Raw genomic sequence first — 115,343 nt, 5'->3', positions numbered from 1 at the left:
GCTGACGAATCACATCGCGCGCGGCTGCGCGTTGAAATCGGCCGTTTGCGTCGCGCGCTCGGAACGCTGGCCGGCGTCAGCGCGACGAAGCGCGGCTTCGCGCTTGAGCCGCGTCATGCGCACGAGGTTATCGTGCTCGCGCCGCCTGTCGAAAGCGACCATGCGGCGGTGCTCGCGTTTCTGTCCGACGGCGAATCGTGGTCGAGTTCGGCGCTTGCGCTCGTGCTCGGCGCGAGCCAGCGCACGGTCCAGCGCGCGCTCGATGCGCTCGCCGCCGCGGGCAAGGTGCAGCCGGTCGGCGAGGGACGGGCGCGTCGCTGGATGACGCCCCCCGTCGCCGGATTCGCGACGGCTTTGTTACTCCCTTCTCCGTTCCCGTCGTGATTAGGATGGCAACCATGAACCGATCAGCCGCCAGAATCATCCGCGAATATGGGCCCTTTACGGGCGTCGACAAAGTGCATGGCGTCACGTACGACGGCCGGCAGGTCTGGATCGCGACCGGCGAGCGGCTGGACGCAATCGATCCGGCGAGTGGCGCAACGCTGTGCTCGATCGACGTGGCGGCCGATGCAGGCACGGCCTTCGACGGCGAACACCTGTTCCAGATTGCGCACGGCCGCATCCAGAAGATCGACCCGAAGACCGGCCGCGTTCTCTCGACCATTCCCGCGCCCGGCGGTGGCGGTGACTCCGGGCTCACGTGGGCCGAGGGCTCGTTGTGGGTCGGGCAGTATCCCGAGCGGAAGATCTATCAGATCGATCCCGGCACGGGAGAGGTATTGCGCACGATCGAATCCAATCGCTTCGTGACCGGCGTCACGTGGGTGGACGGTGAGCTGTGGCATGGTACCTGGGAAGGCGATGCGAGCGAGCTGAGGCATATCGACTCCCGCACTGGCGAAGTGCTCGAAAGCGTCGAGATGCCGGCCGGGACGGGCATCTCCGGGCTCGAATCCAATGGCGCGGATCTGTTCTTCTGCGGAGGCGGCGGCAGCGGTCTGGTTAGAGCGGTGCAGCGGCCCGCGCGCGCTCAAACAAAAGACGCAATATCAACAACCGAGTGAAGTCGTCGCACCCCGATCCCTTCGATGCGTTTCCATAAGCAGCAAAAGCGCCGCAGTCGAAAGGGCCGCCGACCCCACCATAAACCACGCAACCGACGCCCCCTTCCCGGTGATCGACAGGAGTGCCGTCGTAATGACCGGCGTCGCCGCGCTGCCCAACAGTCCGGATAGCATGTAGCTCACCGACAGGCCGGAGTACCGGACCTGCGTGCCGAACAGTTCCGCGAGAAAGGTGGCAATCGGTCCATAGTTGGCGGCGAATGCGGTCATCATGAGCAGATAGCCCAGCAACGCGAAGTGGAACTCGCGGGTGTCGAGCAGCCAGAAGAGCGGAAATGCCAACAGTGCCTCGGCGACAATGCCGCCGACGATCACAGGCTTGCGGCCGATCAGATCGGAAAGCCGGCCAAAGGCGGGCAGCATCACAACGCAAAGCGCGCACGAGATCAGTGCGATAGCCAGCATCGCGTTGCGCGAAAAGCCGAGTGTTTGCGTTCCGTAGGTCAGTCCGAACGCAACGATCAGGTTGAACGACGTACCGGTCGACATCGTGGCGAGGCCCCCGAGCAGCACCTGTTTCCAGTGCTTGCCCAGCAGTTCGGCCAACGGCACCTTGAGCTGGGCGTCGGCGTCCCTGACCTTGCGGAACGACGGCGTTTCCGAAGTGTTCAGTCGAACATAAAGGCCGACGGCGATCAGCAACACACTGGCGAGGAAAGGAATGCGCCAGCCCCATGCGAGCAGCGCGCCATTGGGCAGCACCGCATTGCACAGCAGGAAAACGAGGTTGGCGATCAGGGTGCCCGCGGGCACACCGATTTGCACCCAGGAACCGTAAAGGCCACGCTTGCTGGCCGGTGCGTGTTCGACTGCCATCAATACCGCGCCGCCCCATTCGCCGCCCAGCGCGAGACCTTGTACGATGCGCAGCGTGAGCAGCAGGAGCGGCGCGCAGATGCCGATCGACGCGTAGTCGGGCAGAAGACCAATGCAAAACGTGGCGATGCCCATGATCACCAGCGATACGAGCAGCATCGACTTGCGTCCTAGCCGGTCGCCGAAATGACCGAACAGCGCCGCGCCGACGATACGGGCCAGATACGCGGACGCAAACGTGCCGAACGCGAGCAAGGTGCCGATCAATGGCACGAAGTCCGGAAAGAACACCTTGTTGAATACGAGTGCCGAAGCGGTCGCGAACACAAACAGGTCGTACCATTCGACCGTCGTGCCGATGACGCTCGCGGCGGCAATTCTCGTCATGCTGTGCTCGATTTCATCTGGTTCGAGGGTACCGTCAACGGTGGGGGCGCGATTCATGGGGTTCTCCACGGGAAATCGAGCGCGAGCGACGTCTGCCCGATCGCGATCGACAGAGCTGGACACTGTTCGGGTCAAGGAAGGAGCGGGAAGTACGAGTTGTTTCCGGTCAGCGGACGCGACCGTCTATTTCATAGCGTCAAAGCGTGTGCGACGCCTATCGGGCTCACCGGGAGCCGGACGCCGCGGACCACCGCGGCATCCTCTGGGACGCAATTCGGTACGCAGGTCGATACCGGCCATTGTTTGCCGGGGATTATCTCGTCGACTGTTTGATATATGCAATCACATCGTCGGCGTTCGACACGTCTGCGTATCGTCGGCCGACGTCGCGCAGATTGTCGCGGTGCGGACCTTCCTCGATATCTCCCACGCAGTCTTCCGGGACGATCGTGCGGAAGCCCCACTGGAAACTGTCGATTGTCGATGCGCGAATGCAGCCGCTCGTATTGCACCCTGTGATGATGACCGTCTCAACGCCTTCCTTGATGAAATACGGCACCACCGGCGTCTGGAAAAAGATGGACGGTCCGAACTTGCAGACCACGACGTCGTAATCCTTGTCGTATATCCGCGGGTCCAGAGCCGAGCTCGGATGATCCAGTCTGAACTGATCCCGGACCGCGGCAATTTTCCAGTGCGGCATGTCGCGCTCGGTCTTGTAAGCGGTGAAGCAGGTTGCGATGGGTACCTTGTGCGCGCGAGCAACCTTCAGAAGACGCGCCGTGTTTTCCAGTCCGCGCATGACGAGCGGCGCGCCGCCGAGCGGGTATTTCGACTCGGTGAAGGCCAGTTGATAGTCCACGACGACGATCCCGACCTTACCCTTCATACCAACCTCTACGGCGCCGTACGAACGATTCTTGTAGTCATCCATTTCTTCCTCCAGATCAACAGGTTGAATGTCATTGCAAGGAAGAGTCTATGAGCGCAATATACGTACAACAATACGTATCGGATACGTACGGAATCACCCTTACTGCGAGGAGATGGTATGAAAGGAATGCCAGCCGGTGCGCCCGTTGCGGAGCCGATCGATTACGAGCAGGTTTTCGCGCATGTGCCGGTCGCTCTGATGGTCACCCGTCAGCGGGTGATATCGGCCTGCAACCGGCAATTCCTGGACATGTTTCGCAGCACCAGCGACGCGTTGGTCGGCCAGACGGTTCGACTTCTCTACCCGAATCAGTTGGCCTTCGAGCGGTTCGGAGCACGGGTGATTCCGGCGCTAAAAAAGTTCGGCCGCATCACGGAGCCGCGAGCGATGCAACGGGCTGACGGCGAGCTCTTCTGGGTGAATGTGACGGGCGTCAGTGAATACCGTGACGATCCGTACCGCGAGGCGCTGTGGTTCTTCTCGGAGATGGGTGTCGCAACGAGCCTGTCCGGTGGCGCAAGTTCGGCCAATAAATGGATCGCGGAGGCTAAAAATTCAATGACGAAGCGCGAGCGCGATGTGGCCGCCTTACTCATCCAGAACCAGACCGCGAAGGAAATCGGAATAGCGTTGGGTATCAGCTCTCGAACTGTCGAGGTCTTTTGTGGAAAGCTGTTGAAGAAGTTCGACGTGCCCTCGACAGCCGAGCTGGTCAAAACACTCCTTGCCTAGCGTCATGCGATGGGAACGATGCCGGATGCGGCCGAAGCGTGCGCGGTCGGCTGGGACGGCCCCACTACTGATTTACTCCGCAATGCGTTTGAAACTGACGTAGTAGTCCTCGGTGTAGTAGCAGTCGCTGGTCTGCTTGCGCGGTCCGCCACATACGATGCGGCGTTGCCCACGATCCGTCGAGCCCGGCGTGCGAACCGTGTACGTGTGGTAGTAGCCGCGCGGATGCTGCGGCAGCAATGCGGCGCTGTTGCGAAACAGGACACCGTCCTCGCCAAAAGGAAAAGGATCGCCCGTTTTGATCAGACGCAATGTTTCGGCTGCTTCCGCCGGCAACTGCGCCTTGCTGACGGTGGCCAGCGTCCCTTGCTCCTGTGCGCCCGACGCGGCGAGTGTGCCGCTCGCGGCCTGCCCCGGCTGAACCGCCGATGCCTGACTCGCGGCTGCGTCCGGTTCCTGAGCAGCGTTTTGCGATCCGTTCTTGCCACATCCGCCGAGGATCGCGCTCACGGCGAGGATGCAGGAGAAAGCCCATGTATTTTTCATGAAACGGTTGTCTCCGGAGTGACCAGCATTCAACGACCACGAACGATTTAAGGTATCGCTAAAGGGAGAGTGAATCAATGCCTGGCTGGAAACAGGAGAATCGTCGGGTCGTTTCGAAAAATTTACCGACGAAGCCTAAATAGCAATCGACCCTTATCCGGCACCCGGGGCGAGCGCTACAACGACCGATTTCTGGTTGCGAAGCAGCCGCTCAAAACGTCAGCGTTTTTGACGTCCTGCCTTGATCGGCGCTCTATTGCCAAAACTGAGGATAGCGCGTGAAAAATTCGGCCAGATGCGGTTCGACGAGATTTTGCGGATGAGCACGATACAGTGCCGGCAGTTCAATGGTGGAGATAGCGGTGCGCCAGCGCTTCGTAGAGCGGCGGCGCAAACAGTTTCGATACCTGGCTCGACACCAGTGCCGTCGCCATCAATGAAATCACCAGCGCGTGCCCGTCGATCATTTCGATGACGATGACGAACGCCGTGATCGGACTCTGGGTAACGGCGGCCAGATAACCAACCATGCCGAGCGCGATCAGCATCGGCAATTGCATCTGCCCGAACACCATGTGCAGCGCGTTGCCGATCCCCGCGCCGATGGCCAGCGACGGCGCAAACAGGCCGCCCGGTGTGCCCGGCAGGTACGAGCCCACCATCGACGCCATTTTCAGGACCGGATAGGCTGCGCCGAGTTGCGATTGGCCTTCGAGCATGCCGCGTGCTTCCGCGTAGCCGCTGCCGAAGAGATGACCGCCGCTGGCCACGCCGATTACTGCAATGAAGAGGCCGCAAATTGCGCCGAACGCCACGGGATGCAGCTTTCGAAGCGTATTTAACCAGCCGGGCATCCAGCGCTCGGTGTTGAGCAGCAGCCAGCAGAACACGCCGCCCCCGATGCCGGTGATCGCGCCGACCAGAATGACCGCGACCGCCAGCAGATCTGGCAGTTTGCTCCCGATGGCGATCGTGCCGAAATACACATAGTTGCCTTGAAGCGCCAGCGAGACGACGCCCGCGAAAATGATCGCCGTGATGATGACGCCGCTGGTTCGTGCCTCAAAGCTGCGCGTCAGTTCCTCGATCGCGAAGACGACCCCTGCGAGCGGCGCATTGAACGCAGCGGACAGACCCGCGGCCGCGCCGGCGAGCGCGAGCTTGCGTTCGAGCCCGACACCGTAAATGCTGCGCAGCCGCGCCGGGTAGAAGCGCCGCAGACTGAACATCAGCGCCGCGCCCACGTGAATCGTCGGCCCTTCGCGGCCGATGGTGAAGCCACCGAGGATCGCAAGGAACGACAGGGCAATTTTGCCGATCAGGATGCGCAGCGTAAGCAGACGCGGGCCGCGTGCGCGTACATCGTGCAGCGTCGCGATGACCTGCGGGATGCCGCTGCCCTCCGAACCGGGGAACCAGCGGCGCGTGATCCAGACGCTCAGAGCAGCGATCGCCGGCGTGACGACGAGCGGCAACCACCAGTCGTGGGCGATCATCCGCAAAAAGACCTCGTAGCCGAAGTCGATGAGCCGCGCGTACAGGACGGCCACGAGCCCGGTTGCGACGGCGCCGAGCCAGAACACGCCGAAATACAGCCAACGCCGTTGGCTGCGCAGAATCGTGCGCCGGTCGATAAAATTGAAAAGTTGCATGGGGCCGCCGGGAAAATGACACTTAAGGCAGATTGTGACATAAGTCGCATCGTTGCCCGGCACGATTTTCGACTCGCTGCTGTCGAACCTAGCTGCCTGTTTTGCCGAAAACCCAGTCAAATGCGCCATAGAGCGCCTTGTGCTCGGCCGCCAGTTCCAGCAGAAACTTTTCGCCCCTGGGCGTGAGGTGGACCTGTACCTGGCGACGGTCGGCGGGATCCGGTCTGCGCGTGACGAGCCCCGCCGATTCACAGCGCGAGACGAGCGCCGCCGTGCCGTTCGGCGCCGCCTGCAACCGCTCCGCGAGTTCGCCGACGGTCGCCCATTGCCGGTCAGGAAAGCCGTACACGTGCAGCAGCAACTGATACTGGAGCGTCGTGATACCGGCGGCATTGGCAATTTCTTCGGAAGCGCGCAGGAACTTGCGCAGGTCGTAGCGGAATGCCGACATCGCCTCGAGGTCGCGTTTGCCCTGAAGCGGCTGTCTGGATGATTTGCCTGATTTCATGTGGTGTCTCCGGTGCCGCGGCGACGGGTTGCCGGGGCATGCGGGTTGCTGCCGCGGAAGTGATTGCGGCGGCAGACCCGCCGTCGGCGGAGGGTACCATGCACGGCTTCCGGCTATTGGCCACGCTCTCCGGATGGCGTTTCAGTTCGCGGCGACGAACCTCTTCCTCGAACCCGGCGTGCTGCTGTTACGGCGACGCGGCCGGCGGGATGGCAGGACACGCCGAAATGTCGATGGCGCCGCCCGCGGGTTGGTGGGCACCGCGCATCGTATCGAAGAAGGGTTGGGCCGCCGTCAGTCACCACGACATGATGAGCCGGGCGATGCTCTGGCGTGGCATCGGCGGGTCATTTCCTCAGGATTGCCGCGGCGGTCCAGCGAGGTATTGCTCGTCGGTCACCGGTTCCAGCCACTCGACGTTCTTGCCGTCCAGCGCTTCCTGGATCGCGATGTGTGTCATGGAAGTCGTCGGTGACGCACCGTGCCAATGCTTGTGGCCTGGCGGGCACCAGATCACGTCGCCCGCGCGGATTGCGACGATGGCTTCGCCTTCGCACTGCGTCCAGCCGCAGCCTGCCGTCACGAGCAAGGTTTGCCCGAGCGGATGCGTATGCCAGTTCGATCGCGCGCCAGGCTCGAAAGTCACGCTCGCGCATGACACCCTGGCAGGCGGCGGCGGAGCGTTCAGCGGATCGATGCGCACGGTGCCGGTAAACCATTCGGCGGGACCCTTGATCGACGGCTGCGAGCCCGGTCTCTTCAGTTCCATGGTGCTCCTCAGTTATCAGTCTTCGTGATCGCGAAAAGCTCCCTGAGCTTCGACACGGTCGACATTGCATTGGGCCAGCCCGCATAGAACGCGAGATGGGTGGTGAGCTCGACGAGTTCATCCCGCGTCACACCGTTCTCGATGGCGCGCGGAATATGGAAGTTCATCTGCTCGGTCTTGCCGAGCGCAATGAGCGCGGCGCAGGTCACGAGGCTGCGATCGCGCTTCGACAACTGGGGACGCTCCCAGAGGTCGCCGAACAGCACCTCGTCGCTGAGTTCGGCCAGCTTCGGCGCCAGATCGCCGAACGACTGGCGCGCGGCGGTAGGTTTCGCGGACATCCTGTTTCTCCTTCATTCAGCATCGGTCGATGTATCAGCGCCATTGTGGAATTGACCGGCACGGCCGACTAGGGGCTAGAATGAACTAGGACTTATGAATGAGGCTCATCAATGCTGCGTGAGAACGTCACCGATCTATTGGCCTTCATCGCCGTCGCGCAGGAAGGCAGCTTTACCCGTGCGGCAGCGAGACTCGGGGTCACGCAAAGCGCGCTGAGCCATACGTTGCGCGGACTGGAAGCGCGCCTGGGCGTGCGGCTTCTCACGCGCACCACCCGCAGCCTGGCGCCGACGGCCGCCGGCGAGCGGCTGTTGAGAACCGTGACGCCGCGCCTCGAAGAGATCGAGAACGAACTTGCCGCGGTGGTCGAAACGCGTGAGAAGCCCGCCGGCACCATCCGCATCACGGCCACCGACTACGCTGTCGATACGGTCCTCTGGCCACGGCTGTCCGGCGTTCTGCCGGACTACCCTGACATCGAGGTCGAATTCGTGGTGGACTACGGCCTGTCCGACATCGTCGCGGATCGTTTCGATATCGGGGTCCGCTGGGGCGACCAGGTCGCGAAGGACATGATCGCGGTTCGTATTGGCCCCGATGTGCGTCTGGCTATCGTCGGCTCGCCGGAGTATGTCAGCCGACATCCGGCTCCGAGGCAACCGAAGGACCTGCTTCACCACAACTGCATCACGCTGCGACTGCCGACGCGCGGTGGCCTGTACGCGTGGGAACTGAAAAAAGGCAAAAAAGAAATCCAGGTGCGCGTCGACGGACAGCTCACGTTCAACGGCACATATCAGATGCTGAACGCCGCGATCGACGGCGCCGGGCTCGCGTTCGTTCCGGAGGACCTCGCCCAGCCGCACGTCGCGGCCGGACGGCTCAGGTACGTACTCGAAGACTGGTTCCCGACTTTCCCGGGGCTCCACATCTTCTATCCGGCTCGCCGCGAATTCTCGAGAGCGCTCGCTGTAGTGGTGGATGCGCTGCGTATGGATGCCCGCCCGCGAGGAGAATGACCGACAGGCCGACAAGCCGGCCCATACACCGAAGCGCGCATCCTGCTCCGTCAGGTGTCGAGGGCGAGGCTCATCCCTACCTTCACGCGCGACATCACGACCATCGTCTCGAAGTGCCGGATGTTCTGGTTCTGCCGGAACACGCGCGTGGCGAAGTCGTCGTAGTGGTCGATGTCCCGCATCGCCACCAGCAGCACGAAATCGGCGCGGCCCGTGACGACGTAGCATTGCATCACCTCGGGCAGTCCGGTCAGGAACCGCTTGAACTCGTCGAGCAGATCGACGCGTTCGCGCTCCACCTGGACCAGCACCATCATCATCAGCGGCAGCCCTACCTTCGACGGGTTGATCACCGCGATATCGCGCTCGATGAACTTGTCTTCCCGCAGCCGCTTCACGCGGCGCATGCAGGCGGGCGGACTCAAACCGATCTCCGCGGCGAGCGCCTGGTTGCTGATCTGGTTGTCGTGCTGGAGCAGGGATAGGATGCGCAGGTCGTAAGTATCGAGCTGCGGGTCGGTTGGCGTCATCAGATTTCTCCGGATGCGGTATTCCAGAAAGAATTCGACAAAAACGAGGCCGGATTGCTTTTTGGATTTCTCGGCGGATGCGCAGAATTGTAGCGTCGATCAACGATTGATCAACGCCCTGCTGCCGGCACCGGGCGGCCCGACCTTAATCAGAGACTGTCATGCAAAAACCTCTCTTCACGCTCGCGCTGCTGTGCGTCGCGAGCCTCGGCCCGATGACCCGCGCCCGCGCCGATACCGTCGTCGTGATCGGCTATGCCGGCGCGCTCACCGGCGCACAGGCTCACTTCGGCAAGGACAGCGAACGCGGCATCCAGCTCGCGATCGACGAGATCAACGCGACTCATCCGGTCATCGGCGGCCAGCCGGTCAGCTTCCGCCTCGACGCGGAAGACGACGCGGCCGATCCGAAGACCGCCACCACGGTCGCGCAACGCTTCGCCGATCAGCACGTGAGCGCGGTGATCGGCCATCAGAACTCCGGCACGTCGATCGCGGTCGCGCAGATCTACGCGAAGGCCGGCATCGCCGAACTGACGCCTTCGGCGACCAGTCCGCAGTTCACGCATCTCGGCCTGCGCACCACCTTTCGCATGCTGGCGAACGACGACTTCCTCGGCGCGGCCGTGGCGCGCTATGCCAGTGCGAACCTGCACGCCGGCCGCATCGCGGTGATGGACGACCGCACTGCTTACGGGCAGGGCATCGCGGACGTGTTCGTGCACGATGCGGGGAAGGACGGCGCGCGGATCGTCGCACGCGAATACACGACCGACCAGGCTTTCGACTTCGCGGCGCCGCTAACCCTGATCAAGGGCAGGAGCCCGGACGCGATCTTCTACGGCGGCATGGATACGCAGGGTGGTCCGATGCTCAAGCAGATGCGCAAGTACGGGATCACCGCGCCGCTGCTCGGCGGAGACGGGCTGTGCACGCAGGAGATCATGCGGCTCGCGGGAGATGCGCTGAACGGCAACCTGTACTGCGCGGACGGCGGCCGCAGCCTCGCGAAGATGCCGGGTGGCCCGGCGTTCCAGACGAAGTTCCAGGCGCGTTACGGCGAGCCGATCCAGCTTTACGCACCCTATGCGTACGATGCGATGCAGGCGGTCTATCACGCGATGCGCGACCAGCAGTCGACCGCGCCGGAGCGCGTGGTCGAGGGTCTGCACCGGATCGCGTTCGACGGCGTAACCGGGCGCGTGCAGTTCGACGAGCATGGCGATCTGCTGCATCCCGCCGCCACCATCTCGACGTTCAGGGACGGTCGGAAACAGGCACTCACCGAGGTATCGCAATGAATTCGATCCTGCCGATTGGCACGCCGTCGTTGCGCGAGCGCTCCGCGCCCCTCGCCGACCAGAGCGCGGCCGGCATCGTGGCCGATGCACGCGCGTTGACCGGCGCATTGGCCGCGTTTCGCGCGGAGCACGGCTTCGGCCGTGCCATCGCCGCGCCGCAGATCGGCGTGAATCGCCGCATGATCGCGCTGGCGCTGCCCGGCTGGCCGCGAGTGATCACCAACCCCGAGATCGTCTGGCACAGCACGAGCACCATGACCGTATGGGACGACTGCATGTGCTTTCCGGATCTGCTGGTGCGAGTGCGGCGTCACGAGTCCGTGTCGGTCGCGTTCACCACGCTGGACGGCGTACGCCAGACCCGCGAGAGACTCGGCCGCGCGGAGTCCGAGTTGATCCAGCACGAGATCGATCATCTCGATGGCGTGCTGTCGTTCGACCGGGCCGCCGGACACAACGCGATCGTCAGCCGCGCGCTGTTCGACGCCGATCCCGCGGCCTTCATCGCCACTGTCGATTTCCATCCGGGCCGGCCGGCGACGGAGGTGCGGTCATGAGCGCACCGGACATCGGCCGTCTCGACGGTCTCGCGTATCCGCGTGGCGCGGCCTTTATGAACGGACAGTTCATCCCGCTGTCGGAGGCGCGCATCTCGGTGCTCGACTGGGGGCTGCTGCACTCCGACGTGACCTACGACACCGTGCACGTGTGGAATGGCCGGTTCTTCCGGCTCGACAGCCACATCGCGCGGTTCCGTCGTTCGCTCGCAAAGTTGCGGCTTCGCGTCGACCTCACCGACGACGCGCTGCGCGACATTCTCGTCGAATGCGTTCGACGCTCGGGTCTGCGCAACGCCTACGTAGAAATGCTCTGCACGCGCGGCGTGTCGCCGACCTTCAGCCGCGACCCGCGCGATGCGGTCAACCAGTTCGTCGCGTTCGCCGTGCCGTACGGCTCGGTCGCGAACGAACGGCAACTGCGCGAGGGGCTGCACCTGCACGTGATCGACGACGTGCGGCGCATTCCGCCGGCTTCGGTCGATCCGCAGATCAAGAACTATCACTGGCTCGATCTCGTCACGGCGCTGCTGAAGGGCTACGACGCCGGCGCGGAGACCGTCGTCATCAAGACGATCGACGACACCATTGCCGAGGGACCGGGATTCAACGTCTTCGTCGTCAAAGGCGGGCAATTTTTTACGCCCGAGGCGGGCGTGCTGCACGGGATCACGCGGCAGACCGTGTTCGATCTCGCCGCGCGTGGCGACATGGCGGTCCATGCCGGCCCGATGTCCGAGCAGCAACTGCGCGAGGCCGACGAAATCTTCATCACCTCGACCGCCGGCGGCATCATGCCGGTGACACGGTTGAACGACGTACCGGTCGGCGACGGGCAACCGGGGCCGGTGACGCGATGGCTGTTCGACGCTTACTGGCAGGCTCACGACGACCCGGCATGGTCGCTGGAAATTGCATACGGCGATCGACTTTCAGGCTGACGCTGCCGCGGCACCGGACAGCAAATTCACCGCATCCCGGTCATGCCCGACCCGGTGCTCGCGAAATAGATCGCGAGGAAATACAGCAGCACGTAGAGCGCGTAAGTCTGCCCGTTGCCGGTATAGACGCGCCGTATCCCCGCCGCGGCCACGAGCGCGAAGTGCGACGTGCCGCGCCAGAACATTTGCGCGAACGGCGGCACCGTGCGGCTCAGGATCGGCCGGTAGAAGTGGTAGAAGTCGGGCCGATCGTCCGCATTGCCGCGCCGGCTGCGATAGAACAGCACGCCGAGCCCGAACAGGATCGCGGCGGCGATCAGCACGACGATCACGACCGGTGTCGGATTCCAGAACCCGTAGATGCTCTCGAGCGACATGCCGCCCCACACGAGCGTCGCCGCGAATTGCGGATCGATCGCGGCCGAGACCGGCTCGATCAGCAGCTTCGGGAAGAACGACAGGATCACGATGCCGATCACCAGCAGGAACTGCGGCACGAGCAGCGCGATCGGCGCCTCGCGCACGACAGCCCGCTGCGGCGGCCGCGCTCCGAGGAAGATGCCGTTCAGCAGGCGCGTTATGTAGAGAAAGCCGACGCACGTCGCCATCAGCCCGCACACCGCGAGCGCATACCAGCCCTTGTCGGTCATCGCGCTCAGCAGCAGCCATTTGCCGCCGAAGCCCATCAGCGGCGGCAGCCCCGACATCGACACGAGCGCGATCACGACCATCGCGAACGTGAACGGCATCTCGCGGGCGAGGCCGCCCACGTCGGCGAAGTTGCGCGTGCCGGTGCGCAGGATCACGCCGGCGAGCGCGAGGAACAGGATGCCCTTCACGAACATGTGATTGGCGACCAGATACAGCGCGGTGACCCAGCCGAGATGGCTCATCAGGCCGATCGCGGTCACGATGTAGCCGATCTGGCTCATGCTCGACAACGCGAGCATGCGTTTGAAATCGTTCTGCCGGAAAGCCATCAGCGCGCCGAAGAGGGTCGTCAGCATGCCGATCCACGTCATCACGTGCGCGAGTTCGAGGCCGACCTCGGAGCGTATCGCCAGATAGGTGCCGATCAGCAGCCCGAACATCGCGACCTTGCTGACCACGGCCGACAGCATCGCGGTCACGTCGTCTTCCGCCTCGGTATAGGCGCCCGGCAGCCATACGTGCACGCCGATCGCGCCGGCCTTGATCAGGAAGCCGGCCGCGAGCAGCACGAACGCGCGATTCGCTTCCGGTCCCGAGTGGATCAGCGCGGACAGTTCGATGGTGCCGTCGATCGCCGCGACGCTCGCGAAACCCGCGAGCAGGAAAAACGCCGACAGCAGCGAAAACAGCAGGAAGGTCAGCACGTGCGGCCCCGCGCGCCGGCATTTGGCGATCAGGAAGCACGACGACAGCGTGATGATTTCCCAGCTATAGAAGAATTCGAGCGTCGTCGACGAACGCAGCAGCGCCGGGATCGACAGCGACAACACCACCAGCATCGGATAGAAACCCGTGCGCTCGTCGTCGCGGTAGAGCGTCGCCGCGGTGATTACGAGGCTGCCGGCGAGCAGCAGCCACGCGAACAGTCCGGCGATGCCGTGCGTGCCTTCGGCGAGCAGACTGCCGATCAGCGCAATTGCAATCAGCGCGAGCACACCCTTCGCGCGGCCGGGCAGCCGGTCCGCCGCATAGAACAGCGCGCCCGCCGCGAGCGGCGAGAACAGCCACACCGACGCGACGCCCGACAGCGCGGCCGCGAGATAGCCCACGGCGATCAGCAGGATCGCGACGCCGAATAGCGGCAACAGCGCGAAAACATCGGGCCTGGATTCGGGCTCGTTGTCCGACGGACTCAGCGCGCGCACGAACCAGTGGAACATGTACGCCGCCTCGAGCAGCGAGCCGGTCAGGATCAGCACGATCCAGTACGGCTTGCCGGCGGCGGTCAGGCGCATCACCAGTTCCCACTTCGCCCAGAAGCCGGGGAACGGCGGCAGCCCCGCGATCGCGACCATGAAGAGCCCGAGCAGCGCGATCAGCAGCGGACTGCGCGACAGGACCGCGCGCGCATCGCTGCCGTGCCGCCGCACCACGCCAACCAGCCAGAACAGACCGGCCTTCGCGAGCAGATGGTTGATGAAGAGGCCGCCCACCACGAGCGGGACCGATGCATCCGCGCCGACATGGCGCAGCAGCGCGAGCGACAACATCAGCAGCGCCATTTGCCCGATCGACGAATAGCCGAGCACGCGTTGCGGTTTCGATTGCTTCAACGCCAGCAGGTTCGAGAACAGGAAGGTCGCGCCGCCCGAGACGGCCAGCAGCGTGAGCTGGCCGTCGAACAGCGGCAGCAGTTTCAGCAGCGCGAAGAACACGCCCGCCGAGACGCCGACCGATATCATCGCGGCGACGCCGCTCGGCGCGGTCTCGTAGACGTCGAGCCCCCAGCCGTTGGCCGGAAACGGCTTCAACTCGATCACGAGGCTCGCGAACACGAGCAGAACCGCCGTCGTGCCGATCGGGCCGCCGAGCTGGTCGCGCATGAGCAGCAGTTCGTCGATGTTCAGCGTGCCGCTCACGTAATAGAGCAGCACCGCGCCGAGCAGGAAGAAGGTCGACGCGATCACGGTCGCGATGATGTACTTGAACGCGGCGGCGAGCGCGGCCGGCGTGCGGTCGAGCCCGAAGAGCCCATACGTCGCGATCGAGACGATCTCGAGAAACACGAACAGGTTGAACAGATCGCGGGTCATCACCATGCCGTCGATACCCATCACCAGAATCAGATACAGCAGCAGCGCCGCGTAGTTATCGCGCAGACGGTCCCACAGATGCAGCGCGCCGAGCAGCGCGACCACGTTGACGCTGAAGGTGAAGAAGCCTTCCCACAGGCCGAAGCGCAGATTGATCGAGACCGGCGGCAGCGCGCCCCCGGTCAGTACCTCGATCGTGTTGCCGCCTTCGATGAGGCCATGGAACGACACGCCGCTCACCAGCACGATGCCGCACAGCGCGATAAAGAAGCCGAGCGTGAGCCACGGCTTGCCGAGCCGGTACAGCAGCGGAATCACGAAGCCGCCGCCGAGCCCGAGAATGAAGATGTGCAGCGGATGAAAGAGCGCGGCTACCATTTCGACTCTGTGAACGCGTCGATGGAAAGTGTCTTTTTAGCGGCGTAAAGACGGATCGCGAAGGCAAGCATGATGGCCGTGACCGACAGCCCGATCACGATCGCGGTGACGACGAGCGCGGACGGAATCGGATCGATCGCGCGGCGCGCGGCCTCGGCCTTGCTGAGCGCGGCATCGATGATCGGCGCGGTGCCGCCCGTGATGTAGCCGGTTGCGACCATCACGATGTGCAGCCCCGTGTCGATCACCGCGAAGCCGATGATGATGCGCAGAATGTTGCGATGAGTCAGCATGCCCCACAGGCCGATCAGCGACAGGCAGAAGCCCGTGATCAGCAGAATGGTCGAAACCGGCAAGCCCGTGTTCATGCGCGCTTCTCCTCGTTCAGCTTCTGAACCGGTCGATGATGACGCTCAGTTCCGCGCCGACCTTGACGCCGAGCAGCGCGGAAATCAACGGAATGGCGCCGGCGCTGAAGAACGCGCCGAATTCACCGCGCGGCAGGAAGCGCGCGTCGAGAAAACCGCCTGCGAGCACGAGGCCCAGAATGCCGATACACACGTAGATCACGCCGGCAAACGATTCGACGACGCTCAGCAGCGCGACGTTCAGCGTCGAGCCGGGTCGCGCGAGCAGCATCAGCATCACGCCGGAGGCGACGATCGCGCCGCCCTGGAAGCCGCCGCCGGCCGACAGGTGGCCGTTGACGATCACGTAGCCGCCGAAGGTGAAGATCATCGGCAGCAGCAGTTGCTTGCCGGTGTGCACGATTTCGCCGGCGGGGCGGCGCGCCGGCGTGGTTTCGTCCGTGGACGCGGGAGGCGTCGCGTTGCTTTCCTCTTTCAGCAGCACGCCGACGCTCGCCGCGACCATGAACAGCACGGCGACCTCGCCGAGCGTGTCGAAGCCGCGATAGGTAATCAGAATGCCGGTCACGATGTTCGGCGCGCCGAGTTCGAGCGGCCCTTTCACGACGTAGTATTCGGCGAGCGGGCGCAGCGCCTGCAATTCCGCATAGCCGCCGACGAGACGCCAGAACACGATGGCGAACAGCACCACCGTCAGCGCGGCGAACACGCGACGCATCATGATTCCGCCTCCCTGCCGGTGGGCTCGTCTTCGTCGGCGAGCGCGTCGGTGACCGTGGACGAGGTCATCGGCGTGCGGATCAGCCACGCCGCGCGCGACAACGCATGCGACGACACCGGGTTGGTCACCAGCACGAAATAGATCACGAGGATCAGCCGGAAAGTCCAGTTAGGGTGATAGAACGCGAGGCCGATCAACACGAGCATATTGCCGAGCGTCGACGCCTTGGTGCCCGCCTGGATGCGCGTGTACGCGTCCGGCATGCGCAGCAGGCCGAGGCCGGCGGAGAACAGAAAGACGGCGCCCGCGAGGATGAACACGCTGCCGATCAGTTCGAACATGCGCTAGCCCTTCTGATAGCCGGTTTTACGGATTGCATAGAGAAAGATGAAGGTCGCGAGTCCGGAGCCGATCGCGGCTTCGGCCATCGCGACGTCGGGCGCGGCCAGCAGAAGGAAAGCCACCGCGGCGAACAGGCTCGCGAGTCCCGAGCTGACCATTGCGGCCATCAGGTTCTTCAGGCAGACGGCGAGCACTCCGCTCACGAGAATACTCGCGCACATCAGCAGCAGGAGCAGTTCGAGCATGGCTCACAGCCCCCTTTCGAGAAAGCGCGCAATCGCGAGCACGGCGAGAAAGCTCAGCAGCCCGTAGACGAGCGCGACGTCGATATAGACGAAGCGGCCCGACACCTGCGCATAAAGCGCGATCAGCGAGATCGAGATGACCGTCAGCATGTCGATCGCGACCACTCTGTCGATCAGTGTCTTGCCGAGCACGAGACGGATCACGCCGAACAGGATCGCGAGGAAGATCAGCACGGCGGCGATCCGAAGCATGATCTCAGCCAAAGACCTTCTCCAGATGTTTTTCGAAAGGCGCGACGAGTGCTTCGGTGGCTGCGTCGATATCGGTCGTCTGCACGTCGAGCCAGTGAATGAACAGTATGTCGTCCCGAATATCCATGACGAGCGAACCGGGCGTGAGTGCAATCGAATTGGTCAGCGCGAGCCGGCCGAGCGGCGTTTTCAGACGGGTGCGCACCTTGACGATGCCGGGCTCGATGTCGATACGCGGCGAGTACACATACGCCATCATGTTGAGATTGGCGCGCGCGAGCTCGACGAGGAAGGTTCCGCTATAGGCAACGAAGTGATAGAGCGCGCGCGGTGTCAGGCGAAGACGGCACCATGCTTCGCTCGAAGAGGCGAACGCGTGAGCAATGACGAAGGTGATGGCAAGACCGACCAGCGCGGGTTCGACGGCGAGCGACGCATTGGCGATCATCCAGATGACGAACAGAATGATCCAGAGGCCGAGCATCCCCCGAGGAACAAACGACGACACCGGTTTTCCGTTGTTTGGAGCCATGTCATGAGTTCCTGAAAGGGAGCCCTGTCGAAAATTCTATGTGACAATTTATGGCAAAGCAACCGGAGCGAGGTGTTATGCGGGCTGTTCACCAGTGGACGCTGTATGAGTGTAAATACCCTACTCGAACGGAAAGAAATCTGTGTGAATAAAGATATTTCGCGTGGTTTGAGGTGAGAGCGGTTCGCATGTGAACGAACATCAGGATCTCCACGCGCTGGACGTGGCCGTCGTTCGCCGCGCTCATGTTCGTATCGATATCGGGAATCGTGGTTTGATTCCGTGTTTCAGTTGCTGACGAACGAAATTAAATCTATTTGGATATTCTCAATGAATGGCCGGCGAAGTTTTGGCACTTGCATGCGCTAATTCACTGCAAAGATATTCTGCATAATTTCTTGATGTAGCGCATTGCGGTTTTCAATATCTAATAGATTCGGCGATGGCTGTTGAACGGGTCTATGCGCGTCGTGCATGAATTGATTTTTTTAATGAATTTGTGCGGACGCCCGGATCACGGTCGAATGTCGGGTTCCGCGCGGCGTGACCATTGGAATCGCGTCGCGCATTCGTATTTCTTCAGAAGAGTGATAAGGAGCAAAAATGAAAGCCATGCTTGCAACCCTGACGATTGCGCTGCTCGCCGTATCGTCCGGCAGCGCAATCGCCAAGGACTGGCCGACCGTGCGGTTCGGCGTCGACGCGAGCTATCCGCCGTTCGAATCGAAAGCGGCCGACGGCAAGCTCGTCGGTTTCGACATCGACCTCGGCAATGAGATTTGCCGCCGTCTGAACGCGAAATGCGTGTGGGTCGAAAACTCGTTCGACGGGATGATTCCGGCGCTCAAGGGACGCAAGTTCGACGGTGTGCTGTCGACGATGTCGATGACGCCCGCGCGTCAGGCGCAGATCGCGTTCTCGTCGAAGGTATTCCGCATTCCGACGCGTCTCGTCGCGAAGAAGGGCTCGGCGATCGAGCCGACGCCGGAAGCGCTGAAGGGCAAGCGCATCGGCGTCGAGCAGGGTTCGATCCAGGAAACCTATGCGAAGACCTATTGGGAGCCGGCCGGCGCGGTGATCGTGCCTTATCAGGACCAGGATCTCGTCTATTCGGATCTGCTTGCCGGCCGTATCGACGCGTCATTGCAAAATGCGGTGCAAGCCGAAATAGGCTTTTTGCGCACGCCGCGCGGCAAGGACTTCGCATTCGCCGGCAATCCGCTTTACGACGCGAAAACGCTGGGCAGCGGCACTGCAATCGGTTTGCGTAAAGAAGATACCGATCTGCAGGCCAAAATCGATAAGGCCATTGCCGATATGCGCGCGGATGGTACTTACGACCGCATCGCGAAGAAGTATTTCGATTTCGACGTGTACGGTCAGTAATCGCGGCAACAAGAACCCGCGCACGTACGCCGGCGTTTTCCGTCGACGGGACCCGGCGATGACGATGTTTCGAAGCCTCGCGCGTGATCCTCGAGCCGGGGCTTCGTCCGTCTACGCGACGAAGTCGGCCGCCATATCCGCATCGGTGCGCGCTTCCAGCCGGCCGCTACGGCACGCGTCGCGGAATTTCTCGTAGTCCTTCTCCACCTGGTCGGCATACGCGCGCGAATAGAGGACCAGCGCTTCGGCCATCTGATCGCCATTGCCGAGATAGCCGTCGACCTCGATCGCGAGCCCGCCCGCTTTCGCGTGAGCCCGCGCGAGCACCCAGCCGCACATGCCCGCGTACTGACGGAACGTGTCTTTTGCAAACAGCTCGAGCGTCGCCGAGATCTTCATGTCGCGCAACTGGCGGCCGTAGATCGCGCGCCGGAACGGCCCCGAGGTCCAGCCGAGGAACGGGTCGCTCGCGCCCTGCATCAACTGCTGTCCGTCGACGACGCGCTGCCCTTGATGCTTCGGCCCTGGCGCCTTGAAGTAGCGCGCCACGACCGAGGTGGACGCTTCCTTGAACTGGATAAAAAGCGGTTTCTCATGCTGATCGACCATCAGCAGGATCAGGCAGCGCGTGCCGACGCTGCCGACGCCGACGACCTTGAACGCCATGTCCTGCATCGTGAAGTGATCGAGCAGCGTGCGGCGCACCGTGCCGAGCGATTTCAGGTAGTGCCCGTAGATCGGCTGCATCAGCGTGCGCCAGTCGCCGAGGCCGAGCCAGTCGTCCTTGTGCGTGAACAGCGTGTTCCTGCCGTGCACGTGAAAAACGGTCGGCGGCACGTCGCGTATCTGCCAGATGCCTTCGCGCCGGCTCGCGAGCTTCGGCAGGATCGTCTCGTGCGTGCGGCGCGAGGCTTTCTCGATGCCGTTGCGGATGCGTTGCCGCGCATCCTCGGTGGGCGAGATTTCCTCGAGACGCGCGAACGTGATCAGCTCGCACCATAGTTCGAGCGGGCTCATTGCCGCGTACACCGAGGTCCAGTGCTGGTAGCTCCGCACGCAGGTCGCGACTACTTCATCCGCGAGCCTGTCGCCGTGGCCCAGGTGCCTGACCGCAATGTAGAGGCTCGCGACGAGACGCTTCAGGTCCCATTCCCACGGACCGATCGCCGTTTCGTCGAAGTCGTTGATGTCGAACACGAGCGCGCGCTCGGGCGTCGCGAAGCCGCCGAAATTCATCAGGTGGCAATCGCCGCATATCTGGAAATGAAAGCCGCTGTTCGCGGTGGTCGACAGGTCATGCGCCTGGATGATCGCGCTGCCGCGATAGAACGTGAACGGCGACGCGAGCATGCGTCCGTAGCGCAGCGGCACGAGGGTTTCGACGCGTCCGCGGCTGCTTTCGCGCAGCAGACGGACGGGATCGCGATCGATATTGCCGATGCCGGAGTGGGCACTGCGCGGCGTGTTCTTGCGTGCACGGCGGCCGAGTGCGCGGCGGTCCGCGAGCGATTCAGGTGGCGTCATCGTTTGCCCCTTGGAGATGCGGCGTTGTTCGATTCGTTTTGCACACGACGAAAACCTTACCTGCACTCTCCGCCTCTTCTCTGCCACGCCTGATGCGGCTGGACGCGCCGCGGCGCTATGGGGCCCGAGGGTGACGGTGAATTGTCTGGCTTGCCGGTTGAAACTCTAGCGTGTCTGCGCGGGTATTGCCATAGAGGCCATGCGCAAGCACGACGAGCTCATGCGCTCTGCTTATTGCGAGACCTTTTCCGATTCGACCACGAGGTCCAGCACGTAAGCGACCGATGGTCCATCGGCGGGCGGATTGCTGATGTTGAAGCGCTTCACGCGCAACACGTTGCGGATGCCCGGTGTATGCGTATAGCCCTCGATATCCTGGTTCAGCGGCTGCCATTCGCCAGGCGTGCCGCTCGGCAAACCCTGCTCGTCGAAGTGGCGTTCGCGCACCAGCAGACACTGCTTGCCCGGAATCAGCGGATGGTTGCACGGCACCGTCTGCGCGGCCACTTCGAGGAAGGCCCTTTCACCGGGGCCGCCGTAACGTGTTTCAGCCGTGGGCACGCCGGTGAAACTCAACGTGTCGCCGCTGTCGGTAACCAGTTGCAGACGGGGGGCGTTGTCGCGCGAGAGCAGGTTCACGCCGACGCTGCCGCGCAGGCGCTGTGAAATGGCGTCGTCGAGCGCGGAGAGGGCGGGATCGTGGCAGGCCATCATGGTGCTCATCATCGGGCCGATCTGCAGCCGTCCTTTCCTCACGCTATAACCGGCTCCCATGTTGTTGCAGCTATTGACCACGTTGAGACGGTCAGCGCCGAAATCGAGTTGCACCGGCTGGTCCGGACGGACGAACAACGCATCGATGCGGCTGCCCTTGCTGTCGATCGCGTTGTTGAGTTGCCAGTGGTACTGGCTGAGCAGCGTGGTTCCGCCAGCCGACGGTGCGCTCGCGGCAGCCGTGGCAGATGTGCCCGGCGCGCTCGTCGACGGCGCGGGACTGGTCGCCACGGGTGTTTGCGAGCAGGCGGCAAGGGCCAGTGGCAGCAATAGCATGCGGAATTTCACGTCGGTACCTCCGTTCGTTCTGTGGATGTGCCAGGCGGCTGGTCGCGCTATGGGCGGATGGACGGGACAGTCAAGTCAAGTCGCTTGCGGGAAGACCGGAACGCCGGTGAATGATGTCCGGTGCCTGCCTCGTCCGGTGCCGGGTATCAACTTGACGCCCGACAGCATAACGCAGGTGGTTCGCAAATCTTTGAACTTGCCGGATAGTGTCGACGAGTCCGCAGCCGGAAAATGTAACTTGTAAAATGCGTTTACGGAGGTTACGATGAAACATCGTCACCTCACATCCCGTTACCGCAGATGGACTACCGTCAGATTCCCGCGATCTTCGTGGCCGATGCGCCAGGCCTCGATTTTCTCAACTCGGTCGCCACGCCGGTGGACGAACCGGTTGACTGGATCGGCGATGGGGAAGGTTTGCTGGCCTGGCTCGAACAGGCCGGGTTCGTGCCGCCCGCCGCGCTGGCGGCGCTGCGGTCGCGGTTCACACCGGCCGAACTCGACGCTGTCGCGTTGCAGGCTCGCGAACTGCGCGAGTGGTTCAGAGGATTCGTGCAAAAGCGCAAGGGCCGGCCGCTGATCGCGAGGGATTTGCGCGAACTCGCGCGCCTGAATCGACTGCTGGAGCGGGATGAGCGGTACGCGGAAATCGTCGCCGGTGGCGTCGGTGGCGAGGCGGCTCTCGAATTCCACACGAATCGACGCTGGACATCGCCGGAATCATTGCTGCTGCCGATTGCCGAGGCGTTGGCGAAACTCGTGTGCGACGAAGACTTCACTTATGTGAAAGCGTGCGAAGGGCCACGCTGCACGCTGATGTTTGCCGATCATACGCGCGGCCATGCGCGTCGCTGGTGCAGCATGGCGATCTGCGGTAATCGCGCGAAGGTTGCGGCTCACCGCAAGCGGCTCAAGGAGCAGGCGAACGGCTGACGCGATAGCGGCGGCAACGCGGCGGTTGTGTCGATGCGGGCGAGATCCAGCAGCGTCCATGATCCGTAGCCGAACGTCGATTGCGATCCTGAAACCCATTGCGCGAAGCGTCCGGATTTCCGCGACGAGTTCATCGCACGGCGGACGCGGCCCGGTTTCGAGCAACTCGATCATCAATGCGTCGGGCGCGCAGCTGCGCGCGAGATAGCTGCTTTCGAGGCACTGACGGAGTTTGCCGTTCAACAGTTGTGACGGATTTGCCGATGCGCGGGGAATTGAAAGATCGCGGGCTGTCCTGCAAGGTGTCGATGCGCACACTCGTCGTTTGGTGAAGTTGAATCAGGCGTCGTTGCCTTGCGCACATCGCGCGATTGTGCAGCGTGCCTGACGGACGGCGAGTCGCCTGGAGCCGGTTGCGCGGCAGGCGCGAGACGGGGAGTCCTGCACGCCCAACCCGGACGCAACGTGCGCGGCGTGAGGCTCGGACAGCGGAAGCTTGCGCATACGGACCCGCATCGTCTTGTACATTTCCCCGGAAGCCGCGCCGTACAGTTCGTGGAGAACATGTTTCAGCACGCCCGACTCGTTCCACGCGAGAAAGCGCCGGTGGCATGTCTGATAGGACGGGTATTTGCCCGGCATCGCGGACCAGGCATCGCCGCTGTTCATGACCCATAGCACGCCATTGAGCACTTCACGTGTATTGGCCAGCGGGCGACCACGCGATTCACGACGCGGACGCAGTTCAGGTAGTAGCTGTGCGACGCGCAGCCATTCTTCATCATTGATATCGCGATAGACCGTCACGATTTTTCCCTTGAGCAAAGCATTCAGGAAAAAATATAACGACGGTCCTTCGCTGGATATTTGACATGTCCGATTTTCAGGAAGCGCGAAGAAAGGGACACGAGTTCGACATTGAGCCGTTGAATGGCGGCCGCGATGCCGATTTGCGGCGCGTCGTCGCGCTAGTGCTGCCGCCCGGAGTCAGTTGGATAAGCCTCCTGCAGGGCAATCGAGCCGGTCTCCAGCAACGATTTGAGGTTGGACATGATCTTCGGCCAGCCGCCCGACACCGCTTCGATGAATTTCGACGGCTCGCGCTCGATCGTGTGCGTGATCGAAAGTTTGACCGCCGTGCCGAGTGGTTCGAGTTCCATCGTGCAGCGCGAATCGCCTTCGGCCGTGAGTTCGGGCCGGATCTGATGCTGCCAGCGGATCACGAGCCGCCGCGGCGGTTCCGCCTCGATGATCTCGCCCGCGTCAAAGATCTGCCCGGTGTCCGACACGAGCTTCCACGGCGAGCCCGCCGTCCATCCGCTTTCGCAGTGCATGCCGAACCAGTACTGCTTCATGAACTCCGCATCGGTCAACGCCGACCATAGCTTTTCCGGCGTGGTGCGGATGTAAGTCACGTAGACAAAGGTCGATCGGGTCATTTGTCTTTCTCCAGACGTCGTTTCAGATTCGACAGCGCTTTGAGGCGCGGCTTCTCGAACTTGGCAATCCAGCGCTCGTAGATCGCCTGCAGCGGTACGGGATTGAGGAAGTGCAGCTTTTCGCGGCCACGCCGCATGGTGACGACGAGGTTCGCCGCCTCCAGCAGACCCAGGTGCTGTGTCACGCCTTGCCGCGTCATGTCGAGGTGCTCGCACAAATCGTTGAGGGTCTGGCCGTCGTGCGCGTGCAGCAGATCCAGCAGCTTGCGCCGGCTCGGATCGGCGAGGGCTTTGAACAGCAGGTCGGGGTCGTCGGGGCGCTCGGCCATGAACGGCTATAGGCAAGTAATCTGTTGCATTTACTATAGGCAAGAGATTACTTGCATGTCAAGCGGTGCGTGTTCTATTTCGCGGCGATGTATCGGCGCACAACAAAGTCTGCGGCAACTCGAAAAATCGTTGCGCGTTGCACAATGGAATGTCATTTTGAGCAATCGAGACTAGGCGGCTGATAGGTGATAGCAGCTGGGCTATTTCCCGCTGCTTACCAAGAGGTGCTTCGAGAAACGAATAATGAATTGCCTGGCACCGTGTCGGCGATCGAGTTCCGCGATGAACTCCTCAAGAAGAGGTGACCCGACAAACACCCAATACTCGGTGATCGCCTTCATATCCGCAGGGCGATTCGAGCGGCGCGTCACGATGGCCTATTCGTCGGGGCCAGCGGCATTTCGGATAACCAGATCCCATCTCGCAGCAGGGGGCTAGATCTGATCCGTAATCCGTTTTGCGACATCCTGCAGTCTTGCCAGATAACGATCCACCACTTCATCGGCCGACAGGACCGACGAAAACCAGGTCAATCCGACCACGGCAGCGACGAACTGTCCTGACATCACAGGTACGGCGATCGTACCGGACACCGGATGCAGCCTGGGATCGCGTAACGCATAGCGCCGTTCACGGGTCTCGTTCAGGACAGCCATCAACGCATCCCGATCGTTCGCGAGGCGATCCTCGGGATGGCTGCTCTGGCGCACGACGCCGAGCAGCATCTCTTGCTCCTCCGCCGAACAGAACGCCAGATATGCACGACCGAGCGCATGCGCAACGAGGCTCAGACGCATGTTGATCGAAGTGTGCAAGAGCGACAGCGGTGAATACGGGATCGTGCTGTACCGCACGACTACCGCATCGATATCGAGCATTCCGACCGCGATCGGCCACTTGATCTCTTCGGTCAATGCGCGCGTCAAGGGAGCGGCGATCTGCACGATCCGCGGCACATGGTGATAACCGGAATTCAGCGCATTCACACCGTCGAGCAGACGATATTCGCCGGGACGGCCGCCGCGCGCGACGAGCCCCAGATCCTCGAACGTCCGGAGTAGCCGCACCAGCGTGGGCTTCGGCAAGCTCGTCAGCTGATGCAGGGCGTCGAGCGTTGAAACCGGCACCTGGTTCAATGCGCGCAAAAGAATGATCGCGCGTTCGACTGAGCGGATCGAGGCGTCGCGTTCCGCCATCGCTTATCCTGTGAGCATATGCGCGCCTCGGTGGCGCGTTTTTACGGTACCTCGCATTATGACGGCATCCAAACCCGTGGCGGCGCCCATCACGCTACCAATGCTTCCGCACCTTTGCGCAGCAGCGATTGATCCGATCCGACCACGAACCAGTTCGCGCCCATCGCTTCGAATTCGGCGCATTCGGCGAGCGATCCTGCGGCGACGCCGCCGGTCTTGCCGGAGCGCCGAGCAATGTCGAGTACGTCGACGGTCGCATCGATTACCTCGGGCGCTCGCGAGTCGGTGAGGCCGAATGAGATCGCGAGATCCGCGCGGCCGATAAAGAGGCCCATCACGCCGTCGATCGCCGCGATGTCGGCCGCCGCTGCGCACGCTGCGCGGCTTTCGATCTGGCACATGATCCTCGTGCCCTCACCAGCTTCAATTGCTTTGCTCATGCCCATTGCGCCGTAGCCGGCGAAACGCGGCGAACTCGAAAAGCCGCGCTCTCCATCGATGAAACGCGTGCGCGCGACCACGCTGCGCGCTTCGTCGACCGTATCGACGTGCGGAACGAGCAGCCCTTCGACGCCGAGATCGAGGACCCACTGGATCGTGCTCGCGTTCTTGTCTGGAATGCGGACGAACACGGGCAGTTGTACCGAGCGCGCGGCGATGACCATCATGTCGATCGTCGTCCGGTCGAACGGTGCATGCTCGGCGTCGATCACGGCGAAATGCAGGCCGGCTCCGCCGAGGACCTCGACGACTTGCGGAGCCGCCGTCTTGATGAACGTGCCGATCGCGCGCACGGGGGTATGACTGGAAGACATGAGCGAAAACCTGTGTAGTAAAGGGGAAGAGGGACGGCGCTGGCGAGAACGGCGCGTTTCCGATGCGAGCGTCTCAGTCGGCGCGCCGCATCGTCAGTTGCATGATGAGCGCCGTGATACTTAGCAACAGCAGGCACACGGCGGGCAGCAGCATCGCCTGTCCCGAATGGCCGAGCGTCCTGGCGATCCGCGGCATCAGGTTCTGCGCGATGAAGCCGCCAAAGTTGCCGATGCTGCTAATGGTCGCGAGACTTGCCGCCATCCGCCGGCCGCTGAAGTACTTCGATGGCAGCGACCAGAAGCACGGCAACAGCATCGACGTGCATGGCGTGCCGATCACGAGGGCGATATAGCGGGCACTCGGATCGTCGAGCAGCGGACTGACGATGAAGGCGAGCGCGCCGATTGCGCCAATGATCGCGGCCGCGCCACGGATTCGCGAGTCGGTATTGAGCAGGCGCGGCACGGTGAGCAGCAGCACCGACGTGAGTGCCCATGGCACCATCGTCATGATGCCGATCGTCGTACTCGACACGCCGAAGCCCTTGATTACCGTCGGCAGCCAATAGATCACGCCGTTCAGCGAAATGCTCAACACCGCGTAGCCGAGCGCGAGCACCAGCACGCGACGGTCGGCCAGCACGGTCCAGATATTGCCGCTATGACTCGTGCCGGGCGCCTCGTCGGCAATCATCCGCGTGAGGCGATTGCGCTCGTCGGGGGCGAGGAACCGCGCGGTTTCCGCGCGTTCAGGCAGTGCGAACAGTACGACGGGCGCGGCCATCAGCGCGACCATCCCGGTAATGATGAAAACCCACTGCCATCCGGCGTAGTGCCACATGCCATCGAGGGACAGCAACGCACCGCCGAACGCGGAACCGAGCGTGTTGCCAAGCGCGCTGCCGAGCGTGAGTAACGCGAGCCCGCGCACCTGCTGGCGGCGCGGTAGCCAGATCGACAGGTAATAGATGATGCCCGGATAAAGCCCCGCTTCTGCCGCGCCCACCAGAAAGCGCAGCGCGGCGAACATGGTGCCCGATGAGATATACGCGATGGCGAGCGTGGCGATGCCCCAGCTCATCATGATGCGAAAGAACCATTTCGGCGCGCCGAAGCGGTGTACGCCGAGCGCGCTCGGCACCTCGAATGCCAGATAGCCGATGAAAAACAGCGACGACGCGAGGCCGTAGGCGGTCTCCGTCAGGCCGATGTCATGCACCATCTGCAGCTTCGCAAAACTGACGTTCATCTTGTCGATGACCGACACGAGATAAGTCGCCATGATGAGCGGCGTGATGCGCCACCACACGCGCCGTATCAGTTGTTCATCCTGCGCGGTCAGGGCGCCATCCGCGACGCCCGCGATCGAACTGTCCATGTCTCCTCCAAGGTATATCGGGCCGGCTTTCGTCTATAGGTCCGCCTGCGGACGCCGGTTCGTCATCGACCCGGGTGCCCGCGGCTCCCGAGTCGTGCCGCGCCATCCTACGACGCATGTTCCCGCCTCGCCAGCCGCAATCTCAGGGATTCCGTACTGCGGAATCTGTCGTTGGCGATGGCCTGATCACCACGTGTTCATTGCCTGATTGCGAGGTTTGAGCCTCGCAGCACATTCCGCAGAGCGAAAAGTCCAGGAAAGCTGCTTGGTCGATCCGGCGGTCGCGTGGAACCATACGACCCGCTGCACACAACGTGCAGCGGCGACGCAAGTTCGCCGTCAAAAAAGGAGAGGAGACACCCATGCACAAACACCTGTTCGCGGCGGCCTTCTGCTGTCTTGCCGCAAGCGCGCACGCGCAAAGTAGCGTGACGCTCTACGGCATCATCGATATGGGCTTTCGCTACAACACCAATGCGGGCGGCAAGCAGCAATACGCGGTCGGAGGCGGCAACGAAAGCGCGTCGCGCTTCGGCTTGCAGGGCAGCGAGGATCTCGGTGGTGGCTATCGCGCGATCTTCACGCTCGAAAACGGCTTCTACCCGGCGAACGGCACGCTGCAGGCCGGGCTGATATTCGGACGACAGGCTTATGTCGGCCTCGATTCACCGTACGGCACGCTGACGGTCGGCCGGCAATATCTGACGCTGTCGACTTATCTAGGACCGTTCGAGTCCGGATCCGACTGGGCTGCGCGCGGTGCCGGCTACGGTTATCACCCGGGCGGCCTCGACGACGTCGACGGTACCGAGCGCGCGAACAACGCAATCAAATACGTGAGCCTGCGTTATCACGGACTGCAGGTCGGCGTGACCTACAGCCTCGGCGGCGTGGCCGGTAACTTCACGCAAAACCAGATCTATTCGTTCGGTATCGACTACGGTATCGGCCCATTCAAGGCCGCGGCGGCGTATCTGTCGGCGAAGAATCCGAACTACTCGCTGTGGGGCAACAATGCAACCAGCAGCGCGGCCGGCAGCAACATCACGAGCCCGGTTTTCAGCGGCTACGCGAGCGCCGCTTCGCAAAAGACCGCCGGCGTGGGTCTTTCCTATGCGCTCGGCACTGTCACGCTCGGCGGTATCTATACAAACACCCGATTCGACGATCTGGGCGCCACACCGGTCGGGGGCTCGACGCTGCCCGCCAGCGAGCGCGGCAAGTCGGTGAGCTTCAACACCGGTGAAGTCAACCTCAAGTATCACGTGACGCCCGCTTTGCAACTCGGCCTCGCCTATGTCTACACCCGCGTCAGTTCGTTCGCCGGACAAAGCGGCGCGAGCTATCAGCAATGGAACGCGGGCGCGAGCTACACGCTGTCCAAGCGTACCGATGTTTACCTCACTGTGCTGCACGAAAGCGCGGGCGGCTTCGATTCGACACGCCGTCGCGCGGTTGCCGCGCTCACGTCCGCTACACCTTCGACGAGCGATGTGCAGACTGCCGTCACGTTCGGCCTTCGCCATCAGTTCTGAAATGCCGTCTCAATCCGTTCCGCACCTGGAGTTCCGATGACCTCAACCGATTCATTCGATTCAACCGGTTCAACGCCGCGCGCCGATATCGTGCTGTTCGATTCGCACGCGCATCTCGTCGCCGACGATCAGACCGCATATCCGCGCAATCCGATGAAGCGTCCGCCCGATGCACCGCCGCGCCTGCCCGGCGTGATTGGTTCGCCGGGTGGCGCGCACGGTCCGCATCCCCATAACGAAGTGCCCGATGTTTCGCGCATGCTGCCGTGGATGGCCACACAAAACGTAACCGGCGCTGTCGCCGTGCAAAAGCGCATGATTTATCGCTACGACAACCGCTACATCCTCGATTCGTCCGATCGTCATCCGGACGTGTTTTCGGCGGTCGTTATTCTCGATGGCGAAGACGAACGCACACCCGCGCTGATCCGCGAATACGTGGCGAAGCACCAGCTCGCGGGCGTACGGCTCTTCGGCGGGCGCACGCCGGACGGCGACATGCCGTGGCTCGAATCGCCGCGCGCGCTCGATACGTGGGCCGTGTGCAACGAATTCGGCCTCGTGATGGATCTCGAAGTGCTTGCCATCGGCGGCGGTGGCCCGTCCATTCCGGCCATCATCGCGCTTGCACGGCGCTTTCCGCGCGTGCGCGTCGTGCTCGATCACATGCTCGAACCGGAGGTCGAGGACGACAACTACGGCTTCGACGCGCGCTACGTGCCGCTCGGCGCGGAGCCGAACATCTTCTTCAAGTTCACGTCGATCAATCTCGATGTCTACCGGGAAACGAACACGCCTGCCGACCAGGTGTTGCGCTGCGCGGTCGATATGTACGGGGCGGATCGCATCATGTGGGGCTCGGATATCGGCACGTCGTCGGGGACCTATGCGGACATGGTGCAGCGCATGGTCGACGCCACCGCGCTCCTGACCGATGACGAGCGTCACGCGGTGCTTTACGCCACGGGCAAACGGGTTTTTATCAAAGGCGGCGTGGCCGCGAGCGAGGAACAGTCATGAGTACGGCAATCGATAACAGCGTGCGGCAGACCGCCGTTTACGACCTCGCGCCCGGCATGGCGGCGCGCGCGCAGAACTTCATCGTGCAATGGCTCGAAAGCGGCAAGGTCCTCGAGGCGTCGAGTACGCACGAAATGATGCTGCTGCTGCCCGACGGCGGCGCCGATCTGCGCACCGCGCACGGCACGATACAGGTGAGCGGCCACAGCGTCGTGATCCTTCCGGCGGGCGCGGTGTCGGTGCGCGTGAACGGCAACGATCGCGGGATTCTGGTGGCGTCGTCACGCACGGATCTGGCCGGCGACGCGGCCTGCAACGCGAACGACTATGCGCGGCCTGACCCGCGCCTGGTCGGCAGCGACGCTGGCTATCGCCGCACGCGCGGCGCGGGCGAAGTGCATGTGATCGATATCGACCGGATCGCGCCGCCAGCTGGCAAGCCGCGGCTGAAGATCGTGCAGTCGGAAACGCTCAGCATCAGCTGGAGCGATCACCCCGGCGCGCGCGATCGCACGAAGCTGAGCCCGCATAGTCATCCGGATTTCGAGCAGGGATCGCTGATCGTCGATGGCCACTACGTGCATCACCTGCGCGTCACGTGGGGGCCAAACGCGAATGCGTGGCGCGACGATGAGCATCTGCCGGCCGGACCCGCGTCGTTCATCGCGATTCCGGCGCAACTGATTCATACGACCGAGGGTATCGGCGATGGGCGGCATCTGCTGATCGATGTGTTCTCGCCCCCGCGACAGGACTTCATCGACAGCGGGTACGTCGCTAATTCGGGCGATTACACTCGGGACGGCGCCTGACCATGCACGCACGCAAAACCATCATTACCTGCGCGGTCACAGGCAACATCACGCGGCCCGACCAACATCCTGGCCTGCCGGTCACGCCAGCGCAGATTGCGCAGGCATCGCTCGATGCCGCGTCTGCGGGTGCGGCGGCCGTGCATATCCATGTGCGTGATCCCGTGACCGGTCGGCCGTCGATGGAGCTTGCTCTCTACGCCGAGGTGATCGAGCGCATCCGCGAGCAGAACCGCGATCTCATCATCAATCTGACCACCGGTCCCGGTGGCCGCTTCGTTCCTCGCGACGACGATCCGAAGCTGGCGGCGCCAGGCACAACGCTGATGGCGCCGGAACGCCGTGTCGAACATATCGTCGCGTTGCGCCCCGATATCTGCAGCCTCGATCTGAACACGATGAATTCCGGCGACGAGATCGTGGTGAACACGCCGAAGAACGTCACACGGATGGCCGCCGCGATTCGCGCGGCGGGCGTCAAGCCGGAGCTCGAGATCTTCGATTCCGGCGACCTGCATCTGGCGCGTGATCTGATCGCCTCGGGCGTGCTCGAAGGTCCTGGACTGTGGAGTCTCGTGACGGGCGTCAAATACGGATTTTCGGCATCGCCCGAAACGCTGCTTTACGCGCGCAGCCTGTTGCCCGACGGCGCGGTGTGGGGTGCGTTCGGGATCGGACGATATGAGTTTCCGATGGTCGCGCAATCGTGGCTCGCGGGTGGCCACGTGCGCGTTGGGCTCGAAGACAACCTCTATCTGACCAAAGGGGTGCTCGCCGCGAGTAACGCCGCGTTGGTCGAACGGGCGCGGGACATCGTTATCTCGCTCGGCGGCAGCGTTGCCTCTCCAAGAGATGCGAGGGAGATCCTTCAGCTGAAAATGGGTTGAACGTACCGCCGCCAGGACTTCGGCTTCAACTTGCGGGTCGCTTAAATTTCGAAGTTGTGTCGATGCTGTAGGTCCTGCAACGCTAGCGACTGGATGGCAACGCGGTGCACCATCTCCTTCCCCGTCATACATCTCTGGTGGTTCCGGATTCGTGCGTCCCTCTCCTTGCGCTGGCGGGCGTCGAGCGATGCCTGCTCGGCAGCAAGAGCATGAAGATGGAGGCCAACGAGTTCATGCGCCGCTTCCTGCTGCATGTGCTTCCCGTCGGTTTCCATCGCCTCCGTCACGGTGGACTGCTGGCGAATCCGGTACGCCGCGCCACTCTCGTGAAGGTGCGTGAACTGCTGCACATCACGGCACCGGTCAATACATCACCCGAAGAGACGCTCGTTGAAACCTGGCCGGCCTTCATCTGCCGGCACTGCGGCGCGCCGCTGATCGTCATCGATATCCTTGCGCGCACCGCACCGATTCGCGCACCAGCCACGCTCGGGCGACTTGGCCGCCGCGATATCCTGTCGATGATGACGGCACGTTACGGCCTACAGAAAGCTTTCATGCACGAAACGCTCAAGCAATTAAGCATCGGCTGGCGACAGGGTGTCGCACCGAGCACGGGGAAAAACCATTTATAGTGCACTGCACAAGCCTGTGCGGTTGGTAGGTGCGACTTGGCGGTCGTGTTATAATGCACTGCACAAACCCTGTCCGATCGGTAAGTGCGATCTGACGACCGCGTCCGGCGTTGCCGGGTTGCGGACAGACATGCCGCTGAAGGTGATTTGACACGCCTGTCAGCTTCGCCCAGTTTCTGTCTACACCATCAAAATGAGGTCCCTGTGAAATACCTTCCCCGCATCGCCGCGTCTGGAGCACTCCTCGTCGTCGCTCTCGGTATCGTCACCTTCGCCCAGATCAAGTTCGCGCCGCAATCCGCAGACAGCAACCCGGTTGCACGGATTGTCCTGAACGTCGAGTCGCAACTGAACGGCTGAGCGACTCCACCGCTGTATGTAGCCCGCGCCCCGCGGGCAACGAAAAACCCGTCTTGCTCGACGAGAAGTAAGCGGTGACCACACCGTCTTGACGGTCGTCGAAACGGCGTGGGATGCGTTACCTGGATCCGTTCACGTAAATCTTGCAGGCTTTACCACGGTCGTCCGTGGCGGCCATATATTTGCGGCCACTGACGGGCCAGTGCTTGCCGCGCTACACGCCGCTGCGCTCTGCATGCAGCGGCTCGCATCTTATGCGGCGCTTCTTAGCGAAGTGCAGCTGTCACCGCCTCGTCAATCTGCAGCGCAAAGCGCGCTTCAACATCGGGCACCGTGTAGCCAATCGACAGTTCCAGATACGCGTCGCCTAGCACCAGCTGAACGAATGTCGCAGCCCGCAATGCAGCAGTCGATTCGTCAAATTGCTTTCGCAGAATTTTTGCAGCGAAGGCACGCACGACCTTTGCCCCATTTTCGTAAAACACCTGGCCGAGTTCCGGAAGACGCTCGGCCTCCGCAACGATGGCCCGGTAAAGCCGCAGATAATCCGGCGTGATCAGGATTTGCGCCAACGCCCATCCCAACTCGCGCAACTCGACTTCGGGAGCGCCATCGGATTGCTCGTTCTGAGCGCCAGCAAGAACTCCGCCCACCTGAGTGCACATCGAACTCACCAGACCAACGAAGAGCGCCTCCTTCGACTTGAAGTGACGGTAGACCGTCTGTTTGCCGACGCCAGCGGCGGCGGCGACATCGTCCATGGTTGCCAGGCCGAAACCCTGGCTCAAAAAAACGCTTTTTGCGCCGTCGAGGATGGCAGTCCGCTTGCGGCGTTGCAGCGGGCTCAGGCCAGGAAGAGAGGAAGCGTTCATACGAAATAAATACCAGATCGCCGACCAGTTGACAAGACTGATCAGTCTCGTTTACCTTTGCCAAAACGAGACTGACTGGTCTCGTTTTGGTGACTACTTAACTTCGCAGGCAATCGTTGGGGAGAGCGCTTTGGAACTGTTCATTACAGGTGGTACGGGCTACATCGGGCAAGCGATCGCGCGCAGGGCAATCAGCCGCGGCCATCAGGTGACCGCGCTGGTGCGCCAGGACCGGTCGGCCGCCGCCAGTGGGCTGGCACGTCTCGGTGCGAAACTGCATGTCGGCGACCTGCTTGAGCCACAGTCTTTCGCTGTGACGGCCAGTGCCGCTGATGGCGTGGTGCACGCCGCGTCGACCAACGATGCTTCCGCCGCTACTGCAGATGAGGCCGCGGTTGTAGCGATGCTTTCGCATTTGCGTCCGGGCGCGGTTTTTGTCTATACGTCGGGCACCTGGGTCTACGGCAATACAGCGGGAGAACCCGCGACTGAAGCATCAGTGCTGAACCCGACACCACTCGTCGCCTGGCGGCCCTCAGTGGAGCAACATGTGCGAGCGCTGGCAGCGAGCCGCTCGATTGCCGCGGTGATTCTCAGGCCGGCGATGGTGCACGGTTACGGTGGTGGGATCTTCGGCATGCTTGCCGGGATGGTCCGTCAGACTGGCAGTGTGAGGGTCGTCGGCGATGGTCGCAATCACTGGCCGGCCGTTCACGTCGATGATCTCGCCACGGCTTATCTAAGCGCGATGGAGCAGGCGGCAACCGGAGACAGTCGAGTCACGGGACAGATCTTCAACGTGGTCGCGGAAGAGGCCATCGCGGTTGCCGAAATGGGTGAAGCGATTCGGGCCTCGGTCGGCGCCGCTCGCGTCGAATTCTGGCCGCTCGACGATGCGCGCAAATCGCTTGGGCCGTTCGCTGATGCATTGGCGATCGATCAGACAGTCAGCGGCCAGCAGGCCCGGGGAGTTCTTGCGTGGGAACCCCATGGCCCCGGCCTGATTGAGGACATCTCTGCGCAAAAACACTTCCAGCAACCTCACGGAGCATGACGATGGCGTGGAACAGTGCGTCTCTCGAATCAACCCTCGCGATCATCGTCGCGGTTCTGTTCGCGGTGGCTGGCGTGGTCAATCTTGCAAGACCCGGCCCGGTGAAGCGCGACTTCGCACGCTGGGGCTATCCGACATGGTTTCAGTTGCTCTGTGGCGCGCTCGAATTGCTCAGTGCGGCACTTCTTCTTGGACAACAAACCAGGGTCTTGGGCCTAACGTTGGCCGGTGCGATCATGAGCGGAGCGCTCTTCACGTTGGTGCGAAATCGGGAGCCGTTCCGACATCTCGCTCCGGCGCTGGTCTTTTCGGCTCTGATTGTGGTCACCTTGGTTGCTCGCAGTTGAGGCTTCCTCACCATCGGACGAGCGAGCCTGGAACGCTAACACGCCGCGCAGGCAATCCGCGCTGCAGATACCTGAAACACGCCCGCAGATCGCCTGTCTCCCTCGCACGCACTTGAATCCCAATGTCGGTTCAACCTTTAGAAGCCGCCAGTCAGTCGCCGCGCAGGTCAATGGCCGAATTGGGCCGCGCACTGCCGTTCGACGGTGGTCAAAGCGGTCGTTCGTCGGGATCGGCCTACCATCATCGTCGGCTGAGGAACCCATACCAGCCGCTGACATCTTGCGCGGGCAGCGACCGCAAAGGGCGAACTGTACTGGAAGACGATCGAGCGGGTCTTTGATTCGGAGCAGCCATTCGGTCGACGGCTGCGATTGCTGTCCGCTCGAACGTCCAAGCTAGATGTTCGATTCCTATTTGGTTGCGGTGCTACGTATATTTAATGTGTCCCATTTTTAGTTTGGTCCGCAAACCATTTGATCTGTGGGTCTCATGCAGACATTGTGTTTTCGAAAAATCGATAGGATTTGCGGCGACACCCGGTTGCATCAAACTTTGCTGATATCTGGTAGCGCGTCCCGCGACGGTGGAATGGGCTTCAGTGGGAATTATCGTCGCAGACTTTGATGTGCGCAGATATAACGCGTCTGATAGAGTACGCGGAACCAAGTGCGGTGGAGACGTTGTGGATCTGAAACAGATGCGCTATTTCCTGGCTCTCGCCCAGGAACTCAATTTCGGCCGCGCCGCAGCCCGGCTGAACATGGCGCAGCCGCCACTCACGCGCCACATCCGCGCGCTCGAGGAAGAACTGGGCGTGCAACTGTTTATCCGCACGCCGAAGGGCGCGGTGTTGACGGAAGCGGGTCAGACCTTGCTCGACCAGGTCCCGAATGTGCTGCTATTGGCAAGCCGCGCGGAGGAGGAGACCAGACTGACCGGCGAGGGTTATCTCGGCCGCCTCGACGTCGGCATTTTCAGCTCCGGCATTCTCAACGTGATACCGCGTCTGCTGGCCGATTTTCACAAGGCGCGGCCGGCGGTGAAAATCAGTGTCCATAACATGTCCAAAGCCGCTCAGATTGCGGCCTTGCACGATCGCCGGATCTCCATCGGTTTCAATCGTCTCGTCCCCGCCGACGATGGCCTGAGTGTCGAGCCCGTGATGAAGGAGCGCTTTCTGGTGGCCTTGTATGAAGGGCATCGGCTGTGTTCGAGAAAATCGGTTTCGTTGCGCGATCTCGACGAGGAACCGATGATCCTCTATCCGAATGCTCCCGTTCACGGACTTGCACAGGAAGTTGCACTGGCCTTCCACATGGAAGGACTGCGCCATCGCGACGGCACTCGACGATGCTGGCGTGGACAGCATCGAAGTCGCGCACGGCGACGGCATCGAAGGTTCGAGTTTCAACTACGGCTTCGGCGCGCACAGTGACGTCGAATGGATTGCAGCCGCGGCGCAAAGCGTGAAGAACGCGAAGATCGCGACCTTGCTGATTCCCGGCATCGGCACGACACATGACCTGCACAATGCGTTCGACGCCGGCGCGCGCATAGTGCGAGTGGCAACCCATTGCACCGAAGCCGATATCTCTCGACAGCACCTCGAATTCGCGCGCGAGCTCGGCATGGACCCGGTCGGCTTTCTGATGATGAGCCATATGACCACGCCGCAAAAACTCGCGAAGCAGGCGAAGCTGATGGAGAGCTACGGTGCGTCATGCGTCTATGTCGTGGATTCCGGCGGCGCACTGGGGATGAACGACGTGCGCGAGCGTTTTCGCGCGTTCAAGGATGTGCTGCGGCCCGCAACGGAAACCGGCATCCATGCGCATCACAATCTCAGCCTCGGCGTCGCGAACTCGCTGGTGGCGGTGGAAGAGGGCTGCGATCGCGTCGATGCCAGCCGCCGGGATGGGTGCGGGTGCGGGCAACGCGCCGCTAGAGGTGTTCATCGCGGCGGCCGAGCGTCAGGGCTGGAATCACGGCTGCGATCTCTACAAGCTGATGGATGCGGCCGACGACCTCGTGCGTCCGCTGCAGGATCGGCCGGTGCGCGTGGATCGTGAAACGCTGGCACTCGGTTATGCCGGGGTCTACTCGAGCTTCCTGCGCCATGCCGAAATCGCAGCGGCCAGGTACAACCTGAAGACCGTCGACATTCTCGTCGAGCTTGGCAAGCGGAAGATGGTGGGCGGCCAGGAGGACATGATCGTCGATGTGGCGCTGGATCTGTGCTCGCGCGGCCGCTAACCTGAACGCGGCATAAAGTCTGAAGGGACTATGTCACGGAGCGATGGCGTTTACCACGCGTCGCTCCGATGTATCACGAAGGTTTCCATACGAGCGCCATGGTGCATCGTGACCTCGGCATTGGTCATCAATCTGGATGATTTCAGGATCGAACTCGTCGCTTCGTAGAGCCGATCGGGATCGGGGCCGTACATGTACAAATAGCCGTCATTACCATCGACGTGCAACTCGCTTTCACCGAGTTCTCCAGCACCTGCGCGCCTGATTGCACTTTGCAGCCGATGTTCGAGGGCGCTGATTTGCGCGCGGTCCTTCGAGTAGTAATCGAAATGGACCATCACGACTGGACCGGGTGGTCTCTGCGACGGTTGCGCGAGCACTGCGCTGCCGGCGAATAAAGCCGCGCCTGGCAACATGAGGAATGTTCTTCTGGTCGGCATGGGTAAGACGGAATTGTCCGCGGAACGAACGCGCATTGTGGACGATGTGAAGAGTCGCGTCGAGTGACCGGGAAGCGTATAACGGAGCTCAACGGTTCTTTCGACCGGCGGAGCCGACCAATCCTTGACGTGTGACGACGAGCGCGAGCCTGACATGCAAGCCCACCCGCTACGACTTTCTCCCGGCGACGACGTGCGCACCGCCATCGAAGACATACTGCGCCAACGCAAACTGCAAGCCGCCTTCGTCGTTCAGGGCATCGGCAGTCTCGACGTCGCGGCACTGCGATTCGCGGGAGCCGAAACGCCTACCGAAATTCGCGGCGACCTCGAAATATTGACGCTCGCCGGCTCCGTCTCGCCCGCTGGCGCCCACCTGCATATGTCCATTGCGGACGCTCGCGGGCAGGTGTTCGGCGGTCATGTGGCGCGCGGCTGCACGGTACGCACGACCGCCGAATTGTTGCTCGTGTCGCTTGCCGGGTATGTGTTCGCGCGGGAGCTCGATGCGAAAACGGGCTTCCTGGAACTGGTGATTCGCGGCGGACCGGAGGCGAACTCCGCCGGATAAATTACATGCCGGCCCCGCACGACCGCTCAACGACCCGCCAGCATCCGCCCGCCCAGGCCCATCAACAGCACGCCCGCTACCGTATCGAGCGCGGCCTTGCGCCGAACCAGCATTTGACGGACGGCGGGATGCGAGGCGAGCAACGCCATCCCGCAATACCACGCGCACGAGATGCCGATCGAAAGCCCGACGACGGCGATAACGAGCCACAACGGCGCATGCGCGGGCACCATCAGCGCGAACACGCTGCCATAGAACGCGACGGATTTCGGGTTGGTCATGCTGACGAAATAGCCCTTCCTGGTCGCGGCCCAACCGGATGCGGTGGTGCGGGCGGGCGCGGATAACGGGCGCCGCGCGGTGAGGATCATTTTCATGCCCAGCCAGATCAGATAGAGCGCGCCGGCTACCCGCAACCCGGCGCCGATCCACGCGACGTGCGTGACGATCAGGCTCAGACCCGCGATCGCGATCAGGGCCCACGTGCCGGAGGCGGCAGCCAGTCCGAGGCCGGTCATCACGCCGGCGCCGCGCGACGCAATCGCGGTCGACGTGACGATCAGAAAGTTCGGTCCAGGGCTTGCGACACTGATGAACAGAACGCCCGCGAGCGCGAGCAGGGTGTTGATGGATTGCAAGATGGATCCCCGGTGGTGGGTTGGGTACGAGTTCGATCTGCTCGGGTGGCGCGCTTTCTTTAGTCGTGTGGTTCACCCCTGAACAGTCTCCGGTTCGGGAGGGTGGGGTTTACTGTAATTGAAAGAGCCCACTCGCTGACGCATTATCCGTCGTACGTTGTACGATGAATTACATCGTTGCCTGACAACATGGCCGGCACTGAATTCCTGTTGCATTGCGATCCCTATGGATCAGGCTGCGGGCCCGATCGTTATGTCGACAGCACAGGAGAGACCCGCCCGCCACAGGCCACGAAGCGATTGCCGGATCGGGATTTTTGAGTTGTATCTCATATGATGTCTTATAACAAATAGTGACGCCTTCGCACCGCGGCCTGCCACTGAGCACGAACTGGATCCACTCCCAAGGAGATGACTGATGAAGATGCGCTCGGCCCGAGAGTTCGCCGTACTCGGCCTGTTTGTCCTGACCGTTGCCGGTTGCGGTAGCGGAGATGGCATTTCCGGCTCGAGTTCCAGTTCGACCACACCCCCCAGCACGAACCCGACGACGCCGACGAACCCGGTCTGGACGCCGGGCCGCTATGCCGGCGATACCAACCTGCCCGACTCGCCGTCCTTGCCGTCGGACACGCAGGTCTGCGCGACCCTCCAGGCAAGCAACAACCTGGTCAAGAACGCCGACGGTTCGCTGCCGCTCAGCGCGGACCCGACACCGGCGACCTACGGCGGGGCGACGACCGCGCTGAACAACCCGGACCAGGCACGAATCCAGGCCGCACTCGACGCCTGCGGCGCAGCCGTGGACGCGGAAGTCGGCGCAAAGATCACGCAGGCCGATCAGCAGGCAGCCGCAACGCAGCAGGCGGCCAATAACCCGCTCGTCAACATCGCGGGCGCGTCGAGCGAAACCCTGTCGAACCCGACTTACAAGGCCACCAAATTCGCGGTGCGTCTCGTCAGGAACAGCGGCGGCGCCGGCAATGCATTCCTGAGCGGCCCGCTGGTTCTGCCGTCGGGCGTCACGCTGTGGGTCGACGACGGCGTCACGCTGTTCGCGAGCCGCGACGTCGTGGTCTACGACAAGAGCGCGCAAGACCGGCCCAACCAGATCACCTGCGGCGCGGCGATCAACAATCCGGCCGGACTTCCCGCGCCGGCCGGCACCGCCAACGCGGGCGCGGCGACCATCGCCGGCACGAGCGGCATGCAGAACTGCTACCCGCTGATCCGCGGCACGCACACGGTCAATGCGGCGATCATGGGCACCGGCTCGATCGACGCACGCGGCTACATGCCGCTCATCAGCTCGTCGCCGCTGTATCCGACGATCCGCTGGGCAACGGGCGTAACCGAAGCATTCACGTATTCGGGCAACGACATCACCGGTGTGACGACGCCGAAGTTCAGTTGCACGAACACCATTGCGGCTTATCGCGCGGGCACGCTCGCGCCTGAAGGCACAGCTTGCGACGTGGTCACCGCAATGGGCAAGACGACGCTCACCACGCCGGCTGTCACCTATGTGGTGAACCGCCAGGCAACCAGCGTCCCGAGCGGCTACACGGTCACGGGCGGCGGCTGTACCGCCGGCACGGCGGGCTGCGCGCGCTGGGTGCCGGCAAGCTGGTGGGATATCTCGTACCACGGCAACAAGGACATCGGCGGCGGCCCGTACAGCTTCCAGGGCAACCCGGGCATGCTGTGGATGCAGCAGTCGAAGAACCTGTCGCTGTATCAGATCACGTTCCGCAACAGCACCTTCTTCACCGTCGAAGCCGACGGCGTGGATGGCCTGACCGTGTGGGGCATCAAGATCATCACGCCGTTGCTGCCGGATGCGGCGAACCAGGCAGCCGTGGGCATGAACAACGACGGCTTCGATGGCGCAAGCGGTTCGTACTCGCATCTCTATACGGGTGCGACGATCGATGCCAGCTCGACCGGCGTGAAGAACACCGACGGGGTCGACCCGAGCGTCGCGGCGGGACCGGAGCACGCGGTTCTCGGCACGGGCAGCAAGACGACGTCCGCAGGCCAGGTCTACTTCGACGGCTACGTGAAGAACGTGGCGATCGTGTACAACTTCCTGAGCCCGTCCGACGACAACGTCGCATTCAAGGGTGGTTTGCAGGATCCGCGTCCGGGCGCCACGCACGGTGCGCAGAACGGTTCGGCGGCGGCCAACATGGCATGGGGCATCGACGGCAACCGCGACGTTTCGTCGAACCGCACCTACGGTATTACGGTTGCGCACAACCATAACTACAACGGTCACGGCCTGTCGATCGGCAGCCCGACCAATGCAGGTGTGCGGAACATTCACTTCTACGACAACTACTTCGACAACATCTACGACGGCACCAGTTCGGCGACGGACATGGGCATCGTAGGCCTGCGCATCAAGAGTGGTCAGGCGCGCGGCGGCGACGTCAGCAACATCTACTACGACGGCGCATGCATGCGTGGGGTGAAGGACTTCCTCGTGTTCGACATGTACTACACGGGCCCGAGTGCCGACCCGATTTCGTACACGGGTCTGGGCTGGCTGGTGCCGAGCTTCCACGACATCAACCTCAACAATATCCGCATGATGAACATTCCGGCCAACAAGGCCGCGGGCAAGAACGGCGGCGGCAACCTGACCTTCCGTGGTCTGCATGCCGACACCGCTTACGCCAATACGCAGAGCGTGATCCAGTTGAACATGGACAACGTGGTCGCGGACAACGACGTCGTGCTGGCTATTTCGAACCTGAGCAAGCCTGTCGTGAACATCGGCTCGACCGACGGTTCGTCGCAGTCGAAGGCGGCCAACGCCACGCTGAACCTCGGCGCGAACGTGAGCCTGATTGGTCAGTCGTTCGCGCACGGTTCGGGCGGTATCCTGACGAACACGTCGAGCGGCGCGGGCAAGTACACGACCCCGACGAACACGCTGAACCTGACCGTCAATGGCAGCGACGATGCGGGAGCCGCCGGCGACACGAATCCCGCGGCGACGATCGTCTCGCAGAATCCGAAGCTGTCGTTGTGCGATCAGGCTTCGTCCTGGCCGGCTTTCCCGAATGTGAAGTAACAGCCGTTTCGTGAAAGCGCTGGACTCGCGGTGTCGTGCCGCGAGTCCTTTTTGAAGCCCCACGGGTGGCGGTGGGGCTTTCTGCTTTTGGGGCGCTGGGGGTATGGAGCATTGCTTCGAGTCAGTTGAATCCGGCCCGAATACCTGAATGACGTTGGAGCTCAATCCCTGCGATCGAACTCCGGCAGCGCACGCGTCCCCTCGACGGCGACGGCATGCAGCAGTTCAGGCTTCAGGTCGAGCAGGCGCAGGATCGTCGGCGCCACCTGCGTGGTGAGCACGCGCTCGTTGCTGACTCGTCCCGCGTGGTGAGCGTGCGGCACGTAGACCACGAGACCGGCATGACTGTCATCGGGCGCATTGCCGCCATGCTCTTCATCCTTCGATGTACTCGACGTGTAGATGACCCCCGGGTTCGGCTGGACGATGATGTCGGGCGTGCGGCCGCGCGCCGGATCGCCGAACCAGTTATCCAGTTGCGGGCCATACAGGATGTAAGCCTGCGGGCCGTCCGCGCAAATGCCGGGTGCGTTGCAGCTCAGGTTGGCTTTCAGCGTCTTCACGGCCGCGGCGAGCTGGCTTTGATCGCGCAGCCAGATCAGGCCGACGTCATCGGTCTGCACGAAGCCGGTGCCGACGAGCCCCGTTCCGTCGTTCAGGTTGCCGCTTTGCGTGCTGGCCTGCCCGAATTTGCCGTTCGGATCCAGGTAGTTGTTTGCTTCAAGCAGGCTGGTCAGCGTGTCGCCGTTTTTCACGAGCGTCGAATGATCGCTCGGCGACTGGCCATGTTTCGCCGTGACGATGATTGCCGTCGACGCATAAAGGTTGCGTTGTTTCAGTTCGGAGACGATGCGCCCCAGCGCGTCATCCAGATAGGCGATCGCGCCGGCGACCTGCGGACCCGGTGTGAAGCTCGCATCCAGATAGCCGCCGCCCGTTGCGACGGTGGCTTTCTGCGCGACGCTCAGCGTCTGGAAGTTGGCGCCGAACACCGTCGGAACAGCGGCGCTTGCCTGACCCGTCGAATCCTTGCCGTCGGTCTCGTTGATCAGCGACTGCACATGGTAATTGTCGAACTTCTCCGTATGCGTGTAGGTGTCGAGGTAATTCGTATGGGTCGCCGGATCGAGCGAATTGATTTCGGTGCGCGAAAGATCGTCGACGCCGGTGCCGGATGGTCCGTTGACCCAGTCGTAGCCCCACGCATGCTTGTCGGCCCACGCGGTACGAGCGCCATTCACTTTGCTCTTGACCACTTCGAAAACCGTATTGGTCTTCACATAATTGTGCGGATACACGGGCGTGCAGACACCATTGATCAACGCATGCGGAATGGCTTGCGGATTGAACGCACCACCGCCGTCGAGATGTGTGAGTGCTCCGCCGTTCTCCGCATCGATGCCGGTAGTTTCATCGAATACGACGTTCCAGCCCGTCTTGCCCGTGCAATTGCCGTCGGACGGCGCATAAAGCGTACGGTCGTAGGAGACATCGTAGAAGAGGCCGGCGGATTTCGGCGAACCGCCGGTCACGAGCGCCGCGAGTCCGGGAAACGAATCCGACAGGCCCGGCGTGTGAGCGTTGGCGTACGTCGTGCCCGACTTCGCCAGCAGAGCAAGATTGGGGCAGGTGTTCGAGCCGATGCAACGGGCGACATCCTGTTCGTGCAGACCGTCGAAGCTGATTAGCAGCACATGCTTGACCGGCGTGTGGTCGCGATCGCGGTCATGATCGTGATTGTCGGACGCCGCCGCGGTTGCCGTGTGCAGTCCCGCGAGCAGCGTGATGGCTGCACAAATCGCGCTTTGCTTATGCTTCCAATTCCTGATCGTCTTCATGTCTCGTCCTGTTGTTTGCCACGAAATATTGGGTAATGCGAGGACGAATTTGAAGCGCAAAGAAGTCAGTTGTGTGATTCGCTTTTTTTATTTCCTGCTACCTGGTTCCTAAGGTTCTGTTAAGGATTGGATGATCCGTATGACGCGCCGGGATGCGATGTGTCGAGTATGAAAAGCACCCGGCATAAGGAGTGGAAAAGTATCTGGTGGGGCGAAATATATCGGCACCGGAATGACCGATCGACTGCCGGAGCGTGGGCCTGAGCCGCCCCGGCGCCGTTCTAACCGGCCAGCAACGCCGTCAACTGCTCATTGAAACCCGTCACGAGCGCATGCTCGTTTGGCCCCGGGTTGTTACGCAGCATCCGCGCATTCTCGACGAGAACTTCGTCGGTATCGGTGCCGAGCGCGACCATCGTCTCGTCGATGAACGCATCGAGCGGCATCGCCTGTTCGGCGTCGCGGCTGTTCAGCAGGTCCGTGCGGACCCACGGCGGCGCGATTTCGAGTACTCGCACGCCCGCGTCCTTCAGCAGGAAGCGCTGCGACAGCACGTACGAATGAAGCGCTGCCTTCGTCGACGAATAGACCGCGCTCAGTGCAAGCGGCACGAAGCCGAGCACGGACGTCGTGTAAGCGATCACCGCATCGGGTTTCGTTTTCAGATGCTCGACGAATGCCGACGTCACGCGAATCGGGCCCATCAGATTGGTGGTGATCGTCGCGGCCATCCGTGCGTCGTCGATGCGCCCGGCAGCGGAATCGAGCAGCATGATGCCCGCGTTGTTGATCAGCACGTTGAGATCGGGATAGTCCGCGATCAGCTTCGCGGCGACGGCTTCGATGTTTGACGCGTTACCGACGTCGATTTCGATGGCCGCCATGCCGGGATTGGCGGCGATCACTTCGTCGAGCACGCCGGGCCTGCGCCCGCCGATGATGACCTTGTTGCCGCGCCGATGCAGCGCCTCGGCCAGCCCGCGGCCAATGCCCGAACCGCCACCCGTGATGAAGATCGTATTGCCGGTCAGTTTCATTTTCGAGCCCTCCAGGCGTCATGTCGTCAAACAGCAAAGCGGTCACCGAACATCGGCAGACCGCTGACAGATTCGGCGCGCGTCGCTTCTTCCTGCAACACGTCCCAATGCTCGGCCAGCTTGCCGTTTTCGATGCGGACGATGTCAGCGGCAATCCACGCACGCGCGCGGCCGTTATTGGCGAAGCGGCCATGCGCGATCACGTAGTCGCCTTCCGCGACGATCAACTGGTTCTCGTAGCGCAGGGCGTCCGGCAGCGTGCGCACCAGTGCGAAAAGGCCCTCGCGTCCGGGTGCGATGTGCGCGCTGTGCTGAATGTAGCGATCGGACCAGAAGCGTTGCGCCGCCGCATAGTCGCGCTGGTTGAAGAGCGTGTCGAAAGCCTCGAGAACGAGGGCCTTGTTCTGTTCGGGTGTGGTCTTGCTCATGATGATCTCGCAGAAGATGAAAGCGTTGCGTGGCCGGCCGACTTGCGCGTCATGGATGCTCGTGTCGCGGTGGGTTGACGGAAAGATAGGGCGCGCGAGGTCCGGCCGGTAGCCCCCGATTCGGGCTAACTCTTATGTGCCGTATGCATCAATGGAGGGGCTCGCTTGCGCGGAGCACGCTAGCGGCGGGCGGCGGCGTCGCGTAGAAAATCGGCAACGAGGTGTTCGACGACCGCGCGGCCCGCGGCACGGGTCGCGCGTCCCATCGGGAAATAGGCGTGGGCGGGAATGCCTGCGAGCTGCCAGTCGGGCAGCAGCCGCACGAGCGAGCCATCGCCGAGCTCGCGCCGGCATGCCCATTCGCTCGTCGATGTGACGCCGAGTCCCGCGCTTGCCGCGGCCACCGCGCCTTCGTTTTCGTCGGTCCAGAAGTGCGCGTCGAGATCGACTGTTATTTCGTCCTGACCGCGTGTGAAGCGCCACGCGGTCGGTACGGCCGATGCCGGGCCGCCGACGATGCGGTGCTGACTGAGCGCGTCCGGCGTGGACGGCGCGCCGTGCGCGTCGAGATAGGCGGGCGACGCGACGACGACGCGCGGGATTGTCGCGATGAGGCGTGCCGTTGCCGTCGAATCGACGAGGCGGCCGAGGCGAATCGCAACATCGACGGCATCGCGCACGAGGTCTTGCGGACGGTCGCCTAGCATCAGTTCGATACGCAGATCGGGATGAAGCGCCACGAACGACGCGAGCCGCGGAATCACCTCGCGTGTCGCGATGCTGCTCGGCATGCTCATGCGCAACATGCCGCGCAACTCGCCGCCTTCGCGCACGCTCTGCTCGGCTTCGTCGAGCGCGGCGAGGATCGGATCGATGCGCGACAGAAACTGCGCGCCCGCGTCGGTCAGCACGACGGCGCGGGTCGTGCGCGTGAGCAGCCGCACGCCGAGTTCGCTTTCCAGCTCGGCAATGATGCGCGAGGCCTGCGACTGCGACAGGCCGCACTCGCGCGCGGCCGCGGAAAAGTTCGCCAGGCGGGCGACGCGGGTATACAGGCGCAGGGCGAAGATGTCCTTCATGGGACAGGTGTCGACGTGGATGGGTATGCCGGACAGGCTAGCGAATTAATGTGTTTTATGCAATTTTCCGGCGCTAGACAACTGGCTGATGAACTATGCCCGTGCCTTCCCGACGAGTTCGCCGATCTGTTCACCCGCGACCGGGGCGCAGACGGAATAGCCCTGGCAATCCGTCTGCCTTTTCGCGCTCCGGCTCTTTGCGTCGCTCGGGAGGGGGGTGCCCTCTGTAAATCGCCCCCCCTTCGAAAACGCCAGATCCCCTCCCCGAAGGGGGGGCTTTGGAACCCGACTGCCTCTATTGTGTTTCACAAAGTTCACAAAGCATATGGAGGCACCCTCAGTGACGGCTCGAGTTCGATCGTTTATCGCGTGTAACTTTCATAAATACTTTTCGGCGCATTCGACGAGGTAAGCAGGTTCTCCGGTGTCGGGACGAAAGAAAAAGGTGATAAATGAATATCCTGTTGGTGGAAGACGATCTCATACAAGCTGATGTCGTCGAAAGGGCAATCCGGCAAGCCGGACATACGGTCAATAAGGTTGGCCAGGGCCAGGAGGCGATAACTTTTCTGGAGGCCAACGAGGTCGATCTCGTAGTGCTCGATTGGGAATTACCGGGCGTGAGCGGATTCGACGTGTTGTACTGGATACGCCGCAACCTGGGCCGCGACCCGGTCGTGCTTTTCCTGACCAGCGCAATTCTGGAAGTCGATATCGTGAACGCACTGGACGCCGGCGCGGATGATTACGTCATCAAGCCGTTCCGGGCAAGAGAGCTGGTTGCGCGGATGGGCGCACTATTGCGTCGTACCCGGCGCAGCGAGAAGATCGAAAGCGCGATAACAGTCGGACCGTACGTCTTCGAAATAACCCAGCGCAATGTGTTTCTTCACGGCAAACCGATCGTATTGACAGAAAAGGAATTTGACGTTGCCGCGTATTTCTTCGCGAACGTGGGCCGGGTGGTTTCCAAACGACTTCTGGCGAAGCTTTCCTGGGGCCGCGAATTGGACAGTACTTCCCGCACGATCGATACACATATCTATCGGCTCCGGCGCAAGTTGGCCCTGGCTCCGGAGAACGGCGTGCGTTTGACGACCGTCTATACACACGGATACCGGCTGGACGAGGTTGACGTGAGTAGCGTGGAAACGGAAACATCCGCATGCGCCGAGCCGGAAGTTCATGTCGAACGGAATGACAGCTCGGCGCAGGGAGCCTGAAACCATTTCCGTAAGCCGGCCGGGTGGACTGGGCTTCATCGCGCAGGTCTGCATTGAGTCGTAGCAAAGTTCAGCGTATCTTACAAATCACTCACGGCGATCCGTCGATGCCTCTCGCGGATAACCAGTGAGAGGAACAGTCATGAATACACCTTCAAATAGCCTGGATCAGGAATGGATCGTATCGCTGATCCAGACCAAGATGATGCCGCCGCGTCTTCCCGCGGGTTGCGTGCAACGGCCAGAATTGCTCAGATTGCTCGATGAACGACGCCCGCAGCATGTGACGCTCGTGATTGCGCCCGCGGGTTTCGGCAAGACAACCCTGCTTGCCAGTTGGAGTGAGGTGCAGTCGAGAAAGAGGCGTTCCGTCGCATGGCTCAGTCTCGATGGAGAAGACGACGATCCACAGCAATTTGGCGCCTATCTGGTGGCGGCACTTTCTCGCGCATCGAAGGACATTGCGTGGCAGGCCCAGCAACTCCTCGATAACGATGCACGCACGCCGGTCAGAACGATCATTTCAGTGCTTCTGAATGGAATCGCCGCATACCGCCGCAGTGTTTTCCTCGTACTCGACGACGTCGACCGCCTGAGCGCAAAGCCCGTTCTTGCGATCGTGTCCCGCTTGCTGCGCTATGCGCCGGACAACCTGCACATTCTGTTCGGCGCGCGCGGCGAGCCGGCGTTGACGCTCGGCGAACTGCGATCGCCCGACAAACTCACGCGCGTGAATGCCGACGATCTGCGTTTCTCGATCGATCATGCCCAGGCATTTTTTGACCACGCAGGTAGCGTGCCGCTTGGACGGAGCAGTGTCGAGTTGTTGAACAGGGCAACCGAGGGATGGGTAGCCGGTTTGCAACTGGCTTCTCTTGCATTGGACCAGGTCGGTGATGCGGCCACGCTTGCCAGCAACCTCGCCGGATCCCGCTCTGGAGTCGATCATTATCTGAACGACACGGTGTTTGTGCATTTGCCGCCGCACATGCTGAAGTTTCTGCTGCACACGTCGATTCTCGATCGGTTTACCGCGACACTGTGCGACGAGGTCGTGGGTGAAGGTGGAAGCGGCGAAAAGCTCGCGTGGCTCGAGCGGCATAACGTATTCATCCGGCTGCTCGATGAAACACAAAACTGGTATTGCTATCACTCGTTGCTGTCCGATGCGCTCAGGCGGCGTCTTGTTCGTCAGATGCCGCAGGAAGTCCCGTTGCTGCATCGGCGGGCAAGTCAATGGTTCTCGCGGGCGCGTCTGTGGTCCGAGGCAGTCCGGCACGCTCTGGCCGCGGGCGATATCGAGCAGGCAGCGCAGTGGGCTGAGAACTGCGCGATGGAGATGCTCGAACGCGGCGACCCGTACCTGTTGCCGGGCTGGATCGGCAAGCTGCCGCCGCATGTCATCGTCGGACGGCGACGTTTGCGTCTTGCGAAAGCGTGGGCTCTCGCAGTCTCGCTGGAAACCGCCCGCGCGTCGAAGGAAATCAATGCGGTTGCCGATGATTTCAACCGTATGCAGCGCGATGATCCGGCGCTGGTCGAAGACACGGCATGGGCTGAGATCAACGCGATCAGAGCGGTGATCGCCGGCACGAACGACGATAGTGAACGCGCGCTCGAACTGGGGCGTGCCGTTGAAGCGTCGACAGTACCTGCTGCGCCGTGGGTGCGGCGTTATGCGCAAACCGCGCAAATTTTCGGGCTGGTGTATAGAGGGCAGTTCAACCAGATCTTCCGCGCGTGGAGAACCGCGGTCAATCACGTAGAACCCGGGCAGAAACCGAACTCATCGGATTTGTTTCGCGACGCGATGTTCGGGCTTGCCGCGATGATCCATGGCGAACTTCCTGACGCCAAACGGATTCTCGAGGTGACGCTGCGGGGCTCCGCAGAGATTCAAGGCGAGTCGTCAGCAGGAGTCGCTGCGTTGGCCGGCTGTCTTGCATCGATTTACTACGAGTGCAATGAACTGTCCAACGCGCGGAAGATGATCGCGGGTCGCATGACCGTTGCATTGGAGACCGCGCCGCTCGCAGCGTTGATGCGATATACGCTTTCCGCGTCGCGCCTGCTGTGGCGTGACGGTGAAAAGGGAACGGCGCTCGCTGTCCTCGAAGACGGTCGGCAGGTTGCGATAACCCGTCGATGGTTGCGTTTGAAGCTGGCGTGCGATGCCGAAACGGTGAGACAGCTCGTTGCCGACGGCAACGTCGTGGAGGCGAGACAGATAGCCGACGAACTGAGCGCTAGCGTGCCGATGATGTGCGAAGGGCGACAGGGATCGGCCATGGAAACGTGGGTCAGCTACTGTCTGCTGCAGGCCCAGGTTCTGCTCGCGGAGAATGCCGCGGAGCATGCCGTCGATTTTCTCTCTCGGCTACTGGACAGTCTGGCTGCATTGGGGTGGCGCTATTCCGAAGCTGTTGTTTTGCTGCTGCTTTCACTCGCGTATGAACAGAACGGTGCTTCCGAACAGGCGTTTTCTGTACTGGGAAACGCGCTGCGGATCGGGAACGCGATTGGCATGGTGAATAGCTTTGTGGACGAAGGGCCGCGGATGCGTGCGTTACTGGAACGTTTCCGTCGAACGCCATCGGAAGTCTCTACAGTGGAAGCTGCTTACATCGACAAGTTACTGTCGGCTTTCGATGAGTTTGACAATGCGTCATCCCGGTTACCGAAGTATGAGCGCACGAAGGTGACGTCGGGCTCCCTCAGCGCGAGAGAACTCGAAATACTCAGCTACGTCGCTCGCGGCCTGTCGAATAAGGAAATTGGCAAATCATTGAAACTGGCGCCCGAGACAGTCAAATGGCACATGAAGAACGTTTTCGAAAAGCTGAACGTGAGCTCTCGATTCGAAGCCGTGCAGAGTGTTTTTGGCGTTGAGCCCGGAAAAGGTTGAAGCGCCGCGTGAGGGCGGGTAATGCCGGACTCCTGCCCGCTGGTCGTTTCCCGCGGGCGCGGAACAGGGTTGTTAGCTTTCGTCGGGTTTCGCGTTGTCCGGCCAATCCTTGCCGATGCCGTTATCCGGTTCCTCCGCGAGCGCCGCACCGATCGAGTACTTGATCAGTTCAGTGTCGGTCTCTACTCCAAGTTTGCGCATCGCGTTGGTCTTTTGTGAGCTGATGGTCTGTTTGCCGCGCTTGAGTTGTGCGGCAATCTCGTTGACAGAAAGTCCCGATACGAATAGCCGAATGGCTTCGGATTCGCGCGCAGTGAGCGCCCGGTTACCGGAACCCACAGATTCAATGTCGAGCTGCCAGACAATCTTCGAAATGGCGGGCGAAAAATAACGACCATTTGCATATGCGCCGTGAACCGCCGCCAACAGATGGTCGTTCGTATCGGCCTTGCTCAGAATGCATTGAATGTCGAGTTTGAGTAGAGACCGGATAACGCCTGGATTGTCAACCATTGTCAATACGACAATTCTCATTGCCGGATACCGTCGCCGCAAAAACGAAAATAACGTAATGCCGTCGCCATAATCGCCGCCGGGCATCGCGTAATCGGATACCAGTACATCGCAAGGCTGTTTTCCTGTTTCCCGCGATGTAATGACGGGCATTACAAACCCCACATAGGTGGTTAACGACTGGGCGGTGGCCCAGGTACGTAGACTGGTCAGACAATCTGTTTATATCGGACTGGACTTTAAATTGATGCAGTACCGTGTCCCATCGTGCGAGAACGAAATCGAATCCAGCAATTGCTGACTCATGCCGTACATCACCAGTACTGGTACGTATCTTGACCCGGAATTACCGATAGAGTAACTGATCGCGAATTGCGCGCGCGTCAACGAACGTCAACTAAGAGCGCGTTTTGGTATTGCGAACACGGGTAACCTCCGTTCTTTGTCCGGTCACATCAACCCCATCAATTCAGGACCAGGCTTCCGTTCATATGTTTCATGGAGCGCATGCTTCGACGGCATGAAACTGTCAAAGCTTTTCCTCGAAGCCAGTCGCTGCCGGATTGGTACGCCGCTTTTGCAGCACCGCTTCGGCCAGTATTTCGAAGCTTTTCAGCATGTCGGAGATCGGAATCATCTCGTTGTTCCGCGCCAGTTCTTCCATCGTCCGGCACATGTCGGCGAGTTCCGTTTCATGAATTACCGCGAACGACCCGCGCAGCGAATGCAGATGCGTCATTACGACCTTCCGATCGCCGGACTGAAGCGCGCTGCTAACGGCTGCAATCGATCGATGCGTGGAATGCGCGAGCGCACTATGAACATCCTCCGGAAGCGGACCTTGAGCAACATCCCAGACCACTGCCGGGCGCCTCGCTGTTTTTGCCTTGTCGATCAGTTGCCGTATAGTCCGGTCAATTTCATCAAGCAGTGCGGGTTTGATTAACACCGCATCGATTCCGGCCTTGTCGCAACGCCGGCGCTCGTCATCCCCGGCATGTGCCGTGATCGCGACGATCGGCACTCCCGTCCCTTGTAGCCGAAGAGTTTCGGCCAACGCATAGCCGTCCATGCCCGGCATATTGAGGTCGGTGAGAACCATGTCATACGAACGTTCGGCGAAGCGGGCCACCGCGGCACTACCACTATTGACGACATTGGCCCGGTAGCCGAGCGCACCGAGCTGCGCGGTCATCAGCGCCCGATTGGCCGGGTTATCCTCGGCGACCAGTATTTCGATCGTTGGAACCTCACCCGACACGCTGAGCTGAACGTCAGGTTCCTGGTCCGGTCTGGCCGTCGCCTCGCTGCGATCGGCTTTCAGAGGCAACGTCACTGCAAAAGTGCTGCCCTCATTCGGTACGCTCCTGATCTCGATCCTGCCGCCCATCAATTCGGTCAGCCGTTTGCAGAGCGAGAGGCCGAGGCCCGTTCCGCCATATCGTCTTGCGATCGAAGAATCCGCTTGCGAGAACGTCTGGAACAACCCCTTCTGCTGCTCGGGCGTCATACCGATGCCGGTATCACTGACGTCGATGACAATGGGCGAATCGTCACGAGTATCGTCTTCGCGATACAACTCGATCATCACCTTGCCGGCGGCGGTAAATTTGATTGCGTTGCTGAACAGATTGGCGACGATCTGCCGGATCCGGTTCGGATCGCCGAGATAGTGCGCAGCGAGGCCGTCATCCACCATGCGTTCGAACTGGAGACCTTTCTCTCCGGCAACCGGCGCGAAAATAGCGCAAGTCTGTTCGATAACTTCGACGAGATCGAAGCGGATCACCTCGATGTTCAACTGGCCGGATTCGATCTTGGAGAAGTCGAGAATGTCATTGATGATCGCCAGCAGCACCTTCGATGACGTGGTCACCGAATGCAGATAATCGCTTTGATGCTCCGGGAGCGGCAAGCGCGCCATCAGTTCCAGGTTGCCGAGGATGGCGTTGAGCGGCGTGCGGATCTCGTGACTCATCATCGCAAAGAACACTGATTTCGCCTGGTTGGCTGCGTCTGCCGCTATCCGTGCTTCCTGCAATGTGCGTTCGATTGCCTTGCGGGCAGTGATATCGGAGAAGTTGCACAGCAATGCGTCGGCACCCTGGTATTTGGTCGCGACCAGACCTACTTCGAGGTCGCAAACGCTCCCATCCTTGAGTTTCAGCGGGATCTCCAGGTGCGCTTGCCCTGGGGGCTTTCGGGTAGCCTTTTTGAAGTGATTGATCATTTGCACGTGCAGAGGCACGTCCGACGGCGAACTGTTGGCCTCATACGCGCGCATCACGTCGTTTTCCAGTAGCACGTCACCGCTATCGAGCGACAGGAGTGTCAGGCCAAACGGCGTCGTCGAAATGATGGTCCGATTGAGCTCTTCGCTTTCGAATACACGCTGCGAGCGCAGGTAGCCCGGCGTGAAGATCTTCCGATCCAGCAGCAGCAAAACGCTCCATAAAATGCCGATCAACAGCAGCAGCGCGACACAATAGCCGGCCAGTTTCGGCCACAGTTCGACCACGATGGTTCGCCAGGAAAACGCATAGATCAATGTCCAGTCGGTGATCTTCAGCCGATTGCTGATGACGAACAGGCCGTCGTGAAAGCGCAACTGGATCTTTCCCGTTTCGTTGTTCCATGCGTTCGAACGCCTGATTCTATTGGTCAGGCTGTCCTGGTCGCCTGCATTGGAGTCCGTGCTGGCAAAGATGTGTCCTTGCCGATCGAGCACGAGGGAGACCGCATCGTATTGACCCACCGGGAGCATCGCTTCCAGCACCCCGACCGGAAAATTATTGGCAAACACGACGACTGGCTTGCCGTCGAAGAAAGCGGCTTGCGACATTCGAATCACCGGCCCTTCCAGGAGCAGGCCAGGCGACGGAGGTTGCCATACGGGATGCGGATCGGTGCGCAGTCTGGCAATGGTGGTCGGATCGCTCAGATCACCGAGATCGGGCGCGACATGATCGAGCAGATCATGGACACTCGTGGCATGGCTTGATTCGATCGGCGTGCCATTCCTCGGCGCGGGCATGAACGCGACGAAACTGCGGTCGGGGCTATAGGCATAGAAGTAGCCGAGCCTCTCGTAGCCTAGTTCCTGCGCATAAGCGCCGACCCACGAGGAGAACTCCTTGGACATCGCGAGATACGGCGTCAACGCGTCGACAGTATTCCTGGCCGTAATGTCACCGAGCACCAGCATCGGCGCGAAGCGGCCATTACGCTGCAAAACGATGCGACCGCCGTTCTCCGAGAAGCTGTCGATGAATGATCTTTCCGGCACCGGACGACTACCCCAAACAGCTTCCTCATGCGCGATGCTCGCCCGAAAACCGCTGTCTCTTATGCGTAATTCCAGTTGCAGCAGCGTGTCGTGCAACACGAATTCCGCATACCGTTCGGCGATGTAATCCTTCACGAGCGAATACAGTACGACGCCGGTTACGAACGCAAGAACAATGGAGGTGATGATGCCGCCGCCGTACAGCAGACCGCGTTGGTAGCGATTCAGAACACCGGGGAAATCGATATGTGATGCCGTGCTCTCGTGCGGGTGATCCTTATGCCTATGAATTGCCATATCGATTGACGGCCCCACTTTATTGGGTTCGTAAATGATAGGTCAATTCTCGCAAATAGTTAGGTAATTGGAATAGTCAAGAAAATTGATATTTACACCGTTGGTCGTGAAGTAAAAACAATAGAAAAATGCAAGAATAAAAAAGGGGGGTGGCAGATCGAAATCTATTCGTGCAATCCCCCCCAACCGAAAATTCGCACACGCAATACATTGCGCGAATAGCAGCAGATCCAGCCACCACGAATAGACTCTTCGATTTCATATGCAAAGCATGAATTAACCGAAATGCCACTGCTCGCCATTGCGAGCGACAACGGCAATCTGACCCGTGCCTACCGCCTCGTGCCACCAGGCATGGCAGTGCCCGTTGATGCCTCTCGTGCCGATGCTTGTCGAACCCGTCTACGGTCCGCTTACGCGATGCGCGATGCAATCATTGCAGGAAACAGGCGACATTGGCGCGGACGTTCGGGAACGCGTATTGCGTGACCTTCACGATGGTCTGTCGCAGAACATGGGCCAAATCCGCAACCTCATCAAGGAGAAGCACATGAACCCGGATAAAGGCGCGAACCACCAATCTTCCAACCCTGCGCAACCGGGCCGCGAAACCGGCCAGCAGCAACAGAACCAGAAGCCGCCGCAGCATCAGGCCGGCCAGCGCCAGCCCTGATGCTGGCGAGTCCGGGCCGCGTCCGCGGGTGGCATGGATAAGGAACCGATACTGAAATTCGGCGAATGGCGGATTGCGATGGCGCAAAAAGGCGAAGTAAAAAAAGTTCATATCTACCTGTTCGATGCGCGCGACCCAGCGAGGCGCGAGCAGGCACTGATCCGGCTCGACAAGGCCGGTTACATGGTCACGCTTGCGCGCCTCGCGGCCGAGGATTTATCGACCTATACGCAGGCGCGCGAACGGCCCGAACTGCAGAGCCTGTTAAGGCGGCTAGCGCCAGGCGACACGCTGGTGGTACTGGAGTTGGCGGCGCTCGGTTGCAACGCGCGCGACATTCTTTCAACCGTGATGCAATACCGGAAAGCCGAGGTACTGCTGCGATGCGTCGAAATGGGTCATACCGATCTCGCGGGACGTCCGGAGCCTTCGGCGGTGAAGGCGTTGCGCGCGCTGGTGCGACTCGATGCCACCTGCCGCAGCCTGCGCAGCCGAGACAGTCTTGCCGCCGTGCGCGCGGCCGGCAAGCACACGGGCAGGCCGCTGTCGCTGTCCGAACAGCAGCGTCAGCGAATACTGCAATCGCTCGGCAGAGGGCAGTCGGTCAGCGAAGTCGCGCGCCGCTTCGGTACGTCACGCCAGACGGTGATGCGTATTCGCGCCGACGCGCGTCCGTAAGCATACTGTTACGAACAGGCGGTGACGCTTTGTACTGAAAGCTAGCTGATCTACTCTCAATGAAGTTCTCGTCAATGCAAAACACGTGTGGTCCGAACCCGAGGCGCAGCGTGTTGCCGTGTTGAAGCCGTGAACGTAAAACGTCTGACTATCTATGCGAGCCCAGGATCACTGCGCGTCATCGCAGTATGGAAAAGTCTGATCGAACATCACGTGCAGGTATGCGGATGGTCCGCGCACGTGAACTGCGCCGGCGGACGGGAGTCGCTGAGCGTGGATCTCGTCGACTGTCCGCCCGATCGTCTCGCAGTCATCTCGGCGGCGTTGAGCGCGGGAACGATGACGGTGCTGATGACCGACGCCGAATCGGCCAGCCAGCGCGCCTGATTCCGATACGCCTGCGCGCAATGACTTCGGCAGCCTGTTTGCGCGCTGCCGTCGGGTTGCATGTCGAGTTGCAGTACGCCATTGCCCGTTCGCCCTTCGCGGCATGGCTTTGAGCGGCCCTCCGCGGGCACGACTCCCCTGGCGGCCCTTGTGGCCGCTCTTTTTATTGCGTTTCTCGATTGCTCGCTGACGTCGCCGTGCGGTACGTGCTTGAAGGCTCGTATTGTCATCGACTGTTCCCATGTTCACTCCGGTATGACGCTTGCTCGTCGCACATCGCGCACTCTGCGCATTGCGATCGATAGACTCATCCGGCCAGACCATCCTCGCACGGACAGCGGAGACACCGCCAGTGACCAGCATTCACACGCCAGACGGCACGTTGGCGCAGTCGATCACCCGCGCCGCGCTACGCTCCGCGGCGGCGGCCTATGTCGAGATCATCGGCTACCTCGATTTCAACGGACGCTATCCCGGCATCGTGACCGGCAATACGGTGCGGTTCGGTTACGCCGCGATTTCGCGCGACTGGGTGGCCGCCGCATCGTTCGGCATCGTGCTTGTGCTGTTCTTCGGCGGTTGCGTGTGCGGCGGCATCGCGCACCCGCTGCTTCCCGGAGCGCTCATATTCGTTTGCATCGCGCTGGGTTATTGGCGTGACGGGCGCGGCTGACGCCGGCGCGCGATTCCATTGAAAGTCTCCGCACAGTGGCATTCCTTCGTATACAATCGTACTCAACGTGCGGGTAAGCACATCGCGCGTTCACACCGATCAGAAGGAGGCGCGATGAGACAACAGCAACGAACAGTGTTTCTCTTATCGCGGCCGCGCATACCGCGCTTATTGGATACCGCATGAGCCTCGCCGCCCAATTCATCGATCACGTGCTCGGCTGGTCGCCCGACGATCCGGCCTTGATCGAGCGCGTGCGCCAGATCGTGCTGGACGGTCTGGCCGTCGCGGTCGCCGGGTCGAGCGAGCCGGGGCCGACGCACGTGTCCGAACTGTCGAAGGCGCTGCACATCGCCGAGGGGCCGTCCAGCGTGATCGGGCACGGCTACGCTGCGCCGTCCATCGTTGCGGCGCGCATCAACGGCATGTCGATGCACGTGCTCGATTTCGAACCGATGTGGAATCCGCCGAATCACGCCGTGTCGTCGATTCTGCCCGCGCTGCTGGCGCTCGCCGAAGCGCGCGAGCAGGAAACCGGCGAGCCGCATGGCGAAGCGCTGTTGCGCGCGTTCGCGAAGGGTATCGAGGCGCAAGGGCGGCTGCGGATGTCGTCGCAGCAGATCGAGCCCGCGCAATTGAGTCTGCATCCGCCCGGCGTCGTGGGGCCGCTTGCCGCGGCACTCGCGTGCGCGGACCTGCTCGGCCTCGACCGGCAACGCGCGACGGCGGCGCTCGGCATCGCGGCGTCGCGCAGCGGCGGCGTGCTCGCGAACATCGGCTCGCAGACCAAGGCGCTGCATTGCGGCGATTCGGCGTCGCATGGGCTCGAAGCGGCGCTGCTCGCGGCGCGCGGTTTCACCGCGGGACCGGATGCGCTCGGCGGTCCGCGCGGCTGGGGCCAGGGCTATTTCGGCGAGCGTTTCGACGCGGACGCATTGCTCGCGCCGATGGGCGCGGGCCGCGCGCTGCAACCGGGACTGTCGTGGAAGCTGTTCCCGTCGCAGTTCGCGACGCACTATGCGATCACCGCCGCGCTCGATGCGCGCGCACGGATCGACGGTTTCGACGCCGCGCAGATCGAGCGCATCGAACTGCATGCACCGGTGATGCCGTATATCGACCGTCCGAAGCCGGAAACCGGCCTCGACGGCAAGTTTTCCTGGCAATACACGGCGGCCATCGCATTGCTCGACGGTCAGGTCGTGCCGGCGTCGTTCACGGATGCGCGCCGCTTCGCACCGGACGTCGATGCGCTGCTCGAGCGTATCGTGCTGAACGCCGACGCGTCGATCCCGGGCGCACTCGACAGGATGCATGTCGAAATCGCGCTGCATCTGCGCGATGGCCGGGTCATCGAAGCGTGCTGCACGGCACCGCTCGGTAGCTGGCATCGTCCGGTGGGCGCGGACGCCGTGCGCAACAAGGCAGCCGCTCTGCTTACCGACACATGGGGCGAGGCGCGCGCGCGGCAGGTGCTGGAACTCGCCGACGCGATGAGCGGGCCGTTCGAGGTGCGTCGCCTGATGTCCGCGCTGCGCTGATGCGCGAGCGTGAACAGGGGTATGGTCTCGCCGGTCATCCGCCTATACTCGTGAACTGGATCTATCGGAACAAGGTTGCAACGTGATCGACAAATCTACCGCATCTGTCAGCGACAACGAACCGGCCGTCGATACCGGCCAGGGGTCGCTGGCCCAATACGTCTATGCGCAGTTGCGTCAGGAGATACGTAACCGGCAACTGGCATCGGGCGACCGTCTGCGTGAAGTCGATATCGCCGAGCGGCTCGCGGTGAGCCGCACGCCGGTGCGCGAGGCGCTCAAGCGACTGGAAGCGGAGGGCGTGGTTCGCTTCGCGCCGCCGCGCGGCTTCGTGGTCGTGCAATTGTCGGCGAAGCAGGTGATGGAGCTGTACGCAATGCGCAAGGTGCTGGTCGGCGCCGCCGCGCGCTTCGCGGCGGAACAGGCGTCGCCGATCGAGATCCTGTCGATGCAGCAGATGCTCTCGCAACTGGAAAAGGCGAAGACGCCCGATGAAGTCGCCGGGCTGAACCGCCGGCTTCACGAGATCATCGTCGCGGCCGCGCACAATGAGTATCTGTACAAGACCGCGAACGTGCTGATCGACGCGCTGAATCTGCTCGGTACGACCACCTATTCGATGCCGGGGCGCATCAAGTCGGGGCTGAAGGAGAACAAGGAGATCGTCGCGTGCATCGCGCGCCATGATGCGGACGGCGCGGAACGCGCGGCGCAGGCGCATGTGGGCGCGGCGACGGAGTTGCGCCTGCAGATGCTGTTCGGCGGAACGGGAACCTGATGTGGAGCGCCGGGCAGTGATGCTGCCCGGCGTACGCATGACCGGTACGCGCGGCTAGACCGCTTGCAATAGCTTCGTGATCGCCCGGACCTTGCGCCTGCCGCCCGCCATCAGCATATCGAGCAGCGCATTCCCCCTCTCTTGTGGCAACGTCAGTCCGGCCGTGCCACGGAATTTTGCCTCGATTTCCTCGGCACCGAGCGCGCGCTCGCCACTGCCGAGATTCACCGGCACATGCTCGCGGTGCGTGCTGCCGTCGCGCATCCGCACGCTCACTTCGCCCGGGAAATAGCGCGGGAAATCGCATTCCTGCAGCGCTTCGCAGCGCACCTTCGCGGCGAGCGCGAGGATCGCGCGATCGTGCAGCACCGCGTCTTCCAGTTCCGCAAGACCGAAGTGTCCGCGCAACAGACAGGTAGCGACCACGAAGTGCGTGCTGAACTTCGCCTCGTAATCGGTTTTCGGCAGCGCTTTCGCGGCCTCCGGTTCCGCGACGATCGGCAAGGTCGGCGCGGGCAGGCGGCAGACGATCGTCTCGATGTCGTCGACGTTCAGACCGCTTGCCTTCAGATGCAACGCGGCTTCCGCGCAACCGTGAATGAAATGGCACACCGGATACGGCTTGATCGCGGTCCCTTCCATCGTCCACGTCTCGCCGAGTCCTCGTGTGATCGACGCGAGATCGACGTCGTCCGTGTGCGCCTGCAAGTGCGAATCGAACAGCGCGAAGCGGCCTTCGTAGGGGCGCGACGGTCCCGCGAAGCCGTGTTTGGCCAGATGCGCCGCCGTGATGCCCGCGAGCGCGCCCCAGCCCGAATGCAGGCGCTTGGTCCATGCGCCTTCTTCGAGGAATACCTGGACGCCCGCCGCCGTGCTCGCGACGATGCCCTGCGCAGCCGTCAACTGCTCGGCGTCGAGGCCCATCAGCTTGCCCGCGACCACGGCCGAGCTGAAGTGCGACACGATCCCCGTCGCATGAAAGCCCGCGTGATGCAGCCCGCCCTTCACGGCGACGCCGAGGCGGATCGCCGTTTCCATGCCGGCGATATAGGCGGTGAGCATGTCGTCCCAATCGGCATCGAGCGCCTCGCCGAGCGCGAGCGCGGCGGGCAGACAAGCGACCGTGGGATGCACGATCGCGAGCGGATGCGTGTCGTCGAAATCGAGGCCGTGCATCAGGAAGCCGTTCGCAAGCGCGGCGTCGCGCGGCGCGAGCGCGCGTGTGGCCGGCTCACCGATCACGGTCGCCGCACCGGACGAACCGGCGGCCGCGATGCCCGCGAGGGTCGCGCCCGCGAACGGATAGCGGCGCGCCGCGAAGCCGAGGCCGAGCGCATCGGTGATGTGATGCATGGCCTTGCGGCGCAGCGCGTCGGGAAGCGCTGCGGGCGTCAGCGCGCAGGCGAATTCCGCGAGCGCGCGGGCGATCGGTTGCGGGGTTGTCGTCATCGTTTGATGGCCTTGCTTGCAGTGAACGCTCAGTGATTGCCGGGACGCAGCGCCGAGCGGTCGAGCTCGCTCTGCGCGTCGTGAAGCGGCACCGGGTTGATGGTCTCGAGCCGCCGTCCGGTAGTGCGCGCGCCGAACAGCAGCGTGACGGCCGACGTGCACAGCCACGCGCCCGCGATATAGGCGAACACCCACACGTAGCCGAAGTTCGTGTAGATCGCCGCGATGATGAACGCGTTCGCGACGTTCGCCAGCCGCCCCATCCCGTATGCGAAGCCCGCGCCGGTATTGCGGATGTCGGTCGGATACTGCTCCGGCGTGTACGCGTAGCAGAGCGCGGCGAAAGTCTGCAACAGCATGCCGACGACGAAGCCGAACGACACGATCAGCACCGGCTGGAACGTGAGGCCGTACAGCAGGCCGAACACCGCGATCAGGAACGCCGCGGCCGCGATGCTGAACTTGCGTTCGAAGCGATCGGCGAGATAGGTTGCGATCAGCGCGCCCGGCACGGCGCCGACGTTGATCAGCGTGATGTAAGTGAGGCTGTGCGTGATCGTGATGCCGTGCTGGACGAGCAGCGTCGGCACCCATGCCTGGAAGCCGTAGAAGCCGAGCGTCTGCAGAATCCAGATCGCCCACAGCGTCAGTGTGCGGCCGATGTACTGGCCTTTGAACATCGCGGTCCAGCGCGCGCGCACTTCGGGCGGGCGCGTGGCGGCGACGGCTTCGGGCAGCGGTCCCGTGCTCTTCTCGACTTCGGTTTCGATGCGGCGCAGCAGCGCGTCCGCTTCGGCGAGCCGGCCCTGGCGCGACAGCCAGCGCGGTGACTCGGGAAAGAACTTCGCGAACGCGAGGAACACGATGCCGAGCGCGCCCCACACGAAGATCCAGCGCCAGCCGTCCGGACCCGACGGCACTACCAGACGCGCGACCCAGCTCGTGATCGGAATGCCCGTGAGCGCGATCACCATCGCCCAGCCTTGCCACGTGCCGCGCGAGCGCGCCGGGAACATCTCGGCGATGTAGGCCATCACCACGGCGGTCGCCGATGAAATGCCGACGCCCGTGAGCACGCGCGTGATCATCAGGATCGGCACGTCGGGCGCGAGCGCGTTGGCGAGCGAGAACAGCGAGTAGAACGCGACGTAGATGATCAGCGCGCGCTTGCGGCCGATGCGGTCCGACAGCATGCCGCCCAGCGTCGCGCCGATGAACATGCCGAAGAAGCCGCCCGAGGTCAGCATCGCGATGGCCGGGATCGACAGGCCCCATTCCTTGACGAGCGCGGGCGCCGCGTACGAGAAGGTGAAGATGTCGCTGATGTCGAAGAAGAAGGGCAGGCTGACGAGCGCGAGCAGCTTCCAGTGAAAGCGCGAGACGGGCAGCCGGTCGACCCGCGCGGCGATCAGTTCGTCATTCATGATTCACCTCGCGCATCGTCCATTGCACCTCGGACGCGCCGCCACGCAATCCGGATGCACCGCGAGTCAAACGGAAAACGTTCCGCATGGGAGTCTCCATCCATGATGTTGGTATCACTGCCGGTAATCGTGCTTCTACTCCTGCTTTTACTCGTGCTGCTGCATGCAAATGCCGTGTTGTGTTTGCCGTCCGCGTCGGTGTGTCAGGGTACCCACGACGTCTCGACCGATTCGGCGTTGTGGGGCCGCGCGATCACCTGCGGCGCAGCCTGCGTTGCATTCGATCGGCAGGCACCGGGCAGCGCGCGTTTCATCAGCAGGCGCGTGAGCGTGCTGAGATCCTCGACTTCATCGATCGCTTCGAGCCGTTCGTACAGCGACAACGCTTCCGATGGACCGATCGCGCGTTTTGCGCAGTCCTCGAACTTCTCCCATAGCTCGTCGGCGGACATCGGATTGCTGGGACCGCGGCCGATCAGGTTGTCGATGCGTTTGGTCAGCACCTTGCCGTCGCGCAGCGTCACCGTGACTTCGGCGCCGAACTGATGCGGCGAATTCTCCGGCATGTCGGGATGCGGCTCCGTGCGTGTGATCGCGAGCAACCGCTGGATGCGCGCGTCGCGATACGCGTCGCCCTCGAAGTGTTCGAGCCGTACCGCGCCGTCGACCAGTGCGCGCGCCACAACATACTGCACGCTGAACTTCGCGCCGAGCGGGCTTTGCGGCTGCGGGTTGTCGGTATGCGGCAGACGGCGGCGATGCGCGCGAATCAGGACCGATTCGATCTGCTCCGGCTCGATGCGCGCTTCCTGTCTGAGCGCGAGCGCCATCGCGATTGCCGGATGCGTGCTGCCGCAGCACGGAAACTGCTTGAGCCCGAGCGTGTCGCTCCCGACTTCGAGCGGCTCGCCCCATGATTCGAAGATGCGCTCGGCGTCGTAGGTGCCGGGTCCATTGAACGCGTTGAAAAAGCCCTGCTTGTGTTCGAGCGCGAGCGCATTGGCCGTGTAGCCGCGCTGCGCGAGCAACACCGCGAAGAGGCCGTTGCGGCAGGTGTGGCCGACATGCAGCGGCTTGACCATGGTGCCGAAATTGGCCTTCAACCCTGACGCGAGCGACGCCGCGATCGCGAGCGCCGTGGTCGTGCGCGCTGCGTCGAGTTGCAGAAGATGACTTGCCGCCGCGACCGTGCCGAAGATACCGAGCGTCGCGGTCGGATGCCAGCCCTTGTCGTAGTGATGGAAATTGACCGCGTGCGCGAAGCGGATTTCCGTTTCGATTCCGACGACGTAGGCATCGACGAGCGCGCGGCCCGAGCGCTTGCCTGCTTCCGCGAGCGCGATGAGCGGCGCGACGAGCGGTACCGACTGATGGCCGCCGAACGGCTGGCTGAAGTCGTCGTAGTCGAGCGCATGCGACGCGGTGCCGTTGATCAGCGCCGCGTCGAGCGCGGAAGTCTTGCGGGTTGTGCCGAAGATCGTGCACGGCCCGTTGGCTTCGGCGACGCCGGGCGTGTCGAGCAGGATCTGCGCGCACGGCTCCTGCGAGCCGGCGAGCGTCACGCCGATCGTATCGGTGATCGCGATCCGCGCGGCCTCGCGTGCGCTCGTGCTAATCCTGTGCGTATCGAAGCCGACGATGCGTTCGGCAAGACGCCTCGCGACGCTGGCATCGACGCTGGTGTCGGGAGATGTCGTCTGACGGTCCATGATGTGTCTCCGCCGCTCAGCCGCGCGCCGACGTGCGGCCCGCGATACGACCGAACGTCGCGCCGGAAACGAGGCCCGTGCCGGCCGGATAGTTGTCGTAGAAGAGGCCCCCGACCATCTCGCCGCATGCTGTCAGGCCGGGAATCGGACGCCAGTCGGTGCCGATCACGCGCGCCTGTTCGTCGACCTTCACGCCGCCGAACGTGAACGTGATGCCACCCGTCGCGGAGTACGCATAGAACGGTGGCTTGTCGAGCCTCAATGCCCAGTTGGTTTTTTCGGGCGTGAGGCCGTGCGTCGACAGGCCGTCCTTGCCGGTCGGATCGAAGCCGTCGGCTGCATCGTGCGCGACGGCGTTGTACTCCAGTACGGTTTTCAGCGCCTGCGCCTTGTCGTCGATATCGAGCTGCCCGATCAGACCTTCGAGTGTGTCCGAGGTGATCGGATCACTCGTCGAATAGCGCGGCTCGAGCAGATGCACGGTCTGCGAGTCGAACAGTTGATACGCCTTCGCGCCGGGCTCGGCGAGCACCGCACGGCCGTATTTCGCGTAGGTGAACATTGCCCCGTCCTCGCCTTCGTCGACGAAGCGCCTGCCCTTGCGGTTGATCACCACGCCGTACAGGTAGCTCAGGCGATTGCTGCGGTCGGTCAGCTCGCGCGGCGCGAAGTTGCCCCAGTCCGCGCTGATCGGCGTCGCGTGACAGCCGCTCCATTGTCCCCACGGCATCGCGCCGATCTGCATTGCCATGCGCAGTCCATCACCCTGGTTGTGCGGCGTGCCGCGCACTTTCGCGGCGCCGACGAGCGGGCCGATATGCTGCGTGCGCATCTGCACGTTCGCTTCGAAACCGCCGCAACCGAGTACGACCGAACGGCCCTTCAGCTCGTGGATGCCGTCATCGTCGCGGATACGCACGCCGCACACGCGGCCGCTATCGTCCTGCAGCAGCGCGAGCGCCGCGGCGCCATAGCGCACCTCGACGCCCAGCCGTTCGCACGCCGCGAACCAACTGCGCGACAAGCCGACGCCTTCGTGTTCCGCGCGCACGACGAGGCCGCGCGCCCAGATGATCTGATTGCCCTTGCGCACGCCGGTCAGGCTAACGGCCGGCTCCATCTTGATCTGACCCGCTTCGTGCATCCAGAAGACAGTGTCTTTCGAGTTGTCGACGAGCACGCGCGACAACACCGGATCGGTCTGGCCGCTCGTGACGCGCATCAGGTCGCCATGAAAGTCCTCGCGGCGATAGGGCTGGATGCCGGCATAGAAGTCCTCGAACTCCGATTCGACGCCGGGCAGCAACGGCCCGATCTCGCGCGGGTCGTCGAACGCGAAGCGCAGCACGCCGCCGCTCCAGTGCGTGTTGCCGCCGCGCATGCCGCGCGGCGCCTTTTCGAGCACGATCACGCGCTCGGCCCCGTTTTCCTTTGCGGATACCGCTGCTGCCAGTGCGGCATTGCCCGCGCCCACCACGATCACGTCATAGTCAGCCATGTATTGCGCTCCGTTTTCCGGTCGGTCGAATGAAGTATCTCTACTCTGTTCATCTCAGAGTACGAATGTATACACAAGTACGCTAATCGGTACATACCCTGGATCGCGGCTGCGAAAAGGCGAATGCTGCGGCGCGGCACGCATGGCGAATGTGTGCTGACAGCGATGAGCGGGATCGAGGAGGGGGAAGGGCGATGCGTGCGCACATAGAACGTTACTTGCGCGCGAGCGGTAAAATTGAAGCTATTGACCGATGAGTTCAAGGAGACGCCATGAAGGCGGTATGCCCGCTGCACGGGCCAACGACCATCGTCGGCACGAACGCATATGGGTTTCCGATTTATGCGTGCTGTCGCGACGACGTTCCTTATGTCATGTCCCCGGACGCCTGCACGCGAGAACCGGCGCAGCGCGGACAGGAACCGAGGCAGCCACCCCGGCAACCCGCGGCAAACAAGGAATCACGCTGACGTTCGCGGCCGAAGACAATCCTGCAACGCTGCCTTATCGGCTCCAGTTGCAATCGATCAACGCATGACGCACTGCGCTGGACATGACGAGTCCCGAAACGAAGGTGGTTTGAGCCGGTGGCACCAGCGTTTGCAGATAGACACTGATTGATCAGCCCACCTTTGGATGGCCGATGCAGAAAAGCGCAATGGGATCCGTATCTTCTGGCAAAGTCAAAACTTCTTTCAGACAGCCGTCATCGAATCCCATTACGACGACAGAACCGAGATTTTCGGCAGCGGCTGCCAGATACATGTTCTGGGTACAAGCGCCCGCTTCGAATTGCACGTATCGCGCGCCGCGCATCCCGTCCGGCTGTTGCTCCGCAAAGTGCCTGATGGCCTCCTCAAGCCGTGCAGCGACGACAACGACCGCTGCTGCATCTTCCAGCCATGTGTCGTCGCCGAGCATTGTCGAAAGCAATTCGCCGTCCATCGGCGCTTGCCCAACAACGCAAAGGTGGCAATCTTCGGGGCTATATCTGTAGAATCCCGGGTCCAATCCCTGGACTCTGCGAACGACGACAAAAAGCTCCAACGGATAAAGTGCATGTGCAGACGGCGCAGTACGTTTTCCGTCATCCGATGTGATGCCCTGGGCAGCCGCGAGGATTCGCTGCATCGAGTGCAACCCGATCGGCAGTTCACTGTAGACCCGGACGCTGCGCCTGTTCCAAAGAAGCGTCTCCAAAGCTTCTACGATAGATCCGCCGTTTGTCGATGTAGTCATTTGTGCTCCGATGTCGATATGCAACGACTGTACGCTCTTCGATACTCACTCCATTTCCAGTGCACGCTGCGCGATTGACGCCAGCAGCGCGGCGCCGGTCGCAAGAACAGTATCGTTGAAATCGTAGTTCGAGCTGTGCAAACTGTGGGCAGCCTCACCGACTCCTAGCCAGAAGTACGCGCCGGGTTTAGCCTGAAGCATGAAAGAAAAATCCTCAGAAGCCATGCCAGGGGGAATTCCTGCAAGTACGCGCTCCGTGCCAAGAAGGTCACACGCTGTGTTGACAACCAGTTGCGAACAAACGGCATGGTTCACGGTCGGTGGCAAAAAAGGAAGGTATGTGACTTCAGCATGTGCGCCAAACGCTGCGGCGCAGTTTCGGGCCACTTCTTCGATCCGCCGTCGGATCAGCTTTCCGGTTGCTTCGTCGAACCATTTCGCTATACCGGCGAGGTCAGCTGCCGATGGCACTGTTACGCTTTGCGTCGGTAAGCCCGGCTCGATCACCGTACCCGCGCTGACAGAGTGCAAGGTCAGCACCGCGCTTGCACCGGGATCAACGTTGCGGCTTACGATGGACTGGAGGGCGTTCACCACGGCAGCACACACTACAATGGGATCAATAGTCTTGTGCGGGATTGCACCATGTCCCCCGACCCCGTGGATGCGAATCCAGAAATCGTCTCGTGCCGCCATCATCGGGCCAGCATTGATTGCAACAGTACCGACCGGCAAGGACGGCCAGTTGTGAAGCGCATAGATTTCATCGATGGGGAAACGCTCGAACAGGCCGTCCTCGATCATCTCGCGTGCACCCGCGTATCCTTCCTCGCCAGGTTGAAACACGAAAGTTACCTTGCCTCGAAAATTTCGCTTGCATGCCAGGTAACGTGCGGCGCCAAGGAGCATTGCAACGTGTCCGTCATGGCCACAGCCGTGCATCAGTCCGGTATGCACTGAACGGTGCGCTACGTCCGTCGTTTCCTGAATCGGCAACGCATCCATGTCCGCTCGTAAAGCGACACTTTTCCTGCCTGCCGCACCCTGTAGCACACCGACCACACCGGTGCGTCCAATTTGAGTATGGACTTCATCGAATCCTGATTGCCTCAGTGTCTCGGCAATCAGGCGCGCGGTGCGCTCTTCCCTGAAACCCAGTTCGGGATGCGCATGGAGATCGCGACGAAACCCGCGCAGGTCATCGTCAAATTGTGAAATCTCACGCAGCGAGTCGCGGTAATCGGTCGAACCGGCAATCGTAATTGGCGTATCCATGGCCTGCCCATCCTCAAGTCGTCAAGCAATGGGAAATGCTATGGCTGCCGCCAGTAGCCTGTCCAATACGAATCGCATCCACTTTCAGACGCCAGCCGTATAGCGATGGCCGCCGGCCCCACAGGGAGCCGCCATATGAGCCGAATATGGTTTCAGACGTCAATGCTATTGGACGCACACCCGTAAACGCTTTCTCATTCGGAGAGGGGAGCGCACCCAGGGATCGAACCGGCGTTACCTCTTTGGCAACTCGTTATCGGAGAAAAACATGTCTCAGCTTGAAAAAGTCGCGATCGTTACGGGGGGCGGCCGCGGTATTGGCGCAGCTATTTCGCGCGGACTGGCCCGCGATGGCTATGCCGTCGTTGTCAATTATTCCAGCGATGGTGCCAGCGCGGAACGCGTCGTGCACGACATCCAACTCGCCGGCGGCCGGGCGCTTGCCATGCAGGCGAATGTCGCAAAGGAGGAAGAGGTACTGCGTCTGTTCGAGACCGTCGATCAGGCGTTTGGCGCGCCTGCCGTGCTGGTCAACAACGGTGGCGTAACCGGTGGCTTCTCGCGTGTCGAAGCCATCTCGGCACAAGCGCTGCAGGATGTTTTCGCGGTCAACGTGATAGGGGCCTTCCTGTGCTCGCGCGAGGCTGTGAAACGGATGTCTACAAAGCGCGGAGGGCACGGCGGCGTCATCGTGAACCTCTCCTCGCGCGCGGCACAACTCGGCGGCTCCGGCGAATGGGTCCACTACGCCGCCACGAAAGGCGCAATCGATACGTTGACCATGGGACTTGCAAGGGAAGTAGCCCTTGAGGGTATCCGTGTCAACGCCATTGCCGCGGGGCTCATCGAAACGGATTTGCATGCCGCCGCCGGTGATCCGGATCGCACGGCACGCCTGGCCGCAACGGTGCCGATGGGTCGTGCCGGCACCGCTCATGAGATCGCGGAGAGCGTGCGGTGGCTGGTATCGCCGTCCGCCGCGTATGTGACAGCCGCCATCGTTGCCGTCTCGGGCGGCCGATAACACGAACATCGCGATTGAACAAAAACAGGAGGAGACAAGGAATGTACTCAGAGACTTCGGTGGATCTGCCCCACGAAGCGGTCGAGCATGCCAGCCAGCGCCTGGTGATCGTGGCCTCGACGTTGGGAACGGTATTCGAATGGTATGACTTCTATCTCTACGGTGCGCTGGCGGCGATCATCGGCAAGAATTTCTTTGCCAGCGTTTCACCCCTTCAGGCATATATTTTCGGCCTACTCGCTTTCGGAACCGGGTTTGTGGTCCGGCCTTTCGGTGCGCTTGTCTTCGGCAGACTCGGTGACATGGTGGGACGAAAATACACGTTCCTCGCAACTATCCTGATCATGGGCCTGTCCACGTTCGGCGTGGGCATACTCCCTTCTCATGCCGCGATCGGCACCCTGGCGCCCGTTCTCCTGATCAGCCTGCGGATGCTCCAGGGGCTGGCAATCGGCGGGGAGTATGGCGGTGCGGCCGTCTATATCGCGGAGCATGCGCCGCGCGGCAAACGCGGAGGATACACATCGTGGCTGCAAACTGCATTTGTCCTCGGACTATGCCTGTCCCTGGTTGTGATTCTGGTCTGCCGTCTGGCAATGTCTTCCGTGGATTTCGAGAATTGGGGTTGGCGAATCCCGTTCGTTTTCTCGCTCATACTATTGGCGATTTCCGTATGGATTCGTATGAAACTGCACGAGTCTCCTGTGTTTGCGAAGATGAAGGCTTCCGGCACGACATCCAGGGCGCCAATCAGGGAGAGTTTTGGTAACTGGCGCAATCTCAAACTGGTTCTGATTGCCCTGTTCGGTCTGCAGGCCGGACAGGCCGTCATAACGATCGCCGGCCCGATCTATACTTCGCTTTTCCTGATAAACACGCTGCGGGTGGATCCCATAGCCGCGACGACCGCCTCGACAATCGGACTCCTTCTGGGTGTACCGTTTTACGTGATGTTTGGCTATCTCAGTGACAGGCTCGGACGCAAGCCCTTGTTACTTTGCGCGCTTGCTATCGGCACGCTGTCGCTGTTTCCGGTCTACCGGGGCTTCATGCATTTCGCCAATCCAGCGCTGGAGGCTGCACAGGCTCGGTCGCCCGTGGTCGTCGTGGCGGATCCCGAGAACTGCTCGTATCAGTTCAATCCTGTGGGAACATCAAAGTTCAATTCATCCTGTGACGTCGCAAAAAGCGCGCTGGTTCGTCGTGGCGTGCCATACAGCAACCAGGCCGCGCCTGCGGGGTCCCACGCGGTGATCAAGGTCGGTTCGCAAACGCTGGCGTCTTACAATGCCGATGCCGCCAATGCCGGCCAACTCGAATCGACCTTTGACAAGGCGTTGTCACTCGCGCTCGAACAAGCCGGGTACAGGGCGAATGCGGATCCGAAGACGATCAACTATCCGATGATTGTTCTTCTCGTGGTGTATCTTCAGTTCGTAACCGGCATGGTCTTCGGTCCCATGGCTGCCGCGTTGGTCGAGATGTTTCCGACCCGGATCCGGTACACCTCCATATCGCTGCCGTACCATATTGGCAACGGCTGGATCGGCGGACTGCTTACGGCGACAATGGTGGCCATTCAGGCGGCAACCGGAAGTATCTTTGCCGGCTTCTGGTATCCCGTTCTGATCGCCGCCACAGGATTCGTCGTGTGCTTGCTATTCGTTCCTGAAACCCGGGACAGGCAACTGGACGAAATCTGAAAGGCTGGGCACGGGTTCGTCAAGGAGGTGGAGTGCCAGACAGCATGAATGACATCACAAGCAGTGGCGAGCGCCGTCCAACGCCTGCCAGTGGCGGGTTTGCCCGGCTGGAGATGCGGCATCTTCGCTATTTTCGGGTGGTTGCGGAAGAACTCAATTTCACGCGTGCGGCCGACCGCCTGCATATTGCCCAGCCACCCTTGAGCCAGCAAATACGGCAACTCGAGGAAGAACTCGGTGTGCTGTTGCTCGAGCGTGATGCCAGGCCATTGCGCTTGACCGAAGCCGGTACATTGTTACTCGAGCGGGTAATCGTCATCGTGTCTGAATTCGATACGGCGGTTCAGGACGTCAGGCGCATCGGCCGTGGTCAATCCGGCAAGCTTTGTATTGGCTTCGCCGGTTCAGCCATGTACAGCGTGCTGCCGGATATCCTCAATGCGTTTCGCGACGCGTATCCCGCCGTGGAACTTGTCTTCACCGAACTGTTGGCGGCGCAGATTGCGGAGGCTCTGGCGAACCGCTCTATCGATGTGGGATTCTCCCGGCCCGGGCTGCCTCCCGACGAGCATATCGAGCAACATTTGCTGGTTACCGAGCCGCTCATGATTGCCGTGCCCGCGCGCCACTCGCTGGCGGAATTCGCAACGGTACCAATCGGTGAACTGCAACATCAGGTTGCGGTCATGTACCCGCAATTTCCCAAGCCGAGCCTCACTAATCTGGTAGTAGAGGCATTACGTGCCCGAGGTATCGAGCTCGATCTCGTCCAGGAGGCACGCGACATGCATACTGCCCTGGGTCTTGTCGCGGCCGGCGCCGGCATCAGCTTTGTCCCGGCCAGCGTTTCTCAGGCGAACAGAAACGGCGTTCGTTTCATCGCAATCGAGCCACAGGTTCTTGTGTCCCCCATGACTGTAGTGTGGCGCAAGAGTCATTCATCCGTCGCCTTGAAGAATTTTCTCAGAGTGGTCATCGAGCGGACAACGAATCTGACCGTTTCTGAATAGCCCTTACCGGCAACCTCTTGTCCGGGTTCACCAGATCGATTGTCCCGGCTCCCCGAGCCGTCTCGCCGACGTCGCCGGCTTGCTCCCGGTCGATGGTCGGCGGGCTGCCAGTGATGCGAGCATCCGGGCACATTCGACTCTGCCCATGCCTGCTTCCATACGCGCCTCGTCTGCAAGCGTATGTACTCGGTATTGGACGCCTTTATCCGGGACCTCTAAATTGATCCGTGTCCGGCAATATCGCCCGGAACACAACGCAGATCAATCAGGAGGAGTTTATGACAGCGCTGGAAAAGGCCATGCGGGATGCAGCCGGGGAAGGCATCCGTTTCGACTATGTAAAAGCAAATGATCTGCGTATGCATTATGCGCAAATCGGCCACGGGCAACCACTGGTCCTGCTGCATGGATGGCCGGAATTCTGGATTGTCTTCAAGCCATTGATGATGATGCTCAAGAACGATTTCGAATTGATCGTTCCGGATCTGCGAGGCTGCGGTTTCACGGGCAAACCGGGTGCGGGCCCTGACCGCAATGCCGGCGCGACCACTCATGCCGACGACATTGCCGAATTCACACAGCAACTCGGGCTGAGAGATTTCGGCATGGTGGGTGGTGATCTCGGCGCCTATGTCTTGCAAGCCTTTAGCCAGAAGTACGGTGAGCGGCTAAACGGAGCATTTTATTTTTGCACTCCCTACCCGGGTCTGGGTGCCCGGTATGGTCAACCAGACCACCTGATCGAAGTCTGGTACCAGTATTTCCAGCAATTGCCCTGGGCGGCCGATCTGGTGGGATCTTCGCGAGAGAACTGCAAGCTCTACATGTCGCATTTCCTCAATCACTGGTCAGGGGACAATCCCGCCGTCTTCCGCGACCTGATCGAAATCTATGCCGACATGTTCATGCTGAACAACAACATCCAGGGCGGCTTCGACTGGTATGTGAGTTCAGCCGAAAATCGTCGGAAGTGGCTGGATGGGAGCTTGCCCAAGTCTTCGAAGATTGCCGTACCGTCACGCTTTTTGTGGGGAAAAAGGGATCCCCTGATCCGGCCTGAATGGTCCGACAAGCTGGGCGAATACTTCGACGATTTCAGCATCGAATTTGCCGATGCGGGACACTTTGTGCACTATGAGGCGCCGGAAACGTGCGCTCGTGAGATTCGTGCATTTTTCAGGAAGCCGTGACTACTTTACTTATGAAACCCGACGTCAGCGCGAGCTTCATGACTCCCTGGTCCCGCCAGGGAACACCTCCAGGTCCTGTGTTCTCCAGCGCATCTGGCGTTCACCTGAGAACATCGGATGGACAACGGTGCCTGGACCTGTCTAGTGGACTTATGTGCGCGAATCTGGGGCATGGGCACCCTACGGTAATACGCGCCATCAGGCAGCAACTGGATGCTCTGTGCTTTGTTTCTCCGACACTCCAGAACGACAGCCGCATGGAATTCTCCAGGCGTCTATGCGCCCGTGCGCCGTGGCCAGGCGACGCGAGGGTCCACTTCACCACCGGCGGAGGAGAAGCAAACGATGACGCGGTAAAAATCGCACGTCTGATTACCGGCCGGCAGAAAATATTGTGCGCGTATCGGTCCTACCACGGTACGAGCACAGGTGCCGCGGCGCTAACAGGTGGCAGCCGCCGCTGGGCCAGCGAGCAATCCGCGCCCGGAGGTGTCGTTCATTTCTTCGCGCCATATCCCTACCGATCGCCGTTTCACACACCTGACCGCACCGAGGAGGTCCATCGGGCACTGGATCATATCGAACGAATCGTGCAGCAGGAGAACCCGGACAACATCGCGGCAATCCTGATAGAGCCGGTACTCGGCTCAGACGGTCTTGTGGTTTACGAAGAGGGTTATCTCTCCGGTCTACGCACCATAGCTTCGAAGTACGGGGCACTTCTGATCCACGACGAGGTGATGTGCGGCTTTGGGCGAATCGGAGAGATGTTCGCGTCGCAGCGCGTAGGTGTCGAGCCGGACATGATTACCTTCGCAAAGGGCGTAACCGGTGGATACATCCCGCTAGGCGGCGTCCTGATGCGTGAGGAGATCGCCCGAATTTTCGATGGTGTCCCTTTCCCCTACGGCCACACCTATTCGGGCCACCCTGTTTGCATGGCCGCCGGGCTGGGCGCCTTGCAGGCTTACGACGACGATGGCCTGTTTGTGCGGGCGCGAGAAATCGAGAAGTGGCTAGGGTCTGACCTGGCGGAGATCCAGCGGAATATCCCTGCGATTGGAGATATTCGCGGCATCGGGGCATTTTTCGGAATTGAACTGGTGAGGGACCGCGAAACACGTGAGCCGGTCGTCCCGTGGCAGTCTGGAGACCAGACTCTGATGAGCGACTTTCAGGCTGCTCTGCTCAGCCGTGGAATCTGGGTCTATATCAAGTTCAACCTGTGTGTTATCGCGCCACCGCTTACCGTTAGTCAGAAAGATCTGCAGGACGGCCTCCAGATTTTCGCGGATGTGCTGGCGGAGTTCAATATACGAATGCGGTAGTAGAACCGATGGTTCCTCAGTTCGGAAGCCGCGCTTTCTCGCGATGTTGTCGAACCTCGGCGCGACGGACAACTTCCATATTGGACGCGAAATCAGGCCGACCATCGTGCCGAAGCTCATGAAGGTGCTACGCAACAAAGCAATGCATGCGGACGCACGATTCTGCTGGAGACCACCTACATTTACTTTCAGCTACCGCGGTCTTCGAGCAATGCCTGCAGCACGCGTTGCTTCGAGCGTTCTATGTGCTCCATCATCTGCGTCACGGCGGCGCTTTCGTCGCGTGTCTTCACGACCTTGAGAAATTGCAGATGCTCCTCCATGGCCGGCAGGATGCGCATGGGCCGGATGACGTGCGCATCGAGGCGAATGAGCCGCACATGCAGACTGTTCACGCGATAGAGCTCCGACAGGATCTCATTGCCGATCGAATCCACCATGAAATCGTGCAGGCCCCAGTCGACCGCCTGGGCGTCGCGATCGAGTTCCGCATCCGGTGTGGCGGCGCGCGCCCGCTTGAGAATCGCCTGATGCTCGCGTTCGATGCGCGTGAGATCGGCATCGCTCACGTTGCGCACGAAGTGCAGCACGGCCTCGCGCTCGATCATCGCGCGAATCTGGAAAGCATTACGCACCAGCTTCAGATCGACGTGCACCACCTGCAGCCCCCGCTTGGGCACGGTGCGAATCAGCCGCGCGGCCTCCAGCCGCGGAATCATTTCGCGCACCGCCGCGAGCGGCAGGCCTAGCAGTTCCGTCAATTCGCGCTGCGATACGAACTGTCCCGGCTTCAGCCCGGCGTTCATGATCTGTTGGCGAAATCCTTCATAGGCCATATCGCGTTGCGCGAGGATGGGAGTGCGCGGCTCGATGGCTACCATTGCTTCGGATACTCCAGTTTTTTTCATTCAGCCAAGCATAAACGATGAGAGCGCTTTGATGTCCTGTGACCACGCACTCACATCGTAAGTGTTTTCACTGATATCAGTGTAACATGTTACAGATATCATTCTGACCTGTGACACGCGCAATCATGCTCGCATCGCACTGATCGGCCACGGCAGACAGGTACCTGGCTGTCCGGCCGTCGCTTCTCTCAACTTCCTGATCCAGACCCGACTCATGAGCCTCGACCTTACCGGCATCATCCCTCCCGTCGTGACGCCTTTCACCGCGGACGGCGAAATCGACGAGCAGGCGTTTCGCAACGTCGTTCAGTTCAACATCCGCAAGAAAGTGCACGGCCTGTGCGTGGGCGGCAGCAGCGGCGAAGGCCACACGCTGAGCCAGCAGGAACTCGCGCGCCTCACCGAAATCTGCGTCGAGGAAGCTGACGGGCGCGTGCCGGTGATGGTCGGCATCATCGCCAACAGCACGCGCGATGCGATTGCCCGCGCGAAAGCCGTCGCCCATCTGCCGGTGAAGGCTTTGCAGGTCACGCCGGTGCACTACGTGTTCAAGCCGGACGAGCAGGCCACGTTCGAGCACTTCAAGGCGCTCACTAGCGCGGTCGATATTCCTGTCGTGATCTACAACGTCGTGCCGTGGAACTACCTGTCGCCCGCGTTGCTGATCCGCCTCATGAACGAGCTGCCGGGCGTGCAGGGCGTCAAGCAGAGCGCCGGCGACCTCAAGCTGATGGCAGACCTGCTGATCGGTGCGCCGAAGCACGCGCGCGTCTACACGGCGGTCGATGCATTGCTGTATCCGTCGTTCGCGCTTGGCGCGCACGGCACGATCGCCGCGAACCCAGCCGCGGTGCCGGGCGTCTGCGTGGCGCTGTGGAATGCCGTGAAGAATGGCGAACATGAGCGCGCGCGCACCATCCATGAAGCGTTGCTGCGTTTCTGGAACGCGATCTTCGCCGACAATCTGCCCGCCAACATCAAAACCGCGCTGACGTTGCAGGGTTGCGACGCCGGCCTGCCGCGCATGCCGATGCCGCGCACGAGCGAAGCGCAACTGGCCAACATCAAGCGCGAGCTCGACGCCGTGTTGCGCTTCGACGCATAACGGACACAACGGGTTTTGCGGTGCGCAGGCCAGCTTGCTGGCCGCGCCATCGCTCGAGACAAAAGTGACGAGGAGACAAATGACACAACAAGCGGAACCGTTCGACTCGCGGTCCTCCGGGACCGCGAGTCGCGTCGCGGGTCGCGGCACGCGCCGCGAATACGCGAAGGTCGCGTTCGCCAGCGCAATCGGCACCATGGTGGAGTATTACGACTTCACGCTGTATGCGACGGCCACTGCGATCGTCTTCAACAAGATTTTCTTTCCGGCCGATAACGCGCTGATCAGCACGATCGCCGCGTTCGCCACTTTCTTCATCGGCTACTGCGCGCGTCCGCTCGGCGGCATTCTGTTCGGCCATTTCGGCGATCGCGTCGGGCGCCGGAACATGCTGCTTCTGACCGTGCTGATCATGGGTGTCGGCACTTTCCTGATCGGTCTGATGCCGACCTACGCGCAGATCGGCCCGTGGGCGCCGATCCTGCTGCTCGCGCTGCGCCTGCTGCAAGGCATTGGCATTGGCGGCGAGTATGGCGGTGGCATGGTGATGGCGATCGAGCATGCACCGCCGCGCATGCGGGCGTTCTGCAGTTCGGTCGTGCATATCGGTCTGCCGGCGGGCTTCCTGTTGCCCATCGCGCTGATGGGGGGCCTCTCCGCAGCCCTGACCGATGAGCAGTTCCTGAGCTGGGGATGGCGCCTGCCGTTCATCGGCAGCATCGTGCTGGTCGGACTCGGGCTGTTCATCCGCTTTCGCATCGACGAGTCGCCGGACTTCGAAGCCGCTGCACGCGAGAAAGCGCCGCCGAAGCTGCCCATCGCCGAAGCGCTGCGTGAGCACTGGCTGCGTATCGTGCTCGGCATCGGTGCGAAGATTGCCGAGAGCGGCCTGTTCAACATCTACGCCGTGTTCGCGATCACCTATGCGGTGACGGTGCATCATCTGCCGAAGTCGCTCGTGCTCAATGGCATTCTGGTCGGCTGTCTGGTCGAGTGCGTGACGCTGCCCATCTTCGGCTTGTGCGCGGACAGGTTCGGCCGCAAGCCCGTATATGTGTTCGGTGCGCTTTTGCAGGCCGTGTTCGCGGCACCGTTCTTCTGGCTGATGGACGCAGCCACGGCGCCGTCCATCTGGCTCGCGGTGTCGATCGGTCTGGGGCTCGGCCACGGGGCGATGTTCGGCGCGCAGGGCGCGTTCTTCTCGGAGCTGTTCCCGGCGCGCGTGCGCTACACGGGCTTGTCTCTCGTGCAACAGATCGGCCCGATTCTCGGCGGCGGTCTCTCGCCGCTCGTCGCAACGGCCTTGCTGCTGCAGTTCAAGGCCTTCTGGCCGATCGCCACTTATATGGCGGCGATCGCGGTGCTGTCCGCCGTCTGTGCGCTCGCGCTGCCGGAAACGAAGCCGGCTGCCGAACGCCGTTGACGCCTGGGGCATCCTCGCCCCGGTTTTCAATCGATCTACCTAACAAGGACGCTGTCGCGCGCGACGGCGGCGTCCTTCTTCGCCTGGAGCAAACGTGAAGAAAATATTGAACGAACCGGATGACTACGTCGATGAAATGCTCGACGGGCTGTGTGCCGCGCATCCGGAGGTGTACCAGCGCCCGGCCGATGCACCCCGCGTAGTGGTGCGCGCGGGCGGCGTGACGAAAGGCAAGGTCGGCATCGTGACGGGCGGCGGCTCGGGCCATCTGCCCGTGTTTCACGGCTACATCGGACACGGCTTGCTCGATGCGGCCGCCGTGGGCAACGTGTTCGCCGGGCCACGGGTCAACGACTGCCTCGCGGCGATGCGCGCTGCCGACGGCGGCGCGGGCGTGTTGCAGCTCTACGGCAACTATGGTGGCGACCGGATGAACTTCGAGATGGCGAAGGAGTTTGCCGAACTTGAAGGCATGGAGGTGGCCTCGGTGCGGGTTGCCGATGATGTCGCGAGCGCGTCGTTGCCGGAAAAGGAGAAGCGTCGCGGGGTGGCCGGGCTCGTCTATGCATTCAAGCTGGCCGGCGCGAAAGCGCAAGAAGATGCGCCGCTTGCCGAAGTCGCACGCGTCGCCGGGAGCGCCGCCGCCGCTTGCCGATCGATCGGGATTGCGCTCGCGCCATGCGTCGTTCCGGAGGTAGGCCGCCCGTCGTTCGAGATCGCCGACGATGAAATGGAGTTCGGCATGGGTATCCACGGTGAGCCCGGCATCTGGCGCGGCAAGCTCAAGCGCGCGGACGAACTCGCCAACGAGATGCTCGAACGGCTGCTCGCCGACATGACGCTCGCGCGAGGCGACCGGGTCTCGGTGCTGGTGAACAGCCTGGGCGCGACGCCGCTCGAGGAGCTCTACATCCTGTATCGCTCGGTGCGAGCGGCGCTGAACGGGAAGGGCATCGTTCCCGAGATGCCGCTGATCGGACGTTACGCAACGTCGATGGAAATGACGGGGGCGTCGTTGACACTGATGCCGCTCGACGATGAGTTTGCGCGGCTTCTCGCGGCTCCCACTAATTGTCCCTTCTGGAACGCACGATGACGCTCGATGCAACACAACTGAAGCACGCGATCACGCGTGTGTGCGTGGGACTGCACGCCGCCGCGCCCGAACTCAATACGCTCGACGGACGGCTCGGCGACGGCGACCTCGGTGCCACCCTCGACAAATGCGCGGCCGAGGTTGAGGCCGCTCTGCCGCACATGAGCGATACCTTGACCGACGTCTTCCGCCGCGCCGCGCTCGGCTGCGCGAACGCGTCGGGATCGAGCTTCGGCACGCTGCTCGCGCAGGCGCTGCTTACGGCGGCAAAGCAAAGCGAGCAGCTTGTCGAACTCACGCGCGAAGATGTGGTGAGCCTGATTCGACGGATCACGGATGTTCTGTCCGCAAGAGGCGGAGCGAAGCTGGGCGACAAGACGGTGCTGGATGCACTGAATGCGGTTGGCGACGCGCTCGGAGCCGCAAGCGCGGCCGATGCCTGGAAGGGCGTCGCGTGCAGCGCGATTGAAGAAACACTGAGCGAATTTCGTGGCCGCCCGAATCGCATTGGACGCGCGCGGATGTTCGCGGAGCGCTCGGCGGGGCAAGACGATCCGGGGATGGTCGCGCTGCTGCGCATGGCGCAGAGCATCTAAAAATACTTGGTTCGATTCACTGAGCCAGTGAAAAACAGGATTATTCAGGAATAAAACAATGAGAAAATTGGCGTCGGTAGCGGTATTGGGTGCGTTGAGCGCGAGTGCGTCGCAGGCTATGGCGCAGAGTTCGGTCACCCTGTATGGACTCGTCGACGGGGGACTCAGTTACGTCAGCAATCTGAATGGCGCGCATGCATGGCAGGCGACGACCGGCAAGGCGAGCGGCTCCCGATTCGGGCTGCGTGGTACTGAAGACCTGGGCGGCGGTCTGAGCGCGGTGTTCACGCTGGAAAATGGCTTCAACGTGACGAACGGCACGCTCGGTCAGGCGGGGCGCCTGTTCGGTCGACAGGCGTTCGTCGGCCTCAGCTCGAACAGGATCGGCACCATTACGTTCGGGCGGCAATACGACGCGATCGCGGATCTGGTAGCGCCGCTCTTCGGACCAGGCTTCTGGTCGACATCGGCTCACATCGGCGACAACGATAACCTCAACCAGTTCTTCCGCTTGAACAACACGGTCAAAGTCCGTTCGATCAACTTCTATGGATTTTCTGCCGAAGGCGTTTATTCCTTCAGCAATCAGGCCGCAGGAAGCGCAGGGACCGGCTTCGGCAATAACCGTGCATGGGCGCTGTCAGCGAACTACGTGCACGGGCCGTTCTCGATCGGCGCGGGGTATCTGCAACTCGATCATCCGAACGCCGTCTCCAACACCGGTGGAGCAGTCGGCGGGGCTTCGACCAGCAATGGCGACGACTATAGCTCGGTGTTTTTCTATGGCATGGACGGCGGCGTCAGACGCCAGCGAATCTTCGCGGCCGGCACGAGCTATGTCTTCGGTAGTGTGACGGCTGGTCTCGGTTATAGCCTGTCGGACATTCAATACAACGACGGCGCAGCGCGGCGACTCAACAACTACGAAGCGAACCTCAGATATCAACTCACTCCGGCCGTGCAGCTCATCGGCGTCTATGCATTCACCGATGGACACGCGACCAATCTGCCGGGCGCTTCCTCGGATAGCCTGCATCCGAAATGGCATCAGTTCACGCTGGGCGCCGATTATCTGCTGAGCAAGCGCACGGATATCTACGTGTCCGCTGTTTATCAGAAGGCGACCGGCGATGCCTCGACGCTCGTCAATGGCGAGTACCGGACGATCGCAAGTATTGTTTATGCGGGTACTTCTTCGTCGGCCAGTCAGGTCGCTGTGTTTACGGGGATCAGGCATCGGTTCTAAAGCGTGGGGCGGGTGGAGTGCGCGGCGCGCGGTTGCGAGTCCACGGACGCGCTAGCTGGTCACTTCACCCTTGTGCTCGATGACTCGTTTGCCCGAACCTTTCCCCTGAACAGGGTCGCGAGGTTGTTTCCCGGCTCGCCGATACCAGGCGTGGAATGCGGCTCCGTATCAATCGACTTGAAAGGATGGGTGTCCTGAAGCGCTCGTACAGTCACAACTTTCGATATGCAGGGCGTCGGGAAAACCTGCCATTGGATCGGCTGCTTCGCTTCAGAACCTGACGGACGGCCTACTCATACAATTCGGCCTTTGCGGTCATTGGGTCGAACGCTGGCCAAGGGCCGCTATGGGTTGCTCCGCGGTCGTTGGACCACCGGTTAACCTCGAATGACAGCTTTTCGCCTGCGCGAGGACAGCACGCGACCCAACGCGGTCAGTTGCCTTCAAAACGTTCGTTGACCGGTTACGAGCCCAAAGCGGACCATCAGCATGGTCGCCTCGAACACCACGTCTCTCACCGGACGGCGAAGGCAGTCTTCGTAGCGGCGGAGCAGTGCAAGCGAACTGCATCAGTCCTTTTTTCGTCTCACTCCAAAGTACGCCGTTACCAGAATCGGGCTAGCTAGAGCGAACCAGGCCGCTACATGCCAGATCCCGCGACCCAGTAGCGCGGCTAGCAACCCGAACGCGGTTACCAACGCCAGAATGAACGGGATGCGCCACACCCGGCGAAACGTCACAGCATGATCTGTCGAAGCTTGCATTCGTCGATCCCTTTCCATTTCGCCGACTCGCCGCTCCACCGGAGCTCGTGCCGATTCATACGTACCAACGAGTCGCTCGACTCGCGCGGCGCGAGACTTGCGCCGCGCGATCCACAAGTACACACCGCTGCTCAGCAAAGTAATCGTGATGACATCCAGCAGCGCCCAGATGATCTTGAGCGGCAGCCCCGCGTAGTCGCCGAAATGCAACGGCCTCGCCGTCAGCAACATGGTCAGGTACCAGGGCAGCGACGGTTTCGCCGTCAGTTGTCCCGATCGCGCATCCACCAGCACAGGCGTAGCGAGTTGCGAGGTCAACGGCGTCTCGCCGTGAGTCCAGATCAGGTAGTGGTATGGGCTACCGAGTTGTCCGTCAGGAAAGCGGATGCTGCGCACCGTTTTTCCCGGCTCCGCGCGCAAGGCCGTTTCGTAGGCGACCTGGACTGAGCCGAGTTGGGACGGCATCGGCTGATCGCGGTACGCTGCGAGCAGCGCTTTGAGTGCAGTGTTGCGCCAGACGTCGTAAAGGGGCGTCGAAAGCTGGTTGATGATGCCGGTCACGCCGACGCTCAAAATCCACACCACGGTCACGATGCCTAGCAGATTGTGAAGATCGAGCCATGCGACGCGATGTGACCGATCACTGCGCACCGTACCAAACGACAGCCTCTTCATGAACGGACCGTACAGCGCCACCCCGGAGACCGTCGCGATAACGAACAGCAACGCCATGGCTGCGAGAAACAGTTCGCCATACAGCCCGGCGAACCCGTCCGTGTGCAGTCTGAACATCAGGCCGATCCACATCGGCGATGTGTGCTCGCCGGAACGCGCCGCGCGAATCACCCGCCCGCTGCGTGCGTCGAATCGCACCACATGGTCGAGGCTGCGCGCCGCTTCATACGAGGGCCCGAGGCCCATCCAGATCTGGCCGCTGTCGTCCTCGATGCTCAGCCAGCGGACTGTCTCGCCCGGAAAGACGCCGCGCTTGCCGACAGCGGACGCCACCAGCCGGTCAAGATCGACGAGCGGCGTATCAGCGGACAGTGCGGCCGCCGGCGGATCGCCACGCCAATGTTCGCTGATCTCGTCGAGAAAAATAAGAGGCAAACCCGTCACGCAGACGACCAGCAGAAACAGCGTGCAGACAAGGCTGCTCCACGTGTGCAGCCGCAACCAGGTGCGCGTTGAACGAGCCATAACCAGAACGCGCCGGGCCTACAGCGCCACGCTGACCGACATCAGGAAAGTGCGTGGCCGGCTCTGCATCACGAACCCCTGCCCGCCGATCCAGTAGCTCCGGTTCGTCAGGTTCTCGACGTTGAAACGAAACGCGGTCTCACGCCCGGCGATCACGGTCTTGTAGCGCACACCCGCGTCGTAACGCACCCATCCCGGAATAGACTGCTGGTTGCCCGCATCGATGTATTCGGAGCCCGTGTAGATTACGCGTCCGCTGAAGGTCAATCCGGGCAGGAAAAACGCATCCCATTCGGCGCCCAGGTTGAGCTGGAAGTCGGCACTGCCGGTCACGCGTTTGCCGTCGTTGACACCGTTGGCGGTGTGCGTCTGACGCGCATCGATCAGCGCCATGCCGCCAAGCAGACGCACGCCGCGCGCCACCTCCCCGTAAGTGTTCAGCTCCAGACCTTTGGTTTTCTGTTCACCGTTGACGCTGTAAGTGAGACCGTCGGCCTGCGCATTGGGCGTGGTGATCTGATATGCGCTCAGCGTGGTCATGAAGTTGCCGAAATCGTATTTCGCGCCGACTTCGTATTGCTTCGACACAAAGGGCGGAAAGCTCTCGCCCGCGTTGCTGTAGCCGGTAGGCGCCTGACCGCCTTGCTGGAGACCTTCGATGTAATTCGCGTACAGCGAGAGGCCTTCGGTCGCGCGCACGTTAAGCCCAACGGCGGGCGTGAGCGCGCTTTTGTCGTAGGTCGAGGTCAGGATGCCGGCCGTCGAATAGTTTTTCGCGCTGACGCCTTGCTCGCGCAAGCCGAGCGTCAGTTGCACGCGGTCGTGCAGCACCGACATCGTGTCAGCGAGCGCAATTCCATACAGTTCGGTTTCCCCGGTGCGAGGCACGTTGTTCGAATCCGCGAGACCGGCGATGCTCGGCTGTGCAATGAACACCGGGTGATACAGGTTCGTAAAGGTCGTCTCCAGCGTCGTCGCCACGATGCCGTTGTTCTCGCGCAGCCCCGATAGCGCAAACGACCAGTTGTGCTTGACCGGCCCCGTTTGCAGCGTGCCGCGCACGCCCGCTTCCCCGGAAATCGTGTTGCGGTACAGCGGCCAGTAGACCTGGTTCTGGCCGACATCGCCCGCGCTGTTCATCAGGAACGAGTTCGCGAACAGTTGTTCCTCGCGAAACTGCGATCCGCCGATTGCCGCATAGGCGGTGATGTCGGGCGTGACATCAACTTCGGCGCGCCCGGTCGCGAAAGTGGTTCGCGTGTTGTCGTAGGCCCACGCGTTCTGCCAGTTCGACTTCGGATCGGGGGGCGGTCCGGGGATCTTGAATGTGCTGCTGTACATATACAGCGTGCGCGCCGGCGAATCGTTGTCGTTCTCGCGATAGCCGAAGTTCGTCGACAGACGCACGTGATTGTCGGGACTGCGCCAGTCCATCGCCAGGGTGGCCGTGCCGACCTTGCGTGACTGGTTGTCGGCTTCGGTGTCGCCATCACGGTAAGCGCCATTGAAACGGATGCCGAACTGCTTGTCGACGCCGAAGCGCTGGCCGACGTCAACGCCGCCGCCCCACTGTCCGCCGATATAGCCGAACGTCAGCTGCGCCATTGGATCGTCGAGCGCCTTCTTCGGCACCTGGTTGATATACCCGCCGACACCACCAATCGGCCCAAGTCCGTTGAGCAGCGCGTTCGCGCCGATCAGCACTTCGATGCGTTCGAGCGACTCGATCCCCGGCGTGCCGATTCCGTACAGTCCGTCGTAAGCGATGTCCAGCTGGGACACCTTGTTGCCGCGAATCGAGAAGTCTGTCGAGCCATCGTTGTCGGGGTACAGGATGCGCACCGACGGATTGTTCGCCAGCACGTCCGTGACGGAATACGCCTGCTGGTCCTGAATGAGTTGCCGCGTATAGCTGACCGTATTGAACGGCGTATCCATCACGTCCCGGTTGCCGAGCAGGCCGACGCGTCCGCCGGTCGCGACTTGCCCGCCGGCGTACGAAACGGGCAATGCATTCGGGTCGGCGCGCTGGCCGCTGACTGTCATCGTAGGCAATACGGTGCCTGCGGCCGCCGTATCGACGCTCGCCGCGCGCAGCACGTAGCCGCCGCGGGTTCCGTCGGACACCGCATCGAGGCCGCTGCCCGCGAGAATGGCAGAGAAACCGGCTGCGAGCTCGTAATCGCCATGCAGGCCCGAACTGGAATGGCCGGCGGTCAGTTTGCTGTCGATGGTAAGCAGCACGTTCGCTTCGCTCGCATAGCGATTGAGCACCTGATCGAGCGTGCCTGCCGGAATGTCGTAGTGGCGCACGCCGGCTGGTAGCGGCGCGGCGAGCAGGATGGCGGGCGTCATGGCCATGACGGGCGCAAGGCAGCACAGCAACGTGCGCTGCGGCATAAAGCGGTGGTTCATTCCCGGAGTTCCTTCCTCGTTCGCGTGGATCGGCGGTGCTTTTCCTGTTTCCCGAACGAGAAAGAAAAAGTGCTACTCCATGACGAAGAATATTTTTACGCGAGGGGGAAGCCGCGGGTCAGCCGGGCCGGACGGCAACCCAGTAGCGCGTCACGTACTGGATGCGAACCGGTAGCGCCCGTTGCAGCGATGCGAGCGCGCGGTCGGTGTCGGCAAGTGGAAAGACGCCAGATACGCGCAGGCCTGCCACGGCAGGATCAGTGTGGACGAAGCCCGAACGATACCGGCCAAGTTCACGGACAAACGCATCGAGGCGCATCTGCTCGACCACCAGCAGGCCGCGCGTCCAGCCCGGCGAATCGGCGTCGACCGGTGACAGCGCGTTCACGCGATCGGCGACGAAAGTGGTGCGCTGGCCGGCTTCGACACGCAGTGCTTGCGTCGAGTGGGCGGGAAGCACGGACACGGCGCCCTCGTACACCGCGACGTACGACACAGCGTCGTCCTGTCTCACGGTGAAGCGCGTGCCCAGCGCCTGCACGGAACCTTGCGCCGTTTCGACGATGAACGCGCGATATACGGCGGACGTCTCATGGGCCGTGGCGACGTAAATTTCGCCGGAGCGCAGCAATATGCGGCGCTCGCTGGCGGTGAAACGTACGTCGAGCGCGGTGCCTGTGTTCATCATCAGATGCGTGCCGTCGGCGAGTACCAGGTTGCGCTGTTCGCCGGTCGCAGTACGGTAGTCGGCCGACCAGCTACGCCACGACGAGCCGTCGCTTGCGGCCCATGCCAGCGCCCCCGTTCCGCCCGCGAAGACGAGAGATCGCAGCACAGCGCGTCGCCGCGACCGCTGACGCGCGCCGCGCAAGGTCGGCGCGGCGAGGTTTGCGGGCACGGTGCCCAGGCGATTGTCGATGGACTGCACCTGTTGCCATGCGGCCTCGTGTGCCGGGCTCGCGCGCCGCCAGCGCTCGCACGCTTCCTGTTCGTCACGGGTCGCTTCGCCAGACCATAGCGTGACGAGCCACTGCAACGCTTCGTTCAGGATGGCGTCGTTTTCCGGTTGTACCGATGCGGACGACGCGTTCAGACGATGACTCATCCCGCGAACTTCGAATAGCAGGCGAGTGCGGCCTTCAACATGTACTTGCGCACGCTGGCTACGGAAACGTCGAGTTTGACGGCGATGTCGGAATACGTCAGGCCATCGAAGCGCGATAGCAGGAAAGCTTCCCGCACTTTCGCCGGCAGCGCGGCGAGCACGGCATCGATTTCAGTCAGCGTCTCGATCACGATTGCCTGCTGCTCCGCCGACGGCCACATGTCCTCCGGCATCAACGCGAGCGAATCACGGAAAGCGGCTTCGATCTGCCGGTGGCGATATAGATCGACGACCAGCCCGCGCGCGATCTGCATCAGATAGGCGCGCGATTCCTCAGGCTGAGGCAAGCGGCGCGACGCGATCAGGCGGACATAGGTGTCGTGAGCGAGGTCGGCCGCAGCAAAGGTGCAGCCTAGCTTGCGCCTGAGCCAGCCATGTAACCACGCATGATGATCCGCATAAAGAGAATGGACGACATCCGTCCCTGAAGCAGACATAGCTATGCCCAGTACCGATCGATGAGAGCTTCAGTGTAAATGAGAATTAATCCTGTTTCCAGATTTTTGGCGCGGGCGAGCCGCGGTTTGAGACCTGTGATTCTGGAGAGGGGCGAGAAAGTTGTGTCAACCGGAGCGGACGTCCGTTCCGTGCGTGCTAGCGGACACTTCAACGAGAGCGATGAAAGACCGGATTCTGGCCGGCAAGCGGCCGTTCGCCGGCCTTGTTGCCGTCAGATCTCGGTCTGCTCCGCCATCTCGAGGGCATCGTCGACTTCAATGCCGAGGTAGCGAACTGTACTTTCCAGCTTGGTATGTCCGAGCAGCAGTCGAACCGCCCGTAGGTTCTTCGTCCGCCGGTAGATCAGCGAAGCCTTTGTGCGGCGCATCGTAGGGGGGCCCTGCGCGGTAGGCCGCGCCCGCGCGCGTCGTCGGCATTCGTCAGTCCGCGCGGCCCGGCGCCGCACCCGGTCGATCGAGCGCCGTCTTGCCGGGCGTCGGACTCAGCTGACCAGAAACCCCGCACCGACCGGATCGGTGCGATCCAGTGTCCAGCGCGCGGTGCCGAGAATACTCGCGGTGCCCTTGACGGTCGGACGAACCGCGCGCGTGCCGTTCAGATCGACTTCGCCGAGCAGGCATCCCTCGAAGGTGCCGCTGCCCAGCAGACCTTCCGACAGGATCGGCTGATTCAGCTTCAGTTTGCCGCGTGCCTCGAACATCGCCATCATCGCGCTCGTGCCCGTGCCGCCCGGCGACCGGTCGAGCTGGCCCGCGCTGAACACGTGGACGTTCTTGTAAAACGCGCCTTCAATCGTCGGGGCATGCCAGAAGGTGACGAAGTTGAGGTTGTCGATGTGTGCCTCGGTCGGATGCTGGATGCGCAGCTGGCTTTTGATCTGTTCGCGCACGAGCACGCCGAGCCGCGACAGTTCGCTGCCGTTTTGCGGCGAGATGCGCAGCGTGCTGCCGGTGAGATCGACGATGCCGAAATAGTTGCCGCCCCACACGAGATCGGCTTTCAGGTCGCCGTAACCGGGCAGATGCACGGGAATGTCCTGCGCGGCGACGTAGGCAGGCACGTTCTCGAAGCGCGTCCACAGCACCTTGTCGCCGTCGGACGCCACTTCGGCGACCACCAGCCCCGCGGTCGTCTCGAAGCGGATCTTCGTGATGCCGTTCTCGCCCCGCGGCACGAAGCCGAGCGCCACCATCGTCATCGCGACGGCGATCGTGCCGTGGCCGCACATATGCGAATACTCGGTGCCGTCGATGTAGATCAGACCCGCGTCGTAGTCGGGGCTCGACGGTGGGGTGAGAAAGACGCCGAACATGTCGCGATGCCCGCGCGGTTCGCGCATCAGCGCGCGCCGCAGCCAGTCGTAGTCGCGTTCGAGCAGCGCGCGTTTTTCGAGGATGGACGAGCCGGCCGGATAGGGAATGCCGCTGTGCACGATACACAGCGGTTCGCCCTCGGTATGCGTGTAGATCACGTCGAAAACGTCCTGTTTCTGCATGGTGTTGGCTCCGTCGGATGAATGGGTGAGTCAGTTCGATGGCTTGCGCCCGGGCAGGATGTCGAGCCCGATCGTCAGTTCGAGCAGCGCGATGATGGCGATCGATGCCACGATCGTCGCGCCGGACACGGCGGCGATGGTCGGATCGATCGTGTATTGCACGTAGTTGAAAAGCTTGACGGGGATCGTGTTGAGCGACGCGGTCGTGTTGAAGATCGACAGTTCGACGTTGATCCACGACGAGATGAACGCGAAGATCGCGCCGACCACGATGCCCGGGCGGAGGTCCGGCAACACCACGAGCAGGAACGTGGTCCACGGATCGGCGCCGAGATCGGCGGACGCTTCTTCCAGCGCGCGCTGTTCGGGCGTGATCACGGCGAGCACCGAGCGCAGTACGAATGGCGCGACGATCACCGTATGCCCGATCAGCAGCGACAGGAAGCTGCGCGTGAGCCCGAAGTAGCCGCCGAACTGCAGCAGCGCCGCGCCGAGCACGATGTGCGGCAATATCAGCGGCGCCATCAGCAGCGCGGAGAGCAGCGCGCGGCCGGGAAAGGTGTAGCGGCTGATCGCAAGCGCGGTCGGGATCGTCAGGACGAGTGCGAGCGCCGTCGCCGCCAGCGCGAGCAGCGTGCTGGTCGTGAACGCGTCGATGTAGCTGCCGTCGTGAAGCATCGACGCGTACCAGCGCAGCGTGAGCCCTTGCGGCGGAAACGCGAGAAATTCCGAGCGCGTGAGCGAACTGCCGACGATCACCACGAGCGGCAACAGCAGATAGGCGAGCGTCAGCCAACTGACTACGCGCATCAGCGTGCGGGGAATCATCGCCGTGCTCATCGCGCTTTGCCTCGCGTTTCACCGATGCGGCTCGTGACGCCGATCAGCGCGAGCGTCAACGCGAGCAGCACCACGCTGAGCGCCCCACCGTAGTGGAAATCGAAGGTCGCGCTGTATTGCTGATAGATCAGCATCGACAGCACCGAAACGCGTCCGCCCGACAGCAGCGCAGGCGTGACGTACGCGCTGACCGCGAGCGTGAACGTCATGATCGTGCCGGCGACCACACCGGGCAGCGTCAGCGGAAAGATCACGTATCGAAAGGTCTCGGCGGGCGTCGCGCCGAGATCGGCGGAAGCGTGTTCGAGCGCGGGATCGACCTGCGCGAGCGCGTTGCCGACCGCCAGCACGACGAACGGCAGCAGCACGTAGACCATGCCGATCAGAATGCCGGTCTCGGTGCCGAGAAAACGCACCGGACGCTCGATCGCTTCGGCCCACATCAGCGTCTGGTTGACGAGGCCGTTGCGGCCGAGCAGCACCATCCAGCCGAACGACCGGACGATATTGCTGGTGAACATCGGCACCACCAGCAGCACCACGCACAGACGCCGCCACGCGCGCCAGCGCACGATGCGCACCAGATACCAGGCAAGCGGATAGCCGAGTACCACGCACAGCAGCGTGCTCGCGGTGGCGATGCGGAAGGTGACGAGAATCACCGACCAGTGGTACTGATCGGCGAGCACGCGCGTGTAGTTCGCGAGCGTCACGATCGTCGCGCCGTTTGCCGCGATCCGCGTGAAGCTCGCGATCAGCACCACGGCGAGCGGTGCAACGAAGAACGCCGCGAAGAACGCGACCGGCAACGCCAGCATCGCCAGCGGCGCGCGCAGCCGGCGGCGCGCGAGCGTGCGGGGCGACGGCCCGGCGAGCGGCGAGTGCGGTGACGACGACGCGGCGCTCATTGCGTGTCTCCGATCAGATGCAGCGCGGCGGGATCGAAGCGCAGCGGCACGGTCGCGCCGATCGGCGTCGACAGCGCCGCCTTGCGCGAGGCGCGCGCGACCAGCCTCGCGCCGGCGACATCGACGTAAAAGAGCGCGTGGCTGCCGAGGTTGACGATGTCGCGCAACTGGCCACTGATCTGGCAGCCCGGTGCATCCGTTCCGGGTTGCAGATGCTCGGGCCGCAGCACCGCGAAGCCGCGCGCGGGCGCACCGGCCGGCGCGGGCAGCGGCGCGAGTCCCGGCAGCGCCCACTCCATCGCTCCGTCGCGCACCGTATAGCCGATCAGATTCGCTTCGCCGATGAACTCGGACACGAAGCGCGTGGCCGGCTTGCTGTAAATGTCGTCGCTCGCGCCGATCTGCTCGATCCGGCCCGCGTTCATCACGACGATGCGGTCGGCCATCGCCATCGCTTCTTCCTGATCGTGCGTGACGAACACGAAGGTGATGCCGAGCCGCGCCTGCAGATGCTTCAGTTCGAGCTGCATGCGCTTGCGCAGCTTCATGTCGAGCGCCGACAACGGCTCGTCGAGCAGCAGCAGCTTCGGACGATTGACGATCGCGCGCGCCAATGCGACGCGCTGCTGCTGGCCGCCGGACAGTTCGCGCGGAAAACGCTCGCCGTACGTCGCGAGGCCGGCGAGTTCGAGCGCTTCGTGCGCGCGCTGCGCGGCATCGCGCCGCGACGCGCCTTGCCGGCGCGGACCATACGCGACGTTGTCGAGCACGTTCAGATGTGGAAACAGCGCGTAGTGCTGGAACACCGTGTTCAATGGACGCCGGTGCGGCGGCAGATGCGTGAAGTCCTGTCCGTCGATCACGATCGCGCCCGCATCGGGCGTCTGGAAACCGGCGATCGCGCGCAGCAGCGTGGTTTTGCCGCAGCCGCTCGGCCCCAGCAGCGCGACGAATTCGCCGCGGCGTACGGTCAGGTCGATGTGGTCGAGCGCGAGCTGGCTGCCGAAGCGCTTGCAGACGCCGGCGAGCGAGAGAAGGTCGGGCATGGCGACGGGCGTGTTCAACGCTTGCTCGCAACGCGCCGGTTCCATGCCGACACGATCTCCTGACGGCGAGCGTTGATGGCCGCCCAATCGAAAAGCTTCAGGTCGTTGACCGAGCCGTTCGCGCCCCAGGGCAGCTTGCGGGCGACGGCGGGCGGCAACCGCACGCCGGCCACCGCCGGCCCGAGATAGAGACGCGTGGCAAGACACGCGGCCGCGGCGGGCGTCAGCGCCGTGTCGATGAATTTTTCGGCCATCGCCTTGTTGCGCGAGCCCTTGATCAGGTGCAGACGCGCGTCGGTCGCCCACGCGCCTTCCTTCGGGATCGCGAAACCGATCGGCGCACCCTTGTCGATCAGGTCCCACGCGCCGACGTTGAAGTGCGCGCCGATGATGACTTCGCCGCTCTGGAACGCGTTGCTCGCCGCGCCCGAGCTGTCGTAGAGCAGACCGGCGTCGAGTTGCGACAGCTTCGCGAACACCGGCTCGAGCTGATTGGGATCGTTGCCCCACACGTGCTGCGCGAGAAACACGACGAACGGCACGCCCGCCGAATTCGACGGCGACGGCAACGCAACCGCACCCGCGTATTTCGGATCCCACAGGTCTTTCCAGCTGTTCGGCGCGGTTTTGATCGATTTCGTGTTGTAGGTGAGGCCGAGCGAGTAGTAGCCGGAGCTGACCGCGTAGATCAGGCCGCCATCGCGATACACCGCCTGCGGCACGACGTTCTTCAGATTGGGTATACCCGAGGGAGTGAGCGCATCGAGCACGCCGGCCTGCCACGCCAGTTCGCTGATGCCGCCGTCGAGCCACGCGACGTCGATGGTCGGCGAATTCTTCTGTTGCTGGAGCTTGGCGAGCGTCGTCGTCGACGTGCCGATCTCGGGCACCACGGTCACGCCGGTCGCCTTCGTGAACGGCTGCGCGACGCACGCCTGGAACGCGTCGCCCCAATTGCCGCCGTACATCGCGACGGTGATCTTCGACGCTTGCGCGAACGCCGTGCCGCACAGCGACAAGGCTGCCGCCGCGACTGCGCTCATTACGGAACTGCGGGCGAGATATCTCATGTCGTTCCCCATTCAGGATGTCGTCGGTGTGGTGTGCTCCCGTTTGCGCATCATCTGGGCGCCAGAAAGATCCCGATTGCCGATCGGTGCCAAAAACTTGTATAAAAACGTCATGAAGCTCCTGCCGCCGATCGACGCCGCCGTCGCGCCCGCGTCGCCGCTTTTCGCCGATCCGCCCGCCGCTCCGCAGCTGTCGGTCGGGCTGGTGCTGCTGCATCAATTCACGCTGGCGGCGTTTTCGGGCTTGATCGACGTGTTGAGGCTGGCGGCGGATCACGGCGGACGCAGCCGGCAGATCCACGTGCGCTGGCGTGTGATGAGCCTCGATGGTTTGCCGCGTATGTCGAGCGCGGGGCTCACGGTGAACGTCGGCAGCGCGCTCGCGGACGATCCCGGCGAGTTCGACTACATCGCGATGTGCGGCGGCAACGACTATCCGAATGCGCAGCTCGCGCCCGAAATGCGTCAATGGCTCGAGCGCGCCAGCGCGGCGCGGGTGCGGATGCTCGGCATCTGCACGGGCACGTTCACGCTCGCGCAGGCGGGCTTGATCGGCTCGCGTACGGTGTGCGTGCACTGGAACGTGCTCGACGCGTTCCGCGACCGCTTTCCCGCGATGCACGCCGTCGTCGATCATCTGTTCGTGGACGAAGGCGACGTGATTACCTGCGCCGGTTCGACCGCGGCGATCGACCTCGGCCTCTATCTCGTCAATCGCCATTGCGGCAGCGCGAAGGCGCAGCAGGTGGTGCGCCACATGATGTTGCAGGGCATTCGCCCGGCGAAGGTGCCGCAGGCGCATTTCTATGCGGATCTGAGTTACATCCGCGATGTGCGGGTGCGCCAGGCCGCGCACTACGTCGAACAGCGCATCGACAATCCACCGACGCTCGATGCGATCGCGCGCTACGTGAACGTCGGAAGACGTCAACTCGAACGGGCGTTCCAGGAAACACTCGGCCTGTCGCCGATGGCCTTCGTGCGTGGCATGCGGCTCGAATATGGGCGCTGGCGACTGCTCAATCATCCGCGCAGCATCACGGAAATCGCGCTGGATTGTGGCTTTTCAGATGGCGCGCATTTTTCTCGCGACTTTCGGGCGCGGTTTGGCGTGTCGCCGAGGCAATTCCTGAAAGACGCCGGTTCGGCCAGGGAATAGGGTTGCCGCAGCGTCGAAGGACACGGGTTCGACCTTGCAGCGTGAGATGCAACTCATCCGGATAGAGCCTCAGACCGTCTCCGTGGTCCCACGCACGGGCATGGAAGTTCGGCGAGCGGGCTGATGCCTCGGGCATGCCGGCAGCGCACGCGCCGCAACCAGAGCCGGCGCCGGCGCGACGGCACCGGCTTCACTCCCGTTATGCGCCGAACGTCAGCGTATGGGTGAGATCGCCCATCGGCGTCTGTCCACGCGCGCGCATCGAGTCGTCGCGCAGCTTCAGACCGTCGAGCGTTTCGAGCCCGAACACGCGCGTCACGAGCCGCAGGATCGAGCCCGTGTCGTAGACCGTGTGGTCGACGTATCCCTTCTTCGCGAACGGCGAGACGACGAGTGCGGGAACGCGCGTGCCCGGCCCCCAACGATCACCCTTCGGCGGTGCGACATGGTCCCACCAGCCGCCGTTTTCGTCGACGGTGATGACGACCACCATGTTCTTCCACTGCGGGCTCGCGCGCAGCGCTTTGACCGCGTGCACGATGTGGCGATCGCCCGAGGCGACGTCGGCATAACCCGCATGCATGTTCAGGTTGCCCTGCGGCTTGTAGAACGTGACGGCGGGCAGACGCCCGGCGCGCGCGTCCGCCAGAAAGCGGTTGGTGCTTTCGTCGTCGCCGAGGCCGCCATCGCGCAGGCGCTTTGCGCGAGCCTCGGTGCCCGGCCCGAGATTGCGGAAGTAGTTGAACGGCTGATGGTGATACTGGAAGTTCGGAATCACGGGCGAGCCATTCGTGAGGTTCTTGCCTTGACTGTCGAGCGTTTCCTGGAACGCGCCCGCATACCACGCCCATTCGACGCCGCGCCGGTCGAGCTTGTCGCCGATGTGCTCATGGGTCTGCGGCGGCACCGCCATCGCGTTCGCATCGAGCCGGAAATCGACCTCGCCGTTGGCGCCGGTCTTGAGCGGCGTCGGCTGGTAAGGCGGCATCATCGTATTGACGGCGTAGCTCAGCGTTGCGCCGTCGGCCAGCGTCTCGGGTGGGGTGAGCGCGCTCGGGCCGAACTTCGGGATGCCATCCATCGCGCTTGCGGGCGAAGCCGCCAGCGGTTTCAGGTTCGGGTCGTCGGGGCGCCCGCTCACGGTCTCCGCGATCTGGAACTTCGCGATGCTCTCGCGCGGATTCGCATAACGCGGCGGCGTGGCCGCGGCGAGATACTGGTGGTTGAGAAACGAACCGCCGAACGCGCCCTGGAAGAAGTTGTCGCACAACACGTATTCACCGGCGAGATCCCACATGCGCAGGTCGTAGCTGGTGTTTGCGTAGTGGCCCATCGTGAAGGCGGCGGAGTCGGCCCAGGCGACGAACATGTCGTTGCGGCCGCCGTTGATCTGCATCTGGTTCTGATAGAACACATGCCACAGATCGTGCGTAATCAGCGAGAGCGGCAGGTTTTCGCCGGCTGGCCCCTTGAGCGCAAACGGCCCGTTCGGCAGGTTGGTCTGGTACTGCTGCCCGGCGGGGTAGGCGACGCCGTCGGCGACCTGATCCTTCAACAGCCAGCCGCCCGGCACGGGGGGCAGCCGCGGCAACAGGGTCTTGCCGTCGCGATCGCGTTGCACGTAGTCGGCGGGCTTCACCAACGAGAGCGGCTTCTCGACGCCGGGGAAGTCGCCGAACAGGTTGTTGAAGCTGCGGTTTTCGGCATAGATCACGACGATCGTCCTGACGTTTTCGCGCAGTGCAGCATCGAGTTCGGCGCCGGCGAGGCCGCGCGCGGTGCGGCCATCTCCCGTGCCCTCGGGCGCGGCGCAGCCGGCGAGGCCGCCGCCGACGGCGACCGCCGCAAGGCCGCCGAGAAACGTGCGGCGGCCGGGATTCGGGGCGGAGGGCGTATTCTCTGCGTCAGTCGATTGCGAGACTTCGGCAGACTGGTCTTCCTTTTTTGTCATGTCGTTTCCTTTTTGTCGTGACAGGGCTAAAGGCGAGGTGTGCGTCGGGAAAAGCGCGGGCCGGGCTTGGGCGACTGGCCGCATGTGCGCTGATGGATCGTCCCGCGCGCTGGCCGTGCGCCCTCCGTGCTGGTTCAGATGGTAGCGTGCAGGCGGCGGATTTGAATGACAGAACGATGACTGGAGCGGACGTTCAGCCTGATGCTCTCGTGATTCTTCAGGCTGATCGGCGCTGCACGGTTTTATCCAGATTTCTTTCAGTTCCTGTCACTTCGTCATATAACTTAGTGCAGGGCCTTGGGAGATCGAGCCATGTTAAATGTCAGTCTCAGGTCACAACTGCAGACGTATCTGCGAAATATCCGCAGACCGGTCGAATTGATCGTCTCCCCGGGTGGCGATAGTCAGGAATCGCACGAGATGCTGGCGATGTTGAACGAAATCGCGTCGTTGACAGATCTGGTGACGATCATCGAGGAGCCGCAGGGCGACGAACGCAAGCCGTCGTTCTCGATCAGGCGGGCGGGAGCACAACCCCACATCCAGTTTGCCGGCACGCCAACCGGGCCTGAATTTTCGTCCCTTGTCCTTGCAATACTCCAGGTTGGAGGGCATCCCGTCATAGCCGACCGTATGACCATTGAACAGATTCGAATGCTGGAACGTGACTATTATTTCGAAACCTACATTTCGCTATCTTGCAGAAACTGTGTAGACGTTGTGCAAGCGCTGAACATGATGACGGTAATCAATCCACGGATTCACAACATTACGATCGACGGGGGAGTCTTTCAAGGAGAGGTGTTGGCGCGCGAGATTAGCGTGGTGCCGACGATCTACATGAACGGCGAGATGTTCGGCGAGGGGCGCAGCAGCTTCGAGGAGCTCGGCGCGAGACTTCAAGACCTGGAAATAAGCATGAGAGCGGCGCTGCAGATGGCGGGCAGACCGAAGCACTGAGCGGTCGGTCGGATCGATCGGTAGCGAGTAAGCCTGTCGAGTTTGCCCGGGGGCGTTATCTGAAATTCGGCACCGCGGTCCATTGCGTAAACTCATGCGGCGAGATCGGCGTGTGCACACTGTCCCGCGAGTGCCTTTCTATCGATTTTGCCGTTCACCGTAAGCGGGAACGCATCGATGACAACGATCCGTTGCGGCATCGCGTAGGCCGGCAAGCGCTGTCGACACGCCCGCAGAACCAGCGCGGTCTCCACCTGGGGATTTGTCACGAAGGCGACGAGACCGGTTGCTCTGCCGACTTCGTCGAGCGGCCAGGGGACAACCGCGCACAGCGCGGCATGGCTGGACGTTTGCACGACATGTTCGACTTCTTCCAGCTCGAGCCGGTTGCCGAGAATCTTGACCTGCGTATCCAGACGTCCCTGAAACACGATTCCGTGTGGCGTCGTTTCGCGCGCGGCGTCGGAGGATCGATACCAGCGACGCGCGGACAGCCCCGGATAAGTCTTCGCAATGAACCTGCCATTGCCGGGTTCGTCAGGCGACAGATAGCCGCCGGCAAGCTGCGGGCCTCCAATCAGCAATTCGCCCGTCTGCCCGGCAGCGACCGGCTCGAGCTCGGCATTCACGATCATCAGTTCCACGCCGGGGAGCGCCGAGCCCAACGGGATGACCATGTGCTGTGGGTCTTCCAGGAATTCGGGGGTGACCTCGAAGCACGTGCAGGCGATGGTCGTTTCAGTCGGCCCGTACATGTGCAGGAGCCGGCCGTTCGGCGTGGCCCGCATCCACGCCTGCGCCAGCGAGCGAGGCAACGGCTCGCCGCCGAACGACGACACTCGAAGACTCGGGAATGCACCCGGTGTCAGCTTGCGCATTTGCTGCATGAAGCCGGCTACTGAAGGCACGCTATTCCAATGTGTAATCCGGTGAGTCTGGACGAAGCCCGCGTTATAGACGGGATCGGCGGTTTCAGGCACGTACAGGCAGCCGCCGTTCGCCCAGCAGACGAACATGTCGTGCACGGACGGATCGAAGGTCAGCTCGCATAGCTGCACATAACGCGCATCGCGCACTTTATCGACCAGTTGCAATTGGCCCTTCACGTACGCGTCGACGTTCGCATGTGTGATCGGCACGCCCTTCGGCTCTCCCGTCGAGCCCGACGTAAAAAGTATGTAGGCGACGTCGTGCGGGGAGCCCTGATTCCGCACGTACGGCGCGGCCGGCAGCGGCGCCGGAGCGGCGGCGGAGGAGGGCGGATGCGATTCGTCCGCGTCCGCGTCGAGCAGAAAAATTTGCGGGGGTTCGTCGAGCAGGGACAGCACTTCATCGAGCGACGCGGCGCAACGCCGATCGACCAGCATCAACGGCGCACCGGATCCCTTGATGACGGCTGCGATCCGCGTAGGCGGCATCTTCGGGCTGAGCGGCACATAGGCCATACCGGCGTCGAGAATTCCCAGCACGCCGGCATAGACGTCGACGCTACGATGTCCAAACAGCAAACATCGGCCCGTGTTGCCGCCCGGTGCAAGCGCCGCCAGTCCCGCGGACACGCGACGGGCCCGGGTTTCCATTTCGCGGTAGCTGTAAAGATGCTTATCGACCCATAACGCAGGGCTGTCCGGCTGGTTCGCAGCAGAATCGAAGAAGTAGGATTGCAACATCTGACCAGCTCCGTAACACATAATTTTTTGACCTTTTTTTAGCCACTCCGAGCCGCATTACCACCTCTTACCGCAAACATTCGTCAGCTTCGGTCCACGCTACGGGCCTGGATACCGGCGTGCCGACACCACGGAATCTCTCGCGCATAAATTTCTCGAAATGAGCCATCACGATGTTGCGCGCCGTGTACGAGAACAATGCGTGATCCAATTCCTCGAAGATATCCACCGTCACGTTCGTCTGCCTGTCGAGTCGGCGCCCGCTCGGTCCGAAATGGGTCTCCAGTTCATCTCGTCCCGTATCGAGCGAACCGTACACCAGCGACGTTTGCACGCCCTTGCGCCCAAGGTCCCTGATCAACTGGCGGATCTGACCCGTCGAAGTATTGACGCCGAGCCGGCCTTCGAACGGACTCGTGACGAGCGAAGTCAGGCGCGCGTTGCAGCGGCGTGCGAGTTCCATGACCTTCGCCAGCCCGTCCGCGCCCCCAGTCAGCAGGCGGAGCCACTTACGGGGGCTGCGGATCGCACGCCAGTACATCCGGTTCGATCCGAAATGGAGAGCGCGCGCCTTCGTTTGCGGGGCGCCCCATAAGAAAAACGGCAGGTTGACCGACATACAGCCCACAACGCGGGGATGCGCTAACGCCGTGTGAATGCCGACGTATGCGCCCGTGCAGACGCCGAACATGACGACCTCCCGGTGTCCGGCCGCTATCAGCGATTCGACTCCGGCTGTCGCGTCGGCGACCGAATGCAGGGCGTAGACGGCTTCGAGCGTCGGCGCGTTTTCGTGATGAAGACTATCGCCGATGCCGCCCAGATCCATGCGTAACGAGGCGATTCCTTGCCGCGCAAGCCGTCGCGCCATCAGTACGGCCAGGCGTCCATCGCCGATGCGATGAGCGGCTCCCGCATTGACGAGCAGCACGGCGGGAGCGGACTGGAGCGCGCGGCGCGGCTGGCAAAATACGCCGACATAGCGCCCGTCTCCGAAGACAGCAGGCGTTTCATGACCTGCCGCAAAATCTATCCGTGCGTCGGCGTGCGGAGCAAGTATCTCGACCGCCGGCGTCGCTATCGTATCGGACTGGAAGCCGAGCCATTCGAACACGCTGTCGAATGCTCGCCGGGGAGGTACGCTAAGCCGAGGCTCGACCAGAAACTTGTCGTACTCGGGAAAAATCTGAACGTCTGCTTTCGCACCGAGACCGCGGTAACGCTCGGCCAGCCGGCTCATCGATACGCTGTCGCAAATATCATGCAGCAACACACGGGGCGCGGAGGCCCGCGCGTGGTGGACGAGGTCCACCGCGGCGAGTTGTTCGAGCGTGTCGGCGTACAGCTGGAATCCGAACACGCCCACGGCGCGCGCATCGTCGTACGGGTCGGCGCTTTCGCGGCCCATTGGAGACTTGAGCCAGCTTTGATGCTGCATGCCCAGTTCCCGTATATAACGCTTGCCGGCGATGACGGGCATCATCAGAACCAGGCTATCGACGCCGTCCAGTTCTTCGGCCGCGAGGACTGCCAACGTCGCGCCTAAACGCAGCCCGCACAAAATCAGGCGTGTCACGCCGGTCGTGTCCCGCAGATACTGCGCCGCGGCCTTGACACTATCGATCCATGTGCGAAAGCGCCGCGGGTCTTCCTCATTGCCGTCCGAATCTCCGGTTCCCGGATAGTCGAAGCGAAGAGCTGGCATCCCGCAGAAGGCCGTCAATGCAATTGCAAAGTCTCGCCAGCCGCGATGGACGCATAGCGCGTCATAGCCGAACGGGCCGCACAGCACGACGCCCGTCGTGGCGTTGCGGCCTGCCGGCAGGTGCAGCCACCCATGGCAGCAATCGAAGGTGACGGGCCTCATTGTAGGATTGGGTGTCATGTTATCGCCGCACAGCCACGCACTACTGGCAAGCCACCAGATTCTTCGGTACGAGCGGTGCAAGCGCACACGCGAGCGAATCGATACTTTGGAATAGCTCAAACGTAATTAATTCGCCAGGCATCTCTATGCCCAAAGCGTCTTCAACGGCCAGCATTACACGGACCGTCCCTAGCGAAGACAATCCAGCGGCGTAAAGGTCGTCCGTATCGCTCAATGTCTCGACCGGCACGTCAAGGCACGCGGTCTCCGAAAGAACGCGGCGCAACTCGGCTTTCATCTTGATCACCTTTAAGAGGCTATTGGGCTATCCGTCGTGGATACGCGCGGTCGCAATTTGACGGATGCGGATTTCGCGAAAGTTCTCGGTATATCGTTTTTCAAATTCGTCCTACGGTGCTTTTATAAACAAGCCCACAATGTTTAAACTCAGACAGCTCAGCGATGTCGTGTTATTCAAGTCAATCGCGGACTGCCGCGCCGCACTGAAGTGAGACGATTATTAAATTGTAATGTTGCGCGATCTGTGCGCCATCGAACCAAGATGATCTGAAGAAACCCTGTCCGGACGAGGTAAGTTTGCCGCGGGAGATCGGGCGGAGAGATTGGCTGGCAGCGATCGCCGCCGCCTGGGTCGAGATACAAGGCCGCTGATCCGCATGGTTTCGACGGCCGCTGATGACGCAGGTGTTGCGCGAGGCTAGTCGGGCCACACCGACACACCCTCGACGGCGACGAAGAACCGGCATTGCTGTCCCTCGTCGAGCGAAGTACCGTTGAGCGCGACATCGATCCTCACTCCGTATGCATCGAGGCGTGCGAACCGCTCGCCGCGGCGCAGTTCGATCGCAACGACGCTGCCCGCATGCGGACCATCGGGCGCGAGCACGATCGCGTGCGAGGCGAGCCGCCACATGACCGATGAACCAATCGGCAGTTCGATGCAGTTCGCGTCGACGACCCATCCGGGCGCAAGCTCGATGCGCTTCGGCGCGCGCACCGCGCCACGACCGACATTGGACAGCCCGAGCAGTTCGGCCACCCGCATCGTCGCCGGCTGCGCGAACACCTTGGCGATGCCGCCCGCCTGCAATACCCGGCCCTGATCGACGACGAGGACCTCGTCCGCCAGCAGCGCCGCTTCGTCCGGATCGTGCGTGACGATGATCGTGACCGCTTCGATTTCGCGTTGCAGCGCCCGTAGCGACTGCTGAAGCCGTCGGCGTCGCGGTGTATCGAGCGCGGAGAACGGCTCGTCGAACAGCAGCAACTGACTGTGACGCGTGAGCGCGCGGGCGAGGGCCACGCGCTGTCGCTGGCCGAACGACAATTGGTTCGGCAGCCGGTTTTCGAGCGCGCCAAGGCCGAGATGGCCCACCCAGTAGCGGGCGGCAGCGGCATCGGCATGAACCGGAAACGTCAGTTGCTGCGCCACCGTCATATGCGGAAACAGGCCGTAGTCCTGCGGCATGTAGCCGATCTGTCGCGCTTCGGGCGGTAACGCGCCGAGGTCCGTCGCGCCGAGCGTGAGCGAGCCCGCCTCGTTGGTTTCGAGGCCCGCGATCAGCCGCAGCGCCAGCGATTTGCCGGAGCCCGATGGCCCGATGATCGCCAGCCGCCGTGTGACCGGCGCCCATGCGATGTCGAGACTGAACGCGCCAAGGCGCCGTGTCAGCCGGCACGTCAGACGCGCGTCTTCGGCGGCCCGCGCGGACACCGGGCGCGCGGCGATGACCAGTGGTTCGTCGCCCGGCTCCGCGAGGGCGGAGCTTGCCGGTTCCGTGTCGCCGCGGCGGTAGGCCGACAACGCCGCGCAGGTCACGGCGATCGCGAGCGTGGGCAGCAGCAGCGGCATCATCGCGGGTAGCCCCTGACCGCCGAACACGACATAGGTATAGACCGGCAGCGAGTAGGGGTGGTACGCGACCATCACGGTGGCGCCGAATTCGCCGAACGCGCGCAGCCAGGCGAGCGCGAGTCCGGCGCGGATGGCCGGCCATGCAGCGGGCAGCGCTACCCTGAAGAATCGGCTCCCGGCGTGATGGCCGAGCGTCGCCGCAACGTCTTCGAAGACCGGATCGACGGAGGCGAATGCCGAGCGGGCCGCGATGACGAGAAACGGCGCGGCCACGAAGGTTTCAGCGAGCACGATGCCGGTGAAGGTATCGGTGAGTCCGCCGATGGTGCGGCCGATCGCGCTGTACGGACCGACGAGAAACAGTAGCAGCACGCCGCTCGTGAGCGGCGGCAGCGCGAGCGGCAACTGCACGATGAAGCCGAGCACGGCAAGGCCGCGCGAGGACGACCGCGCGAGCCAGTAACCGAGCGGCACGCCTCCCAGAAGAATGAGGAACGCGGCGACGCTCGCGCTGGCGACGGAGACACCCACGGCCGACCACGCCGCATGCCAGTCGACACCCGCCCAATCCGCGCGGCCGATCTGCGGGATGCTCGCCACGAATGGCGCGCAGAGGTAGACGGCGAGAAGCAGCGCCAGCGCAGTCAGTGGTCGGGCCGCCTGATGCTTCATTGCGCGGCATCGAGCACTGCTTGCACCGAGGGCGGTATGGCCTGCCGGTCGCCTGTGACTGTCGGCTTGATGATGTCCACGCCATGTTCTTTCAGCAGTGCACGGCCCCTGGCGCTCAACAGAAAGTCCACGAAGCGGGTCGCACCATTCGCGTTCGGCGCGTCCTTCAGGATGGTAAGTGTGTAGCTCGCCTTGGCCTGCAGCTCGGACGCAGGTTGCACGGCTGGAATCTTCAGGTCCGAGGTCTCCGTTGAGTAAAAGAAGCCGGCATCGAGCTGACCCGATTGCAGCCGACCCACCAGTGTTTCCTCGGGCAATACCTGAGCGGGATTGTCCGGCGCGCCCAACGTTTTCTCGACGAGATCGGGCTGATGATAGAGGGCAGCGGCCTTGTTCATCATCTCGATCGTGAATGCGCCCTTCGGATCGAGCTTCGGATCGGTGCGGCCGATGCGGATGCCCGGTTCCTGCAGCACCTGGTCCCAACGTTTTGTTTTGAACTCTTTGGCGAAGGGGCTTTGCGGGTTGTAGCCGATCATCAGCGGCGACTCTGCAAAGTTGACGTACCACGTGAGATGCTCGCCATTGGCCGTGCCCATGAGGCTCGTGTTCACCTTGGGGCTCGCACTGATGAACACGTCGCCGCGCCGTAGTTGCCCTTTGATCTCATTGGCAATCTTGTTCGAACCGGCAGCGTACCCCTGGAAGCGCAGGCCCGTTTCTTTCTCGAAGGCCGGCCCGACACTGCGCTCCATCAGGTTGACGAGCGAACCGGCGTACAACACATTGACCGTGCCTTCGTCCGCTACGCACACTTGCGCACCGGTCATGCCGGCCACCATCGCAATCGATACCAGAAGTTTGCGAAACATCATTTTCCCCATCGCGTTGTAGAGACGGATATATTACGAGCGACGGACGGCATTCTGCCTAAAAATACGAGTTTTTTCCTCGCTTCAGTGACAAGAAAAATCGAACCCGGCCGCCGGCTCTCCCGGTAAACCCTTTGAAGCATTGCTGTTTGTAGTCGTGCGCATCGAGGTCGTCGCGATCATCACTCACGAGAACGCCACATCGCTGGGCCTTGCCGCCGGAACAGCGGGGTTCGCGCTCATGACGGGTGTTGCGATCTCGAACACGGCACCGGCGGACCCGAATCCGAAGCGTGCGACGATCAGCGTACGGGCACGGCCGCATAGGGCGTGAAGGTCCGCCCGTCGGTCGACGAGGAACGCTCGCAGACTGCGAAGCGCAACCGCAAAGACAGACCGCGAGCAACACGAAGGTCCACGCCCGGCGCGCTTTCATCAGCGTCGAATTGATGCGCGACATGATGACCTCGTGGCTCCGGCGCCTTGGCTCGTGCTCGCCTTTGAGGGCGCCGATACGTGAACAAGCGCAAGAAACGCCTCGCCCAGATCGATACACGGGTGCTCGGCGTGTGAGTGCAGAGACCGGCACGCCCGATTAGGCGCCCTGCACCAATCGACCGTTTGGTCTCGGCTGTCGTCCAGTGGCGACGTACATTGCGACCGTGCGCCGGAGAAACTTTTAATGCACTGGTGGCGGCTCCGGCAGTTCAGGAATGCGACGTGCCGCCATCCATCCAGCCATTAGAAGCGGTGACGAACGCCGACGCGGAATGCGACCTGGTCGTCCGCATTGGATCCCGATGGACCGAAGAAACTCGTACTGGAGCCAATCTGCGCCTGCACATCCTGCGTACCATTTCGTCCCGAGGCCGCCTGATAAATGGCCAGTGCGTAAACGTCCGTGCGCTTGCTCAGCGAATAATCGACGCTCAGGCTACCCTGATTCCAGTGACCGCTGTTAGCGTTGCCCAGATGCATGTACGTGTATCCCGCACCGATGGCGAGTGCAGTGGTAAACGCATATTTGGCCCCCGCATCGTAGGCAGTGAAAGTGGTTGCGGAGCCCGTTAGCGTTTCGAATCGCGTGTTGGTATAGAGCGCCCACAGCGTTGCCGCACCGATCACGTAGCGGCCACCCACGCCGAACGTACGCAGATCGCGTACGTTGCCCATTGAAACATTCGCGATCGTGGTCGAGAAGGCGGGGGTTGCCTGGCTCGGGTAACGAATGTCGGTGTACGCGGCGCCGACGCTGACCGGGCCATTTGCATAGTTGGCGCCGAAGCTGTAAGCGCGCGACGAACCCGCGACCGTGCCGTTTGCCGGTGCGCCGGCAAACGCGCCTGCCTGGTTCGAAAAGCCATACAAGGCGCCGAAAGTGAGTCCCGCGAAGTTTGCGCTGGTGAACTTGACAGCGTTGTTGATCCGGCTCGACGTCAGCTGATCGACATCGTTGATGTGGTAAGCGTAGTTGCCTGCAACAGTCTGGCTACCGGTCGAGTAGGTCGCGCCCAGGTAGTCGGTCGAAAACGAGTACTGGCGACCGAATGTCAGCGAACCGATACCGTTCTGCGACAGACCGACAAATGCCTGGCGGCCGAACATGGCGCCGCCTTGGCCAGCTGCGCCATTGGCGGTGCTGAAGCCGTTTTCCAACACAAACAACGCCTTGAGTCCACCGCCCAGGTCTTCGCTGCCACGCAGGCCCCACCGACTGCCGGATGCCACGCCGTCGTCATACTTGACGAGCGAATGGCTAGCGGTACCGGCGTTGTTCACATAACTGATACCGGCGTCGATCAAGCCATAAAGGGTTACGCTGGATTGGGCCTGAGCGCTGAGCGACACGGTGCCGAGGACGGCGGTGGCGAGGATGGCCTTTTTCATTTTCCTTCTTCTTTTATGGTGGATGCGTCGCGCGAATCGAACTGCACGGCGACGGCGAGGGTTGACACAGGTTTGATGAAAGGACAACGAGCGAAGACATGCAGTGTTGCAATCTGGCTGGGACGTCCAGTTGCATGGGTGAAAAGCGAAGTGGCGTTGCACGATTGCCGTTGATGACAAGTGCCCCCGAGCGCTGCTACCGTCCTGCTCCGTTATGTCCGGTTGAATATAGCGAAATGTTATCTTCTCGTAAACAATTTAACAGCTGTTTGTCGTCTTTCCGACACATGGGATAACAGTCTTTCACTCATGATCCAGGATAACCCGGACAGTTATCGGGCCTTGCCTGGTGGAACTCCCGGCGAAAGTTCGATCGCCGACAGTACGACACATTCGTTCAACTGTTTCTCATCCGGAACTGACAGCGGACAGCACTCTGCGCGGCAGACATCCGGAAGCTCCATTCGTCGGATGGATGCCTGCGGGATTGCTAGATACCCTACGTTGCGCGATTTGGGTGAATCTGTAATGTTCTCGATATATATCGATGAATATAGCGAGATGGACACCCGCTCACCACAACCGAAACGGAGCCTGACGATGCGATTCCTACGTGATTCCGGCTACCTCGTACGCCTGCTGGTTCTGCTGATGCCGGTGACGATCGGCGCAGCTTCCTGCGGCGGCAACAACGATTTGTCGCCGTCGTCGCAAGCCGTGCTGGCGGTTTCGGGCGATGTCACAGCCCCGGCGTCTCTGTCGGTCGCCCAACTCCAGTCGATGCCAGTGAGCACGCAGACAGTCTCGTTCACCAGCGGCACCGGCTCGGAGACACACACCTACACGGGCACCAGCCTCTGGACCTTGCTGAACCGGATCGGCATCACGACGAATCCCGCGGTCAAAAACGATGTGCTCGCGAAATATGTCGTGGCAACGGGCAGCGACAACTATCGCTCGCTCTTCGCGATGGGCGAGGTGGATCCGGACTTCGGTAATCGCGGCAACGAAGTCGTCTACGCCGAAACGATCGGTGGCGTCAGCTCCTTACTGACGAGCACTGATGGTCCGGTTCGCATCACGGCGCCGGGCGATGTGAAAGGCGGCCGCTATGTATCGAACCTGGTGAGGCTGGAGGTTCATTCGGCGACTTCGGCTGTGACCGCAAGCGGCGGTGGGACAAGCACGCAGTTTCAGTTGCTGGGCGCTATCGCAAAGCCTGCGACGTTCGATCTTGCGGCGCTTCAGGCGTTGCCTGCCGTCACGCGCACCGTCGGAACCAGCTCCTATACCGGCGTGAGTCTCTGGGACCTGCTCAACGCGGCGGGTATTCAGACCAATTCAGCCGTCAAGAACGATCTGCTTGGCTTCTATGTCATTGCCACGGGCACCGATGGCTATCGCGTCGTTCTCTCGGCGGCGGAGCTTTCGCCAGACTTTGGTAATCAGCCGGATATCGTCGCTTACGCCGTCAACGGATCACCGCTCGACACAACAGGCTTCGCGCGCCTCGTGATTCCGAACGATGGCAAGGCCGGGCGTTATGTTTCCAATCTGGTCGCGCTCGAAGTGGTGACGGCACCCCGTTAGTCGTTCCGACGCATGCTGCTCGCGCTGTGCGGGCAAGCGCGGCACGCGAGCCTCTATGGCATTTTTCCGCGCGGTCTTCTGACCGTGATGCTGACTATGGCGATGCATCGAAACCGACGCGGCTGCGATGGGCTCTACCCATAGCCGTTAGATGAATGCGATCTGCAATTAGTCGTACGTCTCGTCAGCCACGACCGACCATTCGCCGGTAGACTCCAGATCGCTGATGGGGATCGGTCCCCGGTTCAAGTCGTTTCCAGTTATGCAACGCTGTCTGAACACTTTGCCAACCGGGTTGCATGACGCTGTTTTGAGCGACACGCTATGATTTCGCGCCGTGATAATTCAATCGCTCCGACAACTCGTAAGCTGCATGCATCACCTGTCCCACCAGCCCTTTGTCTACCATTGCCTTCTCCAGGAACGGCCGTGCCACGGTCAGCGTCACGGCCGCGACGATCATGCTCGAACCGTCGCGAACCGGTGCGCTGATTACCGAAATGCCGGGTTCGAATGACGATTCGCTGACCGCGCAGCCTTCTGCAACATACTTTTGTGCACGGTCGAAGACTTCTTTTGCAGTGCGTGGCGTAGACGGCGTGTAGGTGGGAAGCATCGGCTCGGGGAACAGGGCTTCGATTTCCGCCTCGCTGAGATCGCCGAGCAGCACGTGACCGTGGACCGACGCGTGCGCGGGAATGCGTGTGCCGACGTTCACCTTGATCGTGCTGAGCGTGGCGTCATGCGTCCACGCTTTTGCGACGAATACGACATCGCGTCCGTCTCTCACCACCAGATGGCTTGCGAAACCGGTTGCATCGCGCAACCGCTCGATAACCGGCGTGCCGATATCGGTGATCGCGAGCGACGTTAGATAGTCGAAACCGAGTTTCATCACGCGCGGTCCGAGCCGAAAATCGCGGTCGCGATTCGCCCGCTCCAGATAGCCCAACGTATTCAGTGTCTGCACGAGTCGGATCGCGGTCGTTCGCGGCAGCCCGAGCCGTTGCGCGATCGCGTTCGGCGTCAGCACAGGATCGCGATGACTGAATAGTTCGAGAATCTTGAGTCCACGCTCCAGCGCCGGCACAAGGTACTGATCATCGGCGTCGAGCGTGGTGTCGTTGAATTCTGGCATAACCCTTTTTCAGTGTGGCGGGGTTGGACATGCATGGTCTCCAGGGTCGACGGCCTGACGTTGTCTCGCCGCTGACCAGACAAGGGCGGCTCAAGCTGTCTGCCAGCCCGATTCAATCGTGTCTCAGCGCCGCTGTTTCTTTGGCTGCTTGTTGGCTGATGCCGCCACGATGGCCGCCATCGTCGTTGTCGTCGATTTCGATGCGTTTGACGTCGCCGAGCAGGAACGTGTAGGAGAGCGCTCCGAGCACCGCAAACAGGCTGATCATACCAAGCGCCCAGCCGAACGAGCCTGTCTCGCGCAGAATGAAGCCGATTGCGATTGGCGTAACGATACCAGACAGGTTGCCCGCGAAGTTCACCGCGCCACCAGTAATGCCAATCATGCTTTTCGGCGCGATATCGCCGATCAGCGACCACGATGCCGACGCGACGCCTTGCGCGAAAAACGCAAACGACATGATCGCGACCACAATCCAGTTGGTGTCCGTCAGCGTCGCGAGTGTCATCGTGGGAACCAGCAGCAAGCCGGTGATGATCGGTGTCTTGCGCGCGACCCCGACACTGGTGCCGCGTCGCAACAACCAGTCCGACAAGGCGCCGCCCGCCAGCACACCGATCGATGCCGCAATGAATGGCACGGCGCTGGCGCTGCCCGCCTTCAGAATCGTCATATGGCGTTCACTGATCAGATAGCTCGGGAACCAGGTCAGGAAAAAATACAGCGACGACAGCGACGCGAATTTCCCCACGCAGATTGCAACGATCTGACGATTACGAAATACCACGCCGAGCTTGCGCCACGGAAATTTGCCCGAATGTCCCGCCCTCGTGTCGACCAGCGCGCCGCCGGTGCGGATATGATTCAGCTCGGCTTCATTGGCCCAGCGGCACACTTCGGGATCGCGATACAGCAGATACCAGACGACTGCCCACACGATGCCCGCCAGCCCGGTCGCGAAGAAGATCGCGCGCCAGCCATGCGCGTTGGCGATCCAGAACAGAGCCGGCGTCAACGCGGCCATGCCGATGTATTGCCCGACCAGATAGATGCTCGTGGCCGAGCCGCGCTCACGCTGCGCGAACCAGATCGACACCACGCGGTTGTTGATCGGGAAAGTCGGCGCTTCGGCGACGCCGACGCCCAGGCGCAAACCGAAGATCGTCGCGAAGCGGCCCGCGAATCCCTGCGCGACCGTAAACGACGACCACACCAGCAAGGCGAGCGCATACATGATCCGCGAACCGAAGCGATCGACGATCCAGCCGCCCGGAATATTCGCCAGCACGTAGGTCCACGAATACGCCGAGAACAACACGCCGATTTCGAGCGGCCCCAATGAAAATTCGTGTTTCAGCAGCGGCGCCGCAACCGACAGATTGGCGCGATCGACGTAGTTGATGACCGTGCCGACGAAAACCAGCCACAACATCAGAAAACGGATTCGGGTGGGTTTTTGCCCGGACATGGGGGTCTCTTCGAGTTAGAGGACGTTGTGTCGAATGCGGCTGGCGCAGCCATTGACCGTACCGGACCGCAACTTCGCAATCGACCCAACAAACTGTCCATATTTGGATGATTTAACCACCGGAAGGATATTGCGCCCCGTCAAAAACGTAGTCAATCCTTAGAACATTAATTTTTTACTTGATTTACGCCAAAATGCATCGCTATGATTTTGACCACAAAAAGTCGTTTTATCCATGGGTGGTCAGTCCTTTGAGTTCTATCGGGGAAGCCATCTGCCAACAGTCCTCACCAGGAAGCGCATAGTGAATAAAAAAGGATGGCTCGCTGGATGCGGTTTCGTGCTCTGCTCACTCGCTCACGCGCAGAGTTCTTCGCTCACGTTGTGGGGGCAAGTCGATTCCGGACTGACCTACATCAGTAACAAGAAAGGCGGCTCGACAATCGGCACAGCGTCGGGCATCGGCTCGCCGACGCGCTGGGGTTTGCAGGGAAAAGAAGATCTCGGTCAGCACTACACCGCGTTGTTCGCGCTCGAAAGCGGCTTCAATATCAACACCGGCACGTTGATCAAACCAAACACGCTGTTCGATCGACAGGCTTATGTGGGAATCGACAGTCCATATGGTGCGCTGACCTTGGGGCGTCAATCGGATCTGATGGACGATGTCGCGATCCGCTATTCGAATGCGTTCTGGAATCGCAATTTGTATGCATTCCACGCGGGCAATCTCGACAGCCTGACCAACGGCTATCAGATTGAAAATGCGGTGAAATACAAAAGCCCGAATATGGCGGGTTTCCGCGTGGGCGGCATGTATGGGTTCGCCGGATCGGATGCGACCGGACATACGGCGGGCGGTTTCGCGACCTATGACAACGGGCCGTTGTCCGCAGGCGTGACGTATATGACGACAAAGCGTCGCACGCTCGACATGTACACGTATTTCGGTTTCACGAGCTTTTTAGGGCAAACGCTGTCGTCGTCGAAGACATTCCAGTCGGACGAGGTCAATAACCTGGGGATCGGCTTGACGTATCAACTGACCGAACCCTTGCTGGTCAATGCGCTGTTCACGCGAACGGATATCAAGGGCGCCAGCGCGTCCACTCATGTCGATAACCAGGATGTCGGCCTGCTTTACCGCTTCACGCCGGCAGAAGCCGTGACGCTGAACTACACGTATTCGAGGATGGCCTCGGACCACTGGAATACGATCGAGGCGGGGAATCTGTATTCGCTGTCAAAGCGCACCCAGATTCAGGTGACATTGACGTATCAGAAAGCCTCTGGAAACGGCGCGACGGCAGCGACCTATCCGAACGGGAATTCGTCGAGTCAGTCGCAGTTACTGGCGCACGTGGGCGTCACGCATTCCTTTTGAGTATGCAGGCAGTCCGCTCGACTGGATGTAGGGAGATCAAATCCCTGGAGCGGACTTCAGGCAGGAATGCAAGATTCGTTTGCAGGCTGCAACGTAACGTAGCCGTATGAGACGCCGGAAGCATCGCTCATCGGATCGTCCGCGCGGCAGGCTTACGCTGCCCCGGCTTTGTTGCCCAGCATGGATCGACGACATGCCGACGCGCCGCAATGACACGTGTACTGGACACGAATGTCGTCGGTGACCGCACCGTCGACCGACAGACCGTAGTCGATAAAAAGCTCGTCGCCGGCTGCGATAGCAGCGAGCGCGTGAATGAACACCCGCTCGCCCATCTCGATCGCCTCGCAGTTAGGGGCGCAGGCGTGGTTCAGAAAGCGGGCGCTGTTGCCGCCACGGCTGCCGTCGATCACACGTCCGTCAGACAGACCGAATGCGAACGTGTGGCCAGCCTCGGAGCGTTGACGAACGGCGGCGCGCCGCCAGCTGGTCAGCTCCCCCTTGTACTCGATGACCCGCTCGCCCGCGGCAATTGGCTGTAGCGCGAACAATCCCATGCCATGTACCGGAGAGCGTCGAGCGGTGATGCGTCGCAATCGCATGGTGTCGTTTCCTTCGGGTGCGTCGGCCGTTGAGGGCGGTTGATAGGCGATCTGAAGCATATTGCCACGCTTCCAGGTGTTCAATGTTCTCGCCAAAATACAACTAACGGCCTAGCCCCGATTCACCTCGGACTCCGGTTTTGCCGCAAAATCGGCCGCCAGGGGCGAACAGGCCGGTTTTCCGTCGATGCGCGGTGCTCGTGGATAGCAAGCAAAATTTCATTCCGACGACTTTATTTGCGCGCCGCGAACACGTCGCTCAGCTGGCAGGGGACGCGCTTGCAGTACGAAAGTTGAATACGCCCGTGCCCGTTTATGCCTCGCCTTTTTCATCCTGCCCGACAACGATGTTCATTGATGACGTAAACATGTAACGGGGCACATCCAGATTCTGGGGCGCAGGTTTGTCCCGGAAAACACGGCCGGCCAGGTCGTAGGTCGAGCCGTGACATGGACAAAGAAAACCGCCGGGCCAATCGTCGGGCAGGCTGGGTTGCGGGCCGGGCTGGAAGCGGGGAAGAGGAGTACAGCCCAGATGCGTGCAGACGCCGATGACCACGAGTATGTTGCGATGCTCCGGTCTCGACCGGTATTCGTTGTTGCAGTAGACCGGTAGCGGCATTGAGAACGGATGCTCCGTATGAGGGTCGGCGACCATCGGATTGGCCCTGGTCACGGCCGACAGCATCTCGCTGGTTCTGTTGACGATGAAGATCGGCTTGCCGCGCCACGCTATCGTCATCATGGTGCCGGGCTCCAGTCTGCTGATGTCGGCACCGACCGGCGCACCGGCTGCCCTTGCACTCTCCGGCGGCGCAAAGGAGTCGACAAAAGGAATGACGGTTGCCACTCCTCCAATGGCGGTGGCGGTCGATGTTGCAATGAGCCATCTACGACGATGTTCGTCGAGACGCTCGCCGGAACGGGTGTTCATTGCAAGCTCCAGGAAACTGACCACGGCGATGTCGCCGCTCGCACCAGCCTTACATAGGCCACAGGAACAGCTCGTGCACATGCGATGACGGGGCGATATCGATGGCCCGCCGCTTCGTCTTGCCGTCGTATGTGGCCGTCACGCTGTACCGGCCGTGCGGCAGCGACGCCAGCAGGAATGGGCCCCTGGCAGTCGTCGTCAGCACCGTATGGCCGTGCGTGTCGGATAGCTGTACCGGTATGTTTGCGAGGTATTCGTTCCCACCCGTCGCTTTACCCGCGAACTCGAGCGTGAGCGGATACTGGGGCATGGCTTTCCTGATAGCGGTGGACTGGTCGAGACCAATTCCGCCGGTCAGAAAGGTGACGTCACCCTCGTGTTGTATCGCGGGTAGATGCTGAGATGCCGCGAACACGTATTGGACGCTCGTGGCCAGTGCCAGAGCAGTAAAGCCCACTTTCACGATTGAAGTCCGTTTCATTTCAACCTCCTTGAGACGTGCGGCAGTGATCCATGTGCCGCCACTGCGCCGCTAGCCCATGTCGATGGTGACGAACATACGTTGACCATTGCGCTGGACCAGCAGCGCGACCGCATTACCGCTGTTACCGACTTTCTGCCGGAACTCGGCGGGACCTGACACATGCGCGTTGTCGACCATCAGGATGATGTCGCCCGGTTCGATGCCGGCGAACGCGGCGGGACCCGTGCTCTTTTCCACGCGAACGCCACCTTTGACACCTGCGTCGCGTTGCTCCTGTGCTGTCAGGCCGCGCACCGTCAATCCATCCGCGGCACTCGTCCGTGCCATTGCCGAAGGCGCGAGAGCAGCGGCATCGAGGCGACCCAGTGTGACCGTCGTGTCACGCATGGCGTTATCGCGCCAGTACGTGAGATGGACCGGCGTGCCCGGTTTGAGATCGGCTATGGTGACGGGCAGTTGGGTCGAATCGGGAATATCAGTTCCATTCATCTTCAGGATGACGTCGCCTGGCTTGAGCCCTGATCTTGCGGACGGTCCTTGCGGATCGACCGAGCTGACGAGCGCGCCCTGCGGCTTGTTCAGACCGAACGATTTCGCGAGCGGCCAACTGACATCCTGAATCGTGACTCCAAGGCGTCCATGTTCCGCCGCGTGGTGCAGTTGCAGTTGTTGTTCAACTTTCATTGCCTCATCGATCGGAAGCGCGAACGCGAGTCCTTCCACGTAGCCGACCTCTTTCATGACAGGCATTTCAATACCAATTACGTTGCCATTCAGACTGAAGACGGGACTTCCTGCATCGCCATCGCTTTCCGTCATGTCAGTCTGGATAAGCGGCACGTACGACTCGCCTGACAGGGGCCGCGACATGTTGCTGATGATGCCTGCCGTCACCGTGTTGCTCAGTCCATAAGGAGATCCGATGGAGGCAACCCACTGACCGGCCTTGTCCCCGGCCAGTGAGCCAATTCTGACGGTCGGCAAATTGGTGGCGGGAATCTTCAGCAGCGCGATGCCGCTGGCTGGATCGTTGCCGACCACTGTGGCCTTGAACTCGCGGCCGTCGGTCAGCGTCACCCTGATTCTGGTCGCATGCGCTATCACGCTGGAGTCGGTGAGAATGTAGCCGTTGCTGACGATGATGAATCCGGAACCGCTGCGTCTCGAAAGCGAACCTGTCGCGCCGGAGAGTCGGGAGGAGAACTGCTGGAATAGTGGAGGAAGTGGATTCTCTTCGCGTCCTGCGGGGGGCCAGAGCGGAGTGAGGGCGGCGCGCGGTTGTGCGGCTGTGGCACTGATATTGACGACGGTCTTGCCGTTTTCGCTGACGAGGCGCGAGAAATCTGTCACTAGCGTTGGCGCTTCGTCGTGTGCAGGTCCGTGCCCAGGTTGTTTGGCACCGAGCAAAGGCGTACCCGGCGTTGCGTTGTTCGGAGTGGTTTGCGCCACGCAGCCCGCGGATACCGCGACGGCCAGACTCGTCGCAATCAGGAGATGCTTGAGGTTATCGAGTCGCATCACGTTACCCTCGATACGAGTCGCTGAGTCCGGGTAACGCGCCTTTACAGCGCGTTCTCCATACTGCTTGCTGTGAATTCACTCTAGGTGGGTACTGTTAAAGCAACCTTAAAAGCTGCCCGGATTTTCCGGGGTTGCGTTCGTCGTGCGCGTGCCGAGCAGATTCGTGCAGGACAACTCCACCCGTCGCGCAATCGTCGGGGAGCTCGCCATAGCGGAACTGTCGTCGCACGGTGAGTTGCCGTCGCTGCGTGATGCACGTGGTCAGCACCCGGATAGCATCGAACTGACCTTACTTGCGCGCCGCGAACACGTCGCTCATGGGGCTGTCCTCTTCACTACATCGCTGTGCAGATAGATCGACATCGTCGACACTGAAGCGTGCCGCAGATCGTCCCGCACCGTCGTCAGCTCTGCGCCGCGCCCGAGCGCATGCGTCGCGGGTGTGGCGCAGCTTTTCTGCAAGCGGCCTGCGGATCGCTGCCTCGCAATGGACGGTGGGCCCCATGCCGCCTGCATGCCGATACGGTTTCGCAGAGCGCGTACATCAGTTGCAGACAGCGACGCGAAGCCGGTTCCGGATGGTGGAGGCGGGCGCAATCATCTCGTCGCGGGGTCCCGGTGAGCGATAACCAGGGGAAATAGGATGATACAAATTATTCAATAGTCAGTTATCGAAAAGTTTCGCACACTAGCGGTACCCAAAATGGCCGCACAGACCCCCGACTGGCGCGGCACAACCCGATCAAACTGAGACAACCGAGATGAAGATCAAGCATGTGCGCGCACGCGTTTTCGAATGGAAAGGCAAGGTCGTACCGCCGCAGGCACATTTCTGCACCAACGCGGTGGACATCCTCTACGAACGCGGCGACGCGATGGGCTCGTTCCGTTTCCACGGCTGGCTGGTGGTGGAGATCGAATGCGACGACGGTACGGTCGGCATCGGCAACTGCGCGCTCGCGCCGCGCATCGCCAAGCAGATCATCGACGACTACCTCGCGCCGATCGCCATCGGCGAAGACCCGTTCGATAACGAGTACATCTGGCAGAAGATGTATCGCCGCACGCTCGCCTGGG

At 61.9% G+C, this 115,343-nt stretch carries 102 protein-coding genes and 5 pseudogenes (1 of these 107 running past the window's edge); 44 read left to right on the top strand and 63 right to left on the bottom strand.

Going from position 1 to position 115,343, the window contains the following annotated elements; genetic code table 11:
* Both QM685_RS15010 and QM685_RS15005 read left to right on the top strand, forming a co-directional pair.
* Positions 1-384, top strand: the end of a protein-coding gene (locus tag QM685_RS15010; RefSeq protein WP_415117147.1) for a helix-turn-helix domain-containing protein. Its footprint begins 870 nt before the window's first position; 384 of the gene's 1,254 nt are visible here — the last part of the coding sequence; its start codon lies beyond the left edge, outside the window; it ends in the stop codon at positions 382-384.
* A gap of 14 nt (positions 385-398) precedes the next feature.
* Entirely contained in the window at positions 399-1,067 is a 669-nt protein-coding gene (locus QM685_RS15005; RefSeq protein ID WP_415117146.1) for a glutamine cyclotransferase, read from the top strand.
* Here the strand turns inward: QM685_RS15005 and QM685_RS15000 are convergent.
* A complete protein-coding gene (locus tag QM685_RS15000; RefSeq protein WP_415117145.1) occupies positions 1,053-2,387 on the bottom strand; it encodes an MFS transporter in 1,335 nt (444 codons plus the stop codon). The genes QM685_RS15005 and QM685_RS15000 overlap by 15 nt on opposite strands.
* 256 nt (positions 2,388-2,643) lie before the next feature.
* Positions 2,644-3,264, bottom strand: coding sequence for an isochorismatase family protein (locus tag QM685_RS14995; protein WP_415117144.1), 621 nt, complete (start codon positions 3,262-3,264; stop codon positions 2,644-2,646).
* 117 nt (positions 3,265-3,381) lie between these two features.
* Between QM685_RS14995 and QM685_RS14990 the strand changes: the two genes are divergently transcribed.
* Complete coding sequence (locus QM685_RS14990; protein WP_415117143.1) at positions 3,382-3,996, top strand: LuxR C-terminal-related transcriptional regulator; 615 nt, start codon at positions 3,382-3,384, stop codon at positions 3,994-3,996.
* Positions 3,997-4,068: 72 nt separating this feature from the next.
* Here the strand turns inward: QM685_RS14990 and QM685_RS14985 are convergent, their stop codons facing one another.
* The 5 genes from QM685_RS14985 to QM685_RS14965 all read right to left on the bottom strand — a co-directional run bounded on the left by QM685_RS14985 (position 4,069) and on the right by QM685_RS14965 (position 7,812).
* Complete coding sequence (locus QM685_RS14985) at positions 4,069-4,542, bottom strand: ribonuclease (RefSeq protein ID WP_415117142.1); 474 nt, start codon at positions 4,540-4,542, stop codon at positions 4,069-4,071.
* Positions 4,543-4,886: 344 nt separating this feature from the next.
* A complete protein-coding gene (locus QM685_RS14980; protein ID WP_415117280.1) occupies positions 4,887-6,194 on the bottom strand; it encodes a chloride channel protein in 1,308 nt (435 codons plus the stop codon).
* A gap of 88 nt (positions 6,195-6,282) precedes the next feature.
* Positions 6,283-6,702 (bottom strand): MarR family winged helix-turn-helix transcriptional regulator, encoded by a 420-nt coding sequence (locus tag QM685_RS14975; protein ID WP_415117141.1) that lies wholly within the window; start codon positions 6,700-6,702, stop codon positions 6,283-6,285.
* Positions 6,703-7,057: 355 nt separating this feature from the next.
* On the bottom strand, positions 7,058-7,471 hold the full coding sequence (locus tag QM685_RS14970; RefSeq protein ID WP_415117140.1) for a cupin domain-containing protein: 414 nt from the start codon (positions 7,469-7,471) through the stop codon (positions 7,058-7,060).
* Between the two features lie 8 nt (positions 7,472-7,479).
* Positions 7,480-7,812: a carboxymuconolactone decarboxylase family protein gene (locus tag QM685_RS14965; RefSeq protein ID WP_415117139.1), complete on the bottom strand. Its 333-nt coding sequence runs from the start codon at positions 7,810-7,812 to the stop codon at positions 7,480-7,482.
* Between the two features lie 111 nt (positions 7,813-7,923).
* Here QM685_RS14965 and QM685_RS14960 point away from each other — a divergent pair, with 111 nt between their 5' ends.
* On the top strand, positions 7,924-8,832 hold the full coding sequence (locus tag QM685_RS14960) for a LysR family transcriptional regulator (protein WP_415117138.1): 909 nt from the start codon (positions 7,924-7,926) through the stop codon (positions 8,830-8,832).
* Between the two features lie 50 nt (positions 8,833-8,882).
* Here the strand turns inward: QM685_RS14960 and QM685_RS14955 are convergent, their stop codons facing one another.
* Positions 8,883-9,362, bottom strand: coding sequence for an Lrp/AsnC family transcriptional regulator (locus QM685_RS14955; RefSeq protein ID WP_415117137.1), 480 nt, complete (start codon positions 9,360-9,362; stop codon positions 8,883-8,885).
* 161 nt (positions 9,363-9,523) lie between these two features.
* Here QM685_RS14955 and QM685_RS14950 point away from each other — a divergent pair, with 161 nt between their 5' ends.
* The 3 genes from QM685_RS14950 to QM685_RS14940 are packed head-to-tail and all read left to right on the top strand — an operon-like array spanning position 9,524 to position 12,161.
* Positions 9,524-10,663 carry a branched-chain amino acid ABC transporter substrate-binding protein gene (locus QM685_RS14950; RefSeq protein ID WP_415117136.1) on the top strand — a complete coding sequence of 380 codons (1,140 nt, stop codon included), beginning with the start codon at positions 9,524-9,526 and terminating at the stop codon, positions 10,661-10,663.
* The gene (locus tag QM685_RS14945) at positions 10,660-11,220 is read left to right on the top strand and encodes a peptide deformylase (RefSeq protein ID WP_415117135.1); all 561 of its coding nucleotides are present in this window, start codon (positions 10,660-10,662) and stop codon (positions 11,218-11,220) included. The genes QM685_RS14950 and QM685_RS14945 overlap by 4 nt, the downstream gene beginning before the upstream one ends.
* Entirely contained in the window at positions 11,217-12,161 is a 945-nt protein-coding gene (locus tag QM685_RS14940; RefSeq protein WP_415117134.1) for an aminotransferase class IV, read from the top strand. The genes QM685_RS14945 and QM685_RS14940 overlap by 4 nt, the downstream gene beginning before the upstream one ends.
* Before the next feature lie 26 nt (positions 12,162-12,187).
* Here the strand turns inward: QM685_RS14940 and QM685_RS14935 are convergent, their stop codons facing one another.
* From QM685_RS14935 to QM685_RS14905, 7 genes are read right to left on the bottom strand one after another with little or no spacing between them, the layout of a single operon-like run.
* The gene (locus tag QM685_RS14935; protein ID WP_415117133.1) at positions 12,188-15,283 is read right to left on the bottom strand and encodes a proton-conducting transporter membrane subunit; all 3,096 of its coding nucleotides are present in this window, start codon (positions 15,281-15,283) and stop codon (positions 12,188-12,190) included.
* Positions 15,277-15,651 carry a sodium:proton antiporter gene (locus tag QM685_RS14930; protein WP_415117132.1) on the bottom strand — a complete coding sequence of 125 codons (375 nt, stop codon included), beginning with the start codon at positions 15,649-15,651 and terminating at the stop codon, positions 15,277-15,279. The genes QM685_RS14935 and QM685_RS14930 overlap by 7 nt, the downstream gene beginning before the upstream one ends.
* Before the next feature lie 16 nt (positions 15,652-15,667).
* A complete protein-coding gene (locus QM685_RS14925) occupies positions 15,668-16,372 on the bottom strand; it encodes a Na(+)/H(+) antiporter subunit B (RefSeq protein ID WP_415117131.1) in 705 nt (234 codons plus the stop codon).
* Positions 16,369-16,713, bottom strand: a complete 345-nt coding sequence (gene mnhG / locus QM685_RS14920; RefSeq protein WP_415117130.1) for a monovalent cation/H(+) antiporter subunit G — start codon at positions 16,711-16,713, stop codon at positions 16,369-16,371. The genes QM685_RS14925 and mnhG overlap by 4 nt, the downstream gene beginning before the upstream one ends.
* 3 nt (positions 16,714-16,716) lie before the next feature.
* Positions 16,717-16,959: a hydrogenase subunit MbhD domain-containing protein gene (locus QM685_RS14915; protein ID WP_085486229.1), complete on the bottom strand. Its 243-nt coding sequence runs from the start codon at positions 16,957-16,959 to the stop codon at positions 16,717-16,719.
* Positions 16,960-16,962: 3 nt separating this feature from the next.
* A complete protein-coding gene (locus QM685_RS14910) occupies positions 16,963-17,223 on the bottom strand; it encodes a monovalent cation/H+ antiporter complex subunit F (RefSeq protein WP_415117129.1) in 261 nt (86 codons plus the stop codon).
* Positions 17,216-17,743 carry a Na+/H+ antiporter subunit E gene (locus QM685_RS14905; protein WP_415117128.1) on the bottom strand — a complete coding sequence of 176 codons (528 nt, stop codon included), beginning with the start codon at positions 17,741-17,743 and terminating at the stop codon, positions 17,216-17,218. The genes QM685_RS14910 and QM685_RS14905 overlap by 8 nt, the downstream gene beginning before the upstream one ends.
* A gap of 603 nt (positions 17,744-18,346) precedes the next feature.
* Between QM685_RS14905 and QM685_RS14900 the strand changes: the two genes are divergently transcribed.
* Positions 18,347-19,129, top strand: coding sequence for an ABC transporter substrate-binding protein (locus tag QM685_RS14900; protein ID WP_415117127.1), 783 nt, complete (start codon positions 18,347-18,349; stop codon positions 19,127-19,129).
* Between the two features lie 111 nt (positions 19,130-19,240).
* On the opposite strand, the gene QM685_RS14895 is transcribed toward QM685_RS14900, so the two are convergent.
* Together QM685_RS14895 and QM685_RS14890 are read right to left on the bottom strand one after the other, a co-directional pair.
* Positions 19,241-20,653 carry a DUF2252 domain-containing protein gene (locus QM685_RS14895; protein ID WP_415117126.1) on the bottom strand — a complete coding sequence of 471 codons (1,413 nt, stop codon included), beginning with the start codon at positions 20,651-20,653 and terminating at the stop codon, positions 19,241-19,243.
* 231 nt (positions 20,654-20,884) lie between these two features.
* Positions 20,885-21,715, bottom strand: a complete 831-nt coding sequence (locus QM685_RS14890; RefSeq protein WP_415117125.1) for a DUF4377 domain-containing protein — start codon at positions 21,713-21,715, stop codon at positions 20,885-20,887.
* Positions 21,716-22,015: 300 nt separating this feature from the next.
* On the opposite strand from QM685_RS14890, the gene QM685_RS14885 reads away from it, so the two are divergent.
* Positions 22,016-22,648 (top strand): CGNR zinc finger domain-containing protein, encoded by a 633-nt coding sequence (locus tag QM685_RS14885; protein ID WP_415117124.1) that lies wholly within the window; start codon positions 22,016-22,018, stop codon positions 22,646-22,648.
* 339 nt (positions 22,649-22,987) lie between these two features.
* On the opposite strand, the gene QM685_RS14880 is transcribed toward QM685_RS14885, so the two are convergent.
* From QM685_RS14880 to QM685_RS14855, 6 genes are all read right to left on the bottom strand, one after another.
* Entirely contained in the window at positions 22,988-23,455 is a 468-nt protein-coding gene (locus QM685_RS14880; protein WP_415117123.1) for a transposase, read from the bottom strand.
* 161 nt (positions 23,456-23,616) lie between these two features.
* Positions 23,617-24,087, bottom strand: a complete 471-nt coding sequence (locus QM685_RS14875; RefSeq protein WP_415117122.1) for an SRPBCC family protein — start codon at positions 24,085-24,087, stop codon at positions 23,617-23,619.
* Positions 24,084-24,416: an ArsR/SmtB family transcription factor gene (locus QM685_RS14870; RefSeq protein WP_415117121.1), complete on the bottom strand. Its 333-nt coding sequence runs from the start codon at positions 24,414-24,416 to the stop codon at positions 24,084-24,086. The genes QM685_RS14875 and QM685_RS14870 overlap by 4 nt, the downstream gene beginning before the upstream one ends.
* 435 nt (positions 24,417-24,851) lie before the next feature.
* Complete coding sequence (locus QM685_RS14865) at positions 24,852-25,613, bottom strand: DNA-binding transcriptional regulator (RefSeq protein ID WP_415117120.1); 762 nt, start codon at positions 25,611-25,613, stop codon at positions 24,852-24,854.
* Positions 25,614-25,702: 89 nt separating this feature from the next.
* Positions 25,703-26,428: an HpcH/HpaI aldolase family protein gene (locus QM685_RS14860; RefSeq protein ID WP_415117119.1), complete on the bottom strand. Its 726-nt coding sequence runs from the start codon at positions 26,426-26,428 to the stop codon at positions 25,703-25,705.
* Positions 26,429-26,501: 73 nt separating this feature from the next.
* The gene (locus QM685_RS14855) at positions 26,502-27,806 is read right to left on the bottom strand and encodes an MFS transporter (RefSeq protein WP_415117118.1); all 1,305 of its coding nucleotides are present in this window, start codon (positions 27,804-27,806) and stop codon (positions 26,502-26,504) included.
* A 362-nt stretch (positions 27,807-28,168) separates the two neighbouring features.
* On the opposite strand from QM685_RS14855, the gene QM685_RS14850 reads away from it, so the two are divergent.
* From QM685_RS14850 to QM685_RS14825, 6 genes are all read left to right on the top strand, one after another.
* Positions 28,169-29,341, top strand: coding sequence for a porin (locus QM685_RS14850; protein WP_415117117.1), 1,173 nt, complete (start codon positions 28,169-28,171; stop codon positions 29,339-29,341).
* 36 nt (positions 29,342-29,377) lie between these two features.
* Positions 29,378-30,361, top strand: a complete 984-nt coding sequence (locus QM685_RS14845; protein WP_415117116.1) for an amidohydrolase family protein — start codon at positions 29,378-29,380, stop codon at positions 30,359-30,361.
* Positions 30,358-31,173 (top strand): hypothetical protein, encoded by an 816-nt coding sequence (locus QM685_RS14840; RefSeq protein ID WP_415117115.1) that lies wholly within the window; start codon positions 30,358-30,360, stop codon positions 31,171-31,173. The genes QM685_RS14845 and QM685_RS14840 overlap by 4 nt, the downstream gene beginning before the upstream one ends.
* A 2-nt stretch (positions 31,174-31,175) precedes the next feature.
* Positions 31,176-32,060, top strand: coding sequence for a 3-keto-5-aminohexanoate cleavage protein (locus QM685_RS14835; RefSeq protein WP_415117114.1), 885 nt, complete (start codon positions 31,176-31,178; stop codon positions 32,058-32,060).
* Between the two features lie 209 nt (positions 32,061-32,269).
* The gene (locus QM685_RS14830; protein ID WP_415117113.1) at positions 32,270-32,695 is read left to right on the top strand and encodes a transposase; all 426 of its coding nucleotides are present in this window, start codon (positions 32,270-32,272) and stop codon (positions 32,693-32,695) included.
* Positions 32,696-32,899: 204 nt separating this feature from the next.
* Positions 32,900-33,055 carry a hypothetical protein gene (locus QM685_RS14825; protein WP_415117112.1) on the top strand — a complete coding sequence of 52 codons (156 nt, stop codon included), beginning with the start codon at positions 32,900-32,902 and terminating at the stop codon, positions 33,053-33,055.
* A gap of 266 nt (positions 33,056-33,321) precedes the next feature.
* On the opposite strand, the gene QM685_RS14820 is transcribed toward QM685_RS14825, so the two are convergent.
* The gene (locus tag QM685_RS14820; RefSeq protein WP_415117111.1) at positions 33,322-33,927 is read right to left on the bottom strand and encodes a TetR/AcrR family transcriptional regulator; all 606 of its coding nucleotides are present in this window, start codon (positions 33,925-33,927) and stop codon (positions 33,322-33,324) included.
* Between the two features lie 130 nt (positions 33,928-34,057).
* On the opposite strand from QM685_RS14820, the gene QM685_RS14815 reads away from it, so the two are divergent.
* From QM685_RS14815 to dmpG, 4 genes and pseudogenes are all read left to right on the top strand, one after another.
* A complete protein-coding gene (locus tag QM685_RS14815; protein ID WP_415117110.1) occupies positions 34,058-34,981 on the top strand; it encodes an NAD-dependent epimerase/dehydratase family protein in 924 nt (307 codons plus the stop codon).
* Between the two features lie 2 nt (positions 34,982-34,983).
* The gene (locus QM685_RS14810; protein ID WP_415117109.1) at positions 34,984-35,328 is read left to right on the top strand and encodes a DoxX family protein; all 345 of its coding nucleotides are present in this window, start codon (positions 34,984-34,986) and stop codon (positions 35,326-35,328) included.
* 683 nt (positions 35,329-36,011) lie between these two features.
* Positions 36,012-36,764 (top strand): LysR family transcriptional regulator, encoded by a 753-nt coding sequence (locus QM685_RS14805; protein WP_415117108.1) that lies wholly within the window; start codon positions 36,012-36,014, stop codon positions 36,762-36,764.
* A pseudogene (gene dmpG / locus QM685_RS14800) lies at positions 36,658-37,582 on the top strand (4-hydroxy-2-oxovalerate aldolase); the annotation flags it as partial. The gene QM685_RS14805 and the pseudogene dmpG, both read left to right, overlap by 107 nt.
* Positions 37,583-37,632: 50 nt before the next feature.
* On the opposite strand, the gene QM685_RS14795 reads toward dmpG, so the two are convergent.
* Entirely contained in the window at positions 37,633-37,998 is a 366-nt protein-coding gene (locus tag QM685_RS14795; protein WP_415117107.1) for a hypothetical protein, read from the bottom strand.
* Between the two features lie 178 nt (positions 37,999-38,176).
* Between QM685_RS14795 and QM685_RS14790 the strand changes: the two genes are divergently transcribed.
* On the top strand, positions 38,177-38,593 hold the full coding sequence (locus QM685_RS14790; protein ID WP_415117106.1) for a PPC domain-containing DNA-binding protein: 417 nt from the start codon (positions 38,177-38,179) through the stop codon (positions 38,591-38,593).
* Between the two features lie 26 nt (positions 38,594-38,619).
* On the opposite strand, the gene QM685_RS14785 is transcribed toward QM685_RS14790, so the two are convergent.
* A complete protein-coding gene (locus QM685_RS14785; protein WP_415117279.1) occupies positions 38,620-39,234 on the bottom strand; it encodes a LysE family translocator in 615 nt (204 codons plus the stop codon).
* A gap of 415 nt (positions 39,235-39,649) precedes the next feature.
* Between QM685_RS14785 and QM685_RS14780 the strand changes: the two genes are divergently transcribed.
* Complete coding sequence (locus QM685_RS14780; RefSeq protein WP_415117105.1) at positions 39,650-42,310, top strand: glycosyl hydrolase family 28 protein; 2,661 nt, start codon at positions 39,650-39,652, stop codon at positions 42,308-42,310.
* Positions 42,311-42,471: 161 nt separating this feature from the next.
* On the opposite strand, the gene QM685_RS14775 is transcribed toward QM685_RS14780, so the two are convergent.
* From QM685_RS14775 to QM685_RS14760, 4 genes are all read right to left on the bottom strand, one after another.
* Positions 42,472-44,148 (bottom strand): alkaline phosphatase family protein, encoded by a 1,677-nt coding sequence (locus QM685_RS14775; protein WP_415117104.1) that lies wholly within the window; start codon positions 44,146-44,148, stop codon positions 42,472-42,474.
* Between the two features lie 281 nt (positions 44,149-44,429).
* A complete protein-coding gene (locus QM685_RS14770; protein WP_415117103.1) occupies positions 44,430-45,185 on the bottom strand; it encodes an SDR family oxidoreductase in 756 nt (251 codons plus the stop codon).
* Between the two features lie 26 nt (positions 45,186-45,211).
* The gene (locus tag QM685_RS14765; RefSeq protein ID WP_415117102.1) at positions 45,212-45,613 is read right to left on the bottom strand and encodes an ester cyclase; all 402 of its coding nucleotides are present in this window, start codon (positions 45,611-45,613) and stop codon (positions 45,212-45,214) included.
* Positions 45,614-45,792: 179 nt separating this feature from the next.
* Complete coding sequence (locus QM685_RS14760) at positions 45,793-46,692, bottom strand: LysR family transcriptional regulator (protein ID WP_415117101.1); 900 nt, start codon at positions 46,690-46,692, stop codon at positions 45,793-45,795.
* Between the two features lie 452 nt (positions 46,693-47,144).
* Between QM685_RS14760 and QM685_RS14755 the strand changes: the two genes are divergently transcribed.
* On the top strand, positions 47,145-47,915 hold the full coding sequence (locus tag QM685_RS14755) for a response regulator transcription factor (protein WP_415117100.1): 771 nt from the start codon (positions 47,145-47,147) through the stop codon (positions 47,913-47,915).
* A 142-nt stretch (positions 47,916-48,057) separates the two neighbouring features.
* Positions 48,058-50,820 carry a LuxR C-terminal-related transcriptional regulator gene (locus tag QM685_RS14750; protein WP_415117099.1) on the top strand — a complete coding sequence of 921 codons (2,763 nt, stop codon included), beginning with the start codon at positions 48,058-48,060 and terminating at the stop codon, positions 50,818-50,820.
* Positions 50,821-50,892: 72 nt separating this feature from the next.
* On the opposite strand, the gene QM685_RS14745 is transcribed toward QM685_RS14750, so the two are convergent.
* Together QM685_RS14745 and QM685_RS14740 are read right to left on the bottom strand one after the other, a co-directional pair.
* Entirely contained in the window at positions 50,893-51,486 is a 594-nt protein-coding gene (locus QM685_RS14745) for a LuxR C-terminal-related transcriptional regulator (protein WP_415117098.1), read from the bottom strand.
* 376 nt (positions 51,487-51,862) lie between these two features.
* A complete protein-coding gene (locus tag QM685_RS14740) occupies positions 51,863-54,916 on the bottom strand; it encodes an ATP-binding protein (protein ID WP_415117097.1) in 3,054 nt (1,017 codons plus the stop codon).
* Positions 54,917-55,343: 427 nt separating this feature from the next.
* Between QM685_RS14740 and QM685_RS14735 the strand changes: the two genes are divergently transcribed.
* From QM685_RS14735 to QM685_RS14710, 6 genes are all read left to right on the top strand, one after another.
* Positions 55,344-55,589, top strand: coding sequence for a hypothetical protein (locus tag QM685_RS14735; RefSeq protein WP_415117096.1), 246 nt, complete (start codon positions 55,344-55,346; stop codon positions 55,587-55,589).
* 33 nt (positions 55,590-55,622) lie between these two features.
* Positions 55,623-56,267 carry a recombinase family protein gene (locus QM685_RS14730; protein ID WP_415117095.1) on the top strand — a complete coding sequence of 215 codons (645 nt, stop codon included), beginning with the start codon at positions 55,623-55,625 and terminating at the stop codon, positions 56,265-56,267.
* A 129-nt stretch (positions 56,268-56,396) separates the two neighbouring features.
* Positions 56,397-56,654, top strand: a complete 258-nt coding sequence (locus tag QM685_RS14725) for a hypothetical protein (protein WP_415117094.1) — start codon at positions 56,397-56,399, stop codon at positions 56,652-56,654.
* A 352-nt stretch (positions 56,655-57,006) separates the two neighbouring features.
* Complete coding sequence (locus QM685_RS14720; protein ID WP_415117093.1) at positions 57,007-57,327, top strand: DUF1275 family protein; 321 nt, start codon at positions 57,007-57,009, stop codon at positions 57,325-57,327.
* A gap of 182 nt (positions 57,328-57,509) precedes the next feature.
* Positions 57,510-58,868, top strand: coding sequence for an MmgE/PrpD family protein (locus tag QM685_RS14715; protein ID WP_415117092.1), 1,359 nt, complete (start codon positions 57,510-57,512; stop codon positions 58,866-58,868).
* Between the two features lie 82 nt (positions 58,869-58,950).
* On the top strand, positions 58,951-59,646 hold the full coding sequence (locus QM685_RS14710) for a GntR family transcriptional regulator (protein ID WP_415117091.1): 696 nt from the start codon (positions 58,951-58,953) through the stop codon (positions 59,644-59,646).
* A 54-nt stretch (positions 59,647-59,700) separates the two neighbouring features.
* Here the strand turns inward: QM685_RS14710 and QM685_RS14705 are convergent, their stop codons facing one another.
* From QM685_RS14705 to QM685_RS14680, 6 genes are all read right to left on the bottom strand, one after another.
* Positions 59,701-61,095: an MmgE/PrpD family protein gene (locus QM685_RS14705; protein ID WP_415117090.1), complete on the bottom strand. Its 1,395-nt coding sequence runs from the start codon at positions 61,093-61,095 to the stop codon at positions 59,701-59,703.
* Positions 61,096-61,124: 29 nt separating this feature from the next.
* Positions 61,125-62,519, bottom strand: coding sequence for an MFS transporter (locus QM685_RS14700; RefSeq protein WP_415117089.1), 1,395 nt, complete (start codon positions 62,517-62,519; stop codon positions 61,125-61,127).
* A 203-nt stretch (positions 62,520-62,722) separates the two neighbouring features.
* The gene (locus QM685_RS14695; protein WP_415117088.1) at positions 62,723-64,228 is read right to left on the bottom strand and encodes an MmgE/PrpD family protein; all 1,506 of its coding nucleotides are present in this window, start codon (positions 64,226-64,228) and stop codon (positions 62,723-62,725) included.
* A 16-nt stretch (positions 64,229-64,244) separates the two neighbouring features.
* Positions 64,245-65,726 (bottom strand): FAD-dependent tricarballylate dehydrogenase TcuA, encoded by a 1,482-nt coding sequence (tcuA, locus tag QM685_RS14690; protein ID WP_415117087.1) that lies wholly within the window; start codon positions 65,724-65,726, stop codon positions 64,245-64,247.
* A gap of 621 nt (positions 65,727-66,347) precedes the next feature.
* Entirely contained in the window at positions 66,348-66,965 is a 618-nt protein-coding gene (locus QM685_RS14685) for a SagB/ThcOx family dehydrogenase (RefSeq protein WP_415117086.1), read from the bottom strand.
* Positions 66,966-67,010: 45 nt separating this feature from the next.
* A complete protein-coding gene (locus tag QM685_RS14680; RefSeq protein WP_415117085.1) occupies positions 67,011-68,240 on the bottom strand; it encodes a M20 aminoacylase family protein in 1,230 nt (409 codons plus the stop codon).
* A 268-nt stretch (positions 68,241-68,508) separates the two neighbouring features.
* Here QM685_RS14680 and QM685_RS14675 point away from each other — a divergent pair, with 268 nt between their 5' ends.
* From QM685_RS14675 to QM685_RS14655, 5 genes are all read left to right on the top strand, one after another.
* Entirely contained in the window at positions 68,509-69,264 is a 756-nt protein-coding gene (locus QM685_RS14675) for an SDR family oxidoreductase (protein WP_415117084.1), read from the top strand.
* 41 nt (positions 69,265-69,305) lie between these two features.
* On the top strand, positions 69,306-70,967 hold the full coding sequence (locus QM685_RS14670) for an MFS transporter (RefSeq protein ID WP_415117083.1): 1,662 nt from the start codon (positions 69,306-69,308) through the stop codon (positions 70,965-70,967).
* A 44-nt stretch (positions 70,968-71,011) separates the two neighbouring features.
* On the top strand, positions 71,012-71,977 hold the full coding sequence (locus tag QM685_RS14665; RefSeq protein ID WP_415117082.1) for a LysR substrate-binding domain-containing protein: 966 nt from the start codon (positions 71,012-71,014) through the stop codon (positions 71,975-71,977).
* Between the two features lie 278 nt (positions 71,978-72,255).
* The gene (locus QM685_RS14660) at positions 72,256-73,167 is read left to right on the top strand and encodes an alpha/beta fold hydrolase (RefSeq protein WP_415117081.1); all 912 of its coding nucleotides are present in this window, start codon (positions 72,256-72,258) and stop codon (positions 73,165-73,167) included.
* 11 nt (positions 73,168-73,178) lie between these two features.
* Entirely contained in the window at positions 73,179-74,495 is a 1,317-nt protein-coding gene (locus QM685_RS14655; RefSeq protein ID WP_415117080.1) for an aminotransferase class III-fold pyridoxal phosphate-dependent enzyme, read from the top strand.
* A 188-nt stretch (positions 74,496-74,683) separates the two neighbouring features.
* Here the strand turns inward: QM685_RS14655 and QM685_RS14650 are convergent, their stop codons facing one another.
* Positions 74,684-75,376, bottom strand: coding sequence for a GntR family transcriptional regulator (locus tag QM685_RS14650; RefSeq protein ID WP_415117079.1), 693 nt, complete (start codon positions 75,374-75,376; stop codon positions 74,684-74,686).
* 241 nt (positions 75,377-75,617) lie between these two features.
* Here QM685_RS14650 and QM685_RS14645 point away from each other — a divergent pair, with 241 nt between their 5' ends.
* The 5 genes from QM685_RS14645 to QM685_RS14625 all read left to right on the top strand — a co-directional run bounded on the left by QM685_RS14645 (position 75,618) and on the right by QM685_RS14625 (position 80,869).
* Positions 75,618-76,508, top strand: coding sequence for a dihydrodipicolinate synthase family protein (locus QM685_RS14645; protein WP_415117078.1), 891 nt, complete (start codon positions 75,618-75,620; stop codon positions 76,506-76,508).
* Between the two features lie 79 nt (positions 76,509-76,587).
* Entirely contained in the window at positions 76,588-77,931 is a 1,344-nt protein-coding gene (locus QM685_RS14640) for an MFS transporter (RefSeq protein WP_415117077.1), read from the top strand.
* A 94-nt stretch (positions 77,932-78,025) separates the two neighbouring features.
* On the top strand, positions 78,026-79,027 hold the full coding sequence (locus QM685_RS14635; protein WP_415117076.1) for a dihydroxyacetone kinase subunit DhaK: 1,002 nt from the start codon (positions 78,026-78,028) through the stop codon (positions 79,025-79,027).
* Positions 79,024-79,623 (top strand): DAK2 domain-containing protein, encoded by a 600-nt coding sequence (locus tag QM685_RS14630; RefSeq protein ID WP_415117075.1) that lies wholly within the window; start codon positions 79,024-79,026, stop codon positions 79,621-79,623. Before QM685_RS14635 ends, QM685_RS14630 begins: the two co-directional genes overlap by 4 nt.
* A 58-nt stretch (positions 79,624-79,681) precedes the next feature.
* Complete coding sequence (locus QM685_RS14625; RefSeq protein WP_415117074.1) at positions 79,682-80,869, top strand: porin; 1,188 nt, start codon at positions 79,682-79,684, stop codon at positions 80,867-80,869.
* Positions 80,870-81,672: 803 nt separating this feature from the next.
* On the opposite strand, the pseudogene QM685_RS14620 reads toward QM685_RS14625, so the two are convergent.
* The 10 genes and pseudogenes from QM685_RS14620 to QM685_RS14575 all read right to left on the bottom strand — a co-directional run.
* Positions 81,673-82,839 (bottom strand): annotated as a pseudogene (locus QM685_RS14620) (PepSY-associated TM helix domain-containing protein); the annotation flags it as partial.
* A gap of 12 nt (positions 82,840-82,851) precedes the next feature.
* Positions 82,852-85,248, bottom strand: coding sequence for a TonB-dependent siderophore receptor (locus QM685_RS14615; protein ID WP_415117072.1), 2,397 nt, complete (start codon positions 85,246-85,248; stop codon positions 82,852-82,854).
* Positions 85,249-85,366: 118 nt separating this feature from the next.
* Complete coding sequence (locus QM685_RS14610) at positions 85,367-86,353, bottom strand: FecR domain-containing protein (RefSeq protein ID WP_415117070.1); 987 nt, start codon at positions 86,351-86,353, stop codon at positions 85,367-85,369.
* On the bottom strand, positions 86,350-86,850 hold the full coding sequence (locus QM685_RS14605; RefSeq protein WP_415117068.1) for a sigma-70 family RNA polymerase sigma factor: 501 nt from the start codon (positions 86,848-86,850) through the stop codon (positions 86,350-86,352). Before QM685_RS14605 ends, QM685_RS14610 begins: the two co-directional genes overlap by 4 nt.
* Before the next feature lie 233 nt (positions 86,851-87,083).
* Positions 87,084-87,260 (bottom strand): annotated as a pseudogene (locus QM685_RS14600) (integrase); the annotation flags it as partial.
* Positions 87,261-87,353: 93 nt separating this feature from the next.
* On the bottom strand, positions 87,354-88,367 hold the full coding sequence (locus QM685_RS14595; protein WP_415117066.1) for a proline racemase family protein: 1,014 nt from the start codon (positions 88,365-88,367) through the stop codon (positions 87,354-87,356).
* A gap of 30 nt (positions 88,368-88,397) precedes the next feature.
* On the bottom strand, positions 88,398-89,207 hold the full coding sequence (locus tag QM685_RS14590; protein WP_415117064.1) for an ABC transporter permease: 810 nt from the start codon (positions 89,205-89,207) through the stop codon (positions 88,398-88,400).
* Positions 89,204-90,115 carry an ABC transporter permease gene (locus tag QM685_RS14585; RefSeq protein ID WP_415117062.1) on the bottom strand — a complete coding sequence of 304 codons (912 nt, stop codon included), beginning with the start codon at positions 90,113-90,115 and terminating at the stop codon, positions 89,204-89,206. Before QM685_RS14585 ends, QM685_RS14590 begins: the two co-directional genes overlap by 4 nt.
* Positions 90,112-91,161 (bottom strand): ABC transporter ATP-binding protein, encoded by a 1,050-nt coding sequence (locus QM685_RS14580; RefSeq protein WP_415117060.1) that lies wholly within the window; start codon positions 91,159-91,161, stop codon positions 90,112-90,114. Before QM685_RS14580 ends, QM685_RS14585 begins: the two co-directional genes overlap by 4 nt.
* 14 nt (positions 91,162-91,175) lie before the next feature.
* Positions 91,176-92,204, bottom strand: coding sequence for an ABC transporter substrate-binding protein (locus tag QM685_RS14575; RefSeq protein WP_415117058.1), 1,029 nt, complete (start codon positions 92,202-92,204; stop codon positions 91,176-91,178).
* Between the two features lie 139 nt (positions 92,205-92,343).
* Here QM685_RS14575 and QM685_RS14570 point away from each other — a divergent pair, with 139 nt between their 5' ends.
* Positions 92,344-93,390 (top strand): GlxA family transcriptional regulator, encoded by a 1,047-nt coding sequence (locus QM685_RS14570; RefSeq protein ID WP_415117056.1) that lies wholly within the window; start codon positions 92,344-92,346, stop codon positions 93,388-93,390.
* A gap of 199 nt (positions 93,391-93,589) precedes the next feature.
* On the opposite strand, the gene acpA is transcribed toward QM685_RS14570, so the two are convergent.
* Positions 93,590-95,341 (bottom strand): acid phosphatase, encoded by a 1,752-nt coding sequence (acpA, locus tag QM685_RS14565; protein WP_415117054.1) that lies wholly within the window; start codon positions 95,339-95,341, stop codon positions 93,590-93,592.
* Between the two features lie 312 nt (positions 95,342-95,653).
* Between acpA and QM685_RS14560 the strand changes: the two genes are divergently transcribed.
* Positions 95,654-96,301 (top strand): alkyl hydroperoxide reductase, encoded by a 648-nt coding sequence (locus QM685_RS14560; protein ID WP_415117052.1) that lies wholly within the window; start codon positions 95,654-95,656, stop codon positions 96,299-96,301.
* Between the two features lie 92 nt (positions 96,302-96,393).
* Here the strand turns inward: QM685_RS14560 and QM685_RS14555 are convergent, their stop codons facing one another.
* The 6 genes from QM685_RS14555 to QM685_RS14530 all read right to left on the bottom strand — a co-directional run bounded on the left by QM685_RS14555 (position 96,394) and on the right by QM685_RS14530 (position 105,145).
* Positions 96,394-97,971 (bottom strand): amino acid adenylation domain-containing protein, encoded by a 1,578-nt coding sequence (locus QM685_RS14555; RefSeq protein WP_415117050.1) that lies wholly within the window; start codon positions 97,969-97,971, stop codon positions 96,394-96,396.
* 67 nt (positions 97,972-98,038) lie between these two features.
* Positions 98,039-99,856, bottom strand: a complete 1,818-nt coding sequence (locus tag QM685_RS14550) for a serine aminopeptidase domain-containing protein (RefSeq protein WP_415117048.1) — start codon at positions 99,854-99,856, stop codon at positions 98,039-98,041.
* A 22-nt stretch (positions 99,857-99,878) separates the two neighbouring features.
* Positions 99,879-100,136: an acyl carrier protein gene (locus QM685_RS14545; RefSeq protein WP_415117046.1), complete on the bottom strand. Its 258-nt coding sequence runs from the start codon at positions 100,134-100,136 to the stop codon at positions 99,879-99,881.
* Between the two features lie 420 nt (positions 100,137-100,556).
* Positions 100,557-102,386: an ATP-binding cassette domain-containing protein gene (locus QM685_RS14540; protein WP_415117044.1), complete on the bottom strand. Its 1,830-nt coding sequence runs from the start codon at positions 102,384-102,386 to the stop codon at positions 100,557-100,559.
* On the bottom strand, positions 102,383-103,258 hold the full coding sequence (locus QM685_RS14535) for an extracellular solute-binding protein (RefSeq protein ID WP_415117278.1): 876 nt from the start codon (positions 103,256-103,258) through the stop codon (positions 102,383-102,385). The genes QM685_RS14540 and QM685_RS14535 overlap by 4 nt, the downstream gene beginning before the upstream one ends.
* 741 nt (positions 103,259-103,999) lie before the next feature.
* Entirely contained in the window at positions 104,000-105,145 is a 1,146-nt protein-coding gene (locus QM685_RS14530) for a porin (RefSeq protein ID WP_415117042.1), read from the bottom strand.
* A 600-nt stretch (positions 105,146-105,745) separates the two neighbouring features.
* On the opposite strand from QM685_RS14530, the gene QM685_RS14525 reads away from it, so the two are divergent.
* Positions 105,746-106,735: a molybdopterin-binding oxidoreductase gene (locus tag QM685_RS14525; RefSeq protein ID WP_415117040.1), complete on the top strand. Its 990-nt coding sequence runs from the start codon at positions 105,746-105,748 to the stop codon at positions 106,733-106,735.
* 322 nt (positions 106,736-107,057) lie between these two features.
* Here QM685_RS14525 and QM685_RS14520 read toward each other — a convergent pair whose 3' ends face one another.
* Positions 107,058-107,873 carry an IclR family transcriptional regulator gene (locus QM685_RS14520; RefSeq protein WP_415117038.1) on the bottom strand — a complete coding sequence of 272 codons (816 nt, stop codon included), beginning with the start codon at positions 107,871-107,873 and terminating at the stop codon, positions 107,058-107,060.
* 112 nt (positions 107,874-107,985) lie between these two features.
* The gene (locus QM685_RS14515; RefSeq protein WP_415117036.1) at positions 107,986-109,341 is read right to left on the bottom strand and encodes an MFS transporter; all 1,356 of its coding nucleotides are present in this window, start codon (positions 109,339-109,341) and stop codon (positions 107,986-107,988) included.
* 304 nt (positions 109,342-109,645) lie between these two features.
* On the opposite strand from QM685_RS14515, the gene QM685_RS14510 reads away from it, so the two are divergent.
* Positions 109,646-110,725, top strand: a complete 1,080-nt coding sequence (locus QM685_RS14510; protein WP_415117034.1) for a porin — start codon at positions 109,646-109,648, stop codon at positions 110,723-110,725.
* 152 nt (positions 110,726-110,877) lie between these two features.
* On the opposite strand, the gene QM685_RS14505 is transcribed toward QM685_RS14510, so the two are convergent.
* The 5 genes and pseudogenes from QM685_RS14505 to QM685_RS14485 form a co-directional block, all read right to left on the bottom strand.
* On the bottom strand, positions 110,878-111,327 hold the full coding sequence (locus QM685_RS14505; RefSeq protein ID WP_415117277.1) for an SET domain-containing protein: 450 nt from the start codon (positions 111,325-111,327) through the stop codon (positions 110,878-110,880).
* Positions 111,328-111,640: 313 nt separating this feature from the next.
* On the bottom strand, positions 111,641-112,261 hold the full coding sequence (gene petA, locus QM685_RS14500) for a ubiquinol-cytochrome c reductase iron-sulfur subunit (RefSeq protein WP_415117032.1): 621 nt from the start codon (positions 112,259-112,261) through the stop codon (positions 111,641-111,643).
* 49 nt (positions 112,262-112,310) lie between these two features.
* Positions 112,311-112,742 carry a carboxypeptidase regulatory-like domain-containing protein gene (locus QM685_RS14495; protein ID WP_415117030.1) on the bottom strand — a complete coding sequence of 144 codons (432 nt, stop codon included), beginning with the start codon at positions 112,740-112,742 and terminating at the stop codon, positions 112,311-112,313.
* A gap of 51 nt (positions 112,743-112,793) precedes the next feature.
* The gene (locus tag QM685_RS14490) at positions 112,794-114,263 is read right to left on the bottom strand and encodes a trypsin-like peptidase domain-containing protein (RefSeq protein ID WP_415117276.1); all 1,470 of its coding nucleotides are present in this window, start codon (positions 114,261-114,263) and stop codon (positions 112,794-112,796) included.
* Positions 114,264-114,555: 292 nt separating this feature from the next.
* Positions 114,556-114,704, bottom strand: a pseudogene (locus QM685_RS14485) (site-specific integrase); the annotation flags it as partial.
* 323 nt (positions 114,705-115,027) lie between these two features.
* Here QM685_RS14485 and QM685_RS14480 point away from each other — a divergent pair.
* Positions 115,028-115,343, top strand: a pseudogene (locus QM685_RS14480) (L-rhamnonate dehydratase); the annotation flags it as partial.

The organism is Paraburkholderia sp., from assembly GCF_047605525.1.
In the GTDB taxonomy this organism is placed as follows: Bacteria; Pseudomonadota; Gammaproteobacteria; order Burkholderiales; family Burkholderiaceae; genus Paraburkholderia.
This window is presented reverse-complemented; position numbering and strand designations above follow the sequence as displayed.

What these genes read in the sequence shown, in the direction of transcription:
- QM685_RS15005 (WP_415117146.1), top strand. Translation starts at nt 399, where the DNA reads ATGAACCGATCAGCCGCCAGAATCATCCGCGAATATGGGCCCTTTACG.
- QM685_RS15000 (WP_415117145.1), bottom strand. Translation starts at nt 2,387, where the DNA reads ATGAATCGCGCCCCCACCGTTGACGGTACCCTCGAACCAGATGAAATC.
- QM685_RS14995 (WP_415117144.1), bottom strand. Translation starts at nt 3,264, where the DNA reads ATGGATGACTACAAGAATCGTTCGTACGGCGCCGTAGAGGTTGGTATG.
- QM685_RS14990 (WP_415117143.1), top strand. Translation starts at nt 3,382, where the DNA reads ATGAAAGGAATGCCAGCCGGTGCGCCCGTTGCGGAGCCGATCGATTAC.
- QM685_RS14985 (WP_415117142.1), bottom strand. Translation starts at nt 4,542, where the DNA reads ATGAAAAATACATGGGCTTTCTCCTGCATCCTCGCCGTGAGCGCGATC.
- QM685_RS14980 (WP_415117280.1), bottom strand. Translation starts at nt 6,194, where the DNA reads ATGCAACTTTTCAATTTTATCGACCGGCGCACGATTCTGCGCAGCCAA.
- QM685_RS14975 (WP_415117141.1), bottom strand. Translation starts at nt 6,702, where the DNA reads ATGAAATCAGGCAAATCATCCAGACAGCCGCTTCAGGGCAAACGCGAC.
- QM685_RS14970 (WP_415117140.1), bottom strand. Translation starts at nt 7,471, where the DNA reads ATGGAACTGAAGAGACCGGGCTCGCAGCCGTCGATCAAGGGTCCCGCC.
- QM685_RS14965 (WP_415117139.1), bottom strand. Translation starts at nt 7,812, where the DNA reads ATGTCCGCGAAACCTACCGCCGCGCGCCAGTCGTTCGGCGATCTGGCG.
- QM685_RS14960 (WP_415117138.1), top strand. Translation starts at nt 7,924, where the DNA reads ATGCTGCGTGAGAACGTCACCGATCTATTGGCCTTCATCGCCGTCGCG.
- QM685_RS14955 (WP_415117137.1), bottom strand. Translation starts at nt 9,362, where the DNA reads ATGACGCCAACCGACCCGCAGCTCGATACTTACGACCTGCGCATCCTA.
- QM685_RS14950 (WP_415117136.1), top strand. Translation starts at nt 9,524, where the DNA reads ATGCAAAAACCTCTCTTCACGCTCGCGCTGCTGTGCGTCGCGAGCCTC.
- QM685_RS14945 (WP_415117135.1), top strand. Translation starts at nt 10,660, where the DNA reads ATGAATTCGATCCTGCCGATTGGCACGCCGTCGTTGCGCGAGCGCTCC.
- QM685_RS14940 (WP_415117134.1), top strand. Translation starts at nt 11,217, where the DNA reads ATGAGCGCACCGGACATCGGCCGTCTCGACGGTCTCGCGTATCCGCGT.
- QM685_RS14935 (WP_415117133.1), bottom strand. Translation starts at nt 15,283, where the DNA reads ATGGTAGCCGCGCTCTTTCATCCGCTGCACATCTTCATTCTCGGGCTC.
- QM685_RS14930 (WP_415117132.1), bottom strand. Translation starts at nt 15,651, where the DNA reads ATGAACACGGGCTTGCCGGTTTCGACCATTCTGCTGATCACGGGCTTC.
- QM685_RS14925 (WP_415117131.1), bottom strand. Translation starts at nt 16,372, where the DNA reads ATGATGCGTCGCGTGTTCGCCGCGCTGACGGTGGTGCTGTTCGCCATC.
- mnhG (WP_415117130.1), bottom strand. Translation starts at nt 16,713, where the DNA reads ATGTTCGAACTGATCGGCAGCGTGTTCATCCTCGCGGGCGCCGTCTTT.
- QM685_RS14915 (WP_085486229.1), bottom strand. Translation starts at nt 16,959, where the DNA reads ATGCTCGAACTGCTCCTGCTGCTGATGTGCGCGAGTATTCTCGTGAGC.
- QM685_RS14905 (WP_415117128.1), bottom strand. Translation starts at nt 17,743, where the DNA reads ATGGCTCCAAACAACGGAAAACCGGTGTCGTCGTTTGTTCCTCGGGGG.
- QM685_RS14900 (WP_415117127.1), top strand. Translation starts at nt 18,347, where the DNA reads ATGAAAGCCATGCTTGCAACCCTGACGATTGCGCTGCTCGCCGTATCG.
- QM685_RS14895 (WP_415117126.1), bottom strand. Translation starts at nt 20,653, where the DNA reads ATGACGCCACCTGAATCGCTCGCGGACCGCCGCGCACTCGGCCGCCGT.
- QM685_RS14885 (WP_415117124.1), top strand. Translation starts at nt 22,016, where the DNA reads ATGGACTACCGTCAGATTCCCGCGATCTTCGTGGCCGATGCGCCAGGC.
- QM685_RS14875 (WP_415117122.1), bottom strand. Translation starts at nt 24,087, where the DNA reads ATGACCCGATCGACCTTTGTCTACGTGACTTACATCCGCACCACGCCG.
- QM685_RS14870 (WP_415117121.1), bottom strand. Translation starts at nt 24,416, where the DNA reads ATGGCCGAGCGCCCCGACGACCCCGACCTGCTGTTCAAAGCCCTCGCC.
- QM685_RS14865 (WP_415117120.1), bottom strand. Translation starts at nt 25,613, where the DNA reads ATGGCGGAACGCGACGCCTCGATCCGCTCAGTCGAACGCGCGATCATT.
- QM685_RS14860 (WP_415117119.1), bottom strand. Translation starts at nt 26,428, where the DNA reads ATGTCTTCCAGTCATACCCCCGTGCGCGCGATCGGCACGTTCATCAAG.
- QM685_RS14855 (WP_415117118.1), bottom strand. Translation starts at nt 27,806, where the DNA reads ATGGACAGTTCGATCGCGGGCGTCGCGGATGGCGCCCTGACCGCGCAG.
- QM685_RS14850 (WP_415117117.1), top strand. Translation starts at nt 28,169, where the DNA reads ATGCACAAACACCTGTTCGCGGCGGCCTTCTGCTGTCTTGCCGCAAGC.
- QM685_RS14845 (WP_415117116.1), top strand. Translation starts at nt 29,378, where the DNA reads ATGACCTCAACCGATTCATTCGATTCAACCGGTTCAACGCCGCGCGCC.
- QM685_RS14840 (WP_415117115.1), top strand. Translation starts at nt 30,358, where the DNA reads ATGAGTACGGCAATCGATAACAGCGTGCGGCAGACCGCCGTTTACGAC.
- QM685_RS14835 (WP_415117114.1), top strand. Translation starts at nt 31,176, where the DNA reads ATGCACGCACGCAAAACCATCATTACCTGCGCGGTCACAGGCAACATC.
- QM685_RS14830 (WP_415117113.1), top strand. Translation starts at nt 32,270, where the DNA reads ATGAAGATGGAGGCCAACGAGTTCATGCGCCGCTTCCTGCTGCATGTG.
- QM685_RS14820 (WP_415117111.1), bottom strand. Translation starts at nt 33,927, where the DNA reads ATGAACGCTTCCTCTCTTCCTGGCCTGAGCCCGCTGCAACGCCGCAAG.
- QM685_RS14810 (WP_415117109.1), top strand. Translation starts at nt 34,984, where the DNA reads ATGGCGTGGAACAGTGCGTCTCTCGAATCAACCCTCGCGATCATCGTC.
- QM685_RS14795 (WP_415117107.1), bottom strand. Translation starts at nt 37,998, where the DNA reads ATGTTGCCAGGCGCGGCTTTATTCGCCGGCAGCGCAGTGCTCGCGCAA.
- QM685_RS14790 (WP_415117106.1), top strand. Translation starts at nt 38,177, where the DNA reads ATGCAAGCCCACCCGCTACGACTTTCTCCCGGCGACGACGTGCGCACC.
- QM685_RS14780 (WP_415117105.1), top strand. Translation starts at nt 39,650, where the DNA reads ATGAAGATGCGCTCGGCCCGAGAGTTCGCCGTACTCGGCCTGTTTGTC.
- QM685_RS14775 (WP_415117104.1), bottom strand. Translation starts at nt 44,148, where the DNA reads ATGAAGACGATCAGGAATTGGAAGCATAAGCAAAGCGCGATTTGTGCA.
- QM685_RS14770 (WP_415117103.1), bottom strand. Translation starts at nt 45,185, where the DNA reads ATGAAACTGACCGGCAATACGATCTTCATCACGGGTGGCGGTTCGGGC.
- QM685_RS14765 (WP_415117102.1), bottom strand. Translation starts at nt 45,613, where the DNA reads ATGAGCAAGACCACACCCGAACAGAACAAGGCCCTCGTTCTCGAGGCT.
- QM685_RS14760 (WP_415117101.1), bottom strand. Translation starts at nt 46,692, where the DNA reads ATGAAGGACATCTTCGCCCTGCGCCTGTATACCCGCGTCGCCCGCCTG.
- QM685_RS14755 (WP_415117100.1), top strand. Translation starts at nt 47,145, where the DNA reads ATGAATATCCTGTTGGTGGAAGACGATCTCATACAAGCTGATGTCGTC.
- QM685_RS14750 (WP_415117099.1), top strand. Translation starts at nt 48,058, where the DNA reads ATGAATACACCTTCAAATAGCCTGGATCAGGAATGGATCGTATCGCTG.
- QM685_RS14745 (WP_415117098.1), bottom strand. Translation starts at nt 51,486, where the DNA reads ATGCCCGTCATTACATCGCGGGAAACAGGAAAACAGCCTTGCGATGTA.
- QM685_RS14740 (WP_415117097.1), bottom strand. Translation starts at nt 54,916, where the DNA reads ATGGCAATTCATAGGCATAAGGATCACCCGCACGAGAGCACGGCATCA.
- QM685_RS14735 (WP_415117096.1), top strand. Translation starts at nt 55,344, where the DNA reads ATGCAATCATTGCAGGAAACAGGCGACATTGGCGCGGACGTTCGGGAA.
- QM685_RS14730 (WP_415117095.1), top strand. Translation starts at nt 55,623, where the DNA reads ATGGATAAGGAACCGATACTGAAATTCGGCGAATGGCGGATTGCGATG.
- QM685_RS14715 (WP_415117092.1), top strand. Translation starts at nt 57,510, where the DNA reads ATGAGCCTCGCCGCCCAATTCATCGATCACGTGCTCGGCTGGTCGCCC.
- QM685_RS14705 (WP_415117090.1), bottom strand. Translation starts at nt 61,095, where the DNA reads ATGACGACAACCCCGCAACCGATCGCCCGCGCGCTCGCGGAATTCGCC.
- QM685_RS14700 (WP_415117089.1), bottom strand. Translation starts at nt 62,519, where the DNA reads ATGAATGACGAACTGATCGCCGCGCGGGTCGACCGGCTGCCCGTCTCG.
- QM685_RS14695 (WP_415117088.1), bottom strand. Translation starts at nt 64,228, where the DNA reads ATGGACCGTCAGACGACATCTCCCGACACCAGCGTCGATGCCAGCGTC.
- tcuA (WP_415117087.1), bottom strand. Translation starts at nt 65,726, where the DNA reads ATGGCTGACTATGACGTGATCGTGGTGGGCGCGGGCAATGCCGCACTG.
- QM685_RS14685 (WP_415117086.1), bottom strand. Translation starts at nt 66,965, where the DNA reads ATGACTACATCGACAAACGGCGGATCTATCGTAGAAGCTTTGGAGACG.
- QM685_RS14680 (WP_415117085.1), bottom strand. Translation starts at nt 68,240, where the DNA reads ATGGATACGCCAATTACGATTGCCGGTTCGACCGATTACCGCGACTCG.
- QM685_RS14675 (WP_415117084.1), top strand. Translation starts at nt 68,509, where the DNA reads ATGTCTCAGCTTGAAAAAGTCGCGATCGTTACGGGGGGCGGCCGCGGT.
- QM685_RS14670 (WP_415117083.1), top strand. Translation starts at nt 69,306, where the DNA reads ATGTACTCAGAGACTTCGGTGGATCTGCCCCACGAAGCGGTCGAGCAT.
- QM685_RS14665 (WP_415117082.1), top strand. Translation starts at nt 71,012, where the DNA reads ATGAATGACATCACAAGCAGTGGCGAGCGCCGTCCAACGCCTGCCAGT.
- QM685_RS14660 (WP_415117081.1), top strand. Translation starts at nt 72,256, where the DNA reads ATGACAGCGCTGGAAAAGGCCATGCGGGATGCAGCCGGGGAAGGCATC.
- QM685_RS14655 (WP_415117080.1), top strand. Translation starts at nt 73,179, where the DNA reads ATGAAACCCGACGTCAGCGCGAGCTTCATGACTCCCTGGTCCCGCCAG.
- QM685_RS14650 (WP_415117079.1), bottom strand. Translation starts at nt 75,376, where the DNA reads ATGGTAGCCATCGAGCCGCGCACTCCCATCCTCGCGCAACGCGATATG.
- QM685_RS14645 (WP_415117078.1), top strand. Translation starts at nt 75,618, where the DNA reads ATGAGCCTCGACCTTACCGGCATCATCCCTCCCGTCGTGACGCCTTTC.
- QM685_RS14640 (WP_415117077.1), top strand. Translation starts at nt 76,588, where the DNA reads ATGACACAACAAGCGGAACCGTTCGACTCGCGGTCCTCCGGGACCGCG.
- QM685_RS14630 (WP_415117075.1), top strand. Translation starts at nt 79,024, where the DNA reads ATGACGCTCGATGCAACACAACTGAAGCACGCGATCACGCGTGTGTGC.
- QM685_RS14625 (WP_415117074.1), top strand. Translation starts at nt 79,682, where the DNA reads ATGAGAAAATTGGCGTCGGTAGCGGTATTGGGTGCGTTGAGCGCGAGT.
- QM685_RS14615 (WP_415117072.1), bottom strand. Translation starts at nt 85,248, where the DNA reads ATGAACCACCGCTTTATGCCGCAGCGCACGTTGCTGTGCTGCCTTGCG.
- QM685_RS14610 (WP_415117070.1), bottom strand. Translation starts at nt 86,353, where the DNA reads ATGAGTCATCGTCTGAACGCGTCGTCCGCATCGGTACAACCGGAAAAC.
- QM685_RS14605 (WP_415117068.1), bottom strand. Translation starts at nt 86,850, where the DNA reads ATGTCTGCTTCAGGGACGGATGTCGTCCATTCTCTTTATGCGGATCAT.
- QM685_RS14595 (WP_415117066.1), bottom strand. Translation starts at nt 88,367, where the DNA reads ATGCAGAAACAGGACGTTTTCGACGTGATCTACACGCATACCGAGGGC.
- QM685_RS14590 (WP_415117064.1), bottom strand. Translation starts at nt 89,207, where the DNA reads ATGAGCACGGCGATGATTCCCCGCACGCTGATGCGCGTAGTCAGTTGG.
- QM685_RS14585 (WP_415117062.1), bottom strand. Translation starts at nt 90,115, where the DNA reads ATGAGCGCCGCGTCGTCGTCACCGCACTCGCCGCTCGCCGGGCCGTCG.
- QM685_RS14580 (WP_415117060.1), bottom strand. Translation starts at nt 91,161, where the DNA reads ATGCCCGACCTTCTCTCGCTCGCCGGCGTCTGCAAGCGCTTCGGCAGC.
- QM685_RS14575 (WP_415117058.1), bottom strand. Translation starts at nt 92,204, where the DNA reads ATGAGCGCAGTCGCGGCGGCAGCCTTGTCGCTGTGCGGCACGGCGTTC.
- QM685_RS14570 (WP_415117056.1), top strand. Translation starts at nt 92,344, where the DNA reads ATGAAGCTCCTGCCGCCGATCGACGCCGCCGTCGCGCCCGCGTCGCCG.
- acpA (WP_415117054.1), bottom strand. Translation starts at nt 95,341, where the DNA reads ATGACAAAAAAGGAAGACCAGTCTGCCGAAGTCTCGCAATCGACTGAC.
- QM685_RS14560 (WP_415117052.1), top strand. Translation starts at nt 95,654, where the DNA reads ATGTTAAATGTCAGTCTCAGGTCACAACTGCAGACGTATCTGCGAAAT.
- QM685_RS14555 (WP_415117050.1), bottom strand. Translation starts at nt 97,971, where the DNA reads ATGTTGCAATCCTACTTCTTCGATTCTGCTGCGAACCAGCCGGACAGC.
- QM685_RS14550 (WP_415117048.1), bottom strand. Translation starts at nt 99,856, where the DNA reads ATGACACCCAATCCTACAATGAGGCCCGTCACCTTCGATTGCTGCCAT.
- QM685_RS14545 (WP_415117046.1), bottom strand. Translation starts at nt 100,136, where the DNA reads ATGAAAGCCGAGTTGCGCCGCGTTCTTTCGGAGACCGCGTGCCTTGAC.
- QM685_RS14540 (WP_415117044.1), bottom strand. Translation starts at nt 102,386, where the DNA reads ATGAAGCATCAGGCGGCCCGACCACTGACTGCGCTGGCGCTGCTTCTC.
- QM685_RS14535 (WP_415117278.1), bottom strand. Translation starts at nt 103,258, where the DNA reads ATGTTTCGCAAACTTCTGGTATCGATTGCGATGGTGGCCGGCATGACC.
- QM685_RS14530 (WP_415117042.1), bottom strand. Translation starts at nt 105,145, where the DNA reads ATGAAAAAGGCCATCCTCGCCACCGCCGTCCTCGGCACCGTGTCGCTC.
- QM685_RS14525 (WP_415117040.1), top strand. Translation starts at nt 105,746, where the DNA reads ATGCGATTCCTACGTGATTCCGGCTACCTCGTACGCCTGCTGGTTCTG.
- QM685_RS14520 (WP_415117038.1), bottom strand. Translation starts at nt 107,873, where the DNA reads ATGCCAGAATTCAACGACACCACGCTCGACGCCGATGATCAGTACCTT.
- QM685_RS14515 (WP_415117036.1), bottom strand. Translation starts at nt 109,341, where the DNA reads ATGTCCGGGCAAAAACCCACCCGAATCCGTTTTCTGATGTTGTGGCTG.
- QM685_RS14505 (WP_415117277.1), bottom strand. Translation starts at nt 111,327, where the DNA reads ATGCGATTGCGACGCATCACCGCTCGACGCTCTCCGGTACATGGCATG.
- petA (WP_415117032.1), bottom strand. Translation starts at nt 112,261, where the DNA reads ATGAACACCCGTTCCGGCGAGCGTCTCGACGAACATCGTCGTAGATGG.
- QM685_RS14495 (WP_415117030.1), bottom strand. Translation starts at nt 112,742, where the DNA reads ATGAAACGGACTTCAATCGTGAAAGTGGGCTTTACTGCTCTGGCACTG.
- QM685_RS14490 (WP_415117276.1), bottom strand. Translation starts at nt 114,263, where the DNA reads ATGCGACTCGATAACCTCAAGCATCTCCTGATTGCGACGAGTCTGGCC.